The 113935-nt window shown below is 71.6% G+C and carries 97 protein-coding genes, 1 tRNA gene and 3 pseudogenes (1 of these 101 cut by a window edge); 57 read left to right on the top strand and 44 right to left on the bottom strand.

Features of this window, described 5'->3' with window-relative positions; genetic code table 11:
• Window positions 1–1138, top strand: partial view of an acetyl-CoA C-acetyltransferase gene (locus ACFYP4_RS30825; RefSeq protein ID WP_388789900.1) — the 3' portion only. Its footprint begins 20 nt before the window's first position; 1138 of the gene's 1158 nt are visible here — the last part of the coding sequence; its start codon lies beyond the left edge, outside the window; it ends in the stop codon at window positions 1136–1138.
• Window positions 1139–1193: 55 nt separating this feature from the next.
• Here the strand turns inward: ACFYP4_RS30825 and ACFYP4_RS30820 are convergent, their stop codons facing one another.
• From ACFYP4_RS30820 to ACFYP4_RS30805, 4 genes and pseudogenes are all read right to left on the bottom strand, one after another.
• Entirely contained in the window at window positions 1194–2285 is a 1092-nt protein-coding gene (locus tag ACFYP4_RS30820; protein ID WP_388789897.1) for an NAD(P)H-dependent flavin oxidoreductase, read from the bottom strand.
• Between the two features lie 149 nt (window positions 2286–2434).
• A pseudogene (locus ACFYP4_RS30815) lies at window positions 2435–3130 on the bottom strand (CoA-transferase subunit beta); the annotation flags it as partial.
• Between the two features lie 110 nt (window positions 3131–3240).
• A complete protein-coding gene (locus ACFYP4_RS30810) occupies window positions 3241–4107 on the bottom strand; it encodes a CoA-transferase (protein WP_358852027.1) in 867 nt (288 codons plus the stop codon).
• On the bottom strand, window positions 4104–4880 hold the full coding sequence (locus ACFYP4_RS30805) for an enoyl-CoA hydratase family protein (protein ID WP_358852026.1): 777 nt from the start codon (window positions 4878–4880) through the stop codon (window positions 4104–4106). Before ACFYP4_RS30805 ends, ACFYP4_RS30810 begins: the two co-directional genes overlap by 4 nt.
• An 83-nt stretch (window positions 4881–4963) precedes the next feature.
• Here ACFYP4_RS30805 and ACFYP4_RS30800 point away from each other — a divergent pair, with 83 nt between their 5' ends.
• A complete protein-coding gene (locus ACFYP4_RS30800) occupies window positions 4964–5713 on the top strand; it encodes an SDR family oxidoreductase (RefSeq protein ID WP_388789893.1) in 750 nt (249 codons plus the stop codon).
• Window position 5714: 1 nt separating this feature from the next.
• A complete protein-coding gene (locus ACFYP4_RS30795; RefSeq protein ID WP_388789890.1) occupies window positions 5715–6647 on the top strand; it encodes an SDR family oxidoreductase in 933 nt (310 codons plus the stop codon).
• A gap of 144 nt (window positions 6648–6791) precedes the next feature.
• Here the strand turns inward: ACFYP4_RS30795 and ACFYP4_RS30790 are convergent, their stop codons facing one another.
• On the bottom strand, window positions 6792–7691 hold the full coding sequence (locus ACFYP4_RS30790; RefSeq protein WP_358852023.1) for a hypothetical protein: 900 nt from the start codon (window positions 7689–7691) through the stop codon (window positions 6792–6794).
• Window positions 7692–7888: 197 nt separating this feature from the next.
• Between ACFYP4_RS30790 and ACFYP4_RS30785 the strand changes: the two genes are divergently transcribed.
• The 7 genes from ACFYP4_RS30785 (at window position 7889) to ACFYP4_RS30755 (ending at window position 17798) form a co-directional block, all read left to right on the top strand.
• Window positions 7889–8668: a serine protease gene (locus tag ACFYP4_RS30785; protein ID WP_358852022.1), complete on the top strand. Its 780-nt coding sequence runs from the start codon at window positions 7889–7891 to the stop codon at window positions 8666–8668.
• A gap of 411 nt (window positions 8669–9079) precedes the next feature.
• Entirely contained in the window at window positions 9080–9451 is a 372-nt protein-coding gene (locus ACFYP4_RS30780) for a chorismate mutase (protein WP_358852021.1), read from the top strand.
• A 202-nt stretch (window positions 9452–9653) separates the two neighbouring features.
• Window positions 9654–12152: an aminopeptidase N gene (gene pepN / locus ACFYP4_RS30775; RefSeq protein WP_358852020.1), complete on the top strand. Its 2499-nt coding sequence runs from the start codon at window positions 9654–9656 to the stop codon at window positions 12150–12152.
• 818 nt (window positions 12153–12970) lie between these two features.
• On the top strand, window positions 12971–14404 hold the full coding sequence (locus ACFYP4_RS30770) for a pyridoxal phosphate-dependent decarboxylase family protein (RefSeq protein ID WP_388789885.1): 1434 nt from the start codon (window positions 12971–12973) through the stop codon (window positions 14402–14404).
• The gene (locus tag ACFYP4_RS30765) at window positions 14401–15819 is read left to right on the top strand and encodes a lysine N(6)-hydroxylase/L-ornithine N(5)-oxygenase family protein (RefSeq protein WP_388789882.1); all 1419 of its coding nucleotides are present in this window, start codon (window positions 14401–14403) and stop codon (window positions 15817–15819) included. The genes ACFYP4_RS30770 and ACFYP4_RS30765 overlap by 4 nt, the downstream gene beginning before the upstream one ends.
• Before the next feature lie 81 nt (window positions 15820–15900).
• On the top strand, window positions 15901–16452 hold the full coding sequence (locus ACFYP4_RS30760; protein WP_388789879.1) for a SigE family RNA polymerase sigma factor: 552 nt from the start codon (window positions 15901–15903) through the stop codon (window positions 16450–16452).
• Window positions 16449–17798, top strand: coding sequence for a PQQ-binding-like beta-propeller repeat protein (locus ACFYP4_RS30755; RefSeq protein WP_388789876.1), 1350 nt, complete (start codon window positions 16449–16451; stop codon window positions 17796–17798). Before ACFYP4_RS30760 ends, ACFYP4_RS30755 begins: the two co-directional genes overlap by 4 nt.
• A gap of 68 nt (window positions 17799–17866) precedes the next feature.
• Here ACFYP4_RS30755 and ACFYP4_RS30750 read toward each other — a convergent pair whose 3' ends face one another.
• Window positions 17867–19669 carry a 5'-nucleotidase C-terminal domain-containing protein gene (locus ACFYP4_RS30750; protein ID WP_358852015.1) on the bottom strand — a complete coding sequence of 601 codons (1803 nt, stop codon included), beginning with the start codon at window positions 19667–19669 and terminating at the stop codon, window positions 17867–17869.
• 138 nt (window positions 19670–19807) lie between these two features.
• Here ACFYP4_RS30750 and ACFYP4_RS30745 point away from each other — a divergent pair, with 138 nt between their 5' ends.
• Window positions 19808–20509: an SIMPL domain-containing protein gene (locus ACFYP4_RS30745; RefSeq protein WP_388789873.1), complete on the top strand. Its 702-nt coding sequence runs from the start codon at window positions 19808–19810 to the stop codon at window positions 20507–20509.
• A gap of 127 nt (window positions 20510–20636) precedes the next feature.
• Window positions 20637–22073: a pyruvate kinase gene (pyk, locus tag ACFYP4_RS30740; protein ID WP_388789870.1), complete on the top strand. Its 1437-nt coding sequence runs from the start codon at window positions 20637–20639 to the stop codon at window positions 22071–22073.
• Window positions 22074–22116: 43 nt separating this feature from the next.
• On the opposite strand, the gene ACFYP4_RS30735 is transcribed toward pyk, so the two are convergent.
• Both ACFYP4_RS30735 and ACFYP4_RS30730 read right to left on the bottom strand, forming a co-directional pair.
• Window positions 22117–22875 (bottom strand): transcriptional regulator, encoded by a 759-nt coding sequence (locus tag ACFYP4_RS30735; RefSeq protein ID WP_388789867.1) that lies wholly within the window; start codon window positions 22873–22875, stop codon window positions 22117–22119.
• A gap of 107 nt (window positions 22876–22982) precedes the next feature.
• Window positions 22983–23057: transfer RNA gene (locus ACFYP4_RS30730), tRNA-Leu, on the bottom strand.
• A gap of 104 nt (window positions 23058–23161) precedes the next feature.
• Here ACFYP4_RS30730 and ACFYP4_RS30725 point away from each other — a divergent pair.
• Window positions 23162–23818 carry a response regulator gene (locus tag ACFYP4_RS30725; protein WP_358852011.1) on the top strand — a complete coding sequence of 219 codons (657 nt, stop codon included), beginning with the start codon at window positions 23162–23164 and terminating at the stop codon, window positions 23816–23818.
• Window positions 23819–23911: 93 nt separating this feature from the next.
• Here ACFYP4_RS30725 and ACFYP4_RS30720 read toward each other — a convergent pair whose 3' ends face one another.
• From ACFYP4_RS30720 to ACFYP4_RS30680, 9 genes are all read right to left on the bottom strand, one after another.
• Window positions 23912–24628, bottom strand: a complete 717-nt coding sequence (locus tag ACFYP4_RS30720) for an ABC transporter ATP-binding protein (protein ID WP_358852010.1) — start codon at window positions 24626–24628, stop codon at window positions 23912–23914.
• On the bottom strand, window positions 24625–25536 hold the full coding sequence (locus ACFYP4_RS30715; protein ID WP_358852009.1) for an ABC transporter ATP-binding protein: 912 nt from the start codon (window positions 25534–25536) through the stop codon (window positions 24625–24627). The genes ACFYP4_RS30720 and ACFYP4_RS30715 overlap by 4 nt, the downstream gene beginning before the upstream one ends.
• Before the next feature lie 5 nt (window positions 25537–25541).
• The gene (locus ACFYP4_RS30710) at window positions 25542–27368 is read right to left on the bottom strand and encodes a branched-chain amino acid ABC transporter permease (RefSeq protein ID WP_388789862.1); all 1827 of its coding nucleotides are present in this window, start codon (window positions 27366–27368) and stop codon (window positions 25542–25544) included.
• 5 nt (window positions 27369–27373) lie between these two features.
• Window positions 27374–28306: a branched-chain amino acid ABC transporter permease gene (locus ACFYP4_RS30705; protein WP_358852007.1), complete on the bottom strand. Its 933-nt coding sequence runs from the start codon at window positions 28304–28306 to the stop codon at window positions 27374–27376.
• A gap of 123 nt (window positions 28307–28429) precedes the next feature.
• Window positions 28430–29662 (bottom strand): branched-chain amino acid ABC transporter substrate-binding protein, encoded by a 1233-nt coding sequence (locus ACFYP4_RS30700; RefSeq protein ID WP_358852006.1) that lies wholly within the window; start codon window positions 29660–29662, stop codon window positions 28430–28432.
• Between the two features lie 286 nt (window positions 29663–29948).
• Window positions 29949–30575 (bottom strand): Tat pathway signal sequence domain protein, encoded by a 627-nt coding sequence (locus tag ACFYP4_RS30695; protein WP_388789859.1) that lies wholly within the window; start codon window positions 30573–30575, stop codon window positions 29949–29951.
• A complete protein-coding gene (locus tag ACFYP4_RS30690; protein WP_388789856.1) occupies window positions 30572–30982 on the bottom strand; it encodes a hypothetical protein in 411 nt (136 codons plus the stop codon). Before ACFYP4_RS30690 ends, ACFYP4_RS30695 begins: the two co-directional genes overlap by 4 nt.
• Window positions 30983–31166: 184 nt before the next feature.
• Complete coding sequence (locus ACFYP4_RS30685; protein ID WP_358852003.1) at window positions 31167–31652, bottom strand: hotdog fold thioesterase; 486 nt, start codon at window positions 31650–31652, stop codon at window positions 31167–31169.
• Window positions 31653–31713: 61 nt separating this feature from the next.
• On the bottom strand, window positions 31714–33993 hold the full coding sequence (locus ACFYP4_RS30680; RefSeq protein ID WP_388789853.1) for an FdhF/YdeP family oxidoreductase: 2280 nt from the start codon (window positions 33991–33993) through the stop codon (window positions 31714–31716).
• Between the two features lie 168 nt (window positions 33994–34161).
• Here ACFYP4_RS30680 and polA point away from each other — a divergent pair, with 168 nt between their 5' ends.
• The gene (gene polA, locus ACFYP4_RS30675; protein ID WP_358852001.1) at window positions 34162–36888 is read left to right on the top strand and encodes a DNA polymerase I; all 2727 of its coding nucleotides are present in this window, start codon (window positions 34162–34164) and stop codon (window positions 36886–36888) included.
• 1054 nt (window positions 36889–37942) lie between these two features.
• Here the strand turns inward: polA and ACFYP4_RS30670 are convergent.
• Window positions 37943–38791 (bottom strand): DUF4184 family protein, encoded by an 849-nt coding sequence (locus tag ACFYP4_RS30670; protein ID WP_388789849.1) that lies wholly within the window; start codon window positions 38789–38791, stop codon window positions 37943–37945.
• A 269-nt stretch (window positions 38792–39060) separates the two neighbouring features.
• Between ACFYP4_RS30670 and ACFYP4_RS30665 the strand changes: the two genes are divergently transcribed.
• From ACFYP4_RS30665 to ACFYP4_RS30655, 3 genes are all read left to right on the top strand, one after another.
• Complete coding sequence (locus ACFYP4_RS30665; RefSeq protein ID WP_388789846.1) at window positions 39061–40779, top strand: lytic transglycosylase; 1719 nt, start codon at window positions 39061–39063, stop codon at window positions 40777–40779.
• Between the two features lie 218 nt (window positions 40780–40997).
• Entirely contained in the window at window positions 40998–41132 is a 135-nt protein-coding gene (locus tag ACFYP4_RS30660) for an SPW_0924 family protein (protein WP_358851998.1), read from the top strand.
• A 32-nt stretch (window positions 41133–41164) separates the two neighbouring features.
• Complete coding sequence (locus ACFYP4_RS30655; protein WP_388789843.1) at window positions 41165–42157, top strand: DUF3068 domain-containing protein; 993 nt, start codon at window positions 41165–41167, stop codon at window positions 42155–42157.
• On the opposite strand, the gene ACFYP4_RS30650 is transcribed toward ACFYP4_RS30655, so the two are convergent.
• Together ACFYP4_RS30650 and ACFYP4_RS30645 are read right to left on the bottom strand one after the other, a co-directional pair.
• A complete protein-coding gene (locus ACFYP4_RS30650) occupies window positions 42147–44963 on the bottom strand; it encodes an ATP-dependent RNA helicase (RefSeq protein WP_388789840.1) in 2817 nt (938 codons plus the stop codon). The two genes, ACFYP4_RS30655 and ACFYP4_RS30650, sit on opposite strands and share 11 nt — an antisense overlap.
• Before the next feature lie 54 nt (window positions 44964–45017).
• Entirely contained in the window at window positions 45018–45977 is a 960-nt protein-coding gene (locus ACFYP4_RS30645; RefSeq protein WP_388789837.1) for a class I SAM-dependent methyltransferase, read from the bottom strand.
• 243 nt (window positions 45978–46220) lie between these two features.
• On the opposite strand from ACFYP4_RS30645, the gene rpsA reads away from it, so the two are divergent.
• The 4 genes from rpsA (at window position 46221) to ACFYP4_RS30625 (ending at window position 50041) form a co-directional block, all read left to right on the top strand.
• Window positions 46221–47729: a 30S ribosomal protein S1 gene (rpsA, locus tag ACFYP4_RS30640; RefSeq protein WP_358851994.1), complete on the top strand. Its 1509-nt coding sequence runs from the start codon at window positions 46221–46223 to the stop codon at window positions 47727–47729.
• A gap of 231 nt (window positions 47730–47960) precedes the next feature.
• Window positions 47961–48899: a PAC2 family protein gene (locus ACFYP4_RS30635; RefSeq protein ID WP_358851993.1), complete on the top strand. Its 939-nt coding sequence runs from the start codon at window positions 47961–47963 to the stop codon at window positions 48897–48899.
• A gap of 52 nt (window positions 48900–48951) precedes the next feature.
• Window positions 48952–49560 carry a dephospho-CoA kinase gene (coaE, locus tag ACFYP4_RS30630; RefSeq protein ID WP_358851992.1) on the top strand — a complete coding sequence of 203 codons (609 nt, stop codon included), beginning with the start codon at window positions 48952–48954 and terminating at the stop codon, window positions 49558–49560.
• Window positions 49561–49660: 100 nt separating this feature from the next.
• Window positions 49661–50041 carry a tetratricopeptide repeat protein gene (locus tag ACFYP4_RS30625; protein WP_121403631.1) on the top strand — a complete coding sequence of 127 codons (381 nt, stop codon included), beginning with the start codon at window positions 49661–49663 and terminating at the stop codon, window positions 50039–50041.
• A 43-nt stretch (window positions 50042–50084) separates the two neighbouring features.
• Here the strand turns inward: ACFYP4_RS30625 and ACFYP4_RS30620 are convergent, their stop codons facing one another.
• Window positions 50085–50348 carry a DUF6343 family protein gene (locus ACFYP4_RS30620; protein WP_388789832.1) on the bottom strand — a complete coding sequence of 88 codons (264 nt, stop codon included), beginning with the start codon at window positions 50346–50348 and terminating at the stop codon, window positions 50085–50087.
• Between the two features lie 303 nt (window positions 50349–50651).
• Here ACFYP4_RS30620 and ACFYP4_RS30615 point away from each other — a divergent pair, with 303 nt between their 5' ends.
• Window positions 50652–51104 carry a DoxX family protein gene (locus ACFYP4_RS30615; RefSeq protein WP_388789829.1) on the top strand — a complete coding sequence of 151 codons (453 nt, stop codon included), beginning with the start codon at window positions 50652–50654 and terminating at the stop codon, window positions 51102–51104.
• Window positions 51105–51259: 155 nt separating this feature from the next.
• Here the strand turns inward: ACFYP4_RS30615 and ACFYP4_RS30610 are convergent, their stop codons facing one another.
• Complete coding sequence (locus ACFYP4_RS30610) at window positions 51260–51754, bottom strand: RNA-binding S4 domain-containing protein (protein WP_358851989.1); 495 nt, start codon at window positions 51752–51754, stop codon at window positions 51260–51262.
• A 118-nt stretch (window positions 51755–51872) separates the two neighbouring features.
• Here ACFYP4_RS30610 and ACFYP4_RS30605 point away from each other — a divergent pair, with 118 nt between their 5' ends.
• The 4 genes from ACFYP4_RS30605 to ACFYP4_RS30590 all read left to right on the top strand — a co-directional run bounded on the left by ACFYP4_RS30605 (window position 51873) and on the right by ACFYP4_RS30590 (window position 56152).
• Window positions 51873–52592, top strand: a complete 720-nt coding sequence (locus ACFYP4_RS30605) for a uracil-DNA glycosylase (protein WP_358851988.1) — start codon at window positions 51873–51875, stop codon at window positions 52590–52592.
• Window positions 52593–53039: 447 nt separating this feature from the next.
• Window positions 53040–54986, top strand: coding sequence for an FUSC family protein (locus ACFYP4_RS30600; RefSeq protein ID WP_388789826.1), 1947 nt, complete (start codon window positions 53040–53042; stop codon window positions 54984–54986).
• Window positions 54987–55074: 88 nt separating this feature from the next.
• Window positions 55075–55770 (top strand): DUF899 domain-containing protein, encoded by a 696-nt coding sequence (locus ACFYP4_RS30595; RefSeq protein ID WP_388789823.1) that lies wholly within the window; start codon window positions 55075–55077, stop codon window positions 55768–55770.
• 208 nt (window positions 55771–55978) lie between these two features.
• On the top strand, window positions 55979–56152 hold the full coding sequence (locus tag ACFYP4_RS30590) for a hypothetical protein (protein ID WP_355785619.1): 174 nt from the start codon (window positions 55979–55981) through the stop codon (window positions 56150–56152).
• A 22-nt stretch (window positions 56153–56174) separates the two neighbouring features.
• On the opposite strand, the gene ACFYP4_RS30585 is transcribed toward ACFYP4_RS30590, so the two are convergent.
• The 3 genes from ACFYP4_RS30585 to ACFYP4_RS30575 all read right to left on the bottom strand — a co-directional run bounded on the left by ACFYP4_RS30585 (window position 56175) and on the right by ACFYP4_RS30575 (window position 59677).
• On the bottom strand, window positions 56175–58310 hold the full coding sequence (locus tag ACFYP4_RS30585; protein WP_388789819.1) for an ABC transporter ATP-binding protein: 2136 nt from the start codon (window positions 58308–58310) through the stop codon (window positions 56175–56177).
• Between the two features lie 195 nt (window positions 58311–58505).
• On the bottom strand, window positions 58506–58952 hold the full coding sequence (locus ACFYP4_RS30580) for a hypothetical protein (protein ID WP_358851984.1): 447 nt from the start codon (window positions 58950–58952) through the stop codon (window positions 58506–58508).
• Window positions 58943–59677: an ATP-binding protein gene (locus ACFYP4_RS30575; protein WP_388789815.1), complete on the bottom strand. Its 735-nt coding sequence runs from the start codon at window positions 59675–59677 to the stop codon at window positions 58943–58945. The genes ACFYP4_RS30580 and ACFYP4_RS30575 overlap by 10 nt, the downstream gene beginning before the upstream one ends.
• 320 nt (window positions 59678–59997) lie before the next feature.
• Between ACFYP4_RS30575 and ACFYP4_RS30570 the strand changes: the two genes are divergently transcribed.
• Both ACFYP4_RS30570 and ACFYP4_RS30565 read left to right on the top strand, forming a co-directional pair.
• Window positions 59998–60858 (top strand): helix-turn-helix transcriptional regulator, encoded by an 861-nt coding sequence (locus ACFYP4_RS30570; protein ID WP_358851983.1) that lies wholly within the window; start codon window positions 59998–60000, stop codon window positions 60856–60858.
• Window positions 60859–61122 carry a DUF397 domain-containing protein gene (locus ACFYP4_RS30565; protein WP_358851982.1) on the top strand — a complete coding sequence of 88 codons (264 nt, stop codon included), beginning with the start codon at window positions 60859–60861 and terminating at the stop codon, window positions 61120–61122.
• A gap of 76 nt (window positions 61123–61198) precedes the next feature.
• On the opposite strand, the gene ACFYP4_RS30560 is transcribed toward ACFYP4_RS30565, so the two are convergent.
• Window positions 61199–62623 (bottom strand): PLP-dependent aminotransferase family protein, encoded by a 1425-nt coding sequence (locus ACFYP4_RS30560; RefSeq protein ID WP_388789811.1) that lies wholly within the window; start codon window positions 62621–62623, stop codon window positions 61199–61201.
• A 41-nt stretch (window positions 62624–62664) separates the two neighbouring features.
• Between ACFYP4_RS30560 and ACFYP4_RS30555 the strand changes: the two genes are divergently transcribed.
• Window positions 62665–63255 (top strand): carboxymuconolactone decarboxylase family protein, encoded by a 591-nt coding sequence (locus ACFYP4_RS30555; RefSeq protein WP_388789808.1) that lies wholly within the window; start codon window positions 62665–62667, stop codon window positions 63253–63255.
• Between the two features lie 116 nt (window positions 63256–63371).
• On the opposite strand, the gene ACFYP4_RS30550 is transcribed toward ACFYP4_RS30555, so the two are convergent.
• A complete protein-coding gene (locus tag ACFYP4_RS30550) occupies window positions 63372–64859 on the bottom strand; it encodes a glutamate synthase subunit beta (RefSeq protein WP_358851979.1) in 1488 nt (495 codons plus the stop codon).
• Window positions 64860–65130: 271 nt separating this feature from the next.
• Complete coding sequence (locus ACFYP4_RS30545; RefSeq protein WP_388789805.1) at window positions 65131–65610, bottom strand: DUF1772 domain-containing protein; 480 nt, start codon at window positions 65608–65610, stop codon at window positions 65131–65133.
• A gap of 225 nt (window positions 65611–65835) precedes the next feature.
• Here ACFYP4_RS30545 and ACFYP4_RS30540 point away from each other — a divergent pair, with 225 nt between their 5' ends.
• The 3 genes from ACFYP4_RS30540 to ACFYP4_RS30530 all read left to right on the top strand — a co-directional run bounded on the left by ACFYP4_RS30540 (window position 65836) and on the right by ACFYP4_RS30530 (window position 67597).
• Window positions 65836–66477, top strand: a complete 642-nt coding sequence (locus ACFYP4_RS30540; RefSeq protein ID WP_388789802.1) for a uridine kinase — start codon at window positions 65836–65838, stop codon at window positions 66475–66477.
• Window positions 66478–66585: 108 nt separating this feature from the next.
• Window positions 66586–66999, top strand: coding sequence for a PPOX class F420-dependent oxidoreductase (locus ACFYP4_RS30535; protein WP_388789799.1), 414 nt, complete (start codon window positions 66586–66588; stop codon window positions 66997–66999).
• A 169-nt stretch (window positions 67000–67168) separates the two neighbouring features.
• Window positions 67169–67597, top strand: a complete 429-nt coding sequence (locus ACFYP4_RS30530) for a CBS domain-containing protein (protein ID WP_358851975.1) — start codon at window positions 67169–67171, stop codon at window positions 67595–67597.
• A 120-nt stretch (window positions 67598–67717) separates the two neighbouring features.
• On the opposite strand, the gene ACFYP4_RS30525 is transcribed toward ACFYP4_RS30530, so the two are convergent.
• Window positions 67718–68845: a magnesium and cobalt transport protein CorA gene (locus tag ACFYP4_RS30525; protein WP_388789796.1), complete on the bottom strand. Its 1128-nt coding sequence runs from the start codon at window positions 68843–68845 to the stop codon at window positions 67718–67720.
• Between the two features lie 350 nt (window positions 68846–69195).
• Here ACFYP4_RS30525 and ACFYP4_RS30520 point away from each other — a divergent pair, with 350 nt between their 5' ends.
• The gene (locus ACFYP4_RS30520) at window positions 69196–69990 is read left to right on the top strand and encodes a methyltransferase domain-containing protein (protein ID WP_388789793.1); all 795 of its coding nucleotides are present in this window, start codon (window positions 69196–69198) and stop codon (window positions 69988–69990) included.
• A 22-nt stretch (window positions 69991–70012) separates the two neighbouring features.
• Here ACFYP4_RS30520 and ACFYP4_RS30515 read toward each other — a convergent pair whose 3' ends face one another.
• Window positions 70013–70903, bottom strand: a complete 891-nt coding sequence (locus tag ACFYP4_RS30515; RefSeq protein ID WP_358852034.1) for a sugar kinase — start codon at window positions 70901–70903, stop codon at window positions 70013–70015.
• Window positions 70904–70980: 77 nt separating this feature from the next.
• Entirely contained in the window at window positions 70981–71919 is a 939-nt protein-coding gene (locus ACFYP4_RS30510; RefSeq protein WP_358851972.1) for a pseudouridine-5'-phosphate glycosidase, read from the bottom strand.
• A gap of 66 nt (window positions 71920–71985) precedes the next feature.
• On the opposite strand from ACFYP4_RS30510, the gene ACFYP4_RS30505 reads away from it, so the two are divergent.
• Both ACFYP4_RS30505 and ACFYP4_RS30500 read left to right on the top strand, forming a co-directional pair.
• A complete protein-coding gene (locus ACFYP4_RS30505; protein WP_358851971.1) occupies window positions 71986–72414 on the top strand; it encodes a VOC family protein in 429 nt (142 codons plus the stop codon).
• Between the two features lie 56 nt (window positions 72415–72470).
• Window positions 72471–72833: a cupin domain-containing protein gene (locus tag ACFYP4_RS30500; protein ID WP_358851970.1), complete on the top strand. Its 363-nt coding sequence runs from the start codon at window positions 72471–72473 to the stop codon at window positions 72831–72833.
• A 168-nt stretch (window positions 72834–73001) separates the two neighbouring features.
• Here the strand turns inward: ACFYP4_RS30500 and ACFYP4_RS30495 are convergent, their stop codons facing one another.
• The 3 genes from ACFYP4_RS30495 to ACFYP4_RS30485 form a co-directional block, all read right to left on the bottom strand.
• Complete coding sequence (locus ACFYP4_RS30495; protein WP_388789788.1) at window positions 73002–74282, bottom strand: MFS transporter; 1281 nt, start codon at window positions 74280–74282, stop codon at window positions 73002–73004.
• 94 nt (window positions 74283–74376) lie between these two features.
• Window positions 74377–74931, bottom strand: coding sequence for a methylated-DNA--[protein]-cysteine S-methyltransferase (locus tag ACFYP4_RS30490; RefSeq protein WP_358851968.1), 555 nt, complete (start codon window positions 74929–74931; stop codon window positions 74377–74379).
• A gap of 148 nt (window positions 74932–75079) precedes the next feature.
• Window positions 75080–75955: a glycerophosphodiester phosphodiesterase gene (locus tag ACFYP4_RS30485; protein WP_388789785.1), complete on the bottom strand. Its 876-nt coding sequence runs from the start codon at window positions 75953–75955 to the stop codon at window positions 75080–75082.
• Between the two features lie 280 nt (window positions 75956–76235).
• On the opposite strand from ACFYP4_RS30485, the gene ACFYP4_RS30480 reads away from it, so the two are divergent.
• From ACFYP4_RS30480 to ACFYP4_RS30455, 6 genes are all read left to right on the top strand, one after another.
• Entirely contained in the window at window positions 76236–77102 is an 867-nt protein-coding gene (locus ACFYP4_RS30480; protein ID WP_358851966.1) for an MHYT domain-containing protein, read from the top strand.
• Window positions 77103–77142: 40 nt separating this feature from the next.
• On the top strand, window positions 77143–79269 hold the full coding sequence (uvrB, locus tag ACFYP4_RS30475; RefSeq protein WP_358851965.1) for an excinuclease ABC subunit UvrB: 2127 nt from the start codon (window positions 77143–77145) through the stop codon (window positions 79267–79269).
• 178 nt (window positions 79270–79447) lie between these two features.
• Window positions 79448–80026: a TerD family protein gene (locus ACFYP4_RS30470; RefSeq protein ID WP_119104869.1), complete on the top strand. Its 579-nt coding sequence runs from the start codon at window positions 79448–79450 to the stop codon at window positions 80024–80026.
• Window positions 80027–80078: 52 nt separating this feature from the next.
• Entirely contained in the window at window positions 80079–82106 is a 2028-nt protein-coding gene (locus tag ACFYP4_RS30465; protein WP_388789780.1) for a TerD family protein, read from the top strand.
• Window positions 82107–82405: 299 nt separating this feature from the next.
• Window positions 82406–83389 (top strand): TerC family protein, encoded by a 984-nt coding sequence (locus ACFYP4_RS30460; RefSeq protein ID WP_358851963.1) that lies wholly within the window; start codon window positions 82406–82408, stop codon window positions 83387–83389.
• A 251-nt stretch (window positions 83390–83640) separates the two neighbouring features.
• Window positions 83641–84741, top strand: coding sequence for an ionic transporter y4hA (locus ACFYP4_RS30455; RefSeq protein ID WP_358851962.1), 1101 nt, complete (start codon window positions 83641–83643; stop codon window positions 84739–84741).
• A gap of 131 nt (window positions 84742–84872) precedes the next feature.
• On the opposite strand, the gene ACFYP4_RS30450 is transcribed toward ACFYP4_RS30455, so the two are convergent.
• Window positions 84873–86174, bottom strand: coding sequence for an MFS transporter (locus ACFYP4_RS30450; protein ID WP_388789776.1), 1302 nt, complete (start codon window positions 86172–86174; stop codon window positions 84873–84875).
• Window positions 86175–86235: 61 nt separating this feature from the next.
• Entirely contained in the window at window positions 86236–87282 is a 1047-nt protein-coding gene (locus ACFYP4_RS30445; RefSeq protein ID WP_388789773.1) for a S66 peptidase family protein, read from the bottom strand.
• Between the two features lie 101 nt (window positions 87283–87383).
• On the opposite strand from ACFYP4_RS30445, the gene aroQ reads away from it, so the two are divergent.
• Complete coding sequence (gene aroQ, locus ACFYP4_RS30440) at window positions 87384–87857, top strand: type II 3-dehydroquinate dehydratase (protein WP_388789770.1); 474 nt, start codon at window positions 87384–87386, stop codon at window positions 87855–87857.
• Window positions 87858–87961: 104 nt separating this feature from the next.
• On the opposite strand, the gene ACFYP4_RS30435 is transcribed toward aroQ, so the two are convergent.
• From ACFYP4_RS30435 to ACFYP4_RS30415, 5 genes are all read right to left on the bottom strand, one after another.
• On the bottom strand, window positions 87962–88714 hold the full coding sequence (locus ACFYP4_RS30435; protein ID WP_358851958.1) for an amino acid ABC transporter ATP-binding protein: 753 nt from the start codon (window positions 88712–88714) through the stop codon (window positions 87962–87964).
• Window positions 88711–89610: an amino acid ABC transporter permease gene (locus ACFYP4_RS30430; RefSeq protein WP_388789767.1), complete on the bottom strand. Its 900-nt coding sequence runs from the start codon at window positions 89608–89610 to the stop codon at window positions 88711–88713. Before ACFYP4_RS30430 ends, ACFYP4_RS30435 begins: the two co-directional genes overlap by 4 nt.
• Window positions 89607–90491, bottom strand: a complete 885-nt coding sequence (locus ACFYP4_RS30425; RefSeq protein WP_388789764.1) for an ABC transporter substrate-binding protein — start codon at window positions 90489–90491, stop codon at window positions 89607–89609. Before ACFYP4_RS30425 ends, ACFYP4_RS30430 begins: the two co-directional genes overlap by 4 nt.
• A gap of 387 nt (window positions 90492–90878) precedes the next feature.
• Window positions 90879–91535 carry an MBL fold metallo-hydrolase gene (locus ACFYP4_RS30420; RefSeq protein WP_358851955.1) on the bottom strand — a complete coding sequence of 219 codons (657 nt, stop codon included), beginning with the start codon at window positions 91533–91535 and terminating at the stop codon, window positions 90879–90881.
• 9 nt (window positions 91536–91544) lie between these two features.
• The gene (locus tag ACFYP4_RS30415; RefSeq protein WP_358851954.1) at window positions 91545–92234 is read right to left on the bottom strand and encodes a maleylpyruvate isomerase family mycothiol-dependent enzyme; all 690 of its coding nucleotides are present in this window, start codon (window positions 92232–92234) and stop codon (window positions 91545–91547) included.
• A 231-nt stretch (window positions 92235–92465) separates the two neighbouring features.
• Here ACFYP4_RS30415 and uvrA point away from each other — a divergent pair, with 231 nt between their 5' ends.
• Window positions 92466–95519 (top strand): excinuclease ABC subunit UvrA, encoded by a 3054-nt coding sequence (gene uvrA / locus ACFYP4_RS30410; RefSeq protein ID WP_388789759.1) that lies wholly within the window; start codon window positions 92466–92468, stop codon window positions 95517–95519.
• 165 nt (window positions 95520–95684) lie between these two features.
• Here the strand turns inward: uvrA and ACFYP4_RS30405 are convergent, their stop codons facing one another.
• Together ACFYP4_RS30405 and ACFYP4_RS30400 are read right to left on the bottom strand one after the other, a co-directional pair.
• The gene (locus ACFYP4_RS30405) at window positions 95685–96596 is read right to left on the bottom strand and encodes a carbohydrate kinase (protein ID WP_388789756.1); all 912 of its coding nucleotides are present in this window, start codon (window positions 96594–96596) and stop codon (window positions 95685–95687) included.
• Window positions 96577–97959 carry a LacI family DNA-binding transcriptional regulator gene (locus tag ACFYP4_RS30400; protein WP_388789753.1) on the bottom strand — a complete coding sequence of 461 codons (1383 nt, stop codon included), beginning with the start codon at window positions 97957–97959 and terminating at the stop codon, window positions 96577–96579. Before ACFYP4_RS30400 ends, ACFYP4_RS30405 begins: the two co-directional genes overlap by 20 nt.
• Before the next feature lie 285 nt (window positions 97960–98244).
• Here ACFYP4_RS30400 and ACFYP4_RS30395 point away from each other — a divergent pair, with 285 nt between their 5' ends.
• Complete coding sequence (locus ACFYP4_RS30395) at window positions 98245–98673, top strand: Rieske 2Fe-2S domain-containing protein (protein WP_388789750.1); 429 nt, start codon at window positions 98245–98247, stop codon at window positions 98671–98673.
• A 5-nt stretch (window positions 98674–98678) separates the two neighbouring features.
• On the opposite strand, the gene ACFYP4_RS30390 is transcribed toward ACFYP4_RS30395, so the two are convergent.
• The gene (locus ACFYP4_RS30390; protein WP_358855585.1) at window positions 98679–99626 is read right to left on the bottom strand and encodes a hypothetical protein; all 948 of its coding nucleotides are present in this window, start codon (window positions 99624–99626) and stop codon (window positions 98679–98681) included.
• Between the two features lie 230 nt (window positions 99627–99856).
• On the opposite strand from ACFYP4_RS30390, the gene ACFYP4_RS30385 reads away from it, so the two are divergent.
• The 13 genes and pseudogenes from ACFYP4_RS30385 to ACFYP4_RS30325 form a co-directional block, all read left to right on the top strand.
• Complete coding sequence (locus ACFYP4_RS30385; RefSeq protein WP_388789747.1) at window positions 99857–100282, top strand: hypothetical protein; 426 nt, start codon at window positions 99857–99859, stop codon at window positions 100280–100282.
• Between the two features lie 300 nt (window positions 100283–100582).
• Complete coding sequence (gene uvrC, locus ACFYP4_RS30380) at window positions 100583–102619, top strand: excinuclease ABC subunit UvrC (RefSeq protein ID WP_358855587.1); 2037 nt, start codon at window positions 100583–100585, stop codon at window positions 102617–102619.
• On the top strand, window positions 102616–103656 hold the full coding sequence (gene rapZ / locus ACFYP4_RS30375) for an RNase adapter RapZ (RefSeq protein WP_358855588.1): 1041 nt from the start codon (window positions 102616–102618) through the stop codon (window positions 103654–103656). The genes uvrC and rapZ overlap by 4 nt, the downstream gene beginning before the upstream one ends.
• Entirely contained in the window at window positions 103653–104696 is a 1044-nt protein-coding gene (gene yvcK / locus ACFYP4_RS30370; protein ID WP_358855589.1) for a uridine diphosphate-N-acetylglucosamine-binding protein YvcK, read from the top strand. Before rapZ ends, yvcK begins: the two co-directional genes overlap by 4 nt.
• Window positions 104687–105676: a DNA-binding protein WhiA gene (gene whiA, locus ACFYP4_RS30365; RefSeq protein WP_358855590.1), complete on the top strand. Its 990-nt coding sequence runs from the start codon at window positions 104687–104689 to the stop codon at window positions 105674–105676. The genes yvcK and whiA overlap by 10 nt, the downstream gene beginning before the upstream one ends.
• A 172-nt stretch (window positions 105677–105848) precedes the next feature.
• Window positions 105849–108803, top strand: coding sequence for a M14 family zinc carboxypeptidase (locus ACFYP4_RS30360; RefSeq protein ID WP_358855591.1), 2955 nt, complete (start codon window positions 105849–105851; stop codon window positions 108801–108803).
• A 226-nt stretch (window positions 108804–109029) separates the two neighbouring features.
• Window positions 109030–110040: a type I glyceraldehyde-3-phosphate dehydrogenase gene (gene gap, locus ACFYP4_RS30355; protein ID WP_358855592.1), complete on the top strand. Its 1011-nt coding sequence runs from the start codon at window positions 109030–109032 to the stop codon at window positions 110038–110040.
• Between the two features lie 128 nt (window positions 110041–110168).
• Window positions 110169–111380 (top strand): phosphoglycerate kinase, encoded by a 1212-nt coding sequence (locus tag ACFYP4_RS30350; protein ID WP_388789741.1) that lies wholly within the window; start codon window positions 110169–110171, stop codon window positions 111378–111380.
• Window positions 111381–111385: 5 nt separating this feature from the next.
• Window positions 111386–112162, top strand: a complete 777-nt coding sequence (gene tpiA / locus ACFYP4_RS30345) for a triose-phosphate isomerase (RefSeq protein ID WP_358855594.1) — start codon at window positions 111386–111388, stop codon at window positions 112160–112162.
• A gap of 103 nt (window positions 112163–112265) precedes the next feature.
• On the top strand, window positions 112266–112496 hold the full coding sequence (secG, locus tag ACFYP4_RS30340; RefSeq protein ID WP_358855595.1) for a preprotein translocase subunit SecG: 231 nt from the start codon (window positions 112266–112268) through the stop codon (window positions 112494–112496).
• A 236-nt stretch (window positions 112497–112732) separates the two neighbouring features.
• Entirely contained in the window at window positions 112733–113068 is a 336-nt protein-coding gene (locus ACFYP4_RS30335; protein WP_079083975.1) for an RNA polymerase-binding protein RbpA, read from the top strand.
• Between the two features lie 198 nt (window positions 113069–113266).
• A pseudogene (locus tag ACFYP4_RS30330) lies at window positions 113267–113512 on the top strand (MFS transporter); the annotation flags it as partial.
• A 70-nt stretch (window positions 113513–113582) separates the two neighbouring features.
• A pseudogene (locus tag ACFYP4_RS30325) lies at window positions 113583–113935 on the top strand (glucose-6-phosphate isomerase); the annotation flags it as partial.

Below are 113935 nucleotides of genomic sequence, written 5' to 3'. Positions count from 1 at the left end.
CGAAGCGGTCCGCACACCCGTCGGGCGACGGGGCGGGGGACTTGCCGGCGCCCATCCGGCGGACCTGGGCGCGCACGTCCTCAGGGCCCTCGTCGCACGGTGCGGGGTGGACCCGGCCGCCGTCGAGGACGTCGTCTTCGGCTGCCTGGACACGGTGGGCCCGCAGGCCGGCGACATCGCCCGCACCTCCTGGCTGGCGGCCGGACTGCCCGAGGAGGTGCCCGGCGTCACCGTCGACCGGCAGTGCGGATCCTCCCAGCAGGCCGTCCACTTCGCGGCCCAGGCGGTCCTGTCCGGCACGCAGGACCTGGTGGTCGCGGGCGGCGTCCAGAACATGACCCAGATCCCCATCGCCTTCGCCTCCCGGCAGGCCGCCGAACCGCTCGGCCTGAGCCAGGGACCCTTCGCGGGCAGCGAGGGCTGGCGGTCCCGCTACGGCGACCGGCCCGTCGACCAGTTCCACGGCGCCGAACTGATCGCCGCCACGTGGGGCATCACCCGCCGCGCCCAGGAGGAGTTCGCCCTCCGCTCCCACCAGCGGGCCGTACGCGCCCTGAACGAGGGCCGCTTCGCCCGCGAGACCGTGGCGTACGGGAAGGTCACCGCCGACGAGGGACCGCGCCGGGACACCTCGCCGGAGAAGATGGCCGCCCTGAAGCCGGTCGTCGAGGGCGGCACGATCACCGCCGCCTGCTCCTCCCAGATCTCCGACGGCGCCGCCGCGATGCTGCTCGCCTCCGAGCGTGCCGTACGGGACCACGGGCTGACCCCGCGCGCCCGGGTCCACCATCTCTGCGTACGCGGTGAGGACCCCGTCCGCATGCTGTCCGCGCCCATCCCGGCCACCGCGCACGCCCTCAGGAAGACCGGCATGACCCTCGACGACATCGACCTCGTCGAGATCAACGAGGCCTTCGCACCGGTCGTCCTCGCCTGGCTCGCCGAGACCGGAGCGGACCCGGACAAGGTCAACGTCAACGGCGGCGCGATCGCGCTGGGCCACCCCCTCGGCGCCACCGGCGTGAAGCTGATGACGACCCTGCTGCACGAACTGGAGCGCACCGGCGGCCGTTTCGGGCTCCAGACCATGTGCGAGGGCGGTGGCCAGGCGAACGTGACGATCATCGAGCGGCTCTGAAGTCCCCGGACCGTGGGCGCACGCGGGACAGCCGGTCCGGATCCGGGAGTGGGTCTCAGAGGGTCATTGCCCCGGACGGGGGCGCCTCCGGGGCGGGGGCCCCGGGTGCCGGCAGCGCGTGCAGTGTCGCGTGGGCCTGCGCCATCACCCGCTCGACCAGCTCCGCGCACGACGGCAGATCCTCGATCACACCCGCGACCTGCCCCGCCGCCATCACCCCCAGATCCGTACGTCCGTCGACCATCGACGCCTTGAGCAGCATGGGCGCGTTGGCGGCGAGCAGGACCTGGCTCCAGGTGAGGTCCCTGCCGTGTCTCATGGCGAGCCCGTCACGCATCATCCGGGACCAGGAGAGACCGGAGACTCTCCGTAACCCGGCGGCCCGGCGGAGCGCCCGGACCAGGGACGCCGTACGGCCCGCGCCCTCCAGGGAGTCGACGAGGTCCGTGCGCAGCATGCGGTGCGGCAGTCCGTCGACGGCCGTGGTGACCGTCACGTCCCCGACCGCCGCCGCCAGGTACCTCGCCTTCACGGCGTCCGGGACCGTCGAGTCGGACGTCAGCAGGAAGCGCGTGCCCATCGCCACGCCCGCCGCGCCGTACGCCAGTGCGGCCACCAGCCCCCGGCCGTCGTGGAAGCCGCCCGCCGCGACGACCGGGACACCGACCGCGTCCACCACCTGCGGCAGCAGCACGGACGTCGCGACCTCGCCGGTGTGCCCGCCGCCCTCGCCGCCCTGCACGATCACCGCGTCGGCGCCCCAGGCGGTCACCTTCTCGGCGTGCCGCCGCGCCCCGACGGAGGGGACGACGACCACGCCCGCCGCCTTCAGCTCGGCGATCAGCTCGCGCGAGGGGGCGAGGGCGAAGGACGCGACACGCACCCCCTCCTCCACGAGGATCCGCACCCGGTCGCCCGCGTCCCCCGCGTCCGCCCGCAGATTCACCCCGAACGGTGCGTCCGTACGGGACTTGACCTCCCGCACGGCCTCTCGCAGCCGGCCGGGCGTCATCGTCGCGGAGGCCAGGATCCCGAGGGCGCCCGCGTTCGCCGTCGCGGAGACCAGGCGCGGGCCGGCCACCCACCCCATGCCGGTCTGCACGATCGGGTACCGGACGCCGACGAGCCGGGTGAACGAGGTCTCCATCAGCGCCCGGCCCCACGCGCGGGGACGGGGCCGGGACCGGTGACCGTGCCCGGACCGATGGCTGAGCCGGAGCCGGAGCCGGGGCCGGGGCCGGTGACCGTGCCGGGACCGGTGGCTGTGCCGGGACCTGCGACCGCGCCGGCGTCGGGAACCTCGTGGTCTCTGACGCCCTCCGGGTCGATGACCTCGCGCAGCAGCTCCCGCTCCTCCCGCGTCGGTTCACGGGTGCGGGGCACCTCGTCCGGGACGTGCAGCTCGAACCCCGTCGCCGCTCTGACCTGCTCGACCGTGACCCCCGGATGCAAGGAGACGAGGCGCATCACGTGGTCCGGGGTGGCGAAGTCGAAGACGCCGAGGTCGGAGACAACCCGGGGGATGCGGTGGAAGCGGGTGGCGCTCAGCCCCGCCGCCGAGGCACTGTCGTACCCCACCCCGCACACCACGTCGACCGCCGCGACGAAGACGCGCGGGGAGTGCTTCGGCACCCAGTAACTGGTCGGGTTGTTCAGGGTGTTGACCGGGGCACCCCGCACGCCGAGCAGCTGGCGGGCGGGCCGGGACCAGTCGCCGATGCACGAGATGTTCTGGTTGCCGAAGCGGTCGAGCTGGCTCGCGCCCATCATCACGTGCCGCCGGCCACCCGTCACCATGGCCAGGTGCTGCCGGTAGGGCAGCCAGCCCTCCGGTGTGCCGTCCGGCCCGACGAGCGTCGCCTCGCCGTCCGTCAGCAGCAGGTCCGGCGCGAAGGTGCGCCTGGCGAGCCGGGCACCCAGGGACGGGATCACACCCATCGCGGCGGCGAGCACCTCGCCGTCCCCCCGCCAGGCATCGGCGCAGGCGATCACGCAGTACTCGGCGCGGGTGGGCGGCGGGAGGGGTGCCGTGGACCCGGCCGGCGGCGCCCCGGCGGGCGGGGGAGCGGGTGGGGCCGGGGGCGGGGGTGCTGCGGGTGTGCTCACGGGGTCCGCTCCTTCTGCCAGGCCTGGACGGCACGCTGGTAGGCCCGCTCGTCGCCGTCGAGGAACCGCGCGGCGAACTCGGCGTACGGCGTGGTGGCGTACAGCTTCTGGAAGGCCTCGTCCCGGCCGTGGTCCGGGGCGCAGGACGTGAAGTGCGCGCCGTTCGGCGTCTCGATCACCCCGGTCACGTACGACCTTTTCAGCAGCAGCGTCTGGGGCGCGGCCTGCCGGGTCAGCGCGGCGGTGTCCACGAGCCGTTCGCACGAGACGTAGGCGGCGTCGGCGGCCTCGCAGAACAGGTCGTCGAAGTACGGGTCGGGGCCCAGATACCGGGCGTTGCCGAGGCGGTCCGCTCGGTTCATGTGGACCAGCGCGGCGTCCAGGTGCAGGGCGGGCATGGCGACGAACTCCTCCCGGATCCCCGTCGACGCGTCGGCGTACGGCGAAGTGACCGTCCGCAGGCCGGGGTTGACCCGCATCACGGCCGAGCCGATCCCGGCCCGCACCGGCAGGAAGGGCAGCCGGTTCGCCGCCGCGTGCAGTCCCCACATGAACATCGCCTCGTCGACCTCGGTCAGCTCGAAGTCCGCCCGCTGCCGCGCCGCGCGGTAGTGCGGTTCGAGCGGGATCGAGTCAAGGGTCACGAAGGCGGCGACGAGTCTGTGGATCCGCCCGGCCGCGGCCAGCAGACCGACGTCCGGCCCGCCGTACGACACGACGGTGAGGTCACCGATGTCCGTCCGGAGCAGCGCTCTCACCAGAGCCATCGGCTTGCGGCGTGAGCCCCAGCCGCCGATGCCGAGTGTCATCCCGCTCTCCAGCCGGCCGACCGCCTCCTCCGCCGACATCGTCTTGTCGCTCACCGCGCCTCCTCCTGCTTGCCGCGCTGGCTGCGCCTGCCGCCGAAGGTGTCGCGGACGCGGCCGGCGGCCCCGCTGAGATTCGCCTCGAAGGTGAAGCCCTGCTCGAAGCGGTAGCTGCGGCGCACGTCGACGGGGTCGATGCCGTTGATCGAGGCCTTGGCCAGCCGCAGGAGATCGCCGTCCTTGGCGGCCATCTCGCGGGCCAGCGCCCGCGCGGACGCGTCGAGTCCACCGCGCGGCACGACCTGCCAGACCGAGCCGTGCGCGCGCAGCTCGGCCGCGGTCGCGGTGCGCGAGGTGAAGTACAGGACGCGCATCAGGTGGGGCGGGACCAGCCGGGCGAGATGCGTGGCGGCGCCGAGCGCGCCCCGGTCCAGCTCGGGCAGCCCGAACACGGCGTCCTCGCTGGCCACGATCGCGTCCGCGTTCCCCACCAGGCCTATGCCGCCGCCCAGGCAGAAGCCGTGCACCGCGGCGATCACCGGGACCTCGCACTCGTACACCGCGGCGAAGGCCTCGAAGCAGCCCCTGTTCGCCCCGATCAGCGCGCCGTGACCCCTGGTGTCCCGCTGCAGCTCCTTGATGTCGACGCCCGCGTTGAACCCGCGCCCCTCGGCTCTCAGCACGACGCAGCGGACCCCGGGGTCGCGCCCGGCCGACCGGACCGCGTCGGCCAGCGCGAACCAGCCCCGCACCGGCAGCGCGTTCACCGGCGGGTAGTCGACCGTGACGACGGAAATCCCCTTTTCCGGGGACGAGGTGGAGACACCCATGGACGCATCAGCTACCTTTCCACCAAACGTTTGTTAGGTGCACTGCCGAAGCTAGCAGCGAACGCATCCGAGCGGGAGGCCCTGTGGACAACGCGGATCTCGGCGGCAGGACCGTCGTCGTCACGGGCGGCACCCGGGGGGTCGGCGCCGGGATCGCGCGGGCCTTCGCCTCCGCGGGCGCCGACGTCGTGGTCTGCGCGCGCCGGCCGCCGCCGCGGCCCTTCGCGGGCGTCCGCTTCGCCGCCGTCGACCTGAGGGACCCGGCCGCCGTCCGCGACCTCTTCGAGGACCTGGCCCGGGTCGACGTCCTCGTCAACAACGCCGGCGGCAGCCCGCACCGGCTCCTCGCGGAGTCGGAGGCCGAGCGGCACGCCCGCGTCATCGAGCTCAACCTCACCGCGCCGCTGACCGCCTCGCTCGCCGCGCGCCGCCGACTGTGCCGTACCCGGGGGGCGATCGTGATGGTCGGCAGCGTCAGCGGCACCCGGCCCTCACCCGGCACGGCGGCCTACGGCGCGGCCAAGGCGGGCCTGGAGAGTCTGGCCCGCTCGATGGCCGTCGAGTGGGCCCCCGACATCCGGGTCAACACCCTCGTCGTCGGCATGGTCCGCACCGAGCGTTCCCACCTGCACTACGGCGACGCGGACGGGGTCGCCGCCGTCGCCCGGACCGTCCCGCTCGGCCGCCTCGCCGAACCCGGCGACGTGGGCCGGGCCGCCGTCTTCCTCGCCTCCGACGCCGCCGCCTACATCACCGGCGCGAGCCTGCTCGTGCACGGCGGCGGGGAACGGCCCGCCTTCCTCGATGCCGCGACCGTCAACAGGGGGAGCTGACATGAGTGCACCGCTGCTGTGCGAGGGGCGGGTCGTGGTGGTGACGGGCGCGGGCCGCGGACTCGGCCGGGCGCACGCCCTCGCGTTCGCCGCGCAGGGCGCCCGCGTCGTCGTCAACGATCTCGGGGTCGGCCTCGACGGCACCCCGGACCCCGACAGCCCCGCCGCGCGGGTGACCGAGGAGATCCGCGCGGCCGGCGGTACGGCGGTGGCCCACGACGGCGACATCGCGACCACCGAGGGCGCCGCGTCCCTCGTACGCACCGCGCTGGACGCCTACGGGCGCCTCGACACCCTCGTCAACAACGCCGGTTTCCTGCGCGACCGGATGCTGGTCAACCTCGACGAGGACGACTGGGACGCCGTGCTGCGCGTCCACCTCAGGGGGCACTTCCTGCCGCTCCGGCACGCGGCGGCGCACTGGCGGGCGGAGACGAAGGCGGGCCGCCCGCCGCGGGCCCGCGTCGTCAACACCAGCAGCGGCGCGGGCCTTTCGGGATCGGTGGGACAGGGCAACTACAGCGCCGCGAAGGCCGGGATCCTCGGCCTGACCCTGGTCGCCGCGGCCGAACTCGCGCGGTACGGCGTCCAGGTCAACGCCATCGCCCCGGCGGCCCGCACCCGCATGACCGAACGGACCTTCGCGCAAACCATGGCCGCGCCGGGCAGCCCCGGCGCCTTCGACGCGATGGCCCCGGAGAACGTGTCACCGCTGGTCGTCTGGCTCGGCTCCGCCGCCTGCGCGGGCGTCACCGGACGGGTCTTCGAGGCCGAGGGCGGACGCATCACGGTGATGGAGGGCTGGCGCCCGGGCCCCACCGCCGACAAGGGCGCGCGGTGGACACCCGCCCAGGCAGGGGAGACGGTACGGGGACTACTGGCGGAAGCGGTCCGTCCGGCGGCGGTGTACGGGGCGACGGGCGGGGTGTTGTAGCGACGGACGAGATGCTGTGGCGACGGGCGGGGTGCTGTAGCGACGGACGAGATGCTGTAGCGATGGACGGGGTGCCGTAGCGCGTGCGGGCCGGAGCGCTCCGGCGGTCCGGTGCCCCGCCTCCCGCCGGGCCCCGCCGCCCGTTCAGGTGTCGCACTCCAGGACCGTCCGGCACAGGGCGCAGCGGGCCCGGACGCGACCGCGGACGGGGACGCGGATGCGCTGGTGGCAGGTGGGGCAGGGGAAGGAGACGCGGAGCGACCCGCCGTCGTCCGGGGCGAAGGTGTAGGGCGCGTCCGGCCGGGAGCCGGGCCCGGTCCCGTGGGCCCGGGCGTGCCGGCGGTCCTGCGCGTACCGGCGGCGCCCCGCCCAGCCCGCCGCGGTCAGCGGCGGCTGCCGCTCGTCCCCGTGCGCCTGCTGAAGCCCCTTGGTGTACGCGGTGTACGCCTGCGGGCTGGTGAACCAGATCGACGGGTCCTCGCCGAAGACCAGGGCGCGCTTGGCGAGGACGTAACCGAACTCCTCCGGGGTGAGGTAGCCGAGCTTCTGCGAGGAGGCGGCGTCCTCGCGGAAGGCGTCCAGCAGGAGCCAGCCCGCGCCGAGATACGCCGCAGCCGTGTCCGTGAGGATCTCGTTGTCCCGGGTGCCGGGGAAGGAGAGGTCGAGACGGTGCAGGTAGACGTGCATCACCTCGTGGGCGAGGGCGGCCCCGATGTCACGCCGATGGGCGCGGAACCGGTCGTTGAGCTCCACGAAGTACTCGGGCCCTGCGGTGAGTTCGACGTTCGCGGCATGGGTCATCTCGCGGAATCCGACGACCATCCGGGCGTCCGGCAACCGGTAGTGGCGCACCATCTCGCGGGCGACGCGCTGGGCGCCCAGATGCAGGTCGTCGGTGTCGCAGAAGGCCACGTCGGCGGGGGCCACGCTGGCCGCGAACGTCTGGACCGTGTCGCAGGACAGCCGCCGGTACAGCGCGGTGATCGACGCCCGCACGGTGTCCAGGTGCGGGTAGCCGTGCTCGACCGGTCCGCCGTTCGCCACGTCCGCACCCCCTGAAGACGCCGGAACAGGCCCTGGGGGGACCTGGACTCCTCTCCACTCTAAAGCGCCGTCCGCCGTGGCCGGAAAGGGAGCCTTGTGGGACGAGCGCGCGGATCTCCATAATCCAACCCCCACGTTGTCGCGGTCATGCCATTCGACTCCGCTTCGTGGTGCAACCCCCCACGAAAGGAAGCACGTTGAAGACTCTCCAGAAGCTCACCGGACTCAGACGCCTGCTCGCCGTCGGCGCCGTGACCCTCGCCGCCGTCTCCCTCCAGCCCCTGTCCGCGCAGGCCGCACCGCAGCCCGTCGTCGGCGGGACCCGGGCGGCACAGGGCGAGTTCCCGTTCATGGTGCGCCTCTCCATGGGCTGCGGCGGCGCCCTGTACGCCAAGGACGTCGTCCTGACCGCCGCGCACTGTGTGAACGGCTCCGGCAACAACACGTCCATCACCGCCACCGCCGGCGTCGTCGACCTGCAGAGCAGCAGCGCGACCAAGGTCAGATCGACCAAGGTCCTCCAGGCACCCGGCTACAACGGCAAGGGCAAGGACTGGGCCCTCATCAAACTCGCCAGGCCGATCGAACAGCCCACCCTGAAGATCGCCACCACCACCGCCTACAACAGCGGGAACTTCACCGTCGCCGGGTGGGGCGCCGCACGCGAGGGCGGTGCCCAGCAGCGGTATCTGCTCAAGGCCACCGTTCCCTTCGTCGACGACGCCACCTGCCGCCAGGCCTACGGCAGCGACCTCGTCCCCGGCGACGAGATCTGCGCCGGATTCCCGCAGGGCGGTGTCGACACCTGCCAGGGCGACTCCGGCGGCCCCATGTTCCGCAAGGACGACACCGGCGCGTACCTCCAGGTCGGCATCGTCAGCTGGGGCGAGGGCTGCGCGCGCGCCGGCTACCCGGGCGTCTACAGCGAGGTGTCGACCTTCGCGGCGGACATAGCCCGGGCGGCGGCCGGACTCTAGACCCCACGGCCGCCGGAGCCGGCGCACACGGCAGACCGGACGCCCGCGCGGCGGCATACGGCACACGGGACGCCCGCGGCGGCATACGGCACACGGGACGCCCGCGGCGGCATACGGCACACGGGACGCCCGCACACGGCACACGGGACGCCCGCGCGTGGCACAGGGCTCAGACTCCCGTGACCGGCTCGCGGGCGTCCTTCCGTACCGCGGGCGTCCTGCCGTACGCCGCCACCCGCGCGCTCGTACGCGTCCGGCGACCGCGCGCTCGTACGCGTCCGGCGACCGCGTGCCGGGACCAAGGCGTTCACCCGCGCCCGGCCGGGCGCGGTGCGGCCGTAGCGGCCGGACACCGGACAGCGACGATCCGCCGATCATCGAAGGACCGGCCGCCCCTTAGGGTGGACCCCCATGACCCACGGCAACACCAACGAAGCGACCACTCCGGGCGGCAACGGCGGGACCGACCCCGCCGTGCGCGCCGAACTCGGCCGGCTCCGCGACAGCATCGACAACATCGACGCCGCCGTCGTCCACATGCTCGCCGAACGCTTCAAATGCACCCAGCAGGTCGGACACCTCAAGGCCGAGCACCAGTTGCCGCCCGCCGACCCCGCCCGCGAAGCCCGCCAGATCGCCCGGCTGCGGCAGCTCGCCGAGAACGCGAAACTCGACCCGGCCTTCGCGGAGAAGCTGCTCAACTTCATCATCGCCGAGGTGATCCGCCACCACGAGCACATCGCCGACCACTCCGGCAGCGGCCCGACCGACCCGGGGCAGTGACAGCCGGCCACACGGGCAGCGGCCCGACCGGCCCGGGGGAGTGACGGCCGGCCCCGCCGGCACGATCCGCACGCCCGTCGGGCGCGGCCACCCGCCGTGACCGTCGGGACGCGCGACCCACCCGGTACACGACCGGCGCCGCCCCGCGGACAAAGGCCGTGTACCGATCCGACGCTGTGCCATCCCGGGGGCATCAGGCAGCATGTCCCCCATGTCCGTACTGACGCGCGACGAAGCGCAGACCCGTGCCAAGCTCCTCGACGTCCACCGCTACACGATCGCACTCGACGTGACCGGCGGAGACGAGACCTTCGACTCCCGCACCGTCATCCACTTCACGGCCCGCGCGGACGCGGACACCTTCGTCGAGCTCAAGCCCGCCGACCTGCGCTCCGTCACCCTCGACGGACAGCCCCTGGACCCCGCCACCCTGAGCGGCAACCGGCTGCCGCTCACCGGCCTCACCGCGGGCGAGCACGAACTGCGCGTCGACGCCGCCATGCGCTACTCCCGCACCGGCGAAGGCATGCACCGCTTCACCGACCCCACCGACGGCGAGACCTACCTCTACACCCAGCTGTTCATGGACGACGTCCAGCGCGTCTTCGCCGCCTTCGACCAGCCCGACCTGAAGGCCGTCTTCGAGCTGTCCGTCCACGCCCCCGACGGCTGGACCGTCCTCGCCAACGGCATCACCGAACACCTCGGCGAGGGCCGCTGGAAAGCCGCGCCCACCCCACCGGTCTCCACCTACCTCGTCGCCGTCGCCGCCGGCCCCTGGCACTCCGTACGCACCGAACACCGGGGCCTGCCCTTCGGCATCCACTGCCGCCGCTCCCTGGCCCCCCACCTGGACGCCGACGCCGACGAGATCCTCGACGTCACCCGCGCCTGCTTCGACCGCTACCACGAGAAGTTCGAGGAGCCCTACCCCTTCGACTCCTACGACCAGGCGTTCGTCCCCGAGTTCAACGCCGGCGCCATGGAGAACCCCGGACTCGTCACCTTCCGCGACGAGTTCATCTACCGCTCCGCCGTCACCGACACCGAGCGACAGACCCGCGCCATGGTCATCGCCCACGAAATGGCCCACATGTGGTTCGGTGACCTCGTCACCCTGCGCTGGTGGGACGACATCTGGCTGAACGAGTCCTTCGCCGAGTACATGGGCTACCAGACCCTCACCGAAGCGACCCGCTTCGACGACACCTGGACCGACTTCGGCGTCGCCCGCAAATCCTGGGGCTACGACGCCGACCAGCGCCCCTCCACCCACCCCGTCGCCCCCGACCCCGACGCCGTCCCCGACACCGCCTCCGCGATGCTCAACTTCGACGGCATCTCCTACGCCAAGGGCGCCTCCGCACTCCGCCAACTGGTGGCCTGGCTCGGCGAGAAGGACTTCCTCGCCGGCATCAACACCCACTTCGCCCGCCACAAATTCGGCAACGCCACCCTCGCCGACTTCATCGAATCCCTCGCAGACGCCACCGAACGCGACGTGCACGCCTGGGCCCAGGCCTGGCTCCGCACCACCGGCGTCGACACCCTCACCCCCGCCGTCACCGCCGGCGCCGACGGCACCTGCACCCTCACCGTCGACCGCGACGGAAGCCGCCCGCACCGCATCAGCGTCGGCCTCTACGACCACGACCTCACCCACGACGGCCGCCTCACCCCGCGCACCCGCCTCGTACTCGACGTCCCGCAGAGCGCCCCCACCCCCATCGGCAAACGGCCCGCACTGCTCCTCCTCAACGACGGCGACCTCACCTACGCCAAGATCCGCTTCGACCCCGAATCCTTCGCCACCCTCCGCACCTCCCTGTGCCGCCTGCCCGAACCGCTCACCCGCACCGTCGTGTGGAACGCCCTGCGCGACGCGGTACGCGACGGCGAACTGCCCCCCGCCGCCTACCTGGAGGCCGCCCGCGCCCACCTCCCCCACGAGACGGACCTCGCCGTCGTCCAGGGCGTGCTGTCCTTCGCCACCGTCCAGGTCGCCGACCGCTACCTGCCCGCCGCCGACCGCCCCGCCGCCCTCGCCACCCTCACCGACCTGTGCCGCGACCTCATCCGCCGCACCGAGGACGGCTCCGACCCCGGCCTGCGGCTCACCGCCGTACGCCACTGCATCGACGTCGCCGCCCACCCCGACACCATCAGCGCCTGGTTCTCCGAGGGCACCGTCCCCGGCGGACCCGAACTCGACCCCGAACTGCGCTGGCGCATCCTCGGCAGGCTCGCCGTCCTCGGCGCCATCGACGACGCCGTCATCGAGGCCGAACTCGTCCAGGACCCCAGCGCCACCGGCCAGGAAGGCGCCGCCCGCTGCCGCGCCGCACTGCCCGACCCGCAGGCCAAGAGCAAGGCCTGGGACGAGATGTTCGCCTCCGACGACCTCTCCAACTACCTGTTCACCGCCACCGCGCAGGGCTTCTGGCAGCCCGAACAGACCGACCTGCTCCGCCCCTACGTCGAGCGGTACTGGCACGACGCGATCGCCGTCGCCGCCCGCCGCGGCCCCGCCATCGCCGAGGCCGCCGGACGCTGGGCCTTCCCCGTCACCGCCGTCTCCGCGGAAACCCTCCACCTCGGCGAACAGTGCCTGCGCGACGCCGACCCCATCCCCGCCCTCCGCCGCAAACTCACCGACCAGCTCGACGACCTGGCGCGGGCACTGCGGGTGAGGCACGCGTAGGAACGGGACACGGCCCCGGCGCCGTACGACACGAGGGGGCGCCCGGAACCAACCGGACGCCCCCTCCCGCACCCGCGCCGGACCGCACCCACCGGGGGCCCGCTTCCCCGCCGACCTTGGTACGCGGGGAATCCGCCCCGCGCCGGACCGGGCGCCCAGGCGGACAGCCGGCTCCTGCGCCGAACCGGTGGCGCGTGGGATCGCGCCCGACCTGAGCGGGGTACGCAGGGAATCAGATCCGCGCCGAGCAGGGCGCGCGGTGACCCGACTCCGCGCCGACTCCCCGTACGCGGGGGAGGGGGAATCCCGTCTCGGGCCGAACCGGGCACGCAGTCGGCCCGGGGCCGTGCGCCGGACCTCGGCCCGCGGGGAAACCGCCCCGCGCCGGGCTTTGGTACGCGGGGCGTCCGGCCCGCGCTGAGTAGGGCAGGCTCCGCGCCGACCCCCGTACGCGGGGGAATCCCGCCCCGGGCCGAACCGGGCACGCAGTCGGCCCGAGCTGTGCGCCGGACCTCGACCTGCGGGGAATCCGCCCGCGCCGGACCGGGCACGCAGGCAGCAGCATCCTGCACCGAACCCGGTCGGCGGGGAGTCCGCCCCGCGCCGAACCCCGGCCCGCGGGGAGCCCGACCCCGCGCCGAACCCCAGCCCGCGCCGAACCCCGCCCCGCGGTGCCCCCTAGCACCCCCCAGCCCCCCGCACGTTCCTCCCACGTGGCAGTACCCCCTTTCGGGTTTCCGTCGGGGGGCTTTTCGGGCGCGGCGGTCCTCGCGCGTACACGCTGGAACTCCCCGCCCCGCGGCCCTCGGAGGACGCCCATGAGCTCGCCGCCCCTCGCCTCAGGTCCCGGCGGCCCCGCCGCACTGCGGCCGCTGCTCGACACCGTCCTCGACGCGCTGCGCGACGGCGCCGAAACACGCGGCGGCCCCCTGCCCGCGGGCGGCCCCCAGGCCGTCGCCCGGCACGTACGCGACACCGTCGGCGAGGTGCTGCCCCGCGAAGGATCCGACGACGCCCTGCGGCTCCTGGTCCACACCCTCGCCGCAGGCGCCGCCGACCCCGCCGACCCCCTGTGCGCCGCCCACCTGCACTGCCCGCCGCTCGCCGTCGCCACCGCCGCCGACCTCGCCGCCTCCGCCCTCAACCCCTCCCTGGACTCCTGGGACCAGGCCCCCGCCGCCTCCGCACTCGAAGCACTCGTCACCGACGCCCTCGCCGCGGAGATCTACGCACCCACGCCGACCGACCCCGAACACCGCGGCGACGCCGACCCACCCGAAGCGAACACACAACCGAAGAAAGGTGCCGCCGTCGTCACCACCGGCGGCACCGAATCCAACCAGCTCGCCCTCCTCCTCGCCCGCGAGGCCCACCACGGCACCACACTCGTCTGCGGAGCCAACGCCCACCACTCACTGCGCCGCGCCGCCTGGCTCCTCGGCCTGCCCGACCCCGTCGTCGTCCCCGCCCCCGCCGGCACCATGGACCCCGCCGCCCTCGACGACGCCCTCACCGAACTGCGCGGCCCCCGCGGCTCGTTCACCGTCGCCGCCACCGCAGGCACCACCGACGCCGGACTCATCGACCCCCTGACCGACATCGCCGACCTGTGCGCAGCCCACGGAGCCCGCCTCCACGTCGACGCCGCATACGGCGGCGGCCTCCTCCTCAGCGACCGCCACCGCAGCAGACTCGACGGCCTCGCCCGCGCCCACACCGTCACCCTCGACCTGCACAAACTCGGCTGGCAACCCGTCGCCGCCGGCCTCCTCGCCGTACAGAACCCCCACGACCTGCACGTCCTGAACCACCCCACCGACTACCTCAACGCCGACGACGACACCCGGGCCGGACTGCCCGACCTCCTCGGCCGCTCCCTGCGCACCAGCCGACGCCCCGACATCCTCAAGATCGCCGTCACCCTCAAAACCCTCGGCCGCCAAGGACTCGGCGCCCTCGTCGACCGCGTCTGCGCCCTCGCACAGGAACTCGCCACCCTCGTCGAAGCCCACCCCGCCTTCGACCTCTACGACCGGCCGACCCTCAGCACCGTCCTCTTCCGGCCCGCCCACGCCACCGACGACACCGTCGCCGCCCTACGCCGCACCCTCCTCACCGAAGGCCACGCCGTCCTCGGCCGCGCCGCCCCCGACGGCCGCCTCTGGCTCAAAGCCACCCTCCTCAACCCGCACACCCGGCCCGACGACCTGGCCGCACTCCTGAAACTGGTGGAAGGACACACCGCCCGATGAGCCCGACACCCCACCCCCCACACCACGAACCCGAAGCCCCACGCGACCTCGTGGGCATCGGCATCGGCCCCTTCAACCTCTCCCTCGCCGCCCTCGCCCACCCCCTCACCGAACTCGACACCAGCTTCTACGAACAGCGCCCCGCCTTCGACTGGCACCCCGGCCTCCTCATCGACGGCACCACCCTCCAAGTCCCCTTCCTCGCCGACCTCGTCACCCTCGCCGACCCCACCAGCCCCTGGTCCTTCCTCAACTACCTCAGAGCCCGCGACCGCCTCTTCCCCTTCTACTTCGCCGAGCGCTTCCACATCCAGCGCGCCGAATACGACAGCTACTGCCGCTGGGTCAGCGACAACCTCCCCGGACTCCACTTCGGCCACCAGGTCGACGCCGTCCGCTGGATCCCCGAACGCGCCCTCTTCGAAGTCGACTTCACCCAACTCGACACCGACGGCGAAGCCGAAGCCCTCGGCCGCACCCACACCCGCAACCTCGTCATCGGCGTCGGCACCGCCCCCCACATCCCCGACGCCCTCCAACCCCTCGTCGCAGCCCCCGGCGCCCCCGTCATCCACGCCGCCGACTACCTCGAACACCGCGAACACTTCCTCACCGCCGGCCACATCACCGTCGTCGGCGCCGGACAGTCCGGCGCCGAGGTCTTCCTCGACCTGCTCAAGAACCGCCCCCCGGGCCACGAGAAGATCCACTGGCTCGCCCGCACCGAAGCCTTCGCCCCCATGGAGTACTCCAAACTCGGCCTCGAACACTTCACCCCCGACTACACCCGCTACTTCCACGCCCTCACCGAACCCGTACGCGACCGGCTCGTCGCCGCCCAGTGGCAACTCCACAAAGGCATCGACGCCGACACCCTCGCCGCCATCCACGACGAGCTCTACCGCCGCACCCTCCACGGCGGCTGGCCCGACGCCGTCCTCACCCCCGCCGTCAACGTCCGCACCGCCGGACGCGTCGCCACCACCAAAGTCGAACTCCACCTCGAACACGTCCAGCAGGGCACCCGCTCCCGCCTCACCACCGACGCCGTCGTCCTCGCCACCGGCTACCGCGAACGCCCCCTCGGACGCATCCTCGCCGGACTCGACCCCTACCTCCGCCGCGACAGCGCCGAACGCCCTCGCATCGACGACCACTTCCGCCTCGTCCTCGACCCCTGCGTCACCGGCCGCGTCCACGTCCAGAACGCCGAACTCCACACCCACGGCGTCGGCACCCCCGACCTGGGCCTCGCCGCGTGGCGCAGCGCCACCATCCTCAACTCCCTCACCGGCAAGGACCCCTACCCGCTCCCCGACCGGACCTCCTTCACCACCTTCGGACTCGAACCCCGCCCCCACATCCCCACCGCCCACCAGACCCCCGTCCTCACCCCCCTGATCGACGAACGCTAGAAAAAACGACACCAGATCACCCACGAGGGATAGCCGCAGGCCGCTCACCACGTCGTGATGGATGCGAGAAGGGGAGGGCTGATGGAGGCCTCAAGTCACGACGAGTTCCGCGAGTTCGTAGCCATGCGCTCCACCGCGCTGCTGCGGCTCGCGGTACTGCTCACCGGCGGGGACCGGCACGCCGCCGAAGACCTGCTGCAGATCGCGCTGATGAAGGCCTACGGGCGCTGGACACACATCGAGCAACCCGAGGCGTACATCCGCCAGATCATGTACCGCCAACAGGTCAACCGGTGGCGGCTGCGCAGACACCGCGCCGAGACGACGGTGCCGGTACTGCCCGAACCGGACATCGAGTCCGCCACCGAACCGGACTCCGAACTGCGCATCGCGCTGTGGGCCGCCCTCGGCCGGCTCACCAAACGGCAACGCGCCGTGGTCGTGCTCCGCTACTTCGAGGACCTGCCGGAAGCCGAGGTCGCGACGCTGCTCGGCTGCCCGGTCGGCACCGTACGCAGCACGGCACACCGCTCGCTCGCCAAACTCCGGACGCTCGTACCGGAACTCGGACCCGGACAGCCCACGGGACAAACGCAGCAGCTCAGCTACACCTCTGAGGGGATCCAGGGATGACGACGGAGCACGTGGAGGAAAAGGTCCGGGAGACACTGCACGCGGTCGCCCTCGACCGGGTGCGAGCCCCCGGAGACCTGGCCGAGAAAGTCGTACGGCGACACACCAGGCGTCGCCTCACCCAGGCCGCGGGCGCGGTGGCCGCCGTCACCGCGATCACCGCCGGAGCGGTCTTCGGCCTCGACGCCGGCACCACGACGGAACAACCCCCGCCCACACGTCCGGCGGCGTCCCCGCAGGGCTGGCAGCCGTGGCGGAACGCCACCCCCGGCGCCACCGAACGACACTGCCTCGTCGACGGCTCCGCCCTGTACTGCAGCGGAACCAAGTACGACGTCGCCAAATTCGACGCCAACACCGGGAAACGCCTGTGGACGGTCAAGGTCAACCGCGAAGGCGACGGCATCAGCGGCCCGTTCGCCGCGCGCGACGGCGTCATCTACACCTACCGCAACCACACCGCGCACAACACGCCGGACGGCGACTACGCCGGCGGCACCGACCTGATGGCGGTGGACGCCGACAACGGCACCACGCTGTGGAAGGCCGAGATGCCGCAGGACGACCGCACCGACCAGGCCGCCATGCTCATCGACGGCGCCGTCCTCGCCAACACCCCGACACTGCGCACCATGTCCGCCCTGGACCCGCTGACCGGCAAGGAGAAATGGCGCCACACCTGGGACAAGGGCACCGTCTGCCAACGAGCGGTCCTCAGCGGCACACCCCACCTCCTGTGCACCCGGGACACCGAGAAACCGCACGACTCCGAACTCCTCCGGCTCGACCCCGAAACCGGAATCACCGAGAAGACCACGACCGTCCCCGGCAGGCAGCAGCTCCTCGGAACCTCCCGGAACCGGCTCGTCCTCCTCGAGGACAACAGCACGCCCGGCCAGAACCGCCGGGTCACCACCTTCACCAAAACGGGAGAGCGGACCACACACCCCTACCCGCTCGAAGGCCGACTCGCCAAGCTGGACCTCGTAGGCGACCACCTCATCGCCGTCACCTGGAAAGGCACAGCCACGGCCTACTCACCCACCACCGGAAAAACCCTCTGGACCAGCCCCGCCGGCATCAAGATGCCCCCGAGTGACACGATGACCGGCATCGCCTCTCCCGTCGTGTCCGCGGCACAGGGAACCGTGTACTTCTACGGCCCGAACGGTGACCTGTCCGGCCTCGACCTGCGCACCGGCAAACAGGTCTGGCACACCCACATCGACCCCCCGGAAACCGGACCCCACTACGGGCCCTCCCCCCAGCTCCTCCGCTACGAGGACACCCTGATCACCCGCAACGGCAGCAAGATCGTCTCCCTGCTGCCACCCACCGGACACTGACCCGACACACACACGGCCGGGGCGCACCACCACCGCCCCGGCCGAACAACACCCAGATACTCCCGGACCTAGAAGACCGGCACACCGTCCCGCGTCAGCCGCCAGTCCACCGACGCGAACTCCGCCGGGTCCAGCACACCCTTCGCCGTCACCCACTCGGCGATCCGCGTACGGATCTCCGTCGACTCCGACCACAGCTCCTTCGCCGACGCCACATGCGGGAACGCACCGCCACCGTTCGCCCGGTAGTTGTTCACCGCGAACACGAACCGCTCACCGTCCGACAACGGCGCACCGTTGAACGACAGGTTCTTGATCCGCGAACCCGGCGCCTGCGCGATGTCGATGTCGTACCGCAGCCCCGACACGTAGTCGTAGTTGTAGTCCGGCCGGTTGTTCGCGTTCGTCAGCTTCTCCGGATCCACCACCGCGTCCGCCGCCGTCCGCACGAAGTACTCCGCCGAATACTCCAGATACGCCCGCACCTGCGCACCCGTCAGCAACTTCGCCACCAACGTGTTGTCGTACACATACAGACTCGACAGATCCCGGATCGTCACCTCACCCGCCGGAATCTCCGACGTACGCGAGAACGGCGACGCCTGCGCGATCACCGGCAACGACGCGTACTCCGTCCCCGCCAGCGCCGCCCTGACCACGTCCTCCTGCACCCTCGTGATCAGATCGATGATCGGCGCGTCCTTGAACCGCGCCTCCACCGTCGTCAGCGTCCGCGTCGCCGTCCCCACCACCTGGTTGACATACGCCACCACCGCGTCGTGCTCCGCCTTCAGCAGCTTCGTGATCCGCGGATCGTCCGCCACCGACTTCGAATCCCGCAGCGACGCCGCCACCGACTCGACCCGCCACCGGCCCTTCTCGAAGACCAACTCGAAGTCGAACAGCGACAGCCGCTCCGCGTAGCACAACGGCTCCGACAGCACGACCGTCCGGCCCGTCGCCGCGTTCGTCACCCTCAGCTCCGGAATCTCCACATGCGCGTGCCCCACCAGAATCGCGTCGATCCCCGGCACCTGCTGCGCCACCAGAGCCGCCGAATTCTCCACGTACGGCAACTGGTCACCGTACGACGACGTACCCGACGAACCACTGTGCGCCGACACCACCACCACGTCCGCACCCATCGACCGCAGCTTCGGCACCCACTTCGCCGCCTGCTCCTCAAGCCCCGGGAACGTCAACTTCCCCTGCACATACGCCTTGTCCCAGATCGCGATACCCGGATTCGTCAACCCCAGCACCGCCACCCGCACCGGCGGCAGACCCGGCACATGGAACTTCTTCATGAAATACGGCGGGAAAGCCGGCTTCAACGTCTTCGCGTCCAGCGCGTTCGCACCCAGCAACGGGAAATCACACTGCGACTCGAACTTCCGCAGCGTCTCGATCCCGTAATTGAACTCATGATTGCCGAGCGCCACCGCGTCATAACCGATCGCGTTCATCGCCTGCGCCATCGGATGCACCGGACCACCCTTCGCGGTGATCGGATCCACCTTCGCGAAGTAGTACGTCAGCGGAGTGCCCTGAATCGTGTCGCCCGCATCCAGCAACAACGTGTTCCGGCGCCCCTTCTCCGCCCGCACCTGGTCCACCAGCGTCGAAATCCGCGCCAGACCCATCGCGTTGCCCTTGGCGTCGGAATACTCCGCGTCCTTGAAGTAGTCCCAGTTGAAGACATGCCCGTGCAGATCGGTCGTCCCCATCACCGTCAGCGCATACCGCTTCGGCCGCTTCCCGCTCCCCCCGGCCGCAGCCTCAGCAGCCGGCGCACCGACCCCACCGGCCAACGCCACCCCGGCACCCGTCACAGCGGACTTCTTCAGGAACTTCCGGCGGTTCAACGGCATCTGTGGCTCCTTGGGGCGATGGTCAACGACGCGCGTAGATTCTCACCCACCCACCACACCCCCGAACAGATCCCGCAGGTTTCGATCCGGTGACCAGCAAACCCCCAGAACGCGCCCAGCAGTGCCACAGTGGGACGTATGACCCCCACCCCGGACGACCCCAGGGCCACATCCGCCCACGCCACCCCCGAAACCCCCCACCTCACCGTCCGCGGCGAAGCCCACCTCGAAACCGCCCCCGAAACCGCCCGCATCGACATCACCGTCAGCGCCCGCGGCACCAACCGGCACGACACCCTCGCCGACCTCACCCGCCGCAACACCACCACCCTCGACCTCATCAAAACCTACGCGGACACCGTCGAACACCTCGAAACCGGCACCCTCACCATCAGCCCCGAACTCACCAAACACAGCCGCGGCGAACGCATCCGCGCCTACCACGGCCACATCCACCTCACCGCCGAACTCGCCGACTTCACCGCACTCGGCGAACTCACCACCCGCCTCGCCGACCTCGAACTCACCCGCGTCGACGGCCCCACCTGGACCCTGCGCCCCACCTCACCCGCCTACCGGCAAGCCCGCCGCCAAGCCGTCCACGACGCCGTCCAGCGCGCCCGCGAATACGCCGAAGCCCTCGGCACCACCCTCACCGCACTCATCGAACTCACCGACACCGACCCCACCCGGCCATACCCCGCCGACCGCACCCTGCGCACCATGACCTACGCCGGCGCAACCCCCGACGACACCGCACCCCTCGACCTCGAACCCCAGCGCCAGCACATCCACGCCGAGGTCACCGCCCGATTCACCATGGCACCCCCGAATTTGTAGTACCGCAGCGCTCATCGGAGCGACCCCACGCACAATTCAACACCCGTCAACAGCCCTTCACCCAAAGGCTGTTGGACAGACACACACACCCAATTCGCTACCCACCGGTAAGGCCTAGGCTCAGACCATGCGCCGAGCAAAAATCGTCTGCACTCTGGGGCCCGCCACCGACTCGTACGACCAGATCAAAGCACTGGTCGAAGCCGGAATGGACGTAGCCCGATTCAACCTCAGCCACGGCACCTACGCCGAGCACGAGGAGCGCTACCAGCGCGTACGAAAAGCCTCCGACGACGCCGGCCGCAGCGTCGGAATCCTCGCCGACCTGCAAGGCCCGAAGATCCGCCTCGGCCGCTTCCGCGAAGGACCCGTACTCCTCGAACGCGGCGACACCTTCACCATCACCGTCGAACCCGACACCGAAGGCGACCGCCACATCTGCGGCACCACCTACGACGGACTCGCCACCGACGTCACCCCCGGCGAACGCATCCTCGTCGACGACGGCAAGGTCTGCCTCGAAGTCACCGCCGTCGAAGGCCCGAAGGTCCACACCGCCGTCATCGAAGGCGGCATGGTCTCCGACCACAAAGGCCTCAACCTCCCCGGCGTCGCCGTCTCCGTCCCCGCCCTCTCCGACAAGGACGAAGCAGACCTCCGCTGGGCCCTTGGCACCGGCTTCGACGTCATCGCCCTCTCCTTCGTCCGCAGCGGACACGACATCGACGACGTCCACCGCATCATGGACGAAGAAGGCCGCCGCCTCCCCGTCATCGCCAAAGTCGAAAAACCCCAGGCCGTCGACAACATCAACGACATCGTCGCCGCGTTCGACGGCATCATGGTCGCCCGCGGCGACCTCGGCGTCGAAATGCCCCTCGAACAGGTCCCCATCGTCCAGAAACGCGCCATCAAACTCGCCCAGCGCAACGCCAAACCCGTCATCGTCGCCACCCAGATGCTCGACTCCATGATCGAGAACTCCCGCCCCACCCGCGCCGAGGCCTCCGACGTCGCCAACGCCGTCATCGACGGCACCGACGCCGTCATGCTCTCCGGCGAGACCAGCGTCGGCGCATACCCCGTCGAGACCGTGCGCACCATGTCCCGCATCGTCGAAGCCGCCGAAGAGGACATCCTCGCCAAGGGACTCCCGCCCCTCACCGAGCGCAACAAGCCCCGCACCCAGGGCGGCGCCGTCGCCCGCGCCGCCGCCGACATCGGCGACTTCCTCGGCGCCAAATTCCTCGTCGCCTTCACCCAGTCCGGCGACACCGTCCGGCGCCTGTCCCGCTACCGCTCGCCGATCCCTCTCCTGGCGTTCACGCCCGACCCCGCGACCCGCTCCCAGCTCACCCTCACCTGGGGCGTCGAGACCTTCCTCGGGCCGCACGTCGAATCCACCGACGCCATGGTCGACCAGGTCGACGAGCAGCTCCTGAAGATCGGGCGCTGCCGGCAGGGCGACATGGTCGTGATCACCGCCGGCTCCCCGCCCGGCGTCTCCGGCTCGACCAACCTCGTCCGCGTCCACCACATCGGCGAGGACGACGCCCCCAAGTGACCGGCCCCGGGCCCCTCATGAGGAGGGGCCCACCGCGCCGGACTCAGTACTTGGGACCCACGTGCGCATCCATCCGGGCCACGTCGTTCCTGCGGGCCACGGAGATGTTGTAGGCGTTCCCGTGCCGGGTGCAGTGCGTCCACGCGACACCGAGCTTGTCGAGGGTGTCCGTGTACAGCCGACGGATGTCGTCGGAGACGTTGGTGAAGAAGTACCGGGGGTACTCGTAGCGCTTGCGCTGCCCGGCGACGACGCGGGTCGTCCAGTTGGTGATCCGGCACCCGTCGGAGTGGACGAGCCCCCGGACGAACTCCCAGGGGTGAGCGTCGACGATCTCCTGCTGCCAGCCCGCGAGCACGATCGGCCGCTCGTGCTTCTTACCGGGGCCGTGCTGGGGGAAGAGGCAGGGCCAGTGCGCGTAGTAGCCGACGACTGACACGTAGCCGTGAGCTTGTACGCGGTTGGCGCTGCCCGCCGGGCTGACTGCACGCACAGCGGCTTCGCAGGCCGCGACGAGCCCCGGCCACGTATCGGCACAGGCGATGCGAAGGTAGTGGCCAGCACGCCGCGGATGAGCGCTGATGCAACCGTCACCAAGATAAAGGCCCAGCAGGTAGGCGTACGCGGCTTGGTCAGCCGGTGGGCCGGGAGGCCGAGGCGCCATGCGGGGCAGCGGTTCGAGGCGGCCCTGCCAGGAGCGGATGGCTGAACGGGAGATGCCCGTTTCCCGGCTCACCGAGTTCAGGCTGCGGCCCTGTTCCAGCAGTGAGAGTGCTCGCTTACGCGTGCCGATGTCGTACATGCGAACAGTCTGTGAAAAGAGATCGGGAGGGCGGACAGCAAAAGGCGGATGTTCACGAGAACGTGGACATCCGCTACCGAATGCTGACCTTGGGATCGAAGGAAAAGTGCCCCGGGTCGGACTCGAACCGACACTGTATGGGTTTTGAATCCATTGCCTGCTGCCAATTGGGCTACCGGGGCCCAGCGAATCAAAGGTTCACGCCGACCCGCTGCCCGACCACCTTACCGCAGCTAGGTACGCTCTTGGGAGCAGTACTTGCCTGCCCTGGAACGAGGAGCACCCCGTGACCGCCCCCGAGTCGCCCCAGCCCGTGGACGCGCCCGACGACGACAAGTCGCACGTGCCTCCGCTGACGACCCGTGTCGTCATCGCCGAGGACGAGGCCCTGATCCGTCTCGACCTCAAGGAGATGCTGGAGGAGGAGGGCTACACGGTCGTCGGTGAGGCGGGCGACGGTGAGCGGGCCGTCGAGCTGGCCCGGGAGCACAAGCCGGACCTGGTGATCCTCGATGTGAAGATGCCGAAGCTGGACGGGATCTCGGCGGCGGAGAAGATCGCCGAGGAGAGCATCGCGCCGGTGCTGATGCTGACGGCGTTCTCGCAGCGTGATCTGGTGGAGCGGGCGCGGGACGCGGGTGCGATGGCGTACCTGGTGAAGCCGTTCAGCAAGAGTGACGTGGTGCCGGCGATCGAGATGGCGGTGTCGCGGTTCACGGAGCTGAAGGAGTTGGAGAGGGAGGTCGCTGACCTGAGTCAGCGGCTGGAGACGCGGAAGCTGGTGGACCGGGCGAAGTCGGTGCTGCAGACGGAGTACGGGCTGTCGGAGCCGGCGGCGTTCCGGTGGATCCAGAAGACGTCGATGGATCGGCGGATGTCGATGCAGCAGGTGGCGGAGGCGGTCATCCAGGACGCGGAGGAGAAGAAGGCGTCGAAGGGTTAGTCCGCCGGTTCGGCCTGGTGGGTGGTGCGAGAGGCCCGCGACCCCGTTGGTGGGGTGCGGGCCTCTTCGTGTGCCCCGGGTGGGGTGGGTGGGTCAGTCTTCGCCGAGGTAGGCCTTGCGGACGGACTCGTCGTGGAGGAGGTCCCGTCCGCTGCCGGAGAGGACGATGTTGCCGATTTCCATGACGTGTCCCTGGTCGGCGAGGGAGAGCGCCGCCTGGGCGTTCTGTTCGACGAGCAGGATGGTGGTGCCCTGGGACTTGAGTTCGGCGATGGTGGCCATGATCTTCTGCATCATGATCGGTGAGAGGCCCATGGAGGGTTCGTCGAGCATGAGGAGTTTGGGCTGGGACATGAGGGCCCGGCCCATGGCGAGCATCTGCTGTTCGCCGCCGGAGAGGGTTCCGGCGGCCTGCTTGCGGCGTTCCCCGAGGATGGGGAAGAGGTCGTAGGCGCGCTGGATGTCCTTCTCGATGCCTGCTTTGTCGTTGCGGAGGAAGGCGCCGAGGCGGAGGTTGTCCTCGATCGACATGCGGGGGAAGATGTGCCGCCCCTCGGGGGAGTGGGCGAGTCCGAGGGAGACGATCTGGTGGGCGGGGGTCTTCTTGAGTGACTTGCCGTTGAACTTGATCTGGCCGCCGGCGGGCTTGAGGAGGCCGGAGAGGGTGCGCAGGGTGGTGGTCTTGCCGGCGCCGTTGGTGCCGATGAGGGTGACGACTTCGCCTGCTTCGACCTTGAACGAGATGCCCTTGACGGCTTCGATCTTGCCGTAGGCGACGCGGAGGTCCTCGACCTCGAGGAGTGCGGTCATCGGTCGTTCTCCTTGGCGGGCGCGGCGTCCGTGGTGGGGGCGGCCTTTGCCTCGGCGTTCTCGACTTCGGTGGCTTCCTCGTTGCCGGGGGCGCCTTCGAAGGGTTCGCCGAGGTAGGCGGCGATGACGCGTTCGTCGCCCTGGACGGTGGCGCTGTCGCCTTCGACGAGTTTTTCGCCCTGGACGAGGACGGCGACGCGGTCGCAGAGGTTGAAGATGAAGCGCATGTCGTGCTCGATGACGAGGACGGCGATGCCGCGGTCGCGGATGGCGAAGACGAGTTCTTCGGTCGTCCGTGTTTCCTGGGGGTTCATGCCGGCGGTGGGCTCGTCGAGGAGGAGCAGGCCGGGTTCGCTGGCCAGGGCGCGGGCGATTTCGAGCTTGCGCTGCTCGCCGTAGGGGAGGTTGCGGGCGAGGTGTTCGGCCTTGGCGTCCAGTCCGACGAACTCGAGGAGTTCCATGGCGTGGGCGCGGGAGGCTGCTTCGGCCTTGTGGAAGCCGGGGCCGCGCAGCAGTGCCGACCAGAGGCCTTCTTTGGTGCGGGTGTGGCGGCCGACGAGCACGTTTTCCAGGACCGTCATGTTGGCGAACAGGCGGATGTTCTGGAAGGTGCGGGCGATGCCGGCTGCGGTGACCTTGTAGGACTTGGGCGGCAGGATGTTGCCTTTGTAGCGGACTTCGCCCTCGGTGGGGATGTAGAGGCCGGTCAGGCAGTTGAAGAAGGTGGTCTTGCCGGCGCCGTTGGGGCCGATGAGGCCGACGATTTCTCCGGCGTTGACGGTGAGGTCGACGTTGCGGACGGCGGTGAGGCCGCCGAAGCGCATGGTGACGCCGCGGGCGTTGAGGACGGGTTCGCCGGGGGTGTGGGCGCCCGGGGTGGTGTCTTTGGTGGTGGTGTCGGTCGTCATGGTGGTCAGGCCCCTGCCTTGCTGAGGACTGCGGGTGCTTCTGCCTCTTCGTGGAATTCGAGCTGGCGCCGCCGGTTGGGGATGAGGCCTTCGGGGCGGAAGCGCATCAGGAGGACCAGCGTGATGCCGAAGGCGAGGAGTTGGTAGTCGCCGAGGAACTGGAGTTTGGCGGGGATGAGGTAGAGGAGGGCGGCGCCGACGAGGGGTCCGCTGATGGTGCCCATGCCGCCGAGGACGACCGCTGCGAGGAGGAAGGCCGAGTTGGGGGGGACGACGTGGGCGAATTGGTACTGCTCGGGGGTCACGGTGTAGGTGACGTGTGCCTGGACGGAGCCGGCGAGGCCGGCGAGGCAGGCGCCGAGGGCGAAGGCGATGAGTTTGACGCGGAAGCCGTTGATGCCCATGGCGAGTGCGGCGGTCTCGTCTTCGCGGATGGCGATCCAGGCGCGGCCGATGCGGGAGTCGCTGCTGCGTCGGAAGACGATGACGACGATGAAGGTGATGAGCAGCATCAGCAGGAAGTAGTTGGCGAATCGCGCGATGGTGAAGCCGCCGAGGCTGTGTTCCTGGCCGAAGTCGAAGCCGAAGATGCTGAGGTTCGGGATCGAGGAGATGCCGTTGGAGCCGTTGGTGACGTCGGGGCCGGAGGTGCCGTCCATGTTGAGGACGGTGATGCGGAAGATCTCTCCGAAGCCGAGGGTGACGATGGCGAGGTAGTCGCCGCGGAGGCGGAGGGTGGGGGCGCCGATGATGACGCCGAAGATCATGGCGACGACGGCGCCGGCGATGGCGGAGGCCCAGAAGGGCCAGTGGACGTGGAGGGGGGAGGAGGGGGAGCCGGAGACCAGGGCTGCGGTGTAGGCGCCGACGCCGAGGAAGGCGACGTATCCGAGGTCGAGGAGGCCGGCGAGGCCGACGACGATGTTGAGGCCGAGGGCGACGGTGGCGAAGATGAGGATGTAGACGCCGATGGTCGCGTAGCGGTCGTCGGACTGGGTGAAGGGGAAGGCTGCTGCGGCGACGAAGGCACCGGTCATGGTGATGGTGCGGTGCTTGGTGGTGATGGCCGAGACCCGGGCCACGAGCCCGGTCTTGGCGAGGGCGGCGAAGCCGAAGCCGACGGTGATGAGGAAGCCGACGAAGAGTTCGTCGTATTCGGTGCCGATGCCGTAGGTGAAGATCGTGAGGCCGAGGGCCATGGCCAGGATGATCACGAGGATCTCGGCGTATGCGGGGATGTCGCGGGCGGGGCGGGCGGGGCCGCTTGCGAAGGTGGCCCTGGTGACGGCGCCGGCGTGGCGGGCGTGGTGCAGGAACTGCTCCCATTGGGTGTCTTCGGGGTCGACCGGGTCGGGGGCCGGGCGTTCGAAGGGCAGGGAGAGTGCGCCGAGGAGGGCGATGAGGGTGACGGCGGCGGCGATGTAGCCGCCGGGTTCGAGGTTGACGACTCCGCCGAGGTTGACGGTGATGGCGATGACGGTGAACCAGGCGGTGGTGAAGGTGCCGAGTGCGGCGAGTTTGAGGGCGCCGTCGGCGCCGGCGGGGGTGAGCCAGCCCAGGCCCATGACGCCGTAGGAGGCGAGGCCGAGGAGGGTGGTGAGGATGCCGCCGATGAGGACGAGGACCTGGAGGCCGCCCGGGTAGCCGTAGACGGTGAGGTCGCCGGGGAAGGCGGAGGTCCAGGTCCAGGCGAGGAAGGTGGAGATGATGGTGAGGACGCCGCCGCCGGTGGCGAGTGCGCGGCCGGTGGTGGGCGGTATGCCGATGAGGCCCTTGGGGGTGCCGCTGGTGGGGGCGGTGGGGGTCTGGGGTGGTGTGGTCTGTGTGGTCATCGGTGTCACGCCCTGTCCGCGACGCGCTCGCCGAGCAGGCCCTGCGGCCTGAGGAGGAGCACGAGGATGAGGAGTACGAACGCCCAGACGTTGGCCCAGGACTGGCCGCCGAGCTGGTCCATGCCGGGGACGTCGGCGATGTAGGCGGTGGCCATGGTTTCGGCGATGCCGAGGACGAGGCCGCCGATCATGGCGCCGTAGATGTTGCCGATGCCGCCGAGGACGGCTGCGGTGAAGGCCTTGAGGCCGAGGATGAAGCCCATGCGGAACTGGACCTGGCCGTATTTGAGGCCGTAGGCGACGGCTCCAACGGCGGCGAAGGCGGCGCCGAGGGCGAAGGCGACCACGATGATGCGGTCGGTGTTGATGCCCATGAGCTTGGCGGTGTCGGGGTCCTGGGCGGTGGCCTGCATGCCGCGTCCGGTGCGGGTCTTCATGACGAAGTAGGCGAGGATCGCCATGCTGATGGGGGCGGCGACGAGGAGGAACACGTCGCCGGTCTGGATGGTGACGCTGCCGATCTCGAAGGGGCCGCCGTCGATCTCGGGGAAGTTGATGGATTCCTTGGCGCCGGGGTACCAGGCCCATACGGCCTGCTGGAGGGCGAGGGAGAGGCCGATGGCGGTGATGAGGGGGGCCAGGCGTGGGGCGGTGCGCAGGGGCCGGTAGGCGAATCGTTCCGCTCCCACGGCGACGACGACTGCGGCGAGGACGGCGCCCAGGAGCATGAGCGGCAGTGCGATCCACATGGTCGTGCCGTCGGGCAGGACGTAGAGGTAGACCGTGAGGGCGCCGAAGCCTCCGATCATGAAGATCTCGCCGTGGGCGAAGTTGATGAGCTGGACGATGCCGTAGACCATTGTGTAGCCAATGGCGACGAGCCCGTACATGGATCCCAGTAGCAGGCCGTTGACCAGCTGCTGCGGCAGTTCGTTCACCGCAATGTCCTCCGAGACTTTCGGACGTTCGACGGATGTGACCGGGGGTGACCCGGATGTGAGTCCGCGCGGGGCGCCTGTGGTGCGGCGCCCCGCGCGGCTCATCGGTGGTTCGGGGGTGGGTCAGCCGGTGTAGGTGCCGGACTTCACGGCCTTCCAGGCGCCGTTCTCGACGGCGTACACGGTGAGCTGCTTGTTGGTGGCGTCACCGAACTCGTCGAAGGAGACCTTGCCGGTCACACCGTCGAAGGAGACGTTCTGGACGGCGGCGGTGATCTTCGCGCGGGCGTCGGACGGCAGCTTGCCGTCGTTGTCCTCGACGACCTGCTTGACGGCCTGGATGATGGCCCAGGCGGCGTCGTAGGAGTAGCCGCCGTATGCCGCGTACTCCTCCTTGTAGCCGGCTTCCTTGTAGTCGGCGACAAATTCTTTGGCGGAGGGGAGTTCCTCGACCGGGGCGCCGACGGAGGTGGCCAGGTCGCCGGTGCTCTTGGCGCCGCCGAGCTTGATGAAGGTCGGGTCGTAGATGCCGTCGCCGCCGACGAGCGGGACCTTGGCGCCGGAGGCCTTGATCTGCTTGCTGAGCGGGCCGGCCTGGGGGTACTCGCCGCCGTAGTAGACGACGTCGGCGCCGGAGTTCTTGACCTTGGTGGCGACCGCGGAGAAGTCCTTGGTGTCGGGGTCGATGTGGTCGGAGCCGACCACCTTGCCGCCGACCTTCTTGAATTCCTCGGTGAAGGTGGCGGCGAGACCGGCGCCGTAGGTCTTCTTGTCGTCGATGACGAAGACCTTCTTCTTCTTGGCGTCGTTGTAGACGTACTGCGCGGCGAACGGGCCCTGGATGGCGTCCGTGGTCGCGGTGCGGAAGTACGACTTGTACGTGCGGACCTTCTTCTTCTGCCAGTCGGCGCCCTGGGTCAGGCCGGGGCCGGTGTTGGCGGGCGAGATCTGGACGAGCTTGGCGTCGTCGAAGACCTTCTGCATGGATTCCGCGACGGAGGAGTTCAGCGGGCCGACGACGCCGTAGACGTTCTTGTCGGCGACGAACTGCGAGGCGTTCTGCTGGCCCGAGGAGGGCTGCGCCTGGTCGTCGAGTGCTTCCACCTTGAAGGTGACTCCGTCGACGAGCTTGTCCTTGTTGGCCGTCTTGGCGGCGAGGTCGACCGAGTTCTTGATACCCAGGCCCAGCGCGGACAGGTCGCCGGTCAGCGGGGCGTCGACTCCGATGGTGACGGTGGTGCCGCCGCCGTTGTCGGAGTCCGAACCGCCGTCGTCGTCGCGCGAACCGCAGGCGGTGAGGGTGAGTGCTCCCGCCGCCAGCGCGGCGGTGATGGCGATGAGCGAACGTTGGCGCACGATCAGTCCTTTCCCTGGCACGGCCCTTCCCCCTGGAAAGACCGAGTCGGTGCGCTGGGCCGAAGTGATTTTCCGGGGCGCGGTGACTGGCCGTGACTCTAGGCGGGTGTGAGGAACATCGAGGAGGGTCTGGCGGAGGCTGTGACGCTCTTGTTATGACACGACGTAATGCAGAGCGGTGCTTCCTGGGCGGTACAGCGCGCTTACGGCGGATTCGCCCTGTCCGCATGCTGAGAACATGCAGGACCCGGCCGGGCTTGTTCAGGCGTCTCGAGTCTTTTGGTAATTACCGAAAATCGTTGCTGCAGGCGACTTGCAGGGCTGCTGAGAGGTGCTGGGCATAGCGTGTGCCGAGGATGAAACTGTGGGCCTGTATTGCGCGCGTATTACGCAGAGTTACGTCGAGGAAAGGCAGTCCGGCGTCTTTCGGAGCCTTCCGGCAGTCCGTGACGTGCAGGGTGACGACGATCCTGCGGCTGGATCCTGCCGTCGTCCGGAACGGGGCGCGCGGTGCCGACGTCAGCGACAGGCCGGCATAGGGCTGGGTCATGCGCGTCACGGTGACCGGGGGGCCGGAAAGGACGCGCACCTCGACGGCGAAGCTGAAGCTCCTGGGGCCGACTCCCCCGGGGGCGGACGCCTCTTCGAGGTAGGTGACGTCCACGGACTGGGAGGGGTACGGCGGCAACGCCGGGGGTGGTGAGGGGGTCTTGTGCGGCCGGGTGGCGTAGAGGAGTCCGCCGCTCGCGAGCAGGGCGGCGGCCGTGGCCGCGGCGAGCACGGGGCGCCGGTGGCGGGCGTACCGGTCTGCGATGCGGCCACGTGAACGGTCGCGTGGGGAAGGGGGGTTGGGTTCCGGAGCGTCGAATGCCCGCGTGCCCTCGCCCGGTTCGACGGGCCCGATGCCGCTCACTGCCACGGTCCGTCGGCCGGGCCGCCGGTGCGGTACCACGCCGCGCAGCCCTTGCGGGCCTCGCGGTCGATCAACTCCTCGGCGGCCGTGGGGTTTTGGCGCTTGCGTTCGGTCCGTGCGGCGTCCACGACGTGTCGCAGGATCTCGTACTGCCCGTTGGACAGCCCCATCGACTGGTAGTCACCGTAGGTGTTGTCGTCCAGCACCTCGCGCGACCAGTGGGCGACGAGCCGCGTGCACAGGTCCTCGGGGGGTGTGGCCGAGGCGGAGGCGGACGTCGTGCTTGCGGTGGCGGTGCCTTCGGAACCGGACTTTCCGCATCCGGTGATCAGGGTGCCGGTCAGCAGCGCCAGTGCCGGCACGAGCCCGAGCGCGACTGCCGCCCGGGGGGTTCCTCCCGTTCCCATACCCCGACGCTAGGGCCTGTGTGCCGGTTCGAGCCAGGGGTCGCGTACGGAACCGGTCCGGCGGCGGACCCCCGGGAGGGCCGTCAGGTCACGCACCGCGACCGCCGGGCCCGCTCTGTGACCGGAGACGGCCCGCCGGAGCGGGCCCCGGCGGCCGCGTGACCCGTCCGGTCTCCCCACGGCGTCAGGCCGAGCGCACCCGCTCCGCGTCGCCCGGGTTCACGTCGCGCAGCATGCAGGTCAGCCGCGCGCTGCACACGCGCCGCCCGTCCTCGTCGCTGATCACGATCTCGTACGTCGCCGTCGACCGCCCCCGGTGCAGCGGGGTGGCCACGCCGGTGACCAGTCCGGAGCGTGCGCCGCGGTGGTGGGTGCAGTTCAGGTCGACGCCGACGGCGAGCTTGGAGCTGCCGCCGTGGAGCATGGCGCCGATGGAGCCGAGGGTCTCGGCGAGGACGGCGGAGGCGCCGCCGTGCAGGAGGCCGTACGGCTGGGTGTTGCCTTCGACGGGCATGGTGCCCACGACGCGGTCGGCGGAGGCTTCGAGGATCTGCACGCCCATGCGGGTGCCGAGGTGGCCCGCGGAGAAGAGCGCGGGCAGGTCGACGCCGAGGGAGGCGTATTCGTCGATGACCTCTTGCGGGAACTTCACGGTGTGCTGCTCGCCCATGGGGCCGGGCTCCGTTCGTCGTGGATCACTTCGTCGTGGATCGCTGTCGCTGAGCAAACGCTCAGTCGGTCGCCGATTGTTCCAGACGGACGACGACGGACTTGCTCGCCGGGGTGTTGCTGGTGTCGGCGGTCGCGTCCAGCGGGACGAGGACGTTGGTCTCCGGGTAGTACGCGGCGGCGCAGCCCCGGGCGGTCGGGTAGTGCACGACGCGGAAGCCGGGCGCGCGGCGTTCGACGCCGTCGTGCCATTCGCCGACGAGGTCGACGTACGAGCCGTCGGCGACGCCGAGTGCGCGGGCGTCGTCCGGGTTGACGAGGACGACGCGGCGGCCGTTCCTGATGCCGCGGTAGCGGTCGTCCAGGCCGTAGATGGTGGTGTTGTACTGGTCGTGGGAGCGCAGGGTCTGCAGCAGGAGGCGGCCTTCGGGCAGCCGGGGGTGTTCGACGGGGGCGGCGGTGAAGTTGGCCTTGCCGGTGGCGGTGGGGAAGCGGCGTTCGTCGCGCGGGGCGTGCGGGAGGGTGAAGCCGGCGGGGTCGGCGGCGCGGGCGTTGAAGTCGTGGAAGCCGGGGATCACGCGGGCGATGCGGTCGCGGATCGTGGCGTAGTCCTTCTCGAACTCCTCCCAGGGTGTCCGGGTGCGGTCGCCGAGGACGCGGCGGGCGAGGCGGCACACGATGGCGGGTTCGGACAGCAGGTGGGGGCCGGCGGGCGCGAGGCGGCCGCGGGAGGCGTGCACCATGCCCATGGAGTCCTCGACGGTCACGAACTGCTCGCCGCCGTCCTGGAGGTCGCGTTCGGTGCGGCCGAGGGTGGGCAGGATCAGGGCGCGCGCGCCGGTGACGACGTGGGAGCGGTTCAGTTTCGTCGACACGTGGACGGTCAGGCGGGCGCGGCGCATGGCGGCCTCGGTGACCTCGGTGTCGGGGGACGCGGAGACGAAGTTGCCGCCCATGGCGAAGAAGACCTTCGCCCTGCCGTCGCGCAGGGCGCGGATGGCGCGTACGACGTCGTAGCCGTGTTCGCGGGGCGGGGCGAAGCCGAACTCCTTCTCCAGCGCGTCCAGGAAGGCGGGGGCGGGGCGTTCGAAGATGCCCATGGTGCGGTCGCCCTGGACGTTGGAGTGGCCCCGCACGGGGCAGACGCCCGCGCCGGGGCGGCCGATGTTGCCGCGCAGCAGGAGGAAGTTGACGACCTCGCGGATGGTCGGCACCGCGTGCTTGTGCTGGGTGAGGCCCATGGCCCAGCACACGATGGTGCGGCGGGAGGCGAGGACCATCTCCAGTGCCGTCTCGATCTCGGCGCGGGTGAGGCCGGTCGCGGTGAGGGTGTCGTCCCAGTCGGCGGCGCGGGCGGCCTCGGTGAACTCCTCGTACCCGTGGGTGTGTTCGCGGACGAAGTCCTCGTCCACCGCACCGTCGGTCTGAAGGATCAGTTTGTTGAGGAGGCGGAAGAGGGCCTGGTCGCCGCCGAGGCGGATCTGCAGGAACAGGTCGGTGAGGGCGGCGCCCTTGATCATGCCCTGGGGGGTCTGCGGGTTCTTGAACCGCTCCAGTCCCGCCTCCGGCAGCGGGTTGACCGTGATGATCCGCGCGCCGTTCGCCTTGGCCTTCTCCAGTGCGGACAGCATGCGGGGGTGGTTCGTGCCGGGGTTCTGCCCGGCGACGATGATGAGGTCGGCCCGGTACAGGTCGTCGAGCAGGACGCTGCCCTTGCCGATGCCGATGGTCTCGGTGAGCGCGGAGCCCGAGGACTCGTGGCACATGTTCGAGCAGTCCGGCAGGTTGTTCGTGCCGAGTTCGCGGGCGAACAGCTGGTAGAGGAACGCCGCCTCGTTGCTGGTGCGGCCGGAGGTGTAGAAGACGGCCTCGTCGGGGGAGGCGAGTGCGGTGAGCTCCTCGGCGATGATGTCGAAGGCCCGCTCCCAGGTCACCGGCTCGTAGTGGTCGGCGCCCTCGGCGAGGTGGACGGGTTGCGTGAGGCGGCCCTGCTGTCCCAGCCAGTAGCCGCTGCGGCCGGCGAGGTCGGAGACGGGGTGTGCGGCGAAGAAGTCGGGGGTGACCCGGCGCAGGGTGGCCTCCTCGGCGACCGCCTTCGCGCCGTTCTCGCAGAATTCCGCCGCGTGCCGGTGCTCGGGCTCCGGCCAGGCGCAGCCCGGGCAGTCGAAGCCGTCCTTCTGGTTGACGCGCAGGAGGGTCAGGGCGGTGCGGCGCACTCCCATCTGCTGCTGGGCGATGCGCAGCGTGTGGCCTATGGCGGGCAGTCCGGCCGCCGCGTGCTTCGGTTCGGTGACCTGCGGCGCGTCCTGGACCGGATCACCCTTGGGCGGTTTGCTGGCCATCGCTTCGACCCTTTCGCGTGCACGCGTGTGCGCTGTGTGTCCGGCTCGTCCCGGGGGTCCGCCCCGGGGGCCTGCGGCGGATCCGATCCTCGCACGCGCCGGTGGCGGTGTCCGTGCCCCGGGCCCGGGCGGCTCGGGCTGTCAGTGCGGCGTGGCAGGATCGGGGGCGTGGCAGAAACAGCATCGAAGAAGACCGAGCAGACCTCCGGCACGGGCCGTCCGCGGCTGATGCTCATGGACGGGCACTCGCTGGCCTACCGCGCGTTCTTCGCGCTCCCCGCGGAGAATTTCACGACCGCGACGGGCCAGCCGACGAACGCGATCTACGGTTTCGCGTCGATGCTGGCGAACACGCTGCGCGACGAGGCGCCCACGCATTTCGCGGTGGCGTTCGACGTGTCCCGCAAGACGTGGCGCTCCGAGGAGTTCACCGAGTACAAGGCGAACAGGTCCAAGACCCCCGACGAGTTCAAGGGGCAGGTGGAGCTGATCGGTGAGCTGCTCGACGCGATGCACGCCGAGCGGTTCGCGGTGGACGGCTTCGAGGCGGACGACGTCATCGCCACGCTCGCCACGCAGGCCGAGGCCGCGGGCTTCGACGTGCTGATCGTCACCGGCGACCGCGACTCCTTCCAGCTGGTCTCCGAGCACACGACCGTGCTCTATCCGACGAAGGGTGTCTCGGAGCTGACGCGCTTCACCCCGGAGAAGGTCTTCGAGAAGTACGGGCTGACGCCGGCGCAGTATCCGGACTTCGCGGCGCTGCGCGGTGACCCGTCCGACAACCTGCCGGGCATCCCCGGTGTCGGCGAGAAGACCGCCGCGAAGTGGATCAACCAGTTCGGTTCGTTCGCGGAGCTGGTCGAGCGGGCCGACGAGGTCAAGGGCAAGGCCGGGCAGAATCTGCGCGACCACCTGGAGTCCGTCAAGCTCAACCGCCGGCTCACCGAGCTGGAGCGCAACGTCGAGCTGCCGAAGACGGTCGCCGACCTGGAGCGCGCGCCGTACGACCGCAAGACCGTCGCGCTGGTCCTGGACACCCTGGAGATCAGGAATCCCTCACTGCGTGAGCGGCTGTTCGCCGTGGACCCGGGGACGGCGGAGGCCGAGGCGGCCCAGCCGGTCGCGCCCGGTGTGGAGCTGGACGGCGTGGTGCTCGGGGCCGGCGAGCTGAAGCCGTGGCTCGCCGAGCACGGCCGGGCCGCCCTCGGCGTGGCCACCGTCGACGCGTGGGCGCTGGGCGCGGGCTCGGTGGCCGAGGTCGCGCTCGCCGCGGCGGACGGGAAGGCCGCCTGGTTCGACCCGTCCCAGCTGGACGAGGCCGACGAGAACGCGTTCTCGCGGTGGCTCGCCGACGCCGCCCGGCCGAAGGTCCTGCACAACGCGAAGGGCGTGATGCGGGTCTTCGCCGAGCACGGCTGGAGCGTCGAGGGTGTGACGATGGACACCGCGCTCGCCGCGTATCTGGTGAAGCCCGGCCGTCGTTCCTTCGCCCTGGACGCGCTGTCCCTGGAGTATCTGGGCCGGGAGCTGGCGCCCGCCGCCGCGGCCGACGGCCAGCTCGCCTTCGGTGCCGACGACCAGGCCGAGGCCGAGGCGCTGATGGTGCAGGCCCGGGCGATCCTTGATCTGGGCGTGGCGTTCGGCGAGAAGCTGGAGGAGGTCGGTTCGGCCGACCTGCTGCGGGACATGGAGCTGCCGACCTCCGCGCTGCTGGCCCGCCTGGAGCGGTACGGCATCGCGGCCGACCGGGCGCACCTGGAGGCCATGGAGCAGATGTTCGCGGGCGCCGTGCAGCAGGCGGTGAAGGAGGCGCACGCCTCGGTGGGCCACGAGTTCAACCTCGGCTCGCCCAAGCAGCTCCAGGAGGTCCTCTTCGGTGAGCTGGGCCTGCCGAAGACGAAGAAGACCAAGACGGGCTACACGACGGACGCCGACGCGCTGGCGTGGCTGGCCGCGCAGACCGACCACGAACTGCCGGTGCTCATGCTCCGCCACCGTGAGCAGGCCAAGCTGCGGGTGACGGTCGAGGGCCTGATCAAGACGATCGCCGCGGACGGCCGCATCCACACCACCTTCAACCAGACGGTGGCCGCGACGGGCCGGCTGTCCTCCACGGACCCGAACCTGCAGAACATCCCGGTCCGCACCGACGAGGGCCGCGCGATCCGCCGCGGGTTCGTGGTCGGCGAGGGCTTCGAGTCCCTCATGACCGCCGACTACAGCCAGATCGAGCTGCGTGTGATGGCGCACCTGTCGGAGGACGAGGGGCTTCTCCAGGCGTTCACGTCCGGCGAGGACCTGCACACCACGGTCGCCTCGCAGGTGTTCTCCGTGGAGCGGTCCGCGGTCGACGCGGAGATGCGCCGCAAGATCAAGGCCATGTCGTACGGCCTCGCGTACGGGCTGTCGGCCTTCGGTCTCTCCCAGCAGCTCAACATCGACGCCGGTGAGGCGCGTGCCCTGATGGACACGTACTTCGAGCGCTTCGGCGGCGTCCGGGACTATCTGCGGCGCGCCGTCGACGAGGCCCGCGCCACGGGGTACACGGCGACGCTCTTCGGGCGCCGCCGCTATCTGCCCGACCTCAACAGCGACAACCGCCAGCGTCGCGAGGCGGCCGAGCGGATGGCGCTGAACGCGCCGATCCAGGGCACGGCCGCCGACATCGTGAAGATCGCGATGCTCAACGTGGACCGGGCGCTGCGCGAGGCGGGTCTGAAGTCCCGCATGCTGCTCCAGGTCCACGACGAAATCGTCCTGGAGATCGCCCCCGGCGAGCGTGCGCGGACGGAGGAGCTGGTCCGCCGCGAGATGGCGGGCGCGGTGCGGTTGCGGGCCCCGCTCGACGTGTCCGTCGGCGCGGGCCCCGACTGGGAGTCGGCGGCGCACTAGGGCCGAGGCCGGGCGACACCGGCCCCGGGTACGAGCGCGGTCTTGTCCGGGCGCCCCGGCCCGCTGTGGGGGGCGGGCAGCGGCGGGGGCGTTCGGTGCGGATTGCCCCCGGCCGGGTCCGACCATCCGTCCCACCCCTTCCGGGCGGGCCGGGAAGGGGGCCCGGGGCAGGCTGGTCCCGGCTCGGCGTCTCCCTGCGTCGGCCAGACGCCCCGTACCGTCGGCCCGTTGCCCCGCAGGGCGGAGGTCACCCGGGTGGCCCCGCAAAGGCGCCCCCCGGCGCGGGGTCCCGTAAGGATGCGGGCATGGGTATACGCCTGCTTCCCCGCCCTCCGGGGAGAGCCACCCCCTTCTCGGCGGCCGCCCGCGCGGCGACGCTGCGCACACCCGCCCCGGTCTTCGCGGCCGGGGCGAGTACCGCCCGGGTACGCGCCCCTCGCCGCAACCGCCCGCGCCGCGACCCCGCTGCGAGGCTCCATGCGTGCTTACGCAGGGCGGGGGAGCGGACGCGGCTGCGCGCCCTGTTCCGGACAGCGCACGCGGGCCCCACCTGTGTCGGCGCGGGCCGGAGAAGTCCGGACGCCCCGACGAGCGCCGTCGCCGGCCTGACCGGCGCGGCGCTCGTGCGCCGGCTCCGGGAGACGGGCCGTGGCCTCACTCGCGGAGCGCGGCCCACGCTGCACGCCGTGCTCACCCGCCCGGACCGGGGGGCCTCCCGGCGGCGGTGGGCCGGCCTGAGCCGTACGGTCCGACGGCACCGGGGGCGCAGGCCTCGCGGTATCCGTCTGGCCCGCTGCGTCGCCCGCGTCGCCCGCGTTGCCACGACGAGCGACGCCGAGGCCGCGTAGGCGTGGGCAAGGCGAATCACCAGGCCGCGTGGGCGTGGACGACGCGCGTGGACGACGCGAGGCCGCGAAGGCGCCAACCCGCGCAGGCGCCGAGCCACGCAGGCGTGGGCAACACGCATCCGCGGTGGCGTGGGCAACGCGCGCACTCCGCAGCCGCCGGACCGAGCCCGTCCGCCCCGGGAAGAGGCACCCCCGGCAGGTCCGCCTCAGCGCGCCCTCTCGCGACTCGGTCCCGCCGGTGTCCCGGTCGGCCGGGGCGGGGCCGGGCGGCGCAGCCTGGTGCCGGTGCCGTACAGGAGCAGGCCGAGCACGAGTCCGGCGCCCGCTCCGAAGCACACCGTCGGGATGAGTTCCCAGAGCTTCGCGTCCGACCCCCAGTACGCCCACCAGCGCGAGGCCCGCTGCACCGCGCCCACGAGGGCACAGCCCACGAGGAGCGCGCCCGCCGCCCACCGGTCCGCCCGGGACAGCAGGGGTACGCCCACCGGCTCGCCCGGGGAGGTCCGCCGGAGCGCGATTACGAGGAAGGACACGATCACGACGGCCGCCACCGCCGAACCCCCGTACTGCAGGTACCAGTAGAGCGGGGAACCGGCGATCTCCCGGCCGAGGACGGGGAACAGCCGCATCCCCCACCGGTCGAGGTGCGTGAACGCGTCCCAGACGACGTGCGTGAGCGCGCCGAGCACGGCGGAGACGTACCACCACAAGGCCGGCGAAGGACCGGGACGCGCGGGCGGCGTCCCGCAGCGCAGCAGGGCCGCCGGGCGCCCCTGCCGGGCCCGCGGCAGCAGGGCGACCAGCGGTTCGCGCAGGACGAGCCACAGGCCCACGAGCGCCCACGCGATGAGGACGTCGACGGTGAGGACACCGGTGAAGGAGTGGGTGAAGCCGCCGAACTCCATCGCACCCGGCAGCGCGCTCGCCGCGTAGTAGGTCATGTCGGGAGCGAACGACCCGGCGACGAGGACGGCCGGTACGAGCCGGCCGCGGCCGGTCCCGTCGCCGCGTACGGCGGGCAGTACGGCCGCCGCGTGGCTGAGAGTGAAAGGCACGTCGTCCCCCTGCGCCGGGCGTCGGGCGCGTGGTGCGGCCCCTGGCGATCACTCACGCCAGTATGAGGGATCCATGAGAATGTCCGGGGGATCCGCCCCCGACGGGCCCGTGGGCAGCGGGTATATGGCCAACCGGTGAAAACCGGGCGTGAACGGGTGCCCGGGCGGCGGAAGTTGTCGTAGGGTCACCTGCGTCACGTGCCGGGGAGCACGGCGGGACGAGAAGAGCGCGCGGAGCGCGAGGGTCGGCCACGGGAGGGGTTCACTCAATGGCGGCGCATTTCGGCAGGCTGCGCAAGGGAGCGGCGACGACCGCCGTGGCGGCGGTCGCGGTAGCGGCACTGTCCGCGTCCCAGGCACCGGGAGTGACCGCCGACGACCCCGGCAGACAGACCGCGGGCTCCGACTCCTCGGCCGACGGCGCGGGCGGCGGCACCGCGACCGGCAACTCGCCCTACTACACGGACCTTCCGCCGCTCAACAGCCCCACTGCCACGCCCGCCCCGGGCGGGGCCGGCGGGACCGGGGCGGACGCGGAGTCCGACATCCCCGCGACGGTCCTCGACGCCTACAAGCAGGCCGAGGCCTCGCTGCGCGAGTCCAAGCCGGGCTGCAACCTGCCCTGGCAACTCCTCGCCGCCATCGGCAAGGTGGAGTCCGGTCACGCCCGCGGCGGCCGGGTCGACGCCGACGGCACCACGTACCGGCCGATCCTCGGCCCGGTCCTGAACGGCCAGGGCTTCGCGAACATCTCCGACACCGACAACGGCGCGTACGACAGCGACACCCGGCACGACCGCGCGGTCGGCCCGATGCAGTTCATTCCCTCCACCTGGGAGTGGGCGGGCCGCGACGGCAACGGCGACGGCGCGAAGAACCCGAACAACATCTACGACGCGGCGCTGGCCGCCGGCCACTACCTGTGCCGGTTCGACCACGACATGTCGGTCCAGTCGGAGATGAACGCCTCGATCCTCAGCTACAACAACTCGACGGCGTACCTCAACACCGTCCTGTCGTGGCTGGACTCCTACCGCAGGGGCACCCACCGGGTGCCGGACGGCACGGGCAGCATCCCCTCGCACCGGAGCGACACCCCCGCCGTCACGGTCCCCGGCCCGACACCCCCGGTCACCCGCACGCCGGCCCCCGAGCCGAGCGAGCCCGGCGGCAAGGACCCGTCGGGCCCCGCCACGCCGCCGTCCACGCCCGGTACACCGTCCACGCCCGGTACGCCGAGCACACCGCCGAGCAAGCCGCCGACCACGCCACCCACCACGCCTCGGCCCACGCCCACCGACACGGTGCACCACCTCGAGGACGCGGGCACCGGCAAGCTCACCGCGACGGCGGGCGACACCTTCACCCGGAAGATCACCGCGCGGGCCGAGACGAAGCCGGGCCGGGCGGTGGCGAAGGTAAGGGTGCGGTTCACCGTCGTCGGCGACACGGACGCCGTCTTCGCCGGCGGTGAGAGCGTCGCCACCGTCACGACCGACAGCGCCGGCAAGGCCACCGCGCCCGCGCTCGTGGCCGGCGAGAAGACGGGCGACTTCACGGTCCGTGCCACCGTGGTGGGCCGTTCGGTGCCCGCCCTCGACTACACGGCGACCGTCACCGCCCGCCAGGCCGACGCCCTCGCCCGCACCGGTGACACCGCGCCGACCTGCACGCCCGGCGCCGAGTTCGCGGACCAGGTCGAGGTGAAGGCCACCTACAAGGGCGCCGTCGCCGGCGGTGTCGCGGCCACCGCGACGCTCGTCAAGTCGGCCGAGGACGCCACCGCGAACGACAAGGGCCCCTACTTCAAGGACGCGGACGGCAATGCCGTGCGCACCCTCACGGGCCTCAGGACGGACGCCGCCGGTCTGCTCAAGCTGCCGAAGCTGTACGCGGACGACACCGTCGGCACGTACCTGCTCCGTGTCACCACCACGGGCGGCGCGACGCTGACCGTGGAGCTGAAGGTGGCCGCCGCCGCTTCCTGAGTCCCCGCCCGTTCGCACGGCGCCCCTCCGGCTTTCCCGCGGAGGGGCGCCGTCGTCCGTGCGCGACGTGTTCTCATCCGGCTCCGCCGTTGCTACGGTGCCCCGACCTGACGACGTATCAGTTCCTGGTTCCGTGTTCTGTGTTCTGTGTTCTGTGTTCAGTGTTCGTTCCTGGTTCCCGTTCCGGTTCAGGTTGTCCAGTCAGCCGGGAGGCTCCCATGCGTGCCCTGATCGCCGCCGCGACCGGACTGGCCGCCGCGCTCGTCCTGGTCTTCACGATCACGGCCCTGGGCTCTCAGTCCGGCACGACCTCGCCCGAACCGCTGCTCACCAGCGTCCCCGAGCACCCGTAGACGTTCCCCGACGCACTGGGAGGGCCGCCGAGATGCGACGCAAGGCCAGCCTCGTCCTGCTCGCCCTCGCCGTGTTCTGCGCGGCGGTGTCCCCCCTGCTCCGCTGGTACGCCTACCCGCGACTGGCCAAGGTCCCCGCCGGCCAGTACCAGGACATGGTGCTGGAAGCGAGGAACGCGACCCTGCTCGACTACGGCACGATGAAGGCCGAGAAGGTCTCCCGGGTGACCGTCGTGCAGACCCTCAAGGGCAATGTGGAGGCGTCCGAGGCGATCGAGCGGTCCGCGGGCCGCGACGTCGTCGTCTGGGACTCCCTGTCCTACGTGGAGGGCCCCGACGGCACGATGGTCTCCAAGCTGCCGGAGCGCTACATCTTCGACGCGCACAGCCAGGAACCCGTCCACGCCACGGGCGAGTCCGTCGACGGCGACCCCGTCCGACGGGACGGCATCGAGTTCAAGTGGCCCTTCCGCACGGAGAAGCGGGACTACGAGTACTTCGACGCGCAGACCCGCACCACCGCCCCCATCCACTACAAGGGCACCCAGGACTTCCGGGGCGTCGAGGTCTACTACTTCGAGCAGACCATCCCCTGGACCGAGGTCCCCTTCCCCAGGGTCATGCCGGTCAAGGGCGTCACCGCGGAGTCGGTCGCCCGGACCGGCACCACCCGTTGGTACACCACGGTCCGCAGGTTCTGGGTCGAACCGGTCACCGGCGCGCCCGTGTACGGCGAGGAGATCCACCGGGAGGAACTGCGCGGCGGCACCCTGCTGGACGGCCGCGACAAGGTGACCGCCTTCTCCGGGCACGTCAGGATGCGCGAGGACTACATCGACTCGACGGTCTCCCTCGTCAAGTCGAACCGCACGGTGATCCTGCTGATGACCACGTACCTCCCCTGGGGCCTCCTCGTCCTCGGCGTCGGCCTGCTCTCGCTGTCCCTGTACCTGGAGGCCCGCGGCCGCAGACCGGACGACCCGGCACCCGCCGGCCGGCCGGAACCGGAAGGGGTCACCGCCTGAGCCGGGCGTTGGTGTACCGGGTCGGCGCGGCGGCGGCCGGATCCTCGGGCCACGGATGCTTCGGGTACCGCCCGCGCAGTTCGGCCCGTACCGCCCGGTACCCGTCCCGCCAGAACGACGCCAGGTCGGCCGTGACCGCGGCGGGCCGCCCGGCGGGCGAGAGCAGATGCACGAGCACCGGCACGCCCGCCACCGCCGGTGACTCCTGCAGCCCGAACATCTCCTGGAGCTTCACCGCCAGGACCGGTCGCTCCGGATCGCCGTAGTCCACGCGGACCCTGGAGCCACTCGGAACCTCGATGCGCTCGGGCGCGAGCTCGTCCAGCCGTGCGGCCTGCCCCGACGCCCACGGCAGCAGACGCGCCAGCGCCTGCCGGGCGTCGATCCGGCCGAGGTCGGCCCGCCGCCGGGCCCGGCCCAGCTCGGGCTCCAGCCACTCGTCCACGCGCGCGTGCAGCGTGTCGTCGCCGACGTCCGGCCAGGGATCGCCCAGGTGCAGCCGCAGGAAGGCGAGCCGCTGCCGCAGCGCCTCCGCGTCGCGCGTCCACCGCAGCAGCCCGAGCCCCTCCTCGCGCAGCCCCCGCACCAGCGCCTCCCGTACGAGCGCGGGATCGGCGTCCCTGAGCGGCCGCACCGTGAGCTCCACCGCCCCGAGCCGCTCGACCCGCCTCGCCACGACGTCGCCGTCGGCCCAGCCGACCTCGTCGCCCTCGGCGTGCAGGGTGGTGGCGGCCCGCCGCGCGGTGTCCTCGTCGACGGCCGCGCCGAGCCGCACGCGCGCGTGCCCCGCGCCCACCGGGCGGTCGGCCACGGCGACGGCCAGCCAGGGCGCTCCCCGCAGCGCCGAGCCGTCCCCGGCCTCGGCCCGCGTCCCGGACACCATGAGGTACGAGCCGCCCTGCGCCCGCGCGACCCGCTCGGGAAACGCGAGCGCGGCGACCAGCCCGGCGACCCGGTCGTCCCCGCCCGGCCCCCGGCCGCCCGCATCGACACCGCCGACCGTGCCACCGCCCGGCCCGGCGGCCGTACCCGGGCCGCGCCGCCCGGCCTGAGCCCTGCCGGAAGACGCCCGGCCGTCCCCGGCTGTGCCACCGCCCGTGCCAACGCCGGGCCCGGCGGTCGTGCCCGTGGTGCCGCGTCCGGTCCGGGTGCCTTCTCCGGTGCCGTCCGCACCGGCGGCCGTGCCCGTGTCACCGCCGGTGGCCCGGGCATCCCGGGAGGGCCCGCGGCCGTCCGCCCCGGCGCCGCCCCCGGCCGGACCATCCGCCCCCGTTCCGGTACCCCCCTCCGCCCCATTGCGGCCCGGGCAGAACGCCCGCCGCAGGCGCCGGGCCTCCGTGCGCCAGCGGGACGCGTACGCGTCACCTCCGCGGCGGGCGGACCGCCACGCCGCGGCCAGGTCGTCGCCGTACTCCCGCGGCGGCTCCTCGCTCAGCAGGGCCACCACCTCGGCGGCCCGCTCGGCGCCCACCTCGGGTGCCGCGTCCAGCAGGGCCCGCGCGAGCCGCGGATGCAGCCCGAGCCGGGACATCCGCACCCCCCGCTCCGTCGCCCGCCCCGCCGCGTCGACCGCCCCGACGGCCTCCAGGACGGTCCGCGCCGCCGCCATCGCCCCGGCCGGTGGCGGGTCCAGCAGCGCGAGGCCGGACGCGTCCGGGTCGCCCCAGCAGGCCGCCTGGAGGGCGAACGCCGTCAGGTCGGCCACCTTGATCTCGGGCGCCGGGAAACGGGGGAGCCGCACGTCCTCCGCCTCCGTCCAGCACCGGTAGACCACGCCCGGCGCCTCCCGCCCGGCACGCCCCGCCCGCTGCCGCCCCGCCGCCTGCGAGGCCCGTACGGTCGCCAGCGCGCTCAGCCCGCGCGCGTGGTCCACCCGCGGCTCCCGTGCCAGCCCGGAGTCGACGACCACCCGCACGCCGGGGACCGTCAGCGACGACTCGGCCACCGAGGTGGCGAGCACCACCCGGCGCCGCACACCGCCGGACAGCACCGCGTCCTGCACGGCCGCCGGAGCGCGCCCGTGCACCTGGAGCACCTCGGTCCCGCCCAGGTCCCCCAGCTGTCCCGCGACCCGCGCGATCTCGCCCACCCCGGGCAGGAAACACAACACGTCACCTGCGTGCTCGGCCAGCGCCCGCCGCACCACCGCCGCGACATGCGCCAGCTGCGCCGGGTCCACGCGCATCCCGTGCGGAGGCCGGACCGGCCGGACGGGCGGCGCCCACACCACGTCCACCGGGTAGGAGACGCCCGCCGCCTCGACCACCGGCGCCCCGCCGAGCAGTCGCGCCCAGCCCGCCGCGTCGGTCGTCGCGGACGCGGCCACCAGCCGCAGCTCAGGACGCAGCGCGGCCCGCACGTCCAGCAGGAAGGCGGCGACGGTGTCGGCGTCCAGATGCCGCTCGTGGCACTCGTCCAGCACCACCACGTCGACGCCCGCCAGTTCCTGGTCGCGCTGGAGCCGTTGCAGCAGCACCCCGGTCGTGACGACCTCCACGCGCGTGTGCCGCCCCACCACCCGCTCGCCGCGCACGGTGTACCCGACGCTGTCGCCCGCCTTCTCCCCGAGCAGCCACGCCATCCGGCGCGCGGCGGCCCGGGCGGCGATGCGCCGCGGCTCGGCGACGACGACCCTGCGGGCCGGCCCCGCGCCGGCCAGACCGGCGAGGACCAGCGGTACGAGCGTGGTCTTGCCGGTCCCCGGCGGCGCGCACAGCACCGCGGCCCCGTGTTCCTCCAGGGCGGCGCGCAGCGCGGGCACGGCGGAGCGGACGGGCAGCCGGTCGAGGGCGTCGGTACGGTTCACGCCCCCAGTCTCGTACGAGCGCTCACGTGCCCCCGCGCGCGTGCGGCGGAGGCGTCAGTCGCGCTCGCACACGAAGATCGCGGTACCCGGGATCAGTTTGCCGCGCAGCGGGGACCAGCCGCCCCAGACCTGGGTGTTCCAGGCGGGCCACTCCGGCTCCACGAGGTCGACCAGACGGAAACCGCCGGCCACGACGTCACGCACCCGGTCGCCGACGGTCCGGTGGTGCTCGACGTACACGGCGCGCCCCTCGTCGTCCTGCTCCACGTAGGGAGTGCGGTCGAAGTAGGAGGCGGTGACGCTCAGGCCCTCCGGGCCGGGCTCGTCCGGGAAGGCCCAGCGGACCGGGTGCGTCACGGAGAACACGAAGCGGCCGCGGGGACGCAGCACCCGGTGCACCTCGCGCAGTACGAGGACCGGGTCGGCGACGAACGGCAGCGCGCCGTACGCCGAGCACGCCAGGTCGAAGGAGCCGTCCGCGAACGGGAGCGCACCGGCGTCGGCCTCCACGAGCGGCACGCCGCCACCGATGCGCAGCGCGTGCTGGAGCTGGCGGTGGGAGAGGTCGAGGGCGACCGGACGGGCTCCCTGGGCGGCCAGCCAGCGCGAGCACTGGGCGGCGCCGGCGCCGATCTCCAGGACGTCCTTGCCCTTCAGTTCCTCCGGCGGGCCGAGGAGCTCGGCCTCGACCTCGTCCAGGCCCTCGGGGCACCAGACGAAACGGTCGTCGCCGAGGAACGTGCCGTGCTCGACCTGGTAGTCGTCCGCGTTCCGGTCCCACCAGCCCCGGTTGGCCCGGGTGCTCTCCGTGACGTCGGCGGCACGGCGGGTGGCTTCCGGTTCGAACGGTTCGTGCTCTTGGATGATCGGCTCCCTCGTACTAGTCTGCGGGCACTTCGGCGCAGGGCGTCCCGGGCGTGTCACCGCAGTGGCTTTGAGGGCCCACACGGCCTCCAGGGACACGTCTTGTGCCGGGTATGGGGCGTTCCGCCCCGGGTGTGGGCCTTCGCGCATTGACCCTGCCCCGCGGCCCCCGTATGCTACAAGTTGCGCTGCGGGCCTGCGCTCCTCAGACGTAGCAGGCTGCGCTCGCATCTGTTGTATGTCCCCTCGGTTGTCGAGGCGCCAACGGACTGTCCCTCATCGGACATCACCGGTTCTGGCGCTTCCTTGGCTGTCCGGCTTCTTCAGAGCGAAACGGGCTCCCGGCGTAAGCAGTACCTACGACTCTCTGTCCGTACCGGAGCCCTTTCCCACATGACGAGCAGCACCGAGACCACCTCTACCACGCCGCAGGTAGCGGTCAACGACATCGGTAACGAGGAAGCCTTCCTCGCCGCGATCGACGAGACGATCAAGTACTTCAACGACGGCGACATCGTCGACGGCGTCATCGTGAAGGTCGACCGGGACGAGGTCCTGCTCGACATCGGTTACAAGACCGAAGGTGTCATCCCGAGCCGCGAGCTCTCGATCAAGCACGACGTCGACCCGAACGAGGTCGTCAAGGTCGGCGACGAGATCGAGGCCCTTGTTCTCCAGAAGGAGGACAAGGAAGGCCGCCTGATCCTCTCGAAGAAGCGCGCTCAGTACGAGCGTGCCTGGGGCACCATCGAGAAGATCAAGGAAGAGGACGGCATCGTCACCGGCACCGTCATCGAGGTGGTCAAGGGTGGTCTCATCCTCGACATCGGCCTCCGTGGCTTCCTGCCGGCCTCCCTCGTCGAGATGCGCCGTGTCCGCGACCTCCAGCCCTACGTGGGCAAGGAGCTCGAGGCGAAGATCATCGAGCTGGACAAGAACCGCAACAACGTGGTCCTGTCCCGCCGCGCCTGGCTCGAGCAGACCCAGTCCGAGGTGCGCCAGACGTTCCTCACGACCCTGCAGAAGGGTCAGGTCCGCTCCGGCGTCGTCTCCTCGATCGTCAACTTCGGTGCGTTCGTGGACCTCGGTGGCGTCGACGGTCTGGTTCACGTCTCCGAGCTGTCCTGGAAGCACATCGACCACCCCTCCGAGGTTGTCGAGGTCGGCCAGGAAGTCACCGTCGAGGTCCTCGACGTCGACATGGACCGCGAGCGTGTCTCCCTGTCGCTGAAGGCGACGCAGGAGGACCCGTGGCAGCAGTTCGCCCGTACGCACCAGATCGGGCAGGTCGTCCCCGGTAAGGTCACGAAGCTCGTTCCGTTCGGTGCGTTCGTGCGCGTCGACGAGGGCATCGAGGGCCTGGTCCACATCTCCGAGCTGGCCGAGCGCCACGTGGAGATCCCGGAGCAGGTCGTCCAGGTCAACGACGAGATCTTCGTCAAGGTCATCGACATCGACCTCGAGCGCCGCCGCATCAGCCTCTCGCTGAAGCAGGCGAACGAGTCCTTCGGTTCCGACCCGGCCTCGGTCGAGTTCGACCCGACGCTGTACGGCATGGCCGCGTCGTACGACGACCAGGGCAACTACATCTACCCCGAGGGCTTCGACCCCGAGACCAACGACTGGCTCGAGGGTTACGAGACCCAGCGCGAGGCGTGGGAGGGCCAGTACGCCGAGGCGCAGCAGCGCTTCGAGCAGCACCAGGCCCAGGTCATCAAGTCCCGCGAGGCCGACGCTCAGGCCGAGGCCGAGGGTGTCACCACCCCGGGTGCGGCTCCGGCCGCCTCCGGTGGCGGCGGCGGCGGTTCGTACTCCTCGGAGTCGGACGACAACTCCGGCGCCCTGGCGTCGGACGAGGCGCTGGCGGCCCTGCGCGAGAAGCTGGCCGGCGGCCAGAGCTGATCGCTCACCGCTAGTCACTGACCGACCAGTGCGGGCCCGCTCCCTCCGGGGAGCGGGCCCGCAGTGCGTTCTCCGCGGCCCACTCGTCCACACCCGTCGCCCACGGTCCTCCCACGACGGAGCGAAGAGCCGTGCCCCGTCGGCCTGTTAGGCGGGCGCGGTGCCCCGTGGCGGGAATGCCCGCGCTCCGGACCACGTTGTCCAGGGGGAACACGAGGAGGAGCGGTCACAGTGCTTGATCCGCAGGGTTTGTACGCATGGGAGCCGAAGGGCCTGGCCGTCGTCGACATGGCGCTCGCCCAGGAGTCGGCCGGCCTTGTCATGCTCTACCACTTCGACGGGTACATCGACGCGGGCGAGACCGGCGACCAGATCGTCGACCGGCTGCTCGACTCGCTGCCCCACCAGGTCGTGGCCCGTTTCGACCACGACCGGCTCGTGGACTACCGGGCCCGCCGCCCGCTGCTGACGTTCAAGCGCGACCGCTGGAGCGACTACGAGGAGCCCACGCTGGAGGTGCGGCTCGTCCAGGACGCCACCGGAGCCCCCTTCCTGCTGCTGTCCGGCCCGGAGCCGGACGTCGAGTGGGAGCGCTTCGCCGCCGCGGTGCGGCAGATCGTGGAGCGGCTCGGCGTCCGGCTGTCCGTGAACTTCCACGGCATCCCCATGGGCGTCCCGCACACCCGCCCGGTGGGCCTCACCCCGCACGGCAACCGCACCGAGCTGGTGCCCGGCCACCGCAGCCCCTTCGAGGAGGCGCAGGTCCCCGGCAGCGCGGAGTCCCTGATCGAGTTCCGCCTCATGGAGGCCGGCCACGACGTCCTGGGCGTCGCCGCGCACGTGCCGCACTACATCGCCCGCTCGCCGTACCCGGACGCCGCGCTGACGGTCCTGGAGGCGATCACCGCGGGCACCGGCCTGGTCCTGCCCGGCATCGCGCACGGCCTGCGCACCGAGGCGCACCGCACGCAGACGGAGATCGACCGGCAGATCCAGGAGGGCGACGAGGAACTCGTCGCCCTGGTCCAGGGCCTGGAGCACCAGTACGATGCCTCGGCGGGCGCCGAGAGCCGCGGCAACATGCTCGCGGAGCCCGTGGAGATCCCGTCCGCGGACGAGATCGGCCTGGAGTTCGAGCGCTTCCTGGCCGAGCGGGAGGGCGACGGCTGAACCCCCGGGGCCCCGCCCGGCGCGGCGGGCGGCAGGCCCTAAGCTTCCGGTCATGCTGAAGGTGGGCCTGACCGGCGGTATCGGCGCCGGCAAGAGCGAGGTGTCACGGCTGCTCGTGGAGCACGGCGCCGTGCTGATCGACGCGGACAGGATCGCGCGGGAGGTCGTCGCGCCCGGAACGCCGGGGCTCGCCGCCGTCGTCGACGCCTTCGGCCAGGACGTGCTCGCGGCCGACGGCGGCCTGGACCGGCCCAAACTGGGTTCGGTCGTCTTCGCCGACCCGGAGAAGCTCGCCGTCCTGAACGCGATCGTGCACCCCCTGGTGGGTGCCCGCTCCCGGGACCTGGAGACGGCCGCCCCCGCGGACGCCGTCGTGGTGCACGACGTCCCGCTGCTCGCGGAGAACGGCCTCGCGCCGCTCTACGACCTCGTGGTGGTGGTGGACGCCCGTCCAGGGACCCAGGTCGACCGGCTCGTACGGCTGCGCGGCATGAGCGAACAGGACGCGCGCGCCCGGATGGCCGCCCAGGCCACCCGGGAGGAGCGCCTCAAGATTGCGGACATCGTCATCGACAACGACGTGCCGCTCGACCAGCTGCGACGCCGGGTCGGCGAGGTGTGGGCGGATCTCGAACACCGGGCGCGCACGGCCGGGGAATGACCGGGCGTACCCACCGAAGGAACCGCGCGGCCCGCCCGCCCCAGGAATAGCGGCCCCGGGCCGGGGCGTTGAACCGTTCCCGTGAGGGAAGGACTCAGCCGTGCCCGACACCAGCGGTTCCACCGGACGTACTCCGGAGACACACGTCATCGACTTCCGCGCCGCCGAGCAGCTGCTCGCCGCCCGCGATCCGCGGGGCGCGGTGAAGCTGCTCGACTCGGTCATCGCCGCCCACCCGGAGAACACGGCCGCCCGGCTGCTGCGTGCGCGCGCCTTCTTCGCCGCCGCCCAACTGCGGCCCGCCGAGCTGGAGTTCACCATCGTCCTGGAGCGTGAGCCGGACAACGCGTTCGCGCACTTCGCGCTCGCCCGCACCTACGAGCGCCAGCGGCGCCCGGACCAGGCCAAGCGGCACTTCAGGCTCGCGGCGGCCCTCGACCCGAATCCGCAGTACCTGGAAGCGGCCCGCTTCGACTCCTGAGCGCCCACTCCGTGTCCCAGGTCTCGTGAGGGGGTCGCCGGGGCTAGGGCCGGTGCTCCGGAGGAGGGTACGGCGGCACGTCGGGGCCCGGCTGGTAGTGGGGCCCCTGCCGGATGTGCCGCAGGATCATGAGCATGTCGGCGGTGGTGAGCAGCCACAGCGCGCCGCAGGCGGCCGCCCATCCGGGCCGTCCGGCCAGCGCGAAGCCCACCACCCCGCCGGTCGCCCAGACCAGCCCCCACAGGCTCAGCCAGAAGCGCAGCCGCAAAGCACTGCGTGCTGTCCTCGGCTCACTGCCTGTGCGCATCGGCATCACCGCTCCCACAGAAAAACGTACGCTTCGCGCCGCACCTCCACCACGGGACGGCGGCTCCGAGCCGCAGCACCTCCACCACGGGACGGCGGCTCCGAGCCGCAGCACCTCCGCGACGGGACGGCGGCCCGGAGCCCCGGAGAAGGCGACGGTGACGCCGGAGGGGCCCGCAGCGGTGTCGTGTCGCGACCTCGGCGGAGTCGGCACCCGCAAATCCCCGTCCGCAGCGATGAGTTCCGGGCCGACGGCCGGTCTACCTCCACGACAGCAGCCCACACCGCTTCGCAGGAGACCCACATGTCCGAGACCACCGCCTCCGTCGCCGGCGCCCCCTCCGTCACCCCCGCCGCCGCCCGTACCGGCCGCAGCCGCCGTGCCGAGATCTCCCTGAGGGCGCTCCAGACCGTGCTCGGCCTCTTCTTCGCCCTGGCGAGCGCGCTGCCCAAGCTGATCGCCCACCCGTCGGCCGCCGAGGGCTTCGACAAGCTGGGCTGGGGAAGCACGGGGATGTACCTGATCGGCGCGCTCGAACTCGCCGGAGGCATCGCGCTGTTGATCCCGCTGCTGTCGTCGGTGGCGGCGGTGTCCCTCAGCGCGTTGATGGTCGGTGCCTTCATCGTGAACGTCACCGCCATCCACGGCCCGTACCCCGCGACCCCGCTCATCCTGATCGTGCCGCTCGCGCTGATCGCCTGGGCGCGCCGCAGCCACAACGCCGACCTGGTCCGGGTGGTGCGGCGGCGCGCGTGAGGGGCGCGGGCGGCGGGGGCCTTCCCCGGCTGTACGTCGACGAGGGCTCCCCGTTCGTGTCGGGGAGCCCTCGTCGGTGCTCACGTGCGACGCGCCGGAAGCTCACGGGCGACGCGCCGGAAGCTCACGTGCGACGCGCCGGAGGAATCCGCCGCTCAGCCGCCGTCCGCGTCCCCGTCCGGCCGGACGAGACCGCGCAGGCGGTCCATCTCACGCCGGTCCCGCTTGGTCGGGCGGCCCGCTCCGCGGTCGCGGATGCCCGCAGGGGCGACGGCCTCGCGCGGCGGGGGCGGCGGACTGTTGTCCACGAAGCACTCGGCGGCGACGGGCGGCCCGACCCGCTTGCGGATCACACGCTTCACGACGACGACCCGCTCCCGGCCCGCGTGCCGCAGGCGGACCTCATCGCCCACGCGTACCGCGTAGGCGGGCTTCACGCGCTCACCGTTGACACGGACGTGGCCGCCGCGGCAGGCGGTGGCGCCCATGGACCGGGTCTTCACGAGCCGCACCGACCAGATCCAGCTGTCGACCCGCACGCTCTCGCCGGTCCGCGGCCCGGCCGCGCGGGCGGCGGCAGCCGCCGGGTCGTCGGAGCCGTGCGCACCGTCCGTGCCCCGCTCGTCCTCGTCAGCACCCTCAGAAGCCATGCCCCGACCTTAGTCCCGGCCGTGCGGGAGCCGGACGTCTTTTCCGTGCCGTCTCTCTCCGCCCTTCCGCGCCGAACCCGTGGGAAGACCGTCCACGACCCGGTCGTACGGTGGGGGGATGGACAGCAGCCTGGCCGGACTGGACGCCCGCATCACCGGATGCCGGGCCTGCCCGCGCCTGGTGGACTGGCGGGAGGAGGTGGCCCGTACCAAGCGCGCCGCCTTCGCGGACTGGACGTACTGGGGGCGCCCCGTCCCCGGCTTCGGCCCGCCCGACGCGTCGCTGCTCGTCGTCGGACTGGCGCCCGCCGCCCACGGGGCGAACCGGACGGGCCGGATGTTCACCGGCGACCGGTCCGGCGACGTGCTGTACGCGGCCCTGCACGAGGTGGGACTCGCGTCGCGGGGGACTGCGGTGAGCGCCGACGACGGACTCGCCCTGCACGGCGTGCGGATCACCTCGCCCGTGCACTGCGCCCCGCCCGCGAACAAGCCGACGCCCGAGGAACGCGACACCTGCCGGCCGTGGCTGCTCGGCGAACTGCGGCTGCTGCGGCCCTCCCTGCGGGCGGTGGTGGTGCTCGGGGCGTTCGGCTGGCAGGCCGCGCTGCCCGCCTTCGCGGAAGCGGGGTGGACGGTCCCCAGGCCGCGCCCCGTCTTCCGGCACGGCGCCCGGGTCACCCTGGACGGTGAGGCGGGCCCCCTCGACCTCTTCGGCTGCTTCCACGTCAGCCAGCGCAACACCTTCACCGGGCGTTTGACCCCGCTCATGCTGCGGGACGTCCTGCGTACGGCGGCCCGGCGAGCGGGGCTGCCGACGGCGCCGGAGTCCCCGTAGGCCGACGGCGCGGCGCACGACGCGGGCGAGGCGGACGTGCTGGTCGCGGCCACGGACAGGTACGCGGTGACCCCCTGACGGTGGCCGCCTCCGCCCGGAGTGCCGCCCACCCGCGCTCAGCATCCCCGCCCGTCCGTCCGCCGTACGCCCGGTGACGCCCCTGCGCCCGCATCCGACACCGCCGACGGTCCGGGGTGAGACGGCCCCGCGCCCGCACGCGGCTCCCGCGACCGCAGTGCGCGTCCCACACCGGAGCTTCCCCCGCCCCCGCCCGCGTCGTACCCCCGCAGCCGAGTTGCGTTCATAAAGAAGGCGGCATCTCCCGCACGCGTCACACCGTGGAAACGTTTGCGTTCCCTTTACAGCGGCAACGCGATCTACCCTGGACCCACCGCCCGGCCGACGTCGCCCGAAGGCAGACCCCGCCCTCGTCACGACAGGAGTCCCGTGCCCCTCCGCACCCCCCGCCTCGCCGTACCGCCCTGGTTCGCCCATGCGCTGCGCGCCCAGCGGGGGCCGGTGCCCTGGAGCGCGGTCGTCCGCGGGACGCTCGCCGCCGGGCCGCTGCTCCTCGTCGCCGTGCTCGCCGGACGCTCCTCCGCCGGGGTGGCCGCCGCCCTCGGGGCCATGCTCGCCGGGATCAACGACCGGCCGGGCAGCAGGCGGACCGCCGTCACCCGGCTGGGCCTGCCCGCCCTCGCGGGAGCCTGCGGGCTGCTCGCCGGGACGTACGCCGGGCTCCACGTCGGAGCCGTGGCGCTGACCGTGCTGCTGACCGGGCTCGGGCTGCTCGCCGGAGCCGTGAGCGCCGTCGGACCCGTCGCGAGCGGATCCGGCACGCAACTCCTGGTCGCCGCCGCGATCGGCGCGGGGATGCCGCTGCCCGAGCCCGGATGGCAGCGCGCGCTCTTCTTCCTCGCCGGGGCGGGCTGGCTGCTGGTGCTGCGGCTGGCCCTGCCGACGCGGGCGGCCGCCACCGGCGGCGACTACCGCTTCGACGGGGAACGGGACGCCGTCGCGGCCGTGTACGACGCCGTCGCCGCGCTGCTCGCCGGGGCCGGGGGAGCGGACGCCACCGCCCGTCGCGCCCGTCTCACCGCCGCACTCGACCACGCGCAGGACGCGCTGTCCGGACCCCGGCTGCGGCGGTACGCGAGCTCCTCGGCCGAGCGGCGGCTGCACGCGCAGTACGCCGCCGCGCTGCCGCTCGCCGAGGCCGCGACGGCGCTGGCCTGGGCCGGCGACGACGTGCCCGCGCGCGCCGCGCGGGGGCCCCGCCGACTCGCCGCCGCGGTGCGCGCCGGCAACCACCCGGGCCCGCTCCCGGCGCCCGCCCGCTCCGCACCCGCGCTGCGCGCGCTCGACGACGCACTGCTGCACGCCGCCGACGCCTTCGACCGCGGCGCCGGCACCCCGCACCCCGGGAAGCCCGCCCGGCGCCGTACCGCCGGAGCCCTGCTGCGCACCGTCGTCGGCCCCGGGGGGCGCGAGTACGGCTTCCGGGTCGCCCTCTCCTTCGGCGCCGCCGTCGCCGTGGCGCAGGCACTGCACCACACCCACTGGTACGGGGACCACGCGCACTGGTACTGGCTGCCCGCGACCGCGGTCTTCCTCGTCAAGCCGGACCTCGGACCGCTCGCCTCGCGTGTGCTGTGCCGGGCGGCGGGAACGGTGCTCGCGGCGGTGCTGTTCGCGGGGCTCGCGGCGCTGCTGCCCCGGCCCGCCGGGCTCGTCGCGCTGGTCGCCGTCTGCGGGGCGCTGATCCCCGTCGCCACCCGGCACTTCGCCGCGCAGACGGCCGTCATCACCGTCCTGGTGCTCGCCCTCGTCATGGTGGGCGGGGAGCCGCCCGCCTCCTGGAGCCGGATCGGCGAGACGCTGCTGGCCTGCGGGATCGTCCTGCTCGTCGGGCACCTGCCGGCGCCCGGCCAGCGCGGCGGGACGGTACGGGCGCGGCTCGCCCGGGCCGCACACGCGGCGGACGCCTACCTCGCGCACGTGCTGGGCGACGGCACGGCCGACGACCGGGCCGGGCGGTGGGCCCTGCGCCGCGAGGCCTACCGCACGCTGGCCGAGGCCCGCACCGCGATCGACCTCGCCGCCGCCGAACTCCCCGCCCTGGCAAAGCAGTCCGAGGGCACGGACGAGGTGGCCGCGGTCCTCGAACGGCTCGTCGACCTCACGACCGCCTGCGCCGTGCACCTCGACGACACCGGCCGGCTCACCTCCCGCCACACCGAGCGGATCACCGGCCTCCTCGACGAACTGGCCCGGCTCCGGGAGCGGGCGGGACTCCGGCCCTCGGAGATCCCGGACGCACGCCAGGCGCCGGCCCTCAGCGGCAGGCCCGTGCCGCGAACCGGCGTGGAGAGAATTCTCCCCGTACGCCGATGAGTTCCGCTCCCGCCACCGGTCCACCCCTGGGAAGGCACCGTTCCAGGTCCTCCGCAGGCAGCGGGGATCCTGTCGGCAGGAGGGGCACATGACGTTTCCGCAGATCGTCTCGCGCGAGGAGTGGCGCGTCGCGCGCCAGGAACTGCTCGTGAGGGAGAAGGCCGCCACACGCGCGTGTGACGCGCTCAACGCCGAACGGCGCAGACTGCCGATGGTCGAGATCGACAAGGAGTACGTGTTCGAGGGCGGTGACGGCAAGGCGACCCTGCTGGATCTCTTCGAGGGACGGCACCAACTCGTCGTCCACCACTTCATGTTCGCCCCGGAGTGGGAGGCCGGCTGCCGGAGCTGCTCGGCGTTCCTCGACCAGATCGGCCATCTGGCCCACCTGCGGGCCCGCGGTACCGCCTTCGCCGCCGTGTCCCGGGCGCCGTACACGAAGATCCTGCCCTTCAAGGCCCGGATGGGCTGGACGGTGCCCTGGTACTCGGCCCGCGACACGGACTTCAACCAGGACTTCCAGGTGTCCTTCGAGGGCGAGGGCGACAGCGAGCCCTTCGAGCGGCCGGGGATGAGCTGCTTCCTGCGCGACCGCGACCAGGTCTTCCACACGTACTCGACGTACGAGCGGGGCCTCGACGGTCTGGGGTCGACGACCTCGCTGCTGGACCTCACCGTCCTGGGCCGCCAGGAGGAGTGGGAGGAGCCGCGGGGCCGGGCGTCGCTCCTGGGGGCGCCCGCGGGCAGCGAGCGGATCCGGTACCACGACGAGTACGAGAACTGACCGTCACGACGGTGTGACCGGCGAGCCGGGAGCGAAAGAAGGGATCGGAAACCGCATCCGTAACGACACAGTGTGCTACGGAGGGTGAGAATCCGTCCCCCGAGACGGTGAACACGTGTCGACTGCGTATCAGTACCGTCACTTCGCGAGCCGTTCACCCCATTGTTGGCGTTTAACTCTACGAGTCGGCGCGACATGGAGGTGCAGGGTGAACGGGCGAATGGTGCTGGAGCGCTTCCCCGCCGGTGGACCGCGCGGGTCGTGGCCGGCGGAGGAGTTCGCGCAGGCGTGCCGTCTGCAGGGTCAGGCCGCGGAAGTCGTCATGGACCTCTCCACCGACGCGTTCCTGGTGATCGTGCGCGGCGCGGACGGCGTCGAGTAAGCCGGGGCACGTCGGAGTGACGTCACCCGGCGTCGCGGGTGGACACCTTCGCGTCGGCGGCGGGTGCGTCGGCGTCCTGGACGGGCACCTTCGCGTGGTCGTCCCGCCCGGGCACCTTCGCGTGGTCGTCCCGCCCGGGCACCTTCGCGTGGTCGTCCCGCCCGGGGACCTTCGCGTCGGCGGCGGGTGCGTCGGCGTCCCGGAGGAGATCTCTCGCGTGCGCGTCCCCGGTCGGCGGCCCGGCCATGAACTGCTCCGCCTGGAGCCCGTACAGCTCCGCGTAGACACCGCCCCTGGCCAGCAGCTCCTCGGGGCTGCCGGACTCCACGAGACGGCCCTGCGCCAGCACGTGCACCAGATCGGCATGGCGTACCGACGCCAGCCGGTGCGTGATCAGGACGACCGTCTGCCCGGTACCCGCCAGGGCGCGGATCTTCTCGAAGACCTCCAGCTCGGCCCGGGCGTCGAGCGCCGCCGTCGGCTCGTCCACGATCAGGATCCGCCCCCGCCGGTACGCCGCACGTGCGATCCCCAGCCGCTGCCACTGGCCGCCCGACAGCTCGTGGCCGCCGCTGAAACCGCGCGCGAGAAGGGTGTCGAGGCCGCGCGGCAGATCCGCCACGACGTCCTGCGCCCCGGCCTGGGCGACCGCTGAGGCCAGCCGTTCGTCGGTGAGCGGCGCCGAGGCACGGCCGACTGCCACATTCACGCGGGCCGTGAACGGCCACCGCTTGAAGTCCTGCGCCACCATCGCGACGCGCTCGGCGAGCCCGCGCCGGTCCGCGGTCGCCGCGTCCACGTCGTCCCACAGGATCCGCCCGTGATCCGGCGTGTACAGCCCGGCGAGCAGCTTGACCAGGGTCGTCTTCCCCGAACCGTTCTCGCCGACGAGCGCCACGATCCTGCCCAGCGGCAGCGTGAGGCTCACGTCGTCCAGGGCGGGCCGGGCCGCCTTGCCCGGATAGGTGAAGGTGACGTTCTCGAAGCGGATCTCGCGCGGATCCTCCGGCAACGGGTCGCCGCCCTCGGGAATCGCACGCTGCGCCGCCTCGACGTACAGGCGTTGCAGGTCACCCACGAACAGGGCGTCCTCGTGAAGGGAGTTGACCTCCAGTACGAAAGTGTCGAGGCTCGCCGAGCCGGTGCGGATCGCGATGACCGCCGTACCGGCCACGGAGAGCGCCATGGTGCCGCCCAGCAGCAGGGCGCCGAGGGTCGCGTACGTGGCCACCGTGGCGAGGCCCGTCCAGGCCGCCGCGATCAGGCCCGTACGCGCGGCCAGGCGGGCCAGCCGGGCCTGTTCCGCCTCCGCCGTCTCGGACATGGAGCGGAAGTGGCGCAGCAGGAACGGCCCGACGCCGTGCACGCGGATCTCCGGCGCCGCGGCCGGCTCGGTGAGCAGGTTGCCGATGAGCCGTCCGGCCCGGGCGTGCTGCACCCAGGCGTGGAACGACTCGTACCGGCGCCGGGCGATCGTCAGGGCGCTCCACGCGCTCGGCAGCGTCATCAGGACGAGGAGCGGCAGCAGCGCGGGATGCAGCACCGTGAGCACGCCCGCCGCGGCGACGAGCGAGATCATCGCGTTCACGACCTGGGTGGAGATGGAGATCATGCGCCGGGCGGACGAGGCGCCGTACTGGGCGGTGTCCAGCAGCTTGTGGAACGCGTCGTCCTCGATCGCGGAGAGCTCCACGGCCGCCGCCCGCTCCAGGTACAGCTCCGTCGCCACCCGTTCGACCTTCGGCTCCAGCCGGCCGGTGGCGTACGTCGAGGCGGCCCGCAGCAGGGCGGCGAGCAGCATGACCCCGGCGACCGTGACCAGCGCCGGGACAGCGCCGTGCAGCCGCTCCTCGACCGGTCCGCCCGCCATCAGCCGGCCCAGCACGCTGTTGACCGCCAGCAGGCCCACCGCCTGCGCCGCACCGCGGGCGATCTCGGCGCTCAGCACGATCCGGGCGGCGCGGCGGTCCGCCTGCCAGGCCAGCCGGAAGCTGGACGAGAGCAGGGCGGGAAGCCTCGTCACCATGGCGCGGAAGCCCAGTTCCAGGAAGGCGTCCGAGTGCTGCGACCAGCCCATGTCGTAGCGCAGTGGGCCGCCGAAGAGCAGGCGTTCCGAGTCGGACGGCGACGGATCGGTGTCGTCGCGTTTCTTTCCCACCGGTGACCTCCCCCGAGTGTGCACGCACGGTGCCCTCCCCAGGAATGGGGGCCTCCACCCGTAGCGGCGGCGGGGATCGCGGCGGACCGAAGCACTTCGGACCCCGGGAGTTCACGCCGTCGGCGCCCGGCGGTGCTTCCGCGCGGGGTGCGCCGCGAGACGGTGACGCAGTGGAGGGGGCGCGGCAGGCGGCCTTCAGGCACCGATGGAGTGCGACCAGGCCGGCGGGGTGCCCATGACCCGGCACACGGCCAGGTACAGCGGTATCGGCGGAGTGTACGGAACCGTACTCTCCGGTTTGTGTATGAGCCCGGGAATGGAGGGTGCCTCCGGTACGACCGCTCCCGCGGCGTACCGGGCGGGTGCGGGCCAGTCCAGGGCGACGTCCGAGTCGGAGGGGACGATCCACCACCACTGGGCCGCGTCCGCGTACACGCAGCCGACGCGCGGCAGACGGGACAGCAGGACCGGGCCGAAGTGCGCGGGGACCGCCACCGCGTCGCAGCCCAGCGGCACCGTCATGCCCTCGGGTATGGGGAGTCTTCTGGGTGCCCCCGGTGAGCGCTGTTCCCGCTTGAGGCGGACCAGCGTCTCCAAGGTCAGAACAGGGGCCGTCCCGGTCGACGTCGCCCTCACACCCATTCGGCCCCCGTCCCCCGGAACGCCTGCGTCCCGGAACCCCGGCCGTCGGCCGGGGGCTTCTTCGCGCTCCAGCCGAGGTCCGAACGCGCTTGCGTGTCCGGTTCCCGGCCCCCCGAGCGGGCCGGGACTCCGGAGTGCGGCGCCTGCGCGCCGACGGGGCGACAGGCGTGCGGCACGGTCGCCGCGCGGGGCGGCTCCGTCGCGTGCGGCAGACCGTCCGCCAGGCGCGGGAGGTCCTCCGCCAGGTGCGGCAGCGCTTCCGTCAGGTACGGCTTGTCGTCGGGCGGGTACGGCTGGTCCGCCGCGTCCATCGCGAAGAGGTCGTCCGCCGCGTCCGCCAGGTCCGCGAGGTCCGCGGCCGGATCCGTGGTGGGCGTGGCGTCCGCCGTGCGGGGCAGCTCCGCCCAGACCAGCAGGCCGGGCCCGTGCTCCTGGGCGCCCCAGGCGCGGCAGACGGCCGCGACGAGCATCAGGCCCCGGCCGTGCTCGTCCTCGGCCCCCTGCGGAGAGGGCCGCGGCTCACCCGGGGCGCACCCCTCGTCGCGTACGGCTATCCGCACCAGATCGTTGCCGTCGTGCAGCTCGCACACGATACGGCGGCTCGCCGTGTGGACGATCGCGTTGGTGACCAGCTCGGAGACGACCAGGTCCGCCGTGTCGCACGTGTCCGCGCAGACCTCCCAGCCCGACAGCCGGGCATGGGTCAGGCGCCGGGCCTGTCTCACAGAACCCGGGTGTGCGGCCAGCTCGAAGCGAAACCGGCGCTCCGCGGTCGCATCGGGGCGCACCCCTGCTGCGGCACGGAGACCGGTCCGGTCTGCGGCGGCGTCTGTTCCTAACGGCGCGGACGGAGTCACGCTTGCCACTATCGCCCCGCCGTGAACACTTGGCAAGTGTCACTCTGAAAATTGCAGAGTGCCGCGTGACTCCGTGAAGGGCCATGGCACACTGCTCGCAACAGCACCTCGAGCGGCGCCAGTTGGAATCCGGGAAAAGGACTCCGAACGGCGCCGCCCGGGCTGTCCGGACTCAGTGGAGGTGGGACGTGAGCGAACCGCGGTCCGCGCCGACGGTCGGCCAGGTCGTTCTCGGCCGGCGACTGCTGGACCTGCGGGAACGCGCGGGTCTGAAGCGTGAGGAGGCCGCGCGCATCCTCCGTGTCGCACCCGCCACGGTCCGCCGTATGGAGATGGCCGAGGTCGGCCTGAAGATTCCGTACCTCCAGCTCCTGCTGAAGTCGTACGGCGTCTCCGACGAAGAGGCCGAGGGCTTCGTCCAGCTGGCCGAGGAGGCCAACAAGCCCGGCTGGTGGCAGCGGTTCCACGACATCCTGCCGGGCTGGTTCTCGATGTACGTCAGCCTGGAGGGCGCGGCGGCGGTGATCCGCTCGTACGAGCCCCACTTCGTGCCCGGACTGCTGCAGACCGAGGACTACGCCCGGGGCGTCCTGAAGTCGGGCGCCATCGGCCAGACGCAGCCCGACGACATCGAGCGCCATGTCGCGCTGCGCATGCACCGGCAGAATCTGCTCACTCGCAAGGACGCTCCCCGGCTGTGGGCGGTGATGGACGAGACGGCCCTGCGCCGCCCCGTCGGCGGCCCCGAGGTCATGCGCGCCCAGATCGACAAGCTCCTCCAGGCCACGAAGCTGCCCAACGTGACACTGCAGATCGCCCCCTTCTCGTCGGGCCCGCACCCCGGCACCTACGGGCCCTTCGTGCTGTTCCGCTTCGCCATGCCGGAACTGCCCGACATGGTCTACAGCGAGTACCTGACCGGTGCCGTCTACCTGGACGCGCGCTCCGAGGTGGCGACCCATCTCGAGGTCATGGACCGCATGGCGGCCCAGGCCGCCACGGCACATCGCACGAAGGAGATCCTGCGGGACCTCCGCAAGGAGCTGTGAATGGAACGCATCAAGCCGCGGATACGCACCGGGCGGATCTACAACGGCATGCCCGCCCGTGAGCTGGGCAGCGAGGGCTGGCACAAGCCGTGGAGCGGCGGCAACGGCGGCAACTGCCTGGAGGCGATGAAGCTCGACGACGGCCGGATCGCCGTCCGTCAGTCCGCGGACCCCGACGGGCCCGCGCTGATCTACACGCCCGGCGAGATGACCGCCTTCATCCAGGGCGCCAAGGCGGGGGAGGCGGACTTCCTGCTGTCCTGAACGGTCCTGCCTCCCGTCACGCCTCTCCGCACGCCGCTGAGCCGTCACTCCTCCCGCGGCCTGGGCCGGGGTCCGTTCACCCCGGCGGCAGCAGCCCGCACAGCGCGTCGAGCGCGGCGCCGTACGCGTGCTCCGCGGGGGTCGCGTAGCCCACGACCAGACCGTCCGGCGCGGCCGTCGTCGCCTGCGGATGGCGGAATCCTGTGAGCCCTTCGAGGGCGACCCCCTGCCAGGCGGCGGCCTTGAGCACGGAGGCTTCGGTGCCGGACGGCAGCCGCAGGACCGCGTGCAGACCGGCCGCGATCCCGGTGACCTCGACCTGCGGCGCGTGGGTGGCGAGCGCGTCGACGAGCCGGTCGCGCCGCCTCCGGTACCGCTGCCGCATCCGCCGCACATGACGGTCGTACGACCCGCAGGCCACGAAGTCCGCCAGCGTCAGCTGGTCCAGAACGCTCACCCACGCCTCCCGCTCGCCCTTGGCCGCGAGCACCCCGTCGACGTACCGCTCCGGAAGGACCATCCATCCCAGCCGCAGCGCGGGGGACAGGCTCTTGCTGACGGAGCCGATGTACACGACGCGCTCCGGGTCCAGTCCCTGCACGGCGCCGACGGGCTTGCGGTCGTAACGGAACTCCCCGTCGTAGTCGTCCTCCAGGACCAACCCTCCACGCGCGCGTGCCCAGTCGATCACCGCGGCCCGCCGCGACGGGTGGAGCGGTCCGCCGGTGGGGAACTGGTGCGCGGGCGTGAGGAGTACGGCCCGCTCCCGGTCCAACTGGCCGACCCGGGCGCCGTCTTCGTCCAGGGGCAGCGGCACGGTGCGTACCGACGCGCCGCTCAGCAGCTCGCGATGGAAGCCGAGGCCGTACGACTCCACGGCCAGCGGTCCCCGCAGCACCGCGTCCGGGCCCGTGAACAGCAGCCGCAGCGCGTGCGCGAAGCCCGAGCACACCACGATCCGTTCCGGGTCGGCGCGCACCCCCCGCGCGCGTGCCAGGTAGGCGGCGAGGGCGGCGCGCAGTTCTGCACGGCCGGCCGGATCGCCGGGCCCGAAGACCTCGCTCGGCGCCTGCTGGAGCGCCCGCCGGTACGACGCGAGCCAGGCGGCGCGCGGGAACGACGACGCGTCCGGCGTGCCCTGCCGCAGATCGTGCCGGGGGCCACGCGCGCGTGGAGGTGCCTTCTTCGGTACGCGCGTGCCGGTGCCCAGCGGTTCGGCGCGCTCGGCGACCCGGGTGCCGGAACCCTGGCGGCCGGTGAGCCAGCCCTCGGCGACCAGTTCGGCGTACGCGTCGGCGACCGTGTTGCGGGCCACGCCGAGGTCGGCGGCGAGCGAGCGGTACGGCGGCAGGCGGGTGCCCGGCACCAGCCGGCCCGAGCGGACGGCCTCGCGCAGCGCACGGGTCAGCGCCGCCCGACGGCCGCCCGCCCCCGCCCCGGAGATCTCCAGATGCAGATCCGCACCGATCCGCTCCGCCGAATTGACCCATGATTCCGCCACAGAAATGCACCCTACAGCGGGTCTTTCAGGCCCGTAGATTCATGGTCATGACGACGAACCAGATGCACACGACGACGGTCACGGCGAACACGGACTCGACGACGACGACGCCGGTGGCGGCGGTGGCGGACGGGATCACGCGTGCGGCGGACACCTCGGGCACTCCGGCGGCCGGGAGCGGCTCCACCCGCCTCGACTTCGCGAAGACCGCCCCGAAGGTCTTCCGGGCCCTGATCGGCTTCGACGCGGCGGCCCGTGAGGGACTCGACCCGGCCCTCGTCGAACTCGTCCAGATCCGGGCCTCGCACCTCAATCACTGCGCCTACTGCCTCCACATGCACACCAACGATGCGCGCAGGGCGGGCGAGAGCGAGGACCGCCTGCACATGGTCCCGGTGTGGCGCGAGGCCCGTCACTTCTTCACCCCCAAGGAGCGCGCGGCCCTGGCGCTCACGGAGGCGGTCACCCTGGTCGCCGGCTCGGGGGTCCCCGACGACGTCTACGCGGAGGCCGCCGCCCACTTCGACGACCGGGAACTGGCCCACGTCCTCGCCCTGATCTTCACGATCAACACCTGGAACCGGGTCGCCCTGTCGACGGCGAAGCGGGCCGGTACGGACACCCGCGGCTGAGCACGCCTGCACCCCGACCGCCGGCCGGAACCCGCGGCCGTCCGGGCCGGGTACCGGCGGCCTGCGGCGGCCGGTCGGGTGGCGGAGGGTCCGCCGGTCACGCGGCGGTGGGCCGGCTACGCCGTCATCGGGCGGTCGTACGGTCCGATCGGCGCCGGCAGCCGCGAGTGGCCGGTCAGGTGGCGGTCCACGGCGGCCGCCGCCGCCCGGCCCTCGGCGATGGCCCAGACGACGAGGGACTGCCCGCGCGCGGCGTCGCCGGCGACATACACACCGGGCACGTTGGTCGCGAAGTCCGCGTCGCGGTCGATCGTGCCGCGGGAACCCACCGCGAGACCGAGCCCGTCGATCAGGCCGTCATGGGGGTCCGGCCCGGAGAAGCCGAGAGCGAGCAGGACCAGATCGACGGGCAGGACGCGCTCGGACCCCGGGACCGGGCGGCGCAGCTCGTCCACCTCGACCAGGTGCAGTGCGCGGACATGCCCCCGCGCGTCCCCGGTGAAGCGCAGCGTGGACGCCGCGAAGAGCCGCGCGTCCGCGTCCGCCGCCGGTGACGTCTCCAGGTCGCGGGCCTCCTCGTGCGCGGCGGAGAGCCGGTAGATTTTCGGGTACGTCGGCCACGGCTCGACGTCCTCGTCGCGAGCCTCGCCCGGCTGGGCGTAGATGTCCAGCTGCGTCACGGACGCGGCGCCCTCCCGCACGGCCGTGCCCAGGCAGTCGGCGCCGGTGTCCCCGCCACCCACGATGACGACGTGCTTCCCCGCCGCGGACAGCGGCGAGACCTCCAGATCCCCCTCGCACACCCGGTCGGCGAGCGGCAGATACTCCATCGCCTGATGGATGCCGGTCAACTCACGTCCCGGTACCGGCAGTTCGCGCCACGCGGTGGCACCCAGGGCGAGTACGACGGCGTCGTAACGCGCCCGCAGCTCCTTGGCGCCGACATCCCGTCCGACCGCCACCGACGTACGGAACCTGGTTCCCTCAGCCCGCATCTGGTCGAGCCGCCGGTCCAGTTGCCGCTTCTCCATCTTGAACGCGGGGATGCCGTACCGCAGCAGGCCCCCGATCCGGTCGGCCCGCTCGTACACGGCGACGGTGTGCCCGGCCCGCGTCAGCTGCTGCGCCGCCGCCAGCCCGGCGGGACCCGAGCCGATCACGGCGACCGTGTGACCGGAGAGCCGGTCCGGCGGGCGCGGTGGCGCGAAACCGTCCGCCCAGGCCCGGTCCGCGATGGCGACCTCGACGTTCTTGATGGTGACGGCGGGCTGGTTGATCGCGAGCACGCATCCCGCCTCGCACGGCGCGGGACACAGCCGGCCCGTGAACTCGGGAAAGTTGTTCGTCGCGTGCAGCCGGTCGCTCGCGGCCCGCCAGTCGTCCCTGGACACGAGGTCGTTCCACTCCGGGATCAGATTGCCCAGGGGGCAGGCGTCGTGACAGAAGGGGATCCCGCAGTCCATGCAGCGGTCGGCCTGCACGCCGATGATCGGCAGGAGCGCCCCGGGGACGTACACCTCGTCCCAGTCCCGCACCCGCTCCGCGACGGGCCGACGGGGCCACTCCTCGCGCGAAGCGGTGAGAAAACCCCTGGGATCGCCCATGGCCGTCTCCCTCGTGTGCGCGTGACGGGGGGCGTGCTCTTTCGGCCACGATACGGCGTCACCGCACCCCGCGCCGCTCGGCTCCGCCCACCGGTTTCCGCCGCTCCCGGGGTCGCTGGACAAGGGCTGGGCTCGGCACGGTGGGGTCGGCTGGGCTGCGGTCGGCCGGGCCGGGGTCGGCCGGGTCAGGGTCGGCTGGGCTGGGCTCCGCTGGGCTGGGCGCAGCGGGGCTGTGCTGGGCCGGGTTGTGCTGGGCCGGGCTGTGCTCGGCTCAGGCGAGGGCGAGCACGTACGACACCGCGGCGGCGGCCGACGCGACCGTACGGACGTGGTTCCACCTCGTCCACTCACGCACATAAGCGGGCCAGTACGCGGCGGCCTCCGGGGTGCCGGGAGCCAACTCGGCGAGCTTCTCGTTGCGCGGGACGTTGGCGACGGCCGTCACGCCGAACGAGCCGAACAGATACAGCGCGCCGCCCAGCAGCAACTCCACCGTGCCCTCGTCCGGCCACACGACGAAGGTGACCACCGTCAGCACCGCACACAGCACGGCCGTCCCCACGAACACGAGCATGAAGGCCGGAGTCGTCGCTGCCCCGTTGATCGCCTGCATGGCGGCCGCCCCCTGCGTCGCGGGCAGCTTGGCGAGCCCCTTCATCACGAACGTGGAGAACCCGCAGAAGACGCCCGCCACCAGGCCGGTGCCGAGCACACCCAGCACTGTCAGCACGAAGTGCGGCCCATCGATCATGTCAATTCCCCCGTCCGGCCCGGGCCAGATTTTGCCCAACGCCCGCTCTTACGGACAGTGAAGCCCGCCGCAGTCCCCCGTGACCATGGCCGAGCAGTGCATGAGCATGCGCGAACGTCCACGGTCACCGGCGTTCGAGATGCCTCCCCGCCGGTGCCGCAACCGCTGGCATCTGCTCCGCCCGGCACCGCCTCGCCCGTGAGGGCAGGTCGTGAGCCGGGCATCATGGGCCCTGTGCGACTCGAAGCGATCACCTGGGAACGGCTCGGCGACCTGCTCGCCGAGCGCCTCCTCGACCTGAAGCCGGAAGACGGCAGTCCCTGGCCGCGCATCGCCTTCGACGGGGCTCCGGCCGCCCGCCCCGGCGACCTCGCACACCGGGTGTCGGAGGCGCTGCGTATCCGCGGCAGGGCCTCGCTGGTCGTCGGAACCGAAGGCTTCCTGCGGCCGGCCTCGCTCCGCTTCGAGTACGGGCACCAGGACGCGGACGCCTACTACGACGGCTGGTTCGACACCGGCGCCCTGTGGCGGGAGGTCTTCGGCCGTCTGGAACCCGGCGGTGACGGCCGTGTCCTGCCCGACCTCTGGGACCCGGCGACCGACCGGGCCACCCGCAGTCCCTACATCCAACTCCCGCCCGGCGGGCTACTGTTGCTGCACGGACCCCTCCTTCTGCACCGCTGGTTCCCCTTCGATCTGACGGTCCACGTCCGCCTCTCGCCGGCCGCCCTGCACCGCCGCACTCCCGAGGGCGAACGCTGGAGTCTGCCCGCCTTCGAGCGCTACGAGGCCGAGGCGGACCCCAGTGCCGCGGCCGACGTCCTGGTGCGGGCCGACGATCCGCGCCACCCGGCGTGGAACGGCTGACGGGGGTCACCCGCCCCAGGGGCTACTGGGATAGCCCCCCCAGGGGCTACCGGGATCACTCGCCCCAGGGGCTTTTATATGCACGTGCATGTAGTTAGTCTGGGTCCCATGACACAGGCTTCCGATCATCCCGTCTCCTTCAGTGACTCCGTCCGGGCTCTCCTCGACGGCAAGAACTTCGCCGCCGTCGCCACCCTCGGCCCCGACGGTGCTCCCCAGAACTCGGTGGTCTGGATCAAACGCGAGGGCGACACCGTGCTTTTCTCCTCCACCGCCCGTCGGCAGAAGGTGCGCAACCTGATGCGCGACGCCCGCATCAGCCTCTCGGTCTTCGACCTCGCCAACCCCTACACCTCCGTCGAGATACGCGGCACCGCCGAGATCCTCCCCGACGAACGCAAGCGGCTGCCGCACGAGCTCTCGCACAAGTACCTCGGCATCGACCCGCCCGGCGAGAAGGACGACGAGGTCCGCGTGATCATCCGCGTCGTCCCCGAGAAGGTCGTGGGCTTCTCCGCCTGATGCCCGCCGCGGGCGGCCGGCATCAAGCGGACGCCCGCCGTGGGCGGTCGGTCCCGCAGGCCCGCGGTCTCCGGGTGCGTAGCCCCCGGAACGCGGAGAGAATGTAGGACGCCGGGACTAGCGGCACCCACCCGCGCCGCGCCGGCCGTCCGGCACCGGGAGGTACCCCATGACCACCGCCGGAGACATCATGCACCGCGGTGCCCAGTGGATTCCCGCACACGAGACGCTGGACCGCGCCGCCCAGCTGATGCGCGAACTCAACGTGGGCGCGCTGCCCATCAGTGACGAGAACGAACGACTGTGCGGCATCCTCACCGACCGCGACATCGTCATCGGCTGCGTGGCCATGGGCCATGACCCGGCCCGGGTCACCGCGGGCGAGATGGCTCAGGGCACGCCGCGCTGGATCGATGCGGACTCCGACGTGGGCGAGGTGCTCGCGGAGATGCGCGGGCACCAGATCCGCCGTCTTCCCGTCATCGAGAACAAGCGTCTCGTCGGCATGATCAGCGAAGCCGACCTGGCCGAACATCTGACGGACGACCAGCTGGCCTCCTGGGTCGAGGGCGTCTATGCGAGGAGCGCGGCTCGCTGACGCACGGCTCGCTGACGCGGTCGTGAGGAGACGGAGCCCCTTGTTTGGGCGCCCGTCCGTCCGGCCGACCGGACAGCTTGCCGTGCTGTGCCGGACGAGGGCTGCCGGGCGAGAGGCTTCTCAGAGCCAGCCGTTGCGCCGGAAGCCCCGGTAGAGGGTCAGGCACGCCGTGCTGATCACGGCGAGGACCAAGCCGTAGCCGTACTTCCAGTGCAGCTCAGGCATGTGCTCGAAGTTCATGCTGTACACCCCGCAGGCCATCGTCGGCACGGCGATCACCGCGGCCCATGCGGTGATCTTCCGCATGTCCTCGTTCTGCGCGACCGTCACCTGGGCGAGATGCGCCTGCAGGATCGAGTTGAGCAGCTCGTCGAACGCGGCTATCTGCTCGGTGACGCGCAGCAGATGGTCGGAGACGTCCCGGAAGTAGGCCTGTATCTCGGGGTCGATCACCCGCATCGGCCGGGACACCAGCTCGAGAAGGGGACGGCTCAGGGGGGCCACGGCCCGCTTCAGCTCCAGCAGTTCACGCTTGAGCTGATAGATGCGTCCCGGGTCGGTCCGCGCGCCGTTCTCCGCGAAGACGTCGGTCTCGACCTGGTCGATGTCCGCGTGCACGGCGTCCGTGACGGTCAGGTAGTCGTCGACGACGTGGTCCGCGATGGCGTGCAGCACCGCGGCCGGGCCCTTGGCCAGTTGCCCGGGGTCGGCCTCCAGCTCCTCGCGCAGCGGGCCGAGCGAGCCGTGCCTGCCGTGCCGCACGGTGATCACGAATTCCTGGCCGACGAACACCATGATCTCGCCGGTGTCGACCACCTCGCTGGTCGCCGTCAGCTCCGCGTGCTCGACGTAGCAGACCGTTTTGAACACCGCGAACAGCGTCTCCCCGTAACGCTCCACCTTCGGGCGCTGATGGGCGTGCACCGCGTCCTCGACCGCCAGTGGATGCAGGTCGAAGAGCTCGGCCACGCCGGCGAACTCCCGGACCGTCGGCTCGTGCAGCCCGACCCAGACGAATCCGTCGCCGTGCCTGCGCACCTCCTTCACGGCGTCGACCAGATCGCCGCCGCCGAGGACGCGGACTCCGTCCTTGTACGTCACGCAGTTGACCACTGCGGAGCCCAGCGGGGACCGCGCGGGGTGGCTCAGGTCGACCCGCGGCCGCCGCCGCGCGAGCCGTGCCACTCTGCGGAGGCCCCCGGCCCTGCCGAGGCTCGTGACCTTCCGCAGATTCCCTGCCATGGACATCTGAGCTCCTCGCGTGGATCTCCCTGCGCCGCGATTGCGCCTTTCCGCGGCCAGTCTGCCAGGACGGCCCGGGGGCCGGGAAAGCCTGTGGGAACGGAGCATTCCGCTTCACTTCGCGGGGTGGCTCTCCCGGGTCTACCAGCCCGCCTTCCGTTTCACCGATCGAGCTCGCGCTCCCGTTCGGCCGTCGAGTTCGCTCTCCCTTCCGCTTGCCCGGGTCGCACGCTCCGGCTCGTCGGCCGAAGTCGGGGGCTGTCGGTCACGAGCGGTCTGTGCGAGGCGAGGGCCGGGCTCCAGGGCCGGGTGCGTCAACCTCGCCGGATAAGTCGGGCAAATGGGATGATCTACTAGTGATGCGAACCGACAGGTATCTCCTGGACAACCGGCAGACCGAGGCGGGACAGCGTTTCGACGCCGTCGCCACTCTCTTCGACCCCACGACGTTCCGGCACCTCGAGCGCTTCGGCGTCGGCTCCGGCTGGCGCTGCTGGGAGGTCGGCGCGGGCGGCACCTCGGTGGTCTCGTGGCTGGCCAAGAAGGTCGGCCCGACGGGGCGGGTCCTCGCCACCGACATCGACACCTCATGGGTGTCCCTGGCGGCGCGTCCGCCGGTCGAGGTGCGTGTGCACGACGTGGGCGTGGACGAGCCGCCGGGGGAGGGTTTCGATCTGGTGCACGCCCGGCTCCTCCTGGTCCATGTGGCCGACCGGGAGCGGGCACTGCGGTCCATGATCAGGGCGCTGCGGCCCGGGGGGCGGCTCCTCGTCGAGGAGGCCGACCCCGCTCTGCAACCCCTTCTCTGTCCCGACGAGCACGGCCCCGAGCAGCAGTTGGCGAACCGTCTGCGGGGCGGCTTCCGCGACCTCCTCGCCGCGCGCGGCGGCGATGTGTCGTACGGCCGCAAGCTCCCGCGCCTGCTGCGCCAGGCGGGGCTGCGCCCCGTGGAGGCCGACGCGTACTTCCCCGTCACCTCGCCCGCCTGCGCGGCGGTGGAACTCGCGACGATCCGGCAGATCCGCGACCAGCTCGTCAGCTCGGGCCTGGCCACGGACCAGGACATCGACCGTCACCTGGCCAACGTCGCCTCCGGCACCATGGACCTGACCACGGCTCCGATGATCTCCGCCTGGGGGCGCAAGGTCTGAGGGAGAGCGGGCCCGGCGGCGGTCAGGGATCCGCCGGTGGTCTCCCGCCGACGCGTTCCACGGCCGCCGCCCCCGCCCTGCATCCCTCGGCCGCCGCATCCCCGGGTTCCGCTCCCGCGAGCAGAGCGGCGAGGAACGCGCCGGTGAAGGCGTCGCCCGCGCCGGTCGTGTCCCGTGGCGTGGCGGGCACCGCGGGGACGCGGGCCAGCACCATGCCACCGCGGGCGACCAACGCTCCGTCACCTCCCCGCTTCGCGACCACCAGCGGGACGTGGCGGCTCAACTTCGCCGCCGCGTCCGCCACATCCGGGAGCCCGGTCAGCAGGCATGCCTCGTCGTGACTCGGCAGCAGCACGTCGACGCCCTCGACGAGCGCGAGGAACCGGTCCGCTCCCAGTTCCGCCAGGAACCCCGCCGATGCCGGATCCACGCTCACCGGCACGCCACGCGCGCGTGCCGACGCCACAGCCACGGTCACCAGGGCACGGCTCGGCTCGGAGAAGAACAGATAGCCCGACAGATGAAGTCGGGCGACCCCGTCGAGCAGTGACGGCGACCAGTCGCCGGGGTCGATCCGCAACGCGGCCCCGCTGTCGGTGAGGAAGGTGCGCTCGGCCGCGGCGTCCGTGTCCACCAGGCAGATCACCGTCCCGGTGGGCGCCACGGGATCGACGACGAGGTGGGTGCGTACGCCGGAAGCCGTCAGCTCCCGCTCGTGCCAGGCAGCCGCGTCCCTGCCCACGCGTCCGAGCAGGCGGACGTCCGGGCAGCCCGTGTGCGAGGCCCAGCACGCCACGTTGGCCCCCGCGCCGCCCGGAACCGTCCGGACGGCCGCCACCGTGTCGGTGCCCGACGCGAGCGGCCCGCGGTGCCGGGCGACGACGTCCGTCACGATGTCGCCCACGACCAGCAGCGCCCCGCCGGCTGCGTCCGGCGCACCGCTCCCGCGCGCACCGTCGCCCCGCCCCGGTTCGCCTCGGTCCGTTTCCGTCACGCCCCCGCCCAGGCCGCCGCGATCCGGCCCGCGAGCCGGACATTGCCGCGCACCGCCGCCAGATTGGCGCTCAGGGAGGCGCCGTCGGTGTGGCGGACCAGATGGTCCAGCAGGAAGGGCGTGACGGCCTGACCGGTCACCCCTTGGGCCTCGCACGCGTGCAGCGCGTCGGCGAGCACGCGTGCGTGGAGGTCTGGATCGAGCTGCTCCTCCTCGGGCACGGGATTCGCGACGACGAGCGCCGACTCCGGCCCGCCGACCGCGTCCTGGGCGCGCATCACGTCGGCCACCTGGCCCGGGGACCCGAGTGTCCACTCCACCGGATGTCCCGAGTCGGTCAGGTAGAAGCCGGGGAACCGCTCGGTGCGGTACCCCGCCACCGCTACCCCCAGGGTCTCCAGGCGCTGGAGGGTCGCCGGCACGTCCAGGATCGACTTCACCCCCGCGCACACCACCGTGATCCTGGTCCGGGCCAGCAGGCCCAGGTCGGCTGACTCGTCCTGCGTCACCGTCCACTCCCGGTGCACCCCGCCGAGGCCGCCCGTGGCGAACACGCGCACGCCCGCGCGTGCGGCCAGCAGCGCCGTGGCCGACACGGTCGTCGCCCCGCTCGCCCCCGTCGCCACCGCGAGCGGCAGGTCGCGGTGCCCCAGCTTCCGGATCCCGTCCTCGTTCGCGACCCGCTCCAGCCGGTCCTTGTCCAGGCCGACGCAGGGCTGCCCGTCCAGGACGGCGATCGTCGCGGGGACTGCACCCTCCTGCCGTACGAGGTCCTCCAGCTCCAGGGCCACCTGCAGATTGCGCGGGCGCGGCAGCCCGTGCGCGATGATCGTCGACTCCAGGGCCACCACCGGGCGGCGCGCGTCGAGCGCCTCCCGCACCTCTTCGGACACCACGAGCACGCGCCTGCCTCCTGTCTGTCGGTCCTCCCTCATCCCTGGCGGGCGGCGCGCCCGGCCAAACCCCTTGCGGCCTGCGGGATACGGCACCAGCCTGGGCGCATGACGGACAACACGACACGTCTCGACCACATCGTCCTCTGGGTCGAGGACCCGGTCTCCGCGGCGGACTTCTACGAGAGGGCGGTCGGCCTGGAGCCCCTGCGGGTCGCCGAATTCACCGAGGGAAAAATCTCCTTTCCCTCCGTACGCGTCAACGGGGAGACCATTTTCGATCTCGCTCCACTGTCGATGGCCGAGCGCATGACCATGCTCCCCGGTGCCGCCGACAGCGCGGGCCATCCCGTGAACCATGTGTGCCTGGCCCTGGGGGAGGGCGATTTCGACGCGCTGCGGGCCCGGCTGGAGGAGCAGTCGGTGCCGGTCTCCGACTTCTCGTACGACGCCTTCGGCGCCCGGGGAGCGGCCGTACGCAGCTTCTACTTCCGCGACCCGGACGGCAACGTCTTCGAGGCGCGGCACTACGCGTAGGCCACAGAATGAGCCGGGTGCGGTCGCCGGTGGGCCTGCGGCTAGGGTGACCGCCCATGACCACGAGGAACCAGACCGTCCCGTCCTTCGCCGTGCACATCCCCGACGCCGAGCTGGAGCCGGAGCCGCTCGACCCGGCCCAGATCGTCTCAGGCACCCCGGTGGTGACGGGCAAGGTGCTGTGGGAGTCGGCCGACGGCAAGCAGCAGCGCGGCATCTGGCAGATGACACCGGGCGTCGCCACCGACACCGAGGCCGATGAACTGTTCGTGGTCGTCAGCGGGCGGGCCACGATCGAGGTCGAGAACGGTGACGTCCTCGAGGTGGGACCCGGTGACGCGGTGGTCCTGCGGGAGGGCGACCGGACGGTCTGGACGGTCCACGAGACGCTCCGCAAGGCGTACCACGTCAGCCTCTGACCCCCGGCGGCCCCACCCGGCCGCCCGCCTCTCCGCGCTGCCGCCCTCGCCGCAGTCTCCCGGCGCTCCTGCCTCCAGGGCCGGCGCTCCTGCCTTCACGCCGGCGCTCCTGCCTTCACGGCCGGCGCTCCGTGCCCGCGCCGCCGCCCGACTCCGCTCCCCGGCAGTTCAGCCTCCGGCCGCGGCCGTCCGGCGTCCGCGCCGGGTGAAGAGCATCAACGCGGTGAGCGGCAGCAGCAGGCAGGCGGCGAGGAGGTTGAGCCAGCCGTAACTCGCCCGCGCGATCACCAGGCCGGCGGTCGCGCCGCCGATACCGGCCGCCGTGTTCATCAACAGGTCGGACAGCCCCTGGGCGGCGGCGCGCGCGGGCTGGGGCACCGAGTCGGTGAGGAGCGCGGAGCCGGACACCATGCCCGCCGACCAGCCCAGCCCCAGCAGGAAGAGCCCGGCGGTGATCTGTACATGATTGCCGTCGGCCGTTCCGGCGAGGAGGGCGGCGCAGGCCAGCAGGCCCACCGCGAGGCCGATCCCGGAGAGCCGCCCGAGCCGGTCGGACAGTCGCCCCATGAGCGGTGAGAAGGCGTACATACCGGCGATGTGACAGCTGATCACGAACCCGATGAGGTCGATGCCGGCTCCGTGGTGATCGAGGTCGATGGGTGTCATCGCCATGATCGAGACCATCGCCGTGTGGCACACCGCCACCGTCCCGAGCGCCAGCCGCGCCCGCGGTGAGGCGGCGACGGCGGCGACACCGGCCCGCAGGGAACGTGCCTGTGGAGACTGCTCCTCGGCAGGAGCGAGGGCGCGGGCGGTCAGCAGCGGATCGGGCCGCAGCAGCAGGGCCACGATCAGCGCCGAGACGAGGAAGACCCCGGCCGCCCAGAGGAAGGGGCCGGCGGCCGCGGGAATGCCCAGCCCGGTGACGCTGCGCCCGGCCGGCGCGGCGATGTTGGGGCCCAGTACCGCGCCTATCGTGGTGGCCCACACGACGTTCGAGATGGCCCTGCCACGCCGCTCCGGCTCGGCCAGGTCGGCGGCCGCGAACCGCGCCTGCAGGTTCGCCGACGAGGCGGCGCCGAACAGGGCCATCCCGGCCAGCAGCAGCGGAAAACTGCCGACGGACGCCGCCAGCACGACGACACCGGCCCCGAGGGCGCCGATGAGGTACGCGAGCACCAGCCCCGGCCGCCGTCCGCGCGCCGTCATCAACGCGGCGAGCGGCATGGACAGCACCGCCGTTCCCGCGACGGTCGCCGTGGGAGCCAGTCCCGACAGGGACTCGGTGCCACTGACCTGCTCGGCCAGCACCACCGCGAGCGCGATGCCGGTGGCGACCCCGAGACCGCCGAGGATCTGACTGGCGATCAGCACCGCGGTCGTGCGGCGCCGCAGCGCGGGTATCGCCGCGGCGTCGACGGGCGCGGCGGACCGCTCGACGGCGGTCACCGCGGGCGCCCGGGTTCGGCGGCGGACGTCTCGGTACATCGGAAGAAGCGGTTCACCGGCGCAGCCTCCCAGTTCCCGGCCGTGTGCGCACTCCTCAGAACAGCGGCTCCGGAAGCACTCCCTCCAGCGCCAGCAGCTTCCGCTTGGTCTCCAGACCCCCTCCGAACCCGCCTATGCCGCCATCGCTCTCGACGACCCGGTGGCACGGCACGACGACCGGCAGCGGGTTGGAGCCCATGGCGACACCCACCGCCTGTGCCGCGCCCGGCTGGCCGACCCGGCCGGCGAGGTCGCCGTAGCCGACGACCGCCCCGTACGGGACGCCGGCGGCCAGCTCGCGCAGCACCTGACGGTTGAACCCGGAGATCAGTGACCAGTCGAGGGGCAGCTCGAAGTCGCGGCGCTCACCGGCGAAGTAGGCCCTCACCTGGCCCGCCGCTTCGGCCAGCAGGGGAGAACCGGGAGCCTCGGCCGGCTCGGCACCGAGGCGGGACGCGAGTCTCTCCAGCGCCTTCTCGCGCACCGCGTCCGTGGCATGGAACACCACGTTCACCAGGCCGTCGGGGGTCGCGGCCAACAGCAGCGGGCCGATGTCCGTGTCCACGACGGTCCACACGACCTGCTGCCCGTACTGCCCGTGGCTGTCCATGCGACCACCGTACGGCGCGGCACTGACAACGCCCGGGGCCTGCACGCCGCACGGCGTCCAGGCCCCGGGCGCCAGGCCCCGGGCGCCAGGCCCCGGGCGCCAGGCCCCGGGCGCCAGGCCCCGGGCGCCGGGCCCGGGTGGGCCCGCTTCAGTAGCCGCGCAGGGCGCGCCGCACCACGTCGGGCCTGTTGGTGATGACGCCGTCGACGTCGTAGCGGGCGACCCGGCGGGCGGTGTCCGCGTCGTCGACGGTCCAGGTGAGGACCTCCAGGGGGTTGCCGTGCGGGCCGCGGAAGGCGTGGACCGCGGCGACGTAGCCGACGGAGATGCTGGTGTACGAGGGGTTGATCTGGTCGGCGAAGCGCGCGTACTCGGGCAGGTCGGCGATCGACGGCGTTCCCAGCAGCGCGGTCTTGACGCCGGGACGCAGGTCGTGGACCTTACGGACGCTGTCCGGACGGAAGCTCTGGACGATCAGTCTGCTCCTGAGGTGGCCGGGGTCGAGCCAGCCCTCGTTGCTGAGCACCTGGAGCATCTGCCGTTCGATGCCCGGGTAGAGCTCGGGGTTCTTGATCTCCAGGACGAGCTTCTGGTGGTTGCGAGAGACACGGTTCATGTACTGACTGAGCGTCGGCACGCGTGCGCCCGCGTAGCGCGGGGCGAACCAGCTGCCCGCGTCCAGCCGCGAGATCTCCCTCGCGGTGAAGTCCGCCACCTTCCAGGGAGCCCGGCCGGGATAGACCTCCTCGACGTTGGTGGTCCGCGTCAGAGTGGCGTCGTGAAGGACGACGAGTACGCCGTCCTTGGTGCGCTGTACGTCGTTCTCGACCCAGCCGAAGCCCAGGTCGTCCGCCTTGTCGACGGCGGCCAGGGTGTTCTCGGGGGCGTACGCCGAGGCGCCGCGGTGGGCGACGACGGCCGGGCCGCGGTCGTCGGCCGCGGCGTGGGCGGAGGAAGTGGGGAGTATCAGAACGGTGCCCCCGAGAAGCGCGGTGGTCGTGGCGGCGGCAACGCGCGCGTGCATACGTACTCCTCGCGTCGAGCGATCACGGTCAGCACCAGACTGACAGCAGAGGGTCAACGGGAGGTGGGTGCGGAATGGCCGCGGATTGAATGGAGTTGCCCAAATCCGTGCACAGGGGCCTCACATGCGGTGCGGGCCCGTGATTCTTTGCCGGAAAATCGTTCGACCATTCCGGTGGGGGTCATACTCTTCGCCTCGGCCCGGTCCGTTCCTGCGGACCTGGCGGCGGGCGCTTTTCAGGAACATCCAGGACAGATCAGGGCGGGAAGGGCAACCGCGCATGCAGGGCACGGTCGACGGCTTCAGTTACGGACTCGTCACCCCGCTGGTGGCGTACCTCATGGCCTCACTGGGAGGGGCGCTGGGGCTGCGCTGCACCACAAGATCGATGCTCGTCGCCCGCTCCTGGCGGCCGGGCTGGCTCGCACTCGGCTCGGCGGCGATCGGCTCCGGCATCTGGACGATGCACTTCATCGCGATGATGGGGTTCTCCGTCGAGGAGAGCCCGGTGCGCTACGACAAGGCGCTGACCTTCGCGAGTCTCGGCGTCGCGATCGTCATGGTCGGCATCGGGATCTTCATCGTCGGCTACCGGGGCGCGACCGGAACGGCGCTCTTCACCGGTGGCACCATCACCGGCCTCGGCGTCGCCACGATGCACTACCTGGGGATGGCGGGCATGCGCCTCAACGGGAAGCTCGAGTACAACACCTTCACCGTCTCCGCCTCCGTGGTCATCGCGGTGGTCGCCGCCACCGCCGCCCTGTGGGCCGCGGGACAGGTCCGAGGCTTTCTGTGGAGCGTCGGCGCGAGCCTCGTCATGGGGCTCGCCGTCAGCGGTATGCACTACACGGGCATGGCCGCCCTGAGGGTGCACCTGCACGGAGCGGCCAGCACCCCGCCGGGCGACTCGCCCGCCGCCCTGCTCGCGCCGATGATGATCGGCCCGCTGGCCTTCCTCTGCCTGGCCGGGGTCGTCGTGATGTTCGACCCGCTGATGATCATGGGCCGACCCGACTGGACGTCCACCGGGAACAGGCCGGGCGTCCCGGCCCGCGCCGCCGTGCCGTACCCCGGCCCCCGCCCGCCGTCCCGCCTCGACCGGCGCCCCGGCCACCGCGGCTCTCGCACCCCGCAGAACTGGTGATCCCACCCTGTTGTCAGTGCGGGGTCGTACGGTTGATGGCATGCGGCCCGTTTCCAAGATCGAACGTTCGGTGGCGCCTTTCGAGGTCGTCAGCCCCTACCAGCCGAGCGGTGACCAGCCGACGGCCATCGCTGAACTCGAAAAGCGCATTCGCGCAGGTGAGAAGGATGTCGTCCTGCTCGGTGCCACCGGTACCGGCAAGTCCGCCACCACCGCGTGGATGATCGAGAAGCTCCAGCGCCCCACGCTCGTGATGGCCCCGAACAAGACCCTGGCCGCCCAGCTGGCCAACGAGTTCCGCGAGCTGCTGCCGAACAACGCCGTGGAGTACTTCGTCTCGTACTACGACTACTACCAGCCCGAGGCGTACGTCCCGCAGTCGGACACCTACATCGAGAAGGACTCCTCGATCAACGAGGAGGTGGAGCGCCTGCGCCACTCCGCGACCAACTCACTGCTCACCCGCCGCGACGTCGTCGTGGTCGCCTCGGTCTCCTGCATCTACGGCCTCGGTACGCCGCAGGAGTACGTGGACCGCATGGTCACGCTCAAGGTCGGCAAGGAGATCGACCGGGACGACCTGCTGCGCCGCTTCGTCGACATCCAGTACACGCGCAACGACATGGCCTTCGCCCGGGGCACCTTCCGGGTCCGCGGCGACACCATCGAGATCTTCCCGGTCTACGAGGAGCTGGCCGTCCGCATCGAGATGTTCGGTGACGAGATCGAGGCCCTCTCCACGCTGCACCCGCTCACCGGCGAGGTCATCAGCGACGACGACCAGCTCTACGTGTTCCCCGCCTCCCACTACGTGGCCGGCCCCGAGCGCCTGGAGCGCGCGGTCAACGACATCGAGAAGGAACTCGGGGAGCGGCTCGCCACCCTGGAGGCACAGGGCAAGCTCCTGGAGGCCCAGCGCCTGCGCATGCGCACGACGTACGACATCGAGATGCTCCGTCAGATCGGCTCCTGCTCCGGCGTCGAGAACTACTCGATGCACTTCGACGGCCGTGAGCCCGGCTCCCCGCCGAACACCCTGCTCGACTACTTCCCGGACGACTTCCTGCTGGTCATCGACGAGTCGCACGTCACGGTGCCGCAGATCGGCGCCATGTACGAGGGGGACGCCTCCCGCAAGCGGACCCTCGTCGACCACGGCTTCCGGCTGCCCTCCGCCCTGGACAACCGTCCCTTGAAGTGGGAGGAGTTCCAGGAGCGCATCGGTCAGGCCGTCTACCTGTCGGCGACGCCGGGCAAGTACGAGCTCTCACGCGGCGACGGCTTCGTCGAGCAGATCATCCGCCCGACCGGGCTCGTCGACCCCGAGGTCGTCATCAAGCCCACCGAGGGCCAGATCGACGACCTGGTGCACGAGATCCGCAAGCGCACCGAGAAGGACGAGCGCGTCCTGGTCACCACCCTCACCAAGAAGATGGCGGAGGACCTCACCGACTACTTCCTCGAGATGGGCATCCAGGTCCGCTACCTGCACAGCGACGTCGACACCCTGCGCCGGGTCGAGCTGCTGCGCGAGCTGCGCGCCGGTGAGTACGACGTGCTCGTCGGCATCAACCTCCTCCGGGAGGGCCTCGACCTGCCCGAGGTCTCCCTGGTGGCGATCCTCGACGCCGACAAGGAGGGCTTCCTGCGCTCCGGCACCTCACTGATCCAGACCATCGGCCGCGCGGCGCGCAACGTCTCCGGTCAGGTCCACATGTACGCCGACAAGATCACCCCGGCGATGGAGAAGGCCATCGACGAGACCAACCGCCGCCGGGAGAAGCAGGTCGCGTACAACAAGGAGCGGGGCATCGACCCGCAGCCCCTCCGCAAGAAGATCAACGACATCGTGGCGCAGATCGCCCGCGAGGACGTCGACACGGAACAGCTGCTCGGCTCGGGCTACCGCAAGACGAAGGACGGCAAGCCCGCCAAGGCCCCGGTCCCCGCGCTCGGCGGCAAGGCCGCCAAGGGCAGGGGGAAGAGCAAGGAAACGGTGCCGACGGACCGTCCCGCGGCCGACCTCGCCGATCAGATCGAGGAAATGACGCAGCGGATGCGCGCCGCCGCCGCCGACCTCCAGTTCGAGATCGCGGCCCGGCTGCGCGACGAGGTGTCCGAGATGAAGAAGGAACTGCGGCAGATGAAGGAAGGGGGCCTGGCCTGACGGCCCGAGGCTCCGGCCGACGGCCAGGAGCCCCGCCGGACCCTCGGGTGCGTGCGCTGTGTTGCAAGACCGACACAAAGTCCGTCCCAGGGTTCGGCACTGTCGGTGCCCCTGCGTAGGGTTCTGGTCATCCGCGGACTCCGCGGAAACAGGGGACGGTTCGAGAGGGGAACAGCGCGTGACGGTCAACATGACCAAGGGTCAGGCCATCAGTCTGCAGAAGAACGACGGGGGCACCCTGACCGCGGTGCGCATGGGGCTCGGCTGGCAGGCGGCCCCCCGGCGCGGCCTGTTCGGCTCGCGCACGCGGGAGATCGACCTCGACGCGTCCGCCGTGCTGTTCGCGGACAAGCAGCCCGTCGACGTGGTCTTCTTCCGGCACCTCGTCAGCGACGACGGCTCCGTACGGCACACCGGTGACAACCTGGTCGGCGGCGTGGGCCAGGGCGGCGACGACGAGGCCATCCTCGTCGACCTCCAGCGGGTCCCGGTCCACATCGACCAGATCATCTTCACCGTGAACTCCTTCACGGGTCAGACGTTCCAGGAGGTCCAGGACGCGTTCTGCCGCCTGGTCGACGAGACCAACGGCCAGGAGCTCGCCCGGTACACGCTCGCCGGCGGCGGGCAGTACACGGCCCAGATCATGGCGAAGGTGCACCGGGCCGGCGCGGGCTGGCAGATGACGGCCCTCGGCACCCCGGCCAACGGCCGGACGTTCCAGGACCTGATGCCCGCGATCCTGCCGCACCTGTAGGCACCGCGGGGCGCACAGCACACGAGGCGAAGTGACACGGGGGGACAAGGCGATGACGGCCGAGCTGGTCCGGGGACAGAACCATCCGCTCTCCCAGGTCCGTCTTGAGGTCCGCGTTTCGGCCGGCAGACCGGTCGTCGCGGGCGCCACGCTCAGCGACGAGAAGGGCAGGGTCCACGGCGTCGAGTGGGTGGCCCACCCGGGTGCGCCCACCCTGCCCGGACTCGAGGTCTCCAAGCAGGCGGCGGCCGACCATCGCCTCGCTTTCGACCTGGCCGCCCTGCCGGACGCCGTGCACCGGGTCAGCGTGCTGCTCGCGCTGCCGTCCGGGGCCGGCGGTCCGGTGCGGTTCGGCGCCGTCGCCGCCCCCTTCGTCGCCGTCACCGGCCTCGACGGCGCCGAGGTCGCCAGCTACACGATCACCGGCCTCGACGCCGAGTCGGCCGTCGTCGCCCTGGAGCTCTACCGCAGGCAGGGCGCCTGGAAGGTCCGGGCGGTCGGCCAGGGGTACGCGGGCGGCCTCGCCGAGCTGCTCACCGACCAGGGACTGCCCGAGGCGCAGCAGCTCGCCGCCAAGATCAACGAGGCGGTGGCCCAGGGACTGGCCCGCTCGGTGGCGGCGCCCCCGCCGCGTACGTCGGAGGGGGACCGCTCACGGCAGGCGGCCGCCTCGGCGGCCGGGCCGGACCAGCCCCTCCCCGGCACCCAGGCCGGCTCCGGCGACATACCGCCGCCGCCCCAGGCCCCGTACGACCCGCCCGGTCTGCACACCGGCCCGGCCGGGCACGGCGGGCACCCCGGCGGGCTCACCCAGCCGGACTCCTCACCCGTCACGCAGCCGACGGTCCCGGCCACCGGCGGGCCGGTCGACTACAGCCACCCGCGCCGGCAGCCCGCGGCGCCCCCTCCGCCCCCACCGGCCGCGCCCCCGGCGCAGCCCGGCCGGCCCGCACAGCCCGTGGCGGGTGACGCGACAGGCTGGTCCATGGATGAGCGGCTCTACAACCAGGTGTGGGGGATGTTCGAAGACCTGGCGCGCAGCACGGCGGCGTACCGCAGCGCCGTCGATTTCGCCGACTCCCGCATGGAGCAGGAGCTCGACAAGGTCCTGTCCGACCCGCGCAGCCGCATCAGCGGCCAGGGCGACGTCGCACGAGAGGCCGCGCAGGCCAAGCACGCGCAACTGGTCGACCAGGCCAGGGCGGTACTCGACCGGGACCTCGCCCAGCTCACCGCCGAGGCCGAGGTCGTCGAGCCGGCGCTGCCCCCGGCGTTCGCGCGCTGGGACAACCCGGTCTGGCACGGCTACCGGGTCCCGATGGAGGTCCCGATGGCCCTGCGGCTCGGCGATCTCCATCTGCCCGAGAGCGAGGGACTGAGCATCCCGATGCTGGTCCGGCTGCCGCTGGAGCGCGGTCTGTGGATCGACAGCGGGCGTTCCGGACTCGACGACTCCTTCGCCGATTCCGGGGATCTGCGCAGGCTGGCGATGGAATCGGCGGTGGCGCACGCCGCGCGTCTGCTCGCCGTCTATCCCGCGGGCGAGTTCACGGTGCACGCCATCGACCCCGCCGGTTCGGGTGCCGCCTCGCTCGCACCGCTGGTCCGGTCCGGTGTGCTCGCCGGTCCGCCGGCCGCGGGCGCCGCGGGTGTGGCCGATGTGCTGGCCCGGCTCACCCAGCGCGTCGACCTGGTGCAGATGGCACTGCGCGGCGGCGCGGCCGACTCGCTGCCGCCGGGCTTCGACACCGCCGAGCAGCTGGTGATCGTGCACGACTTCCCGCACGGTTTCGACGACCGTGCGGTGACGCAGCTGCGCTATCTCGCGGACGAAGGGCCGGCTGTCGGCGTCCACCTGATGATGGTCGCCGACCGGGAGGACGCGTCCGCGTACGGGCCGCTGCTCGATCCGCTCTGGCGCTCGCTTCTGCGGCTCACGCCGGTCCCGGAGGACCACCTCGCCGATCCGTGGGTCGGTCACGCCTGGACGTACGAGCCCTCGCTCGTCCCGCCGGGCAGTCAGGTGCTCGAGAAGGTGCTCGCGCAGATCGCCGAGGCCCGCCGCTCCTGGAACCGCTGAGTGGGTCTCCGGGGTCGCACCAAGCCTTAGTAAAGCCCTCTGAGCTGCCTTTTTGGGTTTTCTTTTACCAAGCTCTTTACCTTTCCTTGGTGATTCGCGTACTCTCTCCGTACGGAGGGGAGTACTCCCTACGAACTGCGGCGCACCCGTCAATACGGATCAGGCCAGATCCCGGGGCGTCGGCCCGCAGGCACCGGTCGCATCACGCGCCCCGGCCGCCTCGGGTGGAAGAGACCTCCGGTAGCGACGACGCTGACAATCTGCCGTTACGTACTGCCGGAGGCGCAGTGAATGTTTCCATGACCCTGTGGGTCCTGACCATCGTGGGTCTGGCCGCACTGATCGCGGTCGACTTTCTCATCGGGCGAAAGCCCCACGACGTATCGATCAAGGAAGCCGGGATCTGGACGGTGGTCTGGATCGTCCTGGCCGCTCTGTTCGGCCTCGGACTGCTCGTCTTCTCCGGCGGCCAACCCGCGGGAGAGTTCTTCGCCGGCTTCATCACCGAGAAGTCACTGAGCGTCGACAACCTCTTCGTCTTCGTCCTGATCATGGCGAAATTCGCGGTGCCGACGAAGTACCAGCAGCGTGTCCTGCTCGTGGGCGTGCTCATCGCGCTCGTCCTGCGCGCCATATTCATCGCCGCGGGCGCCGCGATCATCTCGAACTTCGCCTGGGTGTTCTACATCTTCGGTGCGTTCCTCATCTACACCGCCTGGAAGCTGATCCAGGAGGCCCGAGCCGACCAGGACGACGAGGAGTTCGAGGAGAACCGGCTGCTGAAGCTCGCCGAGCGGCGCTTCGGCGTGGCGGACCGGTATCACGGCACGAAGCTGTGGATCCGGCAGAACGGCAAGCGCGTCATGACGCCGATGCTGGTCGTGATGCTGGCGATCGGCACCACCGACGTCCTCTTCGCGCTCGACTCGATCCCGGCCATCTTCGGCCTGACCCAGGACCCGTACATCGTGTTCACGGCCAACGCGTTCGCGCTGATGGGCCTGCGGCAGCTGTACTTCCTCATCGGCGGTCTGCTGAAGAAGCTGGTCCACCTCAGCTACGGCCTGTCCGTCATCCTCGGCTTCATCGGCGTGAAGCTGGTGCTGCACGCTCTGCACGAGTCCGGGGTGCACGTCCCCGAGATCTCCATACCGGTCTCGCTCGGCGTGATCTGCGCCGTCCTGATCGTCACCACGATCACCAGCCTGATCGCCTCCAGGAAGCAGGCACGGGAGGAATCCCGTGCGGCGGAGGGCGCGCCGAAGGACAGCATCGACGTCTGACGACGTCGGCGACGGTGGCGGCCCTCGGGGCGGTGTGCGGCGCGGTGCGGCACTCCGCCCGCGGTGCCCGCCGCTCCTGGGCGTTCATCCGCACCCGGCGGTCCAGGGCGCCTGGCGGCTGAGGCCCCCGAGGCCGAGGCCTCCGAGACTGAGGCACCCGACGGGCTGGGGTCTCCGCCGTCGCCCGGTGGACCCACGCGGGCCGCGTCACCGGACGTGCAGGGCCGGGACGCGTCTGCGACGATCGCTGCATGATCGTTCCGCTCCGGTCGCTCGCGACGCAGTGGACGGCCGTCGTGCCGGCGGTCGCGGTCGTCCTGCTGGCCTTCACCTGGGGCCGCAACCTGTCCGGCGGCGTCGTGGCGCTCGTGACGGTGGTCCTAGCGGGATCGGTCCTGGCGGCCGTCCACCACGCCGAGGTGGTGGCGCATCGGGTGGGCGAACCCTTCGGCTCCCTGGTCCTGGCGGTGGCCGTCACCGTCATCGAGGTCGCGCTGATCGTCACCCTCATGGCCGACGGCGGGGACAAGAGCTCCACTCTGGCGCGGGACACCGTGTTCGCGGCCGTGATGATCACCTGCAACGGCATCGTCGGCCTCACCCTGCTCGTGGCCTCGCTGCGCCATGGGCTCGCGGTCTTCAACGCGGAAGGGACCGGCGCCGCCCTGGCCACGGTCGCGACCCTGGCCACGCTCAGTCTGGTGGTGCCGACGTTCACCACCAGCAAGCCGGGCCCGGAGTTCTCCTCGGCCCAGCTCACCTTCGCCGCGTTCGCCTCGCTGGCCCTGTACGGCCTGTTCGTCTCCACCCAGACAGTGCGGCACCGGGACTACTTCCTGCCGATCACCCGGCAGGGCGTGGTCATCGAGACGGACGATCACGCCGACAGGCCGTCCGCGCGTACGGCGGCCGTCAGCGTGGGGCTGCTCGGTCTGGCTCTGGTCGGTGTGGTGGGCCTCGCCAAGGCGGTCTCGCCCACGATCGAGTCCGGCGTGGACGCGGCCGGGATGCCGCAGGCCGTGGTGGGCGTGATCATCGCGCTTCTCGTGCTGCTGCCCGAGACCATCGCGGCGCTGCGGTCGGCCCGCCGTGACCGCGTGCAGACCAGCCTGAACCTGGCACTGGGATCGGCGATGGCCAGTATCGGCCTGACCATTCCGGCCGTCGCCCTGGCGTCCCTCTGGCTGTCGGGACCGCTGGTGCTCGGTCTCGACCCCCTGCACATGGTGCTGCTCGCGCTGACCGTCGTCGTGAGCTCCCTGACGGTCGTGCCCGGCCGCGCGACCCCCCTCCAGGGCGGCGTCCACCTGGTGCTGTTCGCGGCCTACCTGGAGCTGGCGGTCACCCCGTAGCCACCGCCGGGCGCTCCCGCCCGGGGGCACGGCGCACGGCACGGCGCGGCCCGCGACCGGCCGCACGGGTCAACCCGCGAGCGTCGCCACGCCGGAACGCCCCCCGGTCGGCGCGGGCCGTAAGCCCTCAGTCAGTCCGTGGCCTCCACGACGGTCAGGCGAGGTACCGGCCGCGTCTCGGGCAGCAGGGCGAAGCAGCCCAGGCTCAGCAGCGCGATGACCGTCAGATAGGCGGCCACACCCCAGGGAACACCGGCCCCCCGGGCCACGGCCGTCGCCACGAGGGGCGTCAGGGCACCCCCGAGCACCCCTCCCAGGTTGTAGCCCAGGGCCGCGCCGGTGCAACGCACCCGAGGCTCGAACAGCTCCGGGAGATACGCGGCGATCACCGCGAACATGCTGATGAAGGCGAGCAGCGCCACCAGGAACCCGAAGAACATGAGCAGGGGCTCACCGGTCGACAGCAGCGCCACCATCGGGAACATCCACAGCGCGGCGGCGGCGCTGCCCGTCAGACACAGGGGCCGCCGCCCGAAGCGGTCGCCCAGCATCGCGGCCACGGGCGTCAGCGAGCCCTTCACCACGACGGCGGCCATGATGCAGGCCAGCATGACGGTACGGCTCACCCCGAGCCGTTCGACACCGTAGGCGAGGGCCCAGGTCGTCACGGCGTAGAACACCGCGTAGCCCACCGCGAGTCCGCCGGCCGTCAGCAGCACGAGCCGCCAGTGGGAGCGCACCACGTCGACGAGCGGCACGCGCGCGTGCTCCCGCAGTTCGAGGAACTCGGGGCTCTCGCTGAGCGAGCTGCGCAGCCACAGGCCGGCGAGCGCGAGGACACCGGCCGCCCAGAAGGGCACCCGCCACCCCCATGCCGCGAACTGCGCGTCGGACAGTGTCGCGGACAGCGTCAGCATCACGCCGTTGGCGAGGACGAACCCCAGCGAGGGGCCGATCTGGGGAAAGCTGGACCACAGTCCCCGCCGTGCGGCGGGCGCGTGCTCCGCGGTCAGCAGCACCGCGCCGCCCCACTCCCCGCCGAGCCCGAGGCCCTGCAGGAAACGCAGCACGAGCAGCAGCACGGGGGCGGCGACACCGATCGAGCCGTAGGCCGGGACGCAGCCGACCGCGACGGTCGCGGCGCCGGTCAGCAGCAGCGAGGCGACCAGGACGGGCCGGCGCCCCCGGCGGTCTCCGAGGTGCCCGAAGAGGACGGAACCCAGCGGCCGGGCGACGAAGCCGACCCCGAACGTCCCGAACGCCGCCAGTGTCCCCGTTAGCGGGGAGAACGTTGGGAAGAACAGCGGACCGAGGACCAGTGCGGCGGCGGTGCCGTAGACGAAGAAGTCGTAGAACTCGATGGCCGTCCCGGCGAGGGAGGCGGTCGCGAGCCTGAGCATGGAGGGTGCCCTCACGGAGCGTGCGTCGTGCATGCCACGTCAACTACCCAGAGTGACCGACGGTTATGGGGGCGTGCGGTGGTGCGGAGCCCGCTCAGTAGGTGACCGTGATGCGCCGGGCGGGACCGTCGACGCGGATCGTGCCTCCGTAGGGGATGACGAGCTGCGGATCGGTGTGACCGAAGTCCACGTCCAGGACGACCATCATGTCCGGGGCGTATCTGCCGACGGCCCTGAGGACCGCCTCGCGCTGGTCCCGCGCGTAACGGGCCTTCGCGACAGCGTCGTTGGGCTGCTCGAAGGACCACGCCTTGGGGCGCCCCATGAGGAGGGCGGGGAAGCGCCGGAGCAGCCCGCGCTCCCCCATGCTCCGCAGGATCCGGAACACGTCCTCGGCCCTGGGCAGTTCTTCCGAGGTCTCCAGGAACAGCACGTGGCCGTCGTACACGGACGGGTCGGCGGCCATCTCACGGTCGGCCATCAGCAGCCAGGACAGGATCTCGATGTTGCCGCCCCAGGACCAGCCCTCGACGACGCGCTCGGCACGGTGCCAGCGCCAGCCGGTGCCCGGTTCCGTGGCGGGTTCGCGGTCGAAGGTCGACGGGTCGTCCCAGGGCCGGTCGACGTCGGTGAAGCGGTCGGCGGGCCGCAACTCGTAGGGGCCGCGGGTGAAGAGCGCGGCCCGCAGCGACTCGGCGGTCGGCCCGGCCATGGCACCGGGGCGGCCGAGCTCGCACATGACGCTCGCACCGTGGTAGCCGACGATGCCCGTGTTCCACAGGTACAGGAGCACATTCGTGTTGTCGCTGGACCCGAAGAACGGCTTGGGATTGGCCCGGATCAACTCCCGGTCCAGGAACGGCAGGACCGTGATCTGGTCGTCGCCGCCGATCGAGGCGATCACGGCCTTGACCGACGGGTCGGCGAAGGCGGCGTTCAGGTCGGCGGCGCGCTCCTCGGGCGCTGACCCCGGCCTGCGGGTCGTCGGATACTCGACCGGCTCCAGGCCGTACTCCTCCCGCAGCCGCTCAAGGCCCAGCTCGAACGGTCGCGGGAAGAGCGCGGGCAGCGCGGCGGACGGCGAGAGCACGGCTATCCGGTCCCCGGGCACGGGCTTGGGAGCGTAGACAGGGGTCGTCATGGCGGGAGCGTACGGCCGGCCGGCCGTGCGGCGCATCGTGATAAACCGGGTTCGAACAGCGGTCCTGTACGGGCCGCCAGACCGCAAGGACCGGAGGAACCGTGCCCCGCACCCTCGCCCACGCCCCGATCATGATCCTCAACGGACCCAACCTGAACCTCCTCGGGCAGCGCCAGCCGGAGATCTACGGCTCCGACACCCTGGCCGACGTCGAGGCGCTGTGCGCCGAGGCGGCAGCGGCACACGGCGGCACGGTGGACTTCCGCCAGTCCAATCACGAGGGCGAGCTGGTGGACTGGATCCACGAGGCGCGGCAGCGTCACGCGGGCATCGTGATCAACCCGGCCGCCTACTCGCACACCTCCGTCGCGATCCTGGACGCGCTCAACACCTGCGACGGGCTTCCGGTGGTGGAGGTCCACATCTCCAACATCCATCAGCGGGAGGAGTTCCGGCACCACTCGTACGTCTCGCTGCGCGCGGACGGTGTGATCGCGGGATGCGGAGTGCAGGGGTACGCGTTCGCGGTGCAACGGATCGCGACGCTGGCCGGGACGGGCCGGGCCAAGGCCTGACCGGGGACGATCGTGGGCGACCGTGGGCGAGACGGAGGCTGACACCCCCGGCCCGCTCGGGCCGGGGTCGGGGGAGGGCCCACCGGAGCCGGAGGCCCCCGGCCTCAAAGCCGGCCCGCCTCCACGATCCGGCGCAGAAACCGCTGGGTCCGCTCCCGCTGCGGGGCACCGAAGACCTCGTCGGCCGTGCCGCGTTCCAGGATCACGCCGCCGTCGAGGAAACAGACCTGGTCGGCGACCTCACGGGCGAAGCCCATCTCGTGCGTCGCCAGCACCATGGTCATGCCGTCGTCCTTCAAGTCCCGCACGACGGCGAGCACCTCACCCACGAGTTCCGGGTCGAGGGCGGCGGTGATCTCGTCGAGCAGCAGCAGCCGGGGGCGTACGGCCAGCGCGCGGACGATCGCGGCCCGCTGCTGCTGACCACCGCTCAGCCGGTCCGGGTACTCGTCCGCCTTCGCGCCGAGCCCCAGCCGGTCGAGCAGCTCACGGGCGTGTTCCTCGGCCTGTGAGCTGCTCACCCCGTGCACGCGGCGCGGGGCGAGCGTGACGTTCTCCAGGACGGTCATGTGCGGGAAGAGGTTGTACGCCTGGAAGACGACACCGATCCGGCGGCGTACCGCGTCCTGGTCGGTACGGGGGTCGGTGATCTCCTCGCCGTCCAGCCAGATGGCGCCGTCGTCGATCTCCTCCAGGAGGTTCGCGCAGCGCAGCAGAGTCGACTTGCCCGACCCGGAGGTGCCGATCAGCGCGGTCACCGTGTGCGGAGCGACCTCCAGGTCGACGTCCCGCAGGACGACGGACGCGCCGAAGGTCTTGCGGACGGACTCCATGCGAAGGACGGGGGAGCTGCTCATAGGGATCCTCCTTGCGCGCGCCGGCGGTCCATCCGCGCGGTGACCCAGTCCGTGAGGCGGGTCATGGGGATGGTCAGCGCGACGAAGACCAGGCCGGCGACGATGTACGGCGTGTAGTTGAGACTGCGGCCCACGATGATGTCGGCGGCGCGCACCGCGTCGACCGCCCCGCCGATCGACACGAGGCCGGTGTCCTTCTGGAGCGACACCAGGTCGTTGAGCAGGGGAGGCACCTGACGGCGTACGGCCTGGGGCAGCACCACGTGGCGCAGCGTCTGCCGGTTGGTCAGACCGAGCGAGCGGGCCGCGGCACGCTGCGAGGGGTGGACGGACTCGATGCCGGCGCGGAACACCTCGGCCACGTACGCCGAGTACGTCAGCGTGAGTGCCGTGCCGCCCAGCAGCACGGGGTCCACCGTCACGCCCTGCAGACGCAGCGCGGGGACGCCCAGCACCACGATCATCAGGTTGATGATCAGGGGGAGGCCGCGGAAGAAATCGGTGTAGGCGGCGGCCAGCGCGCGCACGGGGAAGAACACCGGACCGCGCAGCGTGCGGGCCACGGCGATCAGCATGCCGAGCACGAGGACCGCGGCGCCGCAGACGAGCAGGAGGCGGACGTTGAGCCAGAGCCCTTCCAGGACCTTGGGGAGCGCCTCGCGCGCGTACTGCGCGTTGAAGAAGGTCTCCTGGGTGCGCGGCCAGCCGGGAGCACTGACGACCACGAAGTACAGGACGACACCGGTGACGAGGGTGGAGACCGCGGCGATCGCCGTCGCGCGGCGGGTGCGGGCGCGCTTGTGGCGCTCCCGCTCGATCCGCCGCCGCGAGGGCACGTACGTCTCGCGCGGTTCCTCACCGGAGCTGTCGCCGGACACCTCCTTGGTAACCGTCACTTGAGGACCGGGGCGTCGACGGCGTCGGACAGCCACTGCTTCTCGATCTTCGCGAGTGTGCCGTCCTCGCGGAGGGCGTCGACGGCGTCCGTCACGCACGGGGTCAGCGCGCTGCCCTTGTCGAGGACGAGCCCGAACTGCTCCGGCGTACCGCCCTGGTTCTCGAACTGGCCGACGATCTTCGCGTCCGTCACCTCGGCCGCCGTGATGTAGAAGGCGGTCGGCAGGTCGGTGACGATGGCGTCGACCTGGCCGTTCTTGAGTGCGGACTTGGCCTGGTCGTTCTTCGCGTACGCGGCGGGCTGTCGCGTCGGCCGCACCACGTCGTCGATGTAGTTCAGGCTGGTGGTGCCGACCTGTGCGCCGAGCTTCAGGCCCTTGAGGCCGTCGAGGTTCTTCGCCCGGGCGGCCTTGGACCCCTTGAGCGCGATGACGGCCTGGCGGACGTCGTAGTACCCGGACGAGAAGTCCACGGCCTTCTTGCGTTCGGCACTGATCGACACCTGGTTGATGTCGAGGTCGAAGGTCTTCTCACCGGGTGCGAAGGCCTTGTTGAAGGGGACAATCTGCCAGACGACGTCGCCCTTGCCGTAACCGAGCCGCTGCGCGACCGCGTAGGCGACGGCCGACTCGAAGCCCTTGCCGTTCGCCGGCTTGCCGTCCTTGAACCAGGGTTCGTACGCAGGTTCGTCGGTGGCGATCGTCAGCTTTCCGGCGGTCTCGGTACGCAACTCGCCCCGGGCGCATGCCTTCGAGGCGCTCCCGGAGGCCTTGTCGTCCGTCTTGTCCTCCGGCTGCGGCGCACAGGCCGCGGCGGTGAAGAGCAGGGTGACGGTGGCGGCGGACGCGGCGCGGCGAAGGGCGCGTGGGGCGAGAGACATGGCGGGAGAGTGACAGCGCGGCGACCTGTCTGTCCAGGTCACGACAGGAATTGTCCGCATCGTGGGAACGGGTGTTGCATTCCTGTGAACGCCGCCCGGTCGGCAGGCACTCGGGGCCGGGCCGCCGGCCGGAGGCGGGGAAATCGAACGGCCGGCGGCCCCTTCCGCGCAGGCGCCGTCTCCTGTGCGGGGAGCTTCCAGTGGACTGCACCACTGCGCGCGCCGGGAGCGCGCGTGTGCCACCGGCGCGTGCGTTCGCTTCACACGGGGCGCGTGACGCACGCCCCCTCGGTGGCCGGCACCTAGGGCCTGTCGTTTGGCTCGGGTCGGTCAGGACGAACCGTCGGCCACAGCCGGCCTGATCCAAACGGCAGGCCCTGGCCCGCTTCACCAGCCGCGGGCGCGCCACTCCGGGAGGTGCGGACGCTCGGCGCCCAGCGTCGTGTCGTTGCCGTGTCCCGGGTAGACCCAGGTCTCGTCGGACAGCGGGGCGAAGATCTTCGCCTCCACGTCGTCGATGAGGGTGGTGAAGGCTTGCGGGTCCTTGCGCGTGTTGCCGACACCCCCCGGGAAGAGACAGTCACCCGTGAACACATGCGCGTGCCCGTGCGGATCGTCGTAGACGAGCGCGATCGAACCCGGCGTGTGACCCACCAGGTGGCGTGCGGTGAGTTCCACGTTCCCCACCCGGATCGCGTCGCCGTCGTCGACCAGGACGTCGGTCGGCACCGGGATGCCCTCGGCGTCGTCCCGGCCCGCGTAGGTGCGCGCTCCGGTGGCCGCCACGACCTCCGCGAGCGCCTGCCAGTGGTCGCCGTGCTGATGCGTGGTGACGACGGACGCGATCCCGTCGTCACCGATCAGCGTGAGCAGCGTCGAGGCGTCGTTCGCCGCGTCGATCAGCAACTGCTCGCCGGTCGCCCGGCAGCGCAGCAGATAAGCGTTGTTGTCCATGGGGCCGACCGCGACCTTGGAGATCATCAGGTCCGGCAGCTCGTGCACGTCGGCGGGTCCGCCGACCGTCACCGCTCCGCTGTACGTCATGGCGGCAGCCTATAGCGGGGGCAGGGCGGGAAGCGGGCCGCCGTCGACGGTCAGGTCCGTCCCCTCGCGGCGTCCCGACAGCCAGCCGAGCAGCGCGGGCGCGGGGCCGGTCACGGTGACCTCCGGGGTGCCCTGCGGGTCCCGTCCGGTGCACCACGCGCGCGTGGAGTCCGTCACCCGGGTGGAGGGCACGTCGGGATGCCCGGCGAAACGGTCGGCGAGGAACTCGATCTCCCGCGCCACGAACTCCTCCGGAAGATCCTCGAGCTCGTACCCGATGCCGAGGTCCACGTGATGCAGTTCCACCTCCACCCAGCGCCGGAAGGGCACCCGGGACGCGGAGTCCTTGACACCGTTGCGCAGCTCCACCGTGCGGGACCAGTCCGCGGGTGCGGCCCCGGCCTCCTGGAACCGGGCCGCGCTTTCGCGCACGTTCGTGAGCTGCTGGGCCAGGGGACGTGGGGCGTCCCGCTCGATGTCCGCGTCCCGGGCGTCCCCGGACACGTACATCGGGCGCCCGGCGAGGACGTTCACGAGCGCGTCCGCGTTGCGGGCGAGGTGGGCGAGGACATGGCCGCGGCTCCAGCCGGGCAGCCGTGACGACTCCGTCACTGCGGCGTTGTCCAGTCGGGCGGCTGCGCTGAGGAGCCGTTCGGTCGCGTCACGTACTGACGCCAGGTCGCGCACATGATCGTTCATGGATCCGACGATAGCGGCGCCACACCTTCGGGTGAAGGTGCTCGACCGCGCCCGTGAATCGCCGTGAATCGAATGTGCGTGCTATAAGGTCGAGCGTGGCGTCGGGCATGCTGGATGGTCCGGGATTGTTACCAACCATGGGATCCGACCGGCGTTGTCAGTGGCTCCCCCTAGTCTGAAGAAGACGGGGCCTCGCCCCTGTCACTTCTCTCAAGAAAGGTGCGGACCGGCGTGGCCGACCGTCTCATCGTCCGTGGAGCGCGCGAGCACAATCTGAAGAATGTCTCGCTCGACCTCCCGCGCGACTCGCTCATCGTCTTCACGGGCCTGTCGGGGTCGGGCAAGTCCTCCCTCGCCTTCGACACCATCTTCGCCGAGGGCCAGCGCAGGTACGTGGAGTCCCTCTCGTCGTACGCCCGGCAGTTCCTCGGTCAGATGGACAAGCCGGACGTCGACTTCATCGAGGGCCTGTCCCCGGCCGTCTCCATCGACCAGAAGTCGACCTCGCGCAACCCGCGCTCGACGGTCGGCACCATCACCGAGGTCTACGACTACCTGCGGCTGCTCTTCGCGCGCATCGGCAAGCCGCACTGTCCCGAGTGCGGCCGTCCGATCTCCCGCCAGTCGCCGCAGGCCATCGTCGACAAGGTCCTGGAGCTGCCGGAGGGGAGCCGCTTCCAGGTGCTGTCGCCCCTGGTGCGCGAGCGCAAGGGTGAGTTCGTCGACCTCTTCGCCGATCTCCAGACCAAGGGGTACAGCCGCGCCCGGGTCGACGGCGAGACGATCCAGCTCACCGAGCCGCCCACGCTCAAGAAGCAGGAGAAGCACACCATCGAGGTGGTCGTCGACCGCCTCACGGTGAAGGACGGCGCCAAGCGCCGCCTCACCGACTCCGTGGAGACCGCGCTCGGCCTCTCCGGCGGCATGGTCGTCCTGGACTTCGTCGACCTCCCGGCCGACGACCCCGAGCGCGAGCGCATGTACTCGGAGCACCTGTACTGCCCGTACGACGACCTGTCGTTCGAGGAGCTGGAGCCCCGCTCCTTCTCCTTCAACTCCCCCTTCGGCGCCTGCCCCGAGTGCACCGGCATCGGTACGCGCATGGAGGTCGACCCCGAGCTGATCGTCCCGGACGAGGACAAGTCCCTCGACGAGGGAGCCATCCACCCCTGGTCGCACGGACACACCAAGGAGTACTTCGGACGTCTCGTCGGAGCCCTCGCGGACGCCCTCGGATTCCGGACCGACATGCCCTTCGCCGGTCTGCCGCAGCGCGCCAGGAAGGCCCTGCTCCACGGGCACAAGACCCAGATCGAGGTCCGCTACCGCAACCGCTACGGGCGCGAGCGGGTGTACACCACGCCCTTCGAGGGCGCCGTACCGTTCGTCAAGCGGCGGCACAGCGAGGCCGAGAGCGACGCCAGCCGGGAGCGCTTCGAGGGCTACATGCGCGAGGTGCCCTGCCCCACCTGTCACGGCACGCGCCTGAAGCCGATCGTCCTCGCGGTCACGGTCATGGAGAAGTCGATCGCGGAGGTCTCCGCGATGTCCATCAGCGACTGCGCGGACTTCCTCGGCAAGCTGAAGCTCAACGCCCGGGACAAGAAGATCGCCGAGCGCGTCCTGAAGGAGGTCAACGAACGGCTGCGCTTCCTGGTCGACGTCGGCCTCGACTACCTCTCGCTGAACCGCGCGGCCGGCACCCTCTCCGGCGGCGAGGCCCAGCGCATCCGCCTGGCGACACAGATCGGCTCCGGCCTGGTGGGCGTCCTGTACGTCCTGGACGAGCCGTCGATCGGCCTGCACCAGCGCGACAACCACCGGCTGATCGAGACGCTGGTCCGGCTGCGTGACATGGGCAACACGCTCATCGTCGTCGAGCACGACGAGGACACCATCAAGGTCGCGGACTGGGTGGTCGACATCGGCCCCGGCGCGGGCGAGCACGGCGGCAAGGTCGTGCACAGCGGTTCCCTGAAGGAACTGCTCGCCAACGACGACTCGGTCACCGGGCAGTACCTGTCGGGCAAGAGGCAGATCGCCCTTCCGGACGTCCGGCGGCCCACCGACCCGAGCCGCCGGCTCACGGTCCACGGCGCCCGGGAGAACAACCTCCGGGACATCGACGTGTCCTTCCCGCTCGGCGTGCTCACGGCCGTCACGGGCGTTTCGGGCTCCGGCAAGTCGACGCTGGTCAACGACATCCTGTACACACACCTCGCCCGCGAGCTCAACGGCGCACGCAACGTCCCGGGCCGGCACACACGCGTGGAGGGCGACGACCTCGTCGACAAGGTCGTGCACGTCGACCAGTCGCCCATCGGCCGTACGCCCCGGTCCAACCCGGCGACGTACACCGGAGTCTTCGACCACGTCCGCCGGCTGTTCGCCGAGACGACCGAGGCGAAGGTGCGGGGTTATCTGCCCGGCCGCTTCTCCTTCAACGTCAAGGGCGGCCGCTGCGAGAACTGCTCCGGCGACGGCACGATCAAGATCGAGATGAACTTCCTGCCCGACGTGTACGTCCCGTGCGAGGTCTGCCACGGGGCGCGCTACAACCGGGAGACCCTGGACGTCCACTACAAGGGCAAGTCCATCGCCGAGGTCCTCGACATGCCGATCGAGGAGGCCATGGACTTCTTCGAGGCCGTACCGGCGATCTCCCGCCACCTCAGGACGCTCAACGACGTCGGCCTCGGCTACGTCCGGCTCGGCCAGTCCGCGCCGACGCTGTCCGGCGGTGAGGCGCAGCGCGTCAAGCTCGCCAGCGAGCTGCAGAAGCGGTCCACGGGCCGCACGGTGTACGTGCTGGACGAGCCGACCACCGGTCTGCACTTCGAGGACATCAGCAAGCTGATCAAGGTGCTCTCGGGCCTGGTGGACAAGGGCAACACGGTCATCGTCATCGAGCACAACCTCGATGTCGTCAAGACCGCCGACTGGGTCGTCGACATGGGCCCCGAGGGCGGCAGCGGCGGTGGCCTGGTCATCGCGGAGGGCACGCCGGAAGAGGTCGCCGGAGTCCCGGCCAGCCACACCGGCAAGTTCCTCCGCGAGATCCTCGGCGCCGACCGGATCAGCGACGGCACGTCGGTGAAGGCTCCGCGCAAGGCCACGGCCAAGAAGACGGTCGCTGCCGGGTCACCGGCCCGCAAGACGGCGACCAGGGCCGTAAGCGGCACGGCCGCCAAGAAGACCGCCGCGGCCACGAAGAAGACGGCGGCGAAGAAGACGGCCACGAAGGCGGCCCCCGCGAAGAAGACCACGCGGACCCGCAAGGCCTGACCGCGGACAGGCGCCCGCACCGGGCCTGAGATGTCGTCAGGCCCGCACCGGGCCTGACGCGCCGCCAGAGGCCGCGGCGCCCCACGGGACTCCCCGTGGGGCGCCGCGGCGTTGCCGGGAGTTCAAGCGTGTCGCGGTCCGGGCGCCCGGACCCCCGTCGCGGGCCTACGCGTCACCCAGCTCGGAGGCGTAGGGCGGCTGCGCGCCCGCGCGGGAGCAGGTGACGGCCGCCGCGCGGGCCGCGAACGTCAGCAGTTCCGTCCAGTCGCCCGGGCCGAGACCGGCCAGGGCCTCGGGCGACAGAGCGCCCCGGGCGGCGAGGCCGTGCAGCAGCGCCGCGTTCACCGTGTCACCGGCGCCGATCGTGTCCACGACCTCGACCGGTTCGCCGGGCACCGAGTGCGCCGCACCGTCGCGGGTGAAGACGGTCAGGCCGGCCCCGCCCCGTGTGACCACGACGGCGGCGGGGCCCGCGGCCAGCCACTCGGCCGGGGTGCCGCCGAGCCACTCCCCGTCCTCCGCGGACAGCTTGAGCAACGAGACCGAGGGCAGCCAGCTCCTGAACCGGGCCCGGTAGGCGTCCGCGTCGGGGATCAGCCCCGCCCGGACGTTCGGGTCGAGCGCGGTGAACACGCCGCGCGCGGCGGCGGCCCGCATCAGTTCCTCGTAGGCGCTCGCGCCCGGCTCCAGGACGAGCGAGCAGGTACCGAAGGACACCGCGGCCGTCGCGTCCGGGAGACGGTCGGGTACGGAGAACAGGCGGTCGGCCGTGCCCTCGACGTAGAAGGAGTACGCGGCCGAGCCGTCCGCGCCGACCGAGGCGACGGCCAGCGTCGTGGGCTCCGCGCCGCGCTGCACCGACGACACGTCCACACCCGCCTCGCGCAATCCGTCCAGCAGCGCCTCTCCGAAGGTGTCGGACGAGACGCGGGAACAGAAGGCGGTGGGAGAGCCGAGGCGGCCGAGGGCCACCGCCGTGTTGTACGGTCCGCCGCCGAGACGGGGCGACAGGTCCACGAGCGCCCCCGCGCCCTGCGGCACCAGATCGATCAGAGCCTCACCGGCGACGACGATCACGACGCGGTCCTTTCTGACGGTGGTCGGAGCGCCCGGAGCGCTCGGAAGGGTCATTGCGTCCTGAGCGGTCCGTGCGGCCGGCACGCTCCGGACGTGCCGGATGGCCGGGACCGTCGGCGCCCACGGAACCGGAACCGAGAGGGTCGGGGCCGCCAGATCCGCCGGAGCCAGATTCGTCGGATCCGCCGGAGCCAGAATCGGCGGATCCGCCGGGGCCGGATGCGTCGGATCCGCCGGGGCCATCCGTGGCCCGGCGGTCCACGGTGCCCGTACGGCTCCCGGAGGCCCGGCGCTCCTCGGGGCAGCCGCACGAGGTGCGGTGGACGAAGGCGCACGGCAGCCGCACGGTGCGGCCCGGGCGGTCCGGCGAGGCCAGCCGTTCCAGGAGCAGCCGGACGGCCTGGGCCCCCATCTCCCTGCTGGGCTGGGAGACCGCGGTCAGCCGGGGCGAGAAGAGGTCCGCCCACGCGAAGTCGTCGAAGCAGCACAGCGCCAGGTCGTCCGGCACGGACAGACCGAGGTCGCGTACGGCACGCAGCGCGCCGATGGTCATCGCGTTGTTCCCGGTGACCAGAGCCGTGGGAGGCGCGGCGAGGGCGAGCAGCGCACCCGTCGCGTGCTCCGCCGCCCGCGACTGCGAGTCACCGTGCACCACGAGCCGCTCGTCGTACGGCAGTCCCGCCCCAGCCAGTCCGTGCCGGTAGCCGGAGATCCGCTCGCCCGTGGTGCTGAGGCCGGGCAGACCCGCGACCAGTCCGATGCGCTTGTGGCCGAGTCCGGCAAGGTGGGTGACCAGTCGTGCCATCGGCTCGGCGTTCTCGGCGCTGATCTGGTCGAAGCGGTACGGGTGGGTCGGCGATCCGCCGTCACCTGGCGCGCGGACGCCTCCGGCACGTGTCTTCCTCTCCCACGTGTCGTCGATCAGGCGGTCCAGGAACACCGCCGGAACGGCATGCCGTCCCAGGTAGTCCACAAGTCCCCGGGGGTCGGCCGAGGGGGCGACGATGAGACCGTCGACCCGCCGCTCGTGCAGGAGCCGCACGACCTTCCGCTCGTGCTCGGGATCGTCGTGCGGATCGGCGATGAGCAGGCTGTACCCGTGCTCCAGCGCCCCGGCCTCCACACCCTGGAGGATCTCCGTGAAGTACGGGTTGCTGATCGCCGAGACCGCGAGCCCGATCGACCGGGTGCGCGCGGTGACCAGCGAGCGGGCCAGCGTGTTGGGCGTGTAGCCGAGCGCCTCGATGGCGTCGAGGACGGCCTGACGGGTGTGGGGGCGCACCGGCCGCGAGTCGTTCAGGACGTGCGAGACGGTCGCGATCGACACCCCCGCGTGTCGCGCCACGTCCACCATCGTCGCCACGGCGCTCCCTTTCATCACGCGGCTCTCGGCCCGGTCCTCGCGGGAACCTATCCCATCCAGGCGGCGACGTAAACGCTTACGCAAGCGTTTACGCCAGCCTGCGCAAACGTTTGCGTAAGCGTTTACGCCCCCGGTCCACGGACGTCCGCGCCCTCGCGCCCGCGCCCGCGCCCGCGCTCGCTCACGCCCGTCCGCCGCGCCGCGTCCCGGCCGGAGCGGAGTGCTCCGCCCCGGTATCGTCGGTGCGCCACACCCCTCACATACCGTCCGACCAGGGGAGACCTCATGCCCGGCCGACCGTCCGCGAGCCGCCGTACCGTCCTGCGAGGGGCCGCAGCGACGCCCGTCGCGGGGCTCGGCCTCGCCGCCTGTTCGTCGGGGGACGACACGGGTGCGGTGCCGCCGACGCCCACCGCATCCGTGGAGCTCGGCGCGGAGAACGAGATCCCCAAGGGGAGCGCCAAGCTGTACCGGGACCACAACGTGGTGGTCAGCCACGCCGAGGACGGTTCCCTGAAGGCGTACAGCACGATCTGTACGCACGCCGGGTGCCCCATCAACAAGCTGGCGGGGACGACCCTCATGTGTCCCTGTCACGGCAGTGAGTTCGACGCGACGACGGGCAAGGTGCTGCACCTGCCGGCCACCGAGCCGCTCAACGAACTGCCCGTGGAGGTCAGGAACGGGAAGATCGTCACGGGCCCGCCGGCCTGACGGTGTCAGTCCCAGTCCCAGGCGATCCCCACGATGCCTGACCGTACCCGCGGCTCGACCAGATGCACCGAGCGGTGCTGCCCGCTCAGCGTCAACTCCTGGCGGCCGGCGCGCGGTGCCGCCGCGGAGTGCTGGGTGAACCGGTGGCAGCGCGTGGGCAGCGCCCGTTCGTCGAACCGGACCTGGAGCGCGTACTGGCCGCCCGCGAAGCCGAACCCGCGGAGGTACTCGCTGGACGCGCCGGCCGTGCCGTCGTCGAATCCGTAGCGGAAGAGGAACGTGTCACCGGCGCGCAGCCGGGTGTCGAAGAGGAGCTCGGCCACGAGGACTCCGGTGTCATGGTGCCAGCGCACCCGGCCCGTGCGGCAGTTCTCCATGGCGTGCACCGCCATCCGGTTCGGGGCGCAGCCCGGGTCGCCGTGGTGGATGGCCACATACCGGTCCACGCCGTCCTGGTGGGCGCGCACGATGTGCTGCGACTCGCGGCCCCGGAGTTCGCGGTGCGCGCCGATGCGTACCCGCTCGTGGTGGCCGATGGTGTGCAGTCCGCCGTCGAGCGGGGACTCCAGTTCGGCGAGCAGGCGTTCAAGGACACCGGAGGCTTCCACCAGGGCGCGGTACGAGCGGCTCGCGGGGCGTTCCGGGCCCGGCCGGTCCCCGCTGTTCGCGAGCAGTCTGATCAGCGACTCGTCCGGCAGCTGGAGGATCTCCTCCAGGGCGCGTACCGCACGCAGCGACTCGGGACGCTGTGGCCGCCGGGCGCCCTGCTGCCAGTAACTGAGGCTCGTCACCCCGACCTTGACCCCGTGGCGTGACAGGTGGTGCTGCACGCGCTGCAGGGGCAGCCCACGAGCGGCTATCGCGGCGCGCAGCGCGATATGGAAGGGGCCGCCCCGCAGGGCCGTCTCCAGCTCCGCCGGGGCGAGGTCCACGTGCTCTGTGCCGTGCCGCATGCGCGGGCCTTTCTGTGAATGTTCACAAACGGCTGGTCAGACCGTTCGCGCGGGTTCCGGAGGCCGCCTGGTGGGCGTGCGGGGGATGGTTCACACCCGTACGGCGCTGTTCACGGCCCCAAGTTGCACCGCATTGAAGCGTGTTGACCAAGTCCCGACAACACCTGATGCTCAACCGCAGTGTCCGACGCGGTCCGCTCAGCTCCTCGAACCCCACTCGGGAGGACGCGATGCGCCTCAGAAGGCTCATCGTCCCCGTGGTCGCCCCGGTGTTCGTCCTGGCGGCCGTCTGCGCCGGACCGACCTCTGCCGCCGGACCGACCTCTGCCGCCGGACCGACCTCTGCCGCCGGACCCACACCGGCCGCCAGGGCGTCGGTCGACGCGGCACCCGCCGTCCTGGCCGCCCCGGTCCCTTCCGCCGACCCGGCGCCCCGGACCTCCGCCAGGAGGGCGACCCCCGCACCCGCTCCCGACCCTGAGCCCCCCGAGACGGGGGGCGCCGGGGGCGCCGGGGACGCCGGGGAAACCCGGGAGACGGAAGAGGGGAACGGGACCGGCCTGACCGTCGCCGTCGTCTCGGCGCTGGCCGGCGGCGGCGCTCTCCTGGCCCTCGTGCTGAGTGCCGCACGGGCCCTGCGGCGCGGCAGCGGCTAGCTGTATTGATCACGACCGCTGTCGACACCAGCCGGTCCGACGTCCGGTCCGATGTCCGGACCGGGCGGACGGCTCGCGCCGACGGCTGGGCCGGCCGCTCCTCAGGTGGCCGGCCCAAGGGGCCAGGAGGCCGGGGGAGCGCCCAGGCGCCGGCCATGGGTCGGACCCTTGCTCGCCCGGCGCCGTCGCGTCCTCCCAGGCCGGCCGGGGTGGCCCGGCGGGAGCGTGCCCGGCGGGGTTGTCCACAGGCGCGGCCGGGACCCCGGCACGCTGTCACCCCTCGCCAGTAGGGTGTGAGACATGGCCGACCCCTCCAGCTACCGCCCCAAGCCGGGAGAGATCCCGGACACACCCGGGGTCTACAAATTCCGCGACGAGCACCGCCGGGTGATCTACGTCGGAAAGGCGAAGAGCCTGCGCCAGCGCCTGAACAGTTACTTCCAGGACCTGGCGGGACTCCACCCGCGCACCCGCACGATGGTCACCACGGCCGCGTCCGTGGAGTGGACCGTGGTGTCCACGGAAGTCGAGGCGCTGCAGCTGGAGTACTCCTGGATCAAGGAGTTCGACCCCCGGTTCAACGTCAAGTACCGCGACGACAAGAGCTACCCCTACCTCGCGGTGACCATGAACGAGGAATTCCCCCGCGTTCAGGTGATGCGTGGCCAGAAGCGCAAGGGCGTGCGCTACTTCGGGCCGTACGGACACGCGTGGGCCATCCGTGACACCGTCGACCTGCTGCTGCGCGTCTTCCCCGTGCGCACGTGCTCTGCGGGCGTCTTCAAGAACGCCGCCCGCACCGGCCGCCCCTGCCTCCTCGGCTACATCGGCAAGTGTTCCGCCCCGTGCGTCGGCCGGGTCTCGCCCGACGAGCACGGCGAACTGGCCGATGAGTTCTGCGACTTCATGGCCGGCCGTACGGGCACGTACATCCGCCGCCTCGAGCAGCAGATGGCCGCCGCCGCCGAGGAGATGGAGTACGAGCGGGCGGCCCGCCTGCGCGACGACATCGGGGCCCTGAAGAAGGCCATGGAGAAGAACGCGGTCGTGCTCGCCGACGCGACCGACGCCGACCTGATGGCCGTCGCGGAGGACGAGCTGGAAGCCGCCGTGCAGATCTTCCACGTCCGCGGCGGCCGGGTGCGCGGCCAGCGCGGCTGGGTCACCGACAAGGTGGAGGCCGTCACCACCGGTGACCTCGTCGAGCACGCGCTCCAGCAGCTGTACGGCGAGGAGACCGGCGACTCCGTGCCCAAGGAAGTCCTCGTCCCGGCTCTCCCGGACCTCGTGGAGTCGGTCCAGGAGTGGCTCACCGCCCGCCGCGGTTCGAACGTGTCGCTGCGCATCCCCCAGCGCGGGGACAAGAAGGCGCTCATGGAGACGGTGCAGCGCAACGCGCAGCAGTCGCTCGTGCTGCACAAGACGAAGCGCGCCTCCGACCTGACCACCCGCTCGCGCGCCCTGGAGGAGATCGCCGAGGCCCTCGACCTGGAGAGCGCGCCCCTGCGGATCGAGTGCTACGACATCTCGCACCTCCAGGGCGACGACGTGGTGGCCTCCATGGTCGTCTTCGAGGACGGACTCGCCCGCAAGAGCGAGTACCGGCGCTTCCAGATCAAGGGCTTCGAGGGACAGGACGACGTCCGGTCCATGCACGAGGTGATCAGCCGCCGGTTCAGGCGCTACCTCTCCGAGAAGGAGAAAACGGGCGAGTGGGCCGACGGCGGCGCCGAGCTCACCGAGGAGGACGGCCGCCCCAAGCGGTTCGCCTACCCGCCGCAGCTCATCGTCGTCGACGGCGGCCGGCCGCAGGTCGCCGCCGCCAAGCGGGCCCTGGACGAGCTCGGCATCGACGACATCGCCGTCTGCGGCCTCGCCAAGCGCCTGGAAGAGGTGTGGGTGCCCGCCGAGGACGATCCGGTGGTGCTCCCGCGCACCAGCGAGGGCCTCTATCTGCTCCAGCGCGTCCGCGACGAGGCCCACCGCTTCGCGATCACCTACCAGCGCGCCAAGCGGGCCAAGCGCTTCCGGGCGAGCCCACTGGACGACGTGCCGGGTCTGGGCGAGACCCGCAAGCAGGCGTTGATCAAGCACTTCGGTTCGGTGAAAAAGCTGCGATCCGCGACAATCGACCAGATCTGTGAAGTCCCCGGCATAGGCCGTAAGACCGCCGAGGCGATCGCCGTGGCCTTCGCGCAGGCGGCTCCGGCCGCACCCGCCGTCAACACGGCGACCGGAGAGATCATGGAAGAAGAGGAACCCGGGACGACCGCGGGTTCCTCGGGGGAGCCCGTGTCCGCAGGCTCCTCGGACGAGCGACGGGGGCAGGAGAGATGACCGGACACCACGCTGAGGAAGAACGCCCGGCACAGGGCCGTGACACGCACAAGGAAGCAGGCGAGGACCACCCGGAGCTCGCGGCGGACCAGGACGCCGCGGGCCAGGAACCGGCAGCCGGGGGAGACGGAGCACAGGTGAGTACGGGCATCGAGAAGGCCGGGGTCCCGGAGGTGGCCATCCCCGAGCTGGTGATCATCTCCGGCATGTCCGGAGCGGGCAGGTCGACGGCCGCCAAGTGTCTGGAGGACCTCGGCTGGTTCGTCGTCGACAACCTGCCGCCGGCACTGATCCCCACCATGGTGGAGCTCGGCGCCCGCTCCCAGGGCAACGTCGCGAGGATCGCGGTCGTCGTCGACGTCCGCGGCCGGCGCTTCTTCGACAACCTGCGCGAGTCGCTCGCCGACCTGGCGGCGCGGCACGTCACCCGGCGCATCGTCTTCCTGGAGTCCTCGGACGAGGCGCTCGTGCGCCGGTTCGAATCCGTGCGCCGCCCGCATCCCCTCCAGGGTGACGGCCGGATCGTCGACGGCATCGCCGCCGAGCGCGAACTGCTGCGCGAGCTGCGCGGCGACGCCGACCTGGTGATCGACACCTCCAGCCTGAACGTGCACGAGCTGCGCGCCAAGATGGACGCCCAGTTCGCCGGCGAGGAGGAGCCCGAGCTGCGGGCCACCGTCATGTCCTTCGGTTTCAAGTACGGCCTGCCGGTCGACGCCGACCTGGTCGTGGACATGCGCTTCCTGCCCAACCCGCACTGGGTCCCGGAGCTGCGCCCCTTCACCGGCCTCAACGAGGAGGTCGCCAATTACGTTCTCAACCAGCCCGGTGCCAAGGAGTTCCTCGACCGCTACACCGAGCTGCTCCAGCTCATCGCCGCCGGATACCGGCGCGAGGGCAAGCGGTACGTGACCATCGCGGTCGGCTGCACCGGCGGCAAGCACCGCTCGGTCGCCACGTCCGAGAGGCTCGCCGCCAGGCTGGCGTCCGAGGGAGTGGAGACGGTCGTCGTCCACCGGGACATGGGCCGCGAATGACCGGAAGTGCACTGCGGCTGGCCAGGCTGCGCCGGTCCACGCCCGAGGGCCGCGGCGGCAAGGCGCGCCGCCGGGGCGCCCAGCCCAAGGTCGTCGCCCTCGGCGGCGGCATGGGTCTGTCCGCCTCGCTGGCCGCGCTGCGCCGGATCACCGGCGACCTCACCGCCGTCGTCACGGTGGCCGACGACGGCGGCTCCAGCGGGCGCCTGCGCGACGAGCTGGGCGTCCTCCCGCCCGGTGACCTGCGCAAGGCGCTGGCCGCGCTGTGCGGCGACGACGACTGGGGGCAGACCTGGGCCCGCGTCATCCAGCACCGCTTCCAGTCCAAGGGCGACCTGCACGAGCACGCGGTCGGCAACCTGCTGATCGTCGCCCTGTGGGAGCAGCTCGGCGACCACGTCCAGGCCCTGGACCTGGTGGGCAGGCTCCTCGGCGCGCAGGGCCGTGTCCTGCCCATGTCCGCGGTGCCCCTGGAGCTCCAGGCCCTGGTCAAGGGCCACGACCCGGCCCGGCCCGACGACGTCGACACCGTCCGCGGCCAGGCCACCGTCGCTCTCACACCAGGCGAGGTGCAGTCCGTGCACGTCGTGCCGCACGGCCCGCCCGCCGTCCCCGAGGCCGTGGCGGCGGTCCTCGACGCGGACTGGGTGGTCCTCGGCCCGGGCTCCTGGTTCTCCTCCGTGATCCCGCATCTGCTGGTGCCGGGCCTGCTCGACGCGCTGACGCAGACGAAGGCGCGCCGGGTGCTCTCCCTGAACCTGGTCCCGCAGCCCGGAGAAACCGATGGCTTCTCCCCGCAGCGTCATTTGGAGGTTTTGGGACGACACGCCCCTAAACTCGCCCTGGACGTGGTGCTGGCCGACGAGGCCGCCGTGCCCGACCGCGACTCACTGACCGATGCCGCCAAGCGGTTCGGCGCCGCGGTCGAGCTGGCGCCGGTGGCCCGGACCGACGGCACTCCGCGGCACGACCCGGAGCTGTTGGCCGCCGCGTACGACCGTATTTTTCGGATGCATGGAAGGATCGGCCCATGGCGATGACGGCAGCGGTGAAGGACGAGATCTCCCGGCTTCCCGTCACCCGGACCTGCTGCAGAAAGGCGGAGGTCTCCGCCATTCTGCGGTTCGCGGGCGGCCTTCACCTGGTGAGCGGCCGGATCGTGATCGAGGCGGAGCTGGACACCGCGATGGCGGCACGCCGGCTGAAGCGGGACATCCTGGAGATCTTCGGCCACAGTTCCGAACTGATCGTGATGGCGCCCGGCGGGCTGCGCCGCGGCTCGCGCTACGTCGTACGCGTCGTCGCGGGCGGTGACCAGCTGGCCCGTCAGACGGGGCTCGTCGACGGCCGCGGCCGTCCGATCCGGGGGCTGCCCCCGCAGGTGGTCTCGGGGGCCACCTGCGACGCGGAGGCGGCCTGGCGCGGCGCGTTCCTCGCGCACGGTTCGCTCACCGAGCCGGGGCGCTCCTCCTCCCTCGAAGTGACCTGCCCGGGCCCGGAGGCCGCACTCGCGCTGGTCGGCGCGGCCCGCCGGCTGTCGATCGGGGCGAAGGCCCGCGAGGTCCGCGGCGTGGACCGCGTGGTCGTCCGCGACGGCGACGCCATCGGGGCGCTGCTCACCCGTCTGGGCGCCCACGAGTCGGTGCTGGCCTGGGAGGAGCGCCGGATGCGCCGCGAGGTCCGAGCCACGGCCAACCGGCTCGCCAACTTCGACGACGCCAACCTGCGCCGCTCGGCCCGCGCCGCCGTCGCCGCCGGGGCCCGCGTGCAGCGTGCCCTGGAGATCCTCGGCGAGGAGGTCCCCGAGCACCTCGCCGCCGCCGGCCGGCTGCGCATGGAGCACAAGCAGGCCTCCCTCGAGGAGCTGGGCGCGCTCGCCGACCCGCCGCTGACCAAGGACGCCGTCGCCGGGCGGATCCGCCGGCTGCTCGCCATGGCCGACAAGCGGGCCCAGGACCTGGGCATCCCGAGCACGGAGTCCAACCTCACCGAGGAGATGGCCGACAACCTCGTGGGCTGACGCGCCATGGCCGGTCCCGGCCGCGCGCACAAAGACCAACACGCCGGTGCCGACGCCCACTTGGGTGATCGGCACCGGCGTTTCCCGATGCTGACGCACCCTTGACTTGATGCTCGGGTGTCATGAGCCTGGCTCTGTCCGCCGCCGTGGCGGACCAGTGCAAAGGGGACTCATGAGACGAAGAGCGAGAGCGATCCTCGCTGCGAGCGCGCTCCTGCTGGGTGGCGCGGGTCTGGCCCCGGCCGCCCAGGCGCAGGACGGCAGTTCACCCGAGCCGGACGCGAACGCCGTCAAGGTGTTCCGCGCCGAGGTCACGAAGCAGCAGGTACCCCTGCTGCTCGCGGCCGGACAGGACGGCCACGAACTCGGCGAACAGGCGCCGGACAAGGGGACCGCGACGGTCGAGGTCTACCTCACCGACAAGCAGGCGCAGAAGCTGGAGAAGCAGGGCGTCGCACTCACCGAGCACACGCTCTCGGCCAGGGCCGAGGCGCGGGTGACGGCGGCGGGCGACGGCGTGTTCCGCCCGTACAGCGGCAAGGGGAATCTCCAGGAGGAGATCCTCAGGGCCAGCCAGGAACATCCCGGGCTCGCCAAGGCCGTGTCCATCGGCAAGACCGTCAAGGGCCAGGACATCCTCGCGCTCAAGCTGACCAGGGGCGCCAGGAAGACGAAGGACGGCGCCAAGCCGTCCGTGCTGTACATGTCCAACCAGCACGCGCGCGAGTGGATCACGCCGGAGATGACCCGGCGTCTGATGCACTACTACCTGGACAACTACTCCACGGACAAGCGAGTCAAGAAGCTCGTCGACTCCACCGAGCTGTGGTTCGTCCTGTCCGCCAACCCCGACGGGTACGACTTCACGTTCGACGCCGACGGCGACCGGCAGTGGCGCAAGAACCTCCGGGACGTGAACGGCGACGGTGCCATCACCACCGGCGACGGCGTCGACCTCAACCGCAACTTCGCCTACAAGTGGGGCTACGACGACGAGGGCTCGTCCCCGAACCCCACCAGCCAGACCTACCGCGGCGCGAGCCCGGGCTCCGAGCCCGAGACCAAGGCCCTGGACGCCTTCGAGAAGCGCATCGGCTTCACGTACGGCATCAACTACCACTCCGCCGCCGAGCTGCTCCTGTACGGGGTGGGCTGGCAGGTGGCGACGCCGAGCCCGGACGACGTGATCTACAAGGCGCTCGCCGGCACCCCCGAGAACTCGGCGATCGAGGGCTACCACCCGCAGGTCTCCTCGGAGCTCTACACCACCAATGGCGAGGCGGACGGCCACGCCTCCAACGTCAACGGCATGGGGATGTTCACCCCCGAGATGTCGACCTGCCAGACCGCGTCGGACCTCGACCCGAACGACGCCTGGAACGCGGCCGACTGCGCCTCCGTCTTCACCTTCCCCGACGACGAGAAGCTGATCGAGCAGGAGTTCCGCAAGAACGTCCCGTTCGCGCTCTCCGTCGCCGAGACCGCCGCGCACCCCGACCGGCCGTCCTCCTCGGTCGGCATCGACGCACCCGACTTCACCCCCGCGGCCTTCCCGGTCTCGTACGCGCGCGGCGCCGACCAGGAGGTCTCCGTCGTCGCCCGCAGGTCCGTCCGCGACAAGGAGCTCAAGTACCGCGTCAACGGCGGCCGTACGCACGACATGGCACTGCGGCCCTGGAAGGGCGGCGAGACCTTCGGCGGCGAGGACAACCTGTACTTCGACGAGTACCGCGCCAAGGTCAAGGACGGCGACACGGGCGACAAGGTCGAGATCTGGTTCACCGGTGAGACCAGGAGCGGCAGGCCCACCTCCAGCACCCGCTTCACCTACACCGTGGCCGAGCGGCCGCGGGCCGGCACCCTCGTGGTGGCGGAGGAGGGCGCGGCCGCGACCCAGGCGCAGAAGTACGTCGACGCACTGAAGGCCAACGGGCGCAAGGCGCTCGTGTGGGACGTCGCCACCCAGGGCGCCCCCGACGCCCTCGGTGTCCTCGGCCACTTCGGCACGGTCGTCCACTACACGGGCGCCGGCCGGCCCGGCAACGCCACCCAGCTCCAGCTGCGCGCCTTCCTCAACGAGGGCGGCAGGCTGATCGAGGCGGGCGAGCAGGCCGGCGGCAGCGTCGACCTCGGCGGCGGCACCCTCTCGAACGACTTCAGCCAGTACTACCTGGGCGCCTACTCGCGGACGTCGACGCCGGGCGCCACCGGCTTCGACGGCTCCGGGAAGCTCGCGGGCTTCACGGGCCCGCTCGCCGACGCGCCCGGCAACCCGCTGAACGCGGCGGGCACCTACGGCGTCACCTCGGACACGCTGCCCGTCGACACGTACCCGCAGTTCGCGAGCGCGGGAGCGGGGCAGTTCGCCGGGACGGTCAACCCGTACGGGCCGTACGCGGGCTCCTTCATGGCTGCCGCCGTCCACACCGACGACGCCTACAAGCGGCTCACCCGCACGATCGACCTCACCGGGGTGAGCGCGGCCGACAAGCCGGCGCTGCGCACCCGGCTCCTGTGGGACACCGAGTCCGGCTACGACCACGCGGTGCTCGAGGCCCACACCACCGGGGCGGACGACTGGACCACGCTCCCCGACGCGGGCGGCGCCACCAGCACGGCCGTGCCGGCGGAGTGCGAGGCCGGCTATCTGATCAGGGAGCACCCGGCCCTCAGGCGCTATCTGACCCCGGGCGCCACGGCGTGCGCCAACACGGGCACCACCGGCGCGTGGAACAGCTTCACGGGCGCCTCGGACGGCTGGCAGCAGGTCGACTTCGACCTGAGCGCTTACGCGGGCAAGTCCGTGGAGGTCTCGCTGAGCTACATCAGCGACCCGAGCAGCGGCGGCCACGGGCTGCTCGCCGACGACGCCTCGCTCGTCGTCGGGGGCACGGTCACCGGCACCGAGGGCTTCGAGACGTCACTCGGCGCCTGGAGCGTCCCCGGACCGCCGGCGGGCAGCCCCGCCGTCCTCAAGGACTGGGCACGCGCCGGAACGCTGTTCCGCACCTACGGAGGTGTCACCACGGACGACACCGTGCTGCTGGGCTTCGGCCTGGAGCACGTCACCGCGGCGGCCGACCGTGCGGCGCTGATCGGGAAGGCGCTCGCGGCACTGCGTCCCTGACTCCGCCGCGTCAACGGCGCGTGACATCGGGTGATCAGAACCGGTGAGCGGATCTCCGGACCGGGGCGGTCCGTACCCCTACTGGCGGGTACGGACCGCCCTGCCGTGTATGGGCCGTCTCGATGTCACTCCGGAGGCATCAGGGAGGTAGGGTCGTAGGCGGTCGGGGACATCCCATACAGCTCGCCGGATTCGAACCCGGCGTACCAACGAGGAGATCGGTTTCGTGACGATCCGCGTAGGCATCAACGGCTTTGGCCGCATCGGTCGTAACTACTTCCGCGCGCTGCTGGAGCAGGGTGCAGACATCGAGATCGTGGCTGTCAACGACCTGGGTGACACCGCGACCACCGCTCACCTGCTCAAGTACGACACCATCCTGGGCCGTCTCAAGGCCGAGGTGTCGCACACCGCCGACACGATCACCGTCGACGGCAAGACCATTAAGGTGCTCTCCGAGCGCAACCCCGCCGACATCCCGTGGGGCGACCTCGGGGTCGACATCGTCATCGAGTCGACCGGCATCTTCACCAAGAAGGCCGACGCCGAGAAGCACATCGCGGGCGGCGCCAAGAAGGTCCTCATCTCGGCTCCGGCCAAGGACGAGGACATCACGATCGTGATGGGCGTCAACCAGGACAAGTACGACGCGGCCAACCACCACGTCATCTCCAACGCCTCCTGCACCACCAACTGTGTGGCGCCGATGGCCAAGGTCCTCGACGAGAACTTCGGCATCGTCAAGGGCCTGATGACGACGGTCCACGCGTACACGAACGACCAGCGCATCCTGGACTTCCCGCACTCGGACCTGCGCCGCGCCCGCGCCGCCGCCGAGAACATCATCCCGACCACGACGGGCGCCGCCAAGGCCACCGCCCTGGTCCTGCCGCAGCTCAAGGGCAAGCTCGACGGCATCGCGATGCGCGTCCCGGTCCCGACCGGCTCGGCCACCGACCTGGTCGTGACGCTGCAGCGCGAGGTCACCAAGGACGAGGTCAACGCCGCGTTCAAGAAGGCCTCCGAGGACGGCGACCTCAAGGGCTTCCTGACCTACACCGAGGACCCGATCGTCTCCTCGGACATCGTCGGCGACCCGTCGTCCTGCACCTTCGACTCCTCCCTGACCATGGTCCAGGAGGGCAACTCGGTGAAGATCCTCGGCTGGTACGACAACGAGTGGGGCTACTCCAACCGCCTCGTCGACCTCACGGTCTTCGTCGGCGGCCAGCTCTAGGTCCCGTAGCAGGCATCTCGATGTAGGAGCAGGGCTCGGGCAGCGCAAGGCCGCGCTGCCCGGGCCCTCTCTCACGTACTGATCGATCAGCCCTCCGGCGATCTCACGAGCTTTCCAGGAGTCCCTTCATGAAGACGATCGACGAACTTCTCGCCGAAGGCGTGGACGGCAAGCGGGTCTTCGTCCGCGCCGACCTGAACGTGCCGCTGGCCGACGGCCGCATCACCGACGACGGCCGCATCCGCGCCGTCCTGCCCACCGTCAAGGCCCTCGCCGACGCGGGCGCCAAGGTGATCGTCGCCTCGCACCTGGGCCGCCCCAAGGGTGCCCCGGACCCGGCGTTCTCCCTGCTCCAGCCCGCCGAGCGCCTCGGTGAACTCCTCGGCGCCCCCGTGGCGTTCGCCCAGGACACCGTCGGCCCCGCCGCCCACGACGCGGTGAACGGCCTCCAGCCCGGCCGGGTCGCGGTCATCGAGAACCTGCGCTTCAACGCCGGCGAGACCTCCAAGGACGACGCCGAGCGGGCGGCCTTCGCCGACCAGCTCGCCGCCCTGGCCGACGTCTACGTGAGCGACGGCTTCGGCGCCGTGCACCGCAAGCACGCCTCCGTGTACGACCTCCCGGCGCGTCTGCCGCACTACGCGGGCCACCTCATCGCCACCGAGGTCGGCGTCCTGAAGAAGCTCACCGAGGACGTCAGGCGCCCCTACGTGGTCGCGCTCGGCGGCTCCAAGGTCTCCGACAAGCTCGACGTCATCGACCAGCTGCTCGGCAAGGCCGACAGGCTGCTCATCGGCGGCGGCATGGCCTTCACCTTCCTGAAGGCGAAGGGGTACGAGATCGGCGCCTCCCTCGTGCAGGAGGACCAGATCCCGGTCGTCACCGAGTACGTCGAGCGCGCGGAGAAGAACGGCGTCGAGCTGGTCGTCCCCGTCGACGTGGTGGTCGCGTCCGAGTTCCCGGACCTGAAGACCAAGGCCCCCTCCCACCCCACCACCGTCGCCGCGGACGCCATCCCGGCCGGCGGGATGGGTCTCGACATCGGTCCTGAGACCCGCAAGCTGTACGCCTCGAAGCTCGCCGACGCGGCCACCGTCTTCTGGAACGGCCCCATGGGCGTCTTCGAGCACCCCGACTACGCCGAGGGCACCAAGGCGGTCGCCCAGGCCCTTCTCGACTCCCCGGCCTTCACGGTCGTCGGCGGTGGCGACTCCGCCGCGGCCGTCCGCACCCTGGGCTTCGACGAGCAGGCATTCGGCCACATCTCGACCGGCGGCGGCGCCTCCCTCGAATACCTCGAGGGCAAGACGCTCCCCGGCCTCGCCGCACTGGAGGACTGACCCAAATGAGCACGCGCACGCCGCTGATGGCGGGCAACTGGAAGATGAACCTCAACCACCTCGAGGCCATCGCGCACGTCCAGAAACTCGCCTTCGCCCTGGCCGACAAGGACTACGAGGCCGTCGAGGTCGCCGTCCTGCCGCCCTTCACCGACCTGCGCTCCGTGCAGACCCTGGTCGACGGCGACAAGCTGAGGATCAAGTACGGCGCCCAGGACCTCTCGGCGCAGGACTCCGGTGCCTACACCGGTGAGATCTCCGGTGCGATGCTGTCCAAGCTCAAGTGCACGTACGTGGCGATCGGCCACTCCGAGCGCCGGCAGTACCACGACGAGACCGACGAGCAGTGCAACGCCAAGGTCAAGGCCGCCTACAAGCACGGCCTCACCCCGATCCTGTGCGTCGGCGAGGGTCTGGACGTCCGCAAGGCGGGCAACCAGGTGTCCCACACACTCGCGCAGGTCGACGGCGCCCTCAAGGACATCCCGGCCGAGCAGGCCGAGTCCATCGTGATCGCGTACGAGCCGGTCTGGGCGATCGGCACCGGCGAGGTCGCCACCCCCGAGGACGCCCAGGAGGTCTGCGGGGCGATCCGCGGCCGCCTCGCCGAGCTGTACTCGCAGGAGCTGGCCGACAAGGTCCGCATCCAGTACGGCGGCTCCGTGAAGTCCGGCAACGTCGCGGCGATCATGGCCCAGCCCGACGTGGACGGCGCTCTGATCGGCGGCGCGGCGCTGGACGCCGAGGAGTTCGTCAAGATCGTCCGGTTCCGCGACCAGTGAGTATGCGGTAGCGGCGTTACGTCGTACTCTTGCGGGGGTCCGGTGGCAAACCACCGGGCCCCCGTCGTCATCCAGATCCGAGAGAGTTGGTCCAGCCGTGGTTATGGGGTTCTCGATCGCCCTGATCGTCTTCAGCCTGCTGCTGATGCTGCTGGTGCTGATGCACAAGGGGAAGGGCGGCGGCCTCTCCGACATGTTCGGTGGCGGTATGCAGTCGTCCGTCGGTGGCTCCTCGGTCGCCGAGCGCAACCTCGACCGGATCACCGTGGTGATCGGTCTGCTCTGGTTCGCGTGCATCGTCGCGCTCGGCATCCTGATGAAGACCGGCAACTGATCACCGGCTGACATCGGTACGGCGCCGCGACAGCGCGGTACGCACGCACATTCCGCACGTAAGGCCCCATGTCCGGTACGCGCAGCCCAGCGCGGCCTATCATGGGGCTTGCGTCTAGGGGCGGGAAGGTAACTCCAATCACTGGACGCGCGTTGGGCCTTACGTAGACTGAGGCGCTCGCAGCGAAGCGTCACGCCGACTCGTTTCGCGGCACCATTACGCAGGGAGTTACGACCGTGGCAAGTGGCAACGCGATCCGAGGAAGCCGGGTCGGGGCGGGGCCGATGGGCGAGGCCGAGCGCGGCGAGTCCGCGCCACGGCTGCGCGTCTCCTTCTGGTGCTCCAACGGGCATGAGACGCAGCCGAGCTTCGCCAGCGACGCGCAGGTCCCCGACACCTGGGACTGCCCGCGCTGCGGCTTTCCCGCCGGACAGGACCAGGACAACCCGCCGGACCCGCCGCGCACCGAGCCGTACAAGACGCACCTCGCGTACGTACGGGAGCGGCGCAGCGACGCGGACGGCGAGGCGATCCTCGCCGAGGCGCTCGCCAAACTGCGGGGCGAGATCTAGGAGTTGACAGTCGGCCGGACACCAAAGGGTGCCCGGCCGGACGTGTCTCGTACGACCGTGCCACCCGCCCCACGGCCGATTGTCAGTTTCTGGCCACTGGGCGGAGCGAGCGCCGACCGGGTGGACCGGCGACGCCCGATGTGGACCGCGGATCTGGTGCGGAGCCTGCCGGTGGCGGCCTTCGCCGCGGCCGTCGCCGAGCGCAGTCCCGCCGACCTGCTCGGCCGTGTCAGCTCGGCGTTCCGGACCCTCGCCGCCGCCGGGGCACCTCTGGGAGCCCTGCTGGGCGGGGCCGTCGCGACGGTCCGGGGGCTCAACACCCCGGCCTTGCTCGCCGCCGTGTTCTTCGCGCTCTCCGTCACCGCTCTGATACCCGCGCTCAACCCGGACGTATCCGTTGTCCACCCCGACGACGGCGTCAGGACAGCTCGCGTCAAGCCCTGATCAATTAGGTTGGGACGGCAGCGGGGCAAGGTACGCGGCAGCACACGCAGGAAAGAGGCGGAAGTCCGAGATGAACGCAGAAAGCCGTACCAGGCTCAACCAGACACCCGAATGGACCGCTCTGGCCAAGAACCGTGAGGAGGCCGGCGAGACCTCCCTGCGGGAGCTGTTCGCGGCCGACCCCGGGCGCGGCTCCCGGTACACGCTGGAGGTCGGTGACCTGTACGTCGACTACTCCAAGCACCGGGTCACCGACGAGACGCTGCGCCTGCTGCGCGAGCTGGCCGCGGCGACCGGCGTGTTCGGCCTGCGGGACGCCATGTTCCGTGGGGAGAGGATCAACGTCACCGAGGACCGGGCGGTGCTGCACACCGCGTTGCGGGCCCCGCGGGACGCGGTGGTCGAGGTGGACGGGGAGAACGT

The sequence above is a fragment of the Streptomyces sp. NPDC005551 genome (assembly GCF_042871785.1).
In the GTDB taxonomy this organism is placed as follows: Bacteria; Actinomycetota; Actinomycetes; order Streptomycetales; family Streptomycetaceae; genus Streptomyces.
This window is presented reverse-complemented; position numbering and strand designations above follow the sequence as displayed.

Bases quoted from the DNA above. Each gene is read 5' to 3' on its own strand.
- ACFYP4_RS30605 (WP_358851988.1), top strand. From the start codon at position 51,873: ATGGACAGCAGCCTGGCCGGACTGGACGCCCGCATCACCGGATGCCGG.
- ACFYP4_RS30805 (WP_358852026.1), bottom strand. From the start codon at position 4,880: ATGGGTGTCTCCACCTCGTCCCCGGAAAAGGGGATTTCCGTCGTCACG.
- ACFYP4_RS30795 (WP_388789890.1), top strand. From the start codon at position 5,715: ATGAGTGCACCGCTGCTGTGCGAGGGGCGGGTCGTGGTGGTGACGGGC.
- ACFYP4_RS30550 (WP_358851979.1), bottom strand. From the start codon at position 64,859: ATGGGCGATCCCAGGGGTTTTCTCACCGCTTCGCGCGAGGAGTGGCCC.
- ACFYP4_RS30415 (WP_358851954.1), bottom strand. From the start codon at position 92,234: ATGAACGATCATGTGCGCGACCTGGCGTCAGTACGTGACGCGACCGAA.
- ACFYP4_RS30545 (WP_388789805.1), bottom strand. From the start codon at position 65,610: ATGATCGATGGGCCGCACTTCGTGCTGACAGTGCTGGGTGTGCTCGGC.
- ACFYP4_RS30480 (WP_358851966.1), top strand. From the start codon at position 76,236: ATGCAGGGCACGGTCGACGGCTTCAGTTACGGACTCGTCACCCCGCTG.
- ACFYP4_RS30540 (WP_388789802.1), top strand. From the start codon at position 65,836: ATGGGCCCTGTGCGACTCGAAGCGATCACCTGGGAACGGCTCGGCGAC.
- ACFYP4_RS30755 (WP_388789876.1), top strand. From the start codon at position 16,449: ATGACGACGGAGCACGTGGAGGAAAAGGTCCGGGAGACACTGCACGCG.
- ACFYP4_RS30685 (WP_358852003.1), bottom strand. From the start codon at position 31,652: ATGGGCGAGCAGCACACCGTGAAGTTCCCGCAAGAGGTCATCGACGAA.
- ACFYP4_RS30645 (WP_388789837.1), bottom strand. From the start codon at position 45,977: ATGCGCGAAGGCCCACACCCGGGGCGGAACGCCCCATACCCGGCACAA.
- ACFYP4_RS30750 (WP_358852015.1), bottom strand. From the start codon at position 19,669: ATGCCGTTGAACCGCCGGAAGTTCCTGAAGAAGTCCGCTGTGACGGGT.
- rpsA (WP_358851994.1), top strand. From the start codon at position 46,221: ATGACGAGCAGCACCGAGACCACCTCTACCACGCCGCAGGTAGCGGTC.
- pepN (WP_358852020.1), top strand. From the start codon at position 9,654: ATGTCCCCCATGTCCGTACTGACGCGCGACGAAGCGCAGACCCGTGCC.
- ACFYP4_RS30425 (WP_388789764.1), bottom strand. From the start codon at position 90,491: ATGTCTCTCGCCCCACGCGCCCTTCGCCGCGCCGCGTCCGCCGCCACC.
- ACFYP4_RS30580 (WP_358851984.1), bottom strand. From the start codon at position 58,952: ATGGGTGTGAGGGCGACGTCGACCGGGACGGCCCCTGTTCTGACCTTG.
- ACFYP4_RS30655 (WP_388789843.1), top strand. From the start codon at position 41,165: ATGCGACGCAAGGCCAGCCTCGTCCTGCTCGCCCTCGCCGTGTTCTGC.
- ACFYP4_RS30595 (WP_388789823.1), top strand. From the start codon at position 55,075: ATGACGTTTCCGCAGATCGTCTCGCGCGAGGAGTGGCGCGTCGCGCGC.
- ACFYP4_RS30565 (WP_358851982.1), top strand. From the start codon at position 60,859: ATGGAACGCATCAAGCCGCGGATACGCACCGGGCGGATCTACAACGGC.
- secG (WP_358855595.1), top strand. From the start codon at position 112,266: ATGGGGTTCTCGATCGCCCTGATCGTCTTCAGCCTGCTGCTGATGCTG.
- ACFYP4_RS30445 (WP_388789773.1), bottom strand. From the start codon at position 87,282: ATGACGACCCCTGTCTACGCTCCCAAGCCCGTGCCCGGGGACCGGATA.
- ACFYP4_RS30530 (WP_358851975.1), top strand. From the start codon at position 67,169: ATGACCACCGCCGGAGACATCATGCACCGCGGTGCCCAGTGGATTCCC.
- tpiA (WP_358855594.1), top strand. From the start codon at position 111,386: ATGAGCACGCGCACGCCGCTGATGGCGGGCAACTGGAAGATGAACCTC.
- ACFYP4_RS30665 (WP_388789846.1), top strand. From the start codon at position 39,061: ATGGCGGCGCATTTCGGCAGGCTGCGCAAGGGAGCGGCGACGACCGCC.
- ACFYP4_RS30615 (WP_388789829.1), top strand. From the start codon at position 50,652: ATGTCCGAGACCACCGCCTCCGTCGCCGGCGCCCCCTCCGTCACCCCC.
- ACFYP4_RS30610 (WP_358851989.1), bottom strand. From the start codon at position 51,754: ATGGCTTCTGAGGGTGCTGACGAGGACGAGCGGGGCACGGACGGTGCG.
- ACFYP4_RS30820 (WP_388789897.1), bottom strand. From the start codon at position 2,285: ATGGAGACCTCGTTCACCCGGCTCGTCGGCGTCCGGTACCCGATCGTG.
- ACFYP4_RS30525 (WP_388789796.1), bottom strand. From the start codon at position 68,845: ATGTCCATGGCAGGGAATCTGCGGAAGGTCACGAGCCTCGGCAGGGCC.
- ACFYP4_RS30660 (WP_358851998.1), top strand. From the start codon at position 40,998: ATGCGTGCCCTGATCGCCGCCGCGACCGGACTGGCCGCCGCGCTCGTC.
- rapZ (WP_358855588.1), top strand. From the start codon at position 102,616: ATGACCGGACACCACGCTGAGGAAGAACGCCCGGCACAGGGCCGTGAC.
- ACFYP4_RS30450 (WP_388789776.1), bottom strand. From the start codon at position 86,174: ATGCACGACGCACGCTCCGTGAGGGCACCCTCCATGCTCAGGCTCGCG.
- ACFYP4_RS30395 (WP_388789750.1), top strand. From the start codon at position 98,245: ATGCCCGGCCGACCGTCCGCGAGCCGCCGTACCGTCCTGCGAGGGGCC.
- ACFYP4_RS30680 (WP_388789853.1), bottom strand. From the start codon at position 33,993: ATGGCCAGCAAACCGCCCAAGGGTGATCCGGTCCAGGACGCGCCGCAG.
- ACFYP4_RS30465 (WP_388789780.1), top strand. From the start codon at position 80,079: ATGACGGCCGAGCTGGTCCGGGGACAGAACCATCCGCTCTCCCAGGTC.
- ACFYP4_RS30500 (WP_358851970.1), top strand. From the start codon at position 72,471: ATGACCACGAGGAACCAGACCGTCCCGTCCTTCGCCGTGCACATCCCC.
- yvcK (WP_358855589.1), top strand. From the start codon at position 103,653: ATGACCGGAAGTGCACTGCGGCTGGCCAGGCTGCGCCGGTCCACGCCC.
- ACFYP4_RS30455 (WP_358851962.1), top strand. From the start codon at position 83,641: ATGATCGTTCCGCTCCGGTCGCTCGCGACGCAGTGGACGGCCGTCGTG.
- ACFYP4_RS30555 (WP_388789808.1), top strand. From the start codon at position 62,665: ATGGTCATGACGACGAACCAGATGCACACGACGACGGTCACGGCGAAC.
- ACFYP4_RS30710 (WP_388789862.1), bottom strand. From the start codon at position 27,368: ATGACCACACAGACCACACCACCCCAGACCCCCACCGCCCCCACCAGC.
- ACFYP4_RS30720 (WP_358852010.1), bottom strand. From the start codon at position 24,628: ATGACCGCACTCCTCGAGGTCGAGGACCTCCGCGTCGCCTACGGCAAG.
- pyk (WP_388789870.1), top strand. From the start codon at position 20,637: ATGCGCCGAGCAAAAATCGTCTGCACTCTGGGGCCCGCCACCGACTCG.
- whiA (WP_358855590.1), top strand. From the start codon at position 104,687: ATGGCGATGACGGCAGCGGTGAAGGACGAGATCTCCCGGCTTCCCGTC.
- ACFYP4_RS30760 (WP_388789879.1), top strand. From the start codon at position 15,901: ATGGAGGCCTCAAGTCACGACGAGTTCCGCGAGTTCGTAGCCATGCGC.
- ACFYP4_RS30735 (WP_388789867.1), bottom strand. From the start codon at position 22,875: ATGTACGACATCGGCACGCGTAAGCGAGCACTCTCACTGCTGGAACAG.
- ACFYP4_RS30510 (WP_358851972.1), bottom strand. From the start codon at position 71,919: ATGAGGGAGGACCGACAGACAGGAGGCAGGCGCGTGCTCGTGGTGTCC.
- ACFYP4_RS30360 (WP_358855591.1), top strand. From the start codon at position 105,849: ATGAGACGAAGAGCGAGAGCGATCCTCGCTGCGAGCGCGCTCCTGCTG.
- ACFYP4_RS30385 (WP_388789747.1), top strand. From the start codon at position 99,857: ATGCGCCTCAGAAGGCTCATCGTCCCCGTGGTCGCCCCGGTGTTCGTC.
- ACFYP4_RS30620 (WP_388789832.1), bottom strand. From the start codon at position 50,348: ATGCGCACAGGCAGTGAGCCGAGGACAGCACGCAGTGCTTTGCGGCTG.
- ACFYP4_RS30350 (WP_388789741.1), top strand. From the start codon at position 110,169: ATGAAGACGATCGACGAACTTCTCGCCGAAGGCGTGGACGGCAAGCGG.
- ACFYP4_RS30390 (WP_358855585.1), bottom strand. From the start codon at position 99,626: ATGCGGCACGGCACAGAGCACGTGGACCTCGCCCCGGCGGAGCTGGAG.
- ACFYP4_RS30745 (WP_388789873.1), top strand. From the start codon at position 19,808: ATGACCCCCACCCCGGACGACCCCAGGGCCACATCCGCCCACGCCACC.
- coaE (WP_358851992.1), top strand. From the start codon at position 48,952: ATGCTGAAGGTGGGCCTGACCGGCGGTATCGGCGCCGGCAAGAGCGAG.
- ACFYP4_RS30770 (WP_388789885.1), top strand. From the start codon at position 12,971: ATGAGCTCGCCGCCCCTCGCCTCAGGTCCCGGCGGCCCCGCCGCACTG.
- uvrC (WP_358855587.1), top strand. From the start codon at position 100,583: ATGGCCGACCCCTCCAGCTACCGCCCCAAGCCGGGAGAGATCCCGGAC.
- ACFYP4_RS30435 (WP_358851958.1), bottom strand. From the start codon at position 88,714: ATGAGCAGCTCCCCCGTCCTTCGCATGGAGTCCGTCCGCAAGACCTTC.
- ACFYP4_RS30490 (WP_358851968.1), bottom strand. From the start codon at position 74,931: ATGGACAGCCACGGGCAGTACGGGCAGCAGGTCGTGTGGACCGTCGTG.
- ACFYP4_RS30505 (WP_358851971.1), top strand. From the start codon at position 71,986: ATGACGGACAACACGACACGTCTCGACCACATCGTCCTCTGGGTCGAG.
- ACFYP4_RS30715 (WP_358852009.1), bottom strand. From the start codon at position 25,536: ATGACGACCGACACCACCACCAAAGACACCACCCCGGGCGCCCACACC.
- ACFYP4_RS30460 (WP_358851963.1), top strand. From the start codon at position 82,406: ATGACCCTGTGGGTCCTGACCATCGTGGGTCTGGCCGCACTGATCGCG.
- uvrB (WP_358851965.1), top strand. From the start codon at position 77,143: ATGCGGCCCGTTTCCAAGATCGAACGTTCGGTGGCGCCTTTCGAGGTC.
- ACFYP4_RS30535 (WP_388789799.1), top strand. From the start codon at position 66,586: ATGACACAGGCTTCCGATCATCCCGTCTCCTTCAGTGACTCCGTCCGG.
- ACFYP4_RS30765 (WP_388789882.1), top strand. From the start codon at position 14,401: ATGAGCCCGACACCCCACCCCCCACACCACGAACCCGAAGCCCCACGC.
- ACFYP4_RS30780 (WP_358852021.1), top strand. From the start codon at position 9,080: ATGACCCACGGCAACACCAACGAAGCGACCACTCCGGGCGGCAACGGC.
- ACFYP4_RS30690 (WP_388789856.1), bottom strand. From the start codon at position 30,982: ATGGGAACGGGAGGAACCCCCCGGGCGGCAGTCGCGCTCGGGCTCGTG.
- ACFYP4_RS30420 (WP_358851955.1), bottom strand. From the start codon at position 91,535: ATGACGTACAGCGGAGCGGTGACGGTCGGCGGACCCGCCGACGTGCAC.
- ACFYP4_RS30485 (WP_388789785.1), bottom strand. From the start codon at position 75,955: ATGCACGCGCGCGTTGCCGCCGCCACGACCACCGCGCTTCTCGGGGGC.